This window comes from Synechococcus sp. MVIR-18-1 (assembly GCF_014279835.1).
Lineage (GTDB): Bacteria > Cyanobacteriota > Cyanobacteriia > PCC-6307 > Cyanobiaceae > Synechococcus_C.
Map to the genome: position 1 here is coordinate 277,934 of NZ_CP047942.1, position 109,100 is coordinate 387,033.

At 57.4% G+C, this 109,100-nt stretch carries 113 protein-coding genes and 4 tRNA genes (2 of these 117 running past the window's edge); 58 read left to right on the forward strand and 59 right to left on the reverse strand.

Going from position 1 to position 109,100, the window contains the following annotated elements:
* Together SynMVIR181_RS01400 and SynMVIR181_RS01405 are read right to left on the reverse strand one after the other, a co-directional pair.
* On the reverse strand, positions 1-879 hold the 5' portion of the coding sequence (locus SynMVIR181_RS01400) for a DegT/DnrJ/EryC1/StrS aminotransferase family protein (protein WP_186589735.1). Its footprint begins 336 nt before the window's first position; the window shows 879 of its 1,215 coding nt (coding positions 1-879); its start codon is at positions 877-879; its stop codon lies beyond the left edge, outside the window.
* A gap of 10 nt (positions 880-889) precedes the next feature.
* Complete coding sequence (locus tag SynMVIR181_RS01405; RefSeq protein WP_186589736.1) at positions 890-1,507, reverse strand: thioredoxin family protein; 618 nt, start codon at positions 1,505-1,507, stop codon at positions 890-892.
* 43 nt (positions 1,508-1,550) lie between these two features.
* Between SynMVIR181_RS01405 and SynMVIR181_RS01410 the strand changes: the two genes are divergently transcribed.
* Complete coding sequence (locus SynMVIR181_RS01410) at positions 1,551-2,081, forward strand: hypothetical protein (RefSeq protein ID WP_370593885.1); 531 nt, start codon at positions 1,551-1,553, stop codon at positions 2,079-2,081.
* Here SynMVIR181_RS01410 and SynMVIR181_RS01415 read toward each other — a convergent pair.
* Together SynMVIR181_RS01415 and SynMVIR181_RS01420 are read right to left on the reverse strand one after the other, a co-directional pair.
* Positions 2,078-2,506 carry a hypothetical protein gene (locus tag SynMVIR181_RS01415; RefSeq protein WP_186589737.1) on the reverse strand — a complete coding sequence of 143 codons (429 nt, stop codon included), beginning with the start codon at positions 2,504-2,506 and terminating at the stop codon, positions 2,078-2,080. The genes SynMVIR181_RS01410 and SynMVIR181_RS01415 overlap by 4 nt on opposite strands.
* A complete protein-coding gene (locus SynMVIR181_RS01420) occupies positions 2,506-3,441 on the reverse strand; it encodes an FAD-binding domain-containing protein (protein ID WP_186589738.1) in 936 nt (311 codons plus the stop codon). The genes SynMVIR181_RS01415 and SynMVIR181_RS01420 overlap by 1 nt, the downstream gene beginning before the upstream one ends.
* A gap of 110 nt (positions 3,442-3,551) precedes the next feature.
* On the opposite strand from SynMVIR181_RS01420, the gene fabI reads away from it, so the two are divergent.
* From fabI to SynMVIR181_RS01445, 5 genes are all read left to right on the forward strand, one after another.
* Positions 3,552-4,334 carry an enoyl-ACP reductase FabI gene (gene fabI, locus SynMVIR181_RS01425; RefSeq protein ID WP_186524450.1) on the forward strand — a complete coding sequence of 261 codons (783 nt, stop codon included), beginning with the start codon at positions 3,552-3,554 and terminating at the stop codon, positions 4,332-4,334.
* The gene (locus SynMVIR181_RS01430; protein WP_255444362.1) at positions 4,331-5,239 is read left to right on the forward strand and encodes a bestrophin family ion channel; all 909 of its coding nucleotides are present in this window, start codon (positions 4,331-4,333) and stop codon (positions 5,237-5,239) included. The genes fabI and SynMVIR181_RS01430 overlap by 4 nt, the downstream gene beginning before the upstream one ends.
* Before the next feature lie 54 nt (positions 5,240-5,293).
* A complete protein-coding gene (gene hisB / locus SynMVIR181_RS01435) occupies positions 5,294-5,899 on the forward strand; it encodes an imidazoleglycerol-phosphate dehydratase HisB (protein WP_186590437.1) in 606 nt (201 codons plus the stop codon).
* 61 nt (positions 5,900-5,960) lie between these two features.
* Positions 5,961-7,460, forward strand: coding sequence for a carotenoid oxygenase family protein (locus tag SynMVIR181_RS01440; protein ID WP_255444363.1), 1,500 nt, complete (start codon positions 5,961-5,963; stop codon positions 7,458-7,460).
* A 103-nt stretch (positions 7,461-7,563) separates the two neighbouring features.
* Positions 7,564-8,298, forward strand: a complete 735-nt coding sequence (locus tag SynMVIR181_RS01445) for an SIMPL domain-containing protein (protein WP_186589739.1) — start codon at positions 7,564-7,566, stop codon at positions 8,296-8,298.
* A gap of 163 nt (positions 8,299-8,461) precedes the next feature.
* On the opposite strand, the gene SynMVIR181_RS01450 is transcribed toward SynMVIR181_RS01445, so the two are convergent.
* Genes SynMVIR181_RS01450 through SynMVIR181_RS01475 form a run of 6 tightly spaced genes read right to left on the reverse strand, consistent with a single transcriptional unit; the run spans position 8,462 to position 15,446 of the window.
* Entirely contained in the window at positions 8,462-10,018 is a 1,557-nt protein-coding gene (locus tag SynMVIR181_RS01450) for a BCCT family transporter (RefSeq protein ID WP_186589740.1), read from the reverse strand.
* Between the two features lie 19 nt (positions 10,019-10,037).
* Entirely contained in the window at positions 10,038-11,225 is a 1,188-nt protein-coding gene (locus SynMVIR181_RS01455; protein WP_186589741.1) for an FAD-dependent oxidoreductase, read from the reverse strand.
* On the reverse strand, positions 11,222-12,286 hold the full coding sequence (locus tag SynMVIR181_RS01460; protein WP_186589742.1) for a Glu/Leu/Phe/Val dehydrogenase dimerization domain-containing protein: 1,065 nt from the start codon (positions 12,284-12,286) through the stop codon (positions 11,222-11,224). The genes SynMVIR181_RS01455 and SynMVIR181_RS01460 overlap by 4 nt, the downstream gene beginning before the upstream one ends.
* A complete protein-coding gene (locus SynMVIR181_RS01465; RefSeq protein WP_186589743.1) occupies positions 12,286-13,323 on the reverse strand; it encodes an SAM-dependent methyltransferase in 1,038 nt (345 codons plus the stop codon). The genes SynMVIR181_RS01460 and SynMVIR181_RS01465 overlap by 1 nt, the downstream gene beginning before the upstream one ends.
* Positions 13,324-13,365: 42 nt before the next feature.
* Complete coding sequence (gene rdgB, locus SynMVIR181_RS01470; RefSeq protein ID WP_186589744.1) at positions 13,366-13,986, reverse strand: RdgB/HAM1 family non-canonical purine NTP pyrophosphatase; 621 nt, start codon at positions 13,984-13,986, stop codon at positions 13,366-13,368.
* Positions 13,983-15,446 carry a phosphoglucomutase/phosphomannomutase family protein gene (locus SynMVIR181_RS01475; RefSeq protein ID WP_186589745.1) on the reverse strand — a complete coding sequence of 488 codons (1,464 nt, stop codon included), beginning with the start codon at positions 15,444-15,446 and terminating at the stop codon, positions 13,983-13,985. The genes rdgB and SynMVIR181_RS01475 overlap by 4 nt, the downstream gene beginning before the upstream one ends.
* 52 nt (positions 15,447-15,498) lie before the next feature.
* Here SynMVIR181_RS01475 and SynMVIR181_RS01480 point away from each other — a divergent pair, with 52 nt between their 5' ends.
* The gene (locus SynMVIR181_RS01480; RefSeq protein WP_186589746.1) at positions 15,499-17,001 is read left to right on the forward strand and encodes a TM0106 family RecB-like putative nuclease; all 1,503 of its coding nucleotides are present in this window, start codon (positions 15,499-15,501) and stop codon (positions 16,999-17,001) included.
* On the opposite strand, the gene SynMVIR181_RS01485 is transcribed toward SynMVIR181_RS01480, so the two are convergent.
* Both SynMVIR181_RS01485 and pyrE read right to left on the reverse strand, forming a co-directional pair.
* Entirely contained in the window at positions 16,998-17,852 is an 855-nt protein-coding gene (locus SynMVIR181_RS01485) for a folate-binding protein YgfZ (protein WP_186589747.1), read from the reverse strand. The genes SynMVIR181_RS01480 and SynMVIR181_RS01485 overlap by 4 nt on opposite strands.
* Positions 17,849-18,418, reverse strand: coding sequence for an orotate phosphoribosyltransferase (gene pyrE / locus SynMVIR181_RS01490; RefSeq protein WP_186589748.1), 570 nt, complete (start codon positions 18,416-18,418; stop codon positions 17,849-17,851). Before pyrE ends, SynMVIR181_RS01485 begins: the two co-directional genes overlap by 4 nt.
* A gap of 90 nt (positions 18,419-18,508) precedes the next feature.
* Here pyrE and SynMVIR181_RS01495 point away from each other — a divergent pair, with 90 nt between their 5' ends.
* The 4 genes from SynMVIR181_RS01495 to SynMVIR181_RS01510 all read left to right on the forward strand — a co-directional run bounded on the left by SynMVIR181_RS01495 (position 18,509) and on the right by SynMVIR181_RS01510 (position 21,434).
* Complete coding sequence (locus SynMVIR181_RS01495) at positions 18,509-18,997, forward strand: occludin/ELL family protein (protein ID WP_186590439.1); 489 nt, start codon at positions 18,509-18,511, stop codon at positions 18,995-18,997.
* Between the two features lie 14 nt (positions 18,998-19,011).
* A tRNA-Ile gene (locus tag SynMVIR181_RS01500) sits at positions 19,012-19,084 on the forward strand.
* A 14-nt stretch (positions 19,085-19,098) separates the two neighbouring features.
* Positions 19,099-20,376, forward strand: a complete 1,278-nt coding sequence (locus SynMVIR181_RS01505) for a hemolysin family protein (RefSeq protein WP_186589749.1) — start codon at positions 19,099-19,101, stop codon at positions 20,374-20,376.
* Positions 20,377-20,429: 53 nt separating this feature from the next.
* Positions 20,430-21,434, forward strand: a complete 1,005-nt coding sequence (locus tag SynMVIR181_RS01510; RefSeq protein WP_186589750.1) for a Gfo/Idh/MocA family protein — start codon at positions 20,430-20,432, stop codon at positions 21,432-21,434.
* Position 21,435: 1 nt separating this feature from the next.
* Here SynMVIR181_RS01510 and SynMVIR181_RS01515 read toward each other — a convergent pair whose 3' ends face one another.
* Entirely contained in the window at positions 21,436-24,684 is a 3,249-nt protein-coding gene (locus SynMVIR181_RS01515; RefSeq protein ID WP_255444364.1) for a glycoside hydrolase family 15 protein, read from the reverse strand.
* Here SynMVIR181_RS01515 and SynMVIR181_RS01520 point away from each other — a divergent pair.
* The gene (locus SynMVIR181_RS01520; RefSeq protein ID WP_186589751.1) at positions 24,677-25,462 is read left to right on the forward strand and encodes a WecB/TagA/CpsF family glycosyltransferase; all 786 of its coding nucleotides are present in this window, start codon (positions 24,677-24,679) and stop codon (positions 25,460-25,462) included. The genes SynMVIR181_RS01515 and SynMVIR181_RS01520 overlap by 8 nt on opposite strands.
* Here the strand turns inward: SynMVIR181_RS01520 and SynMVIR181_RS01525 are convergent.
* Positions 25,401-25,544 carry a photosystem II reaction center protein K gene (locus SynMVIR181_RS01525; RefSeq protein WP_006853705.1) on the reverse strand — a complete coding sequence of 48 codons (144 nt, stop codon included), beginning with the start codon at positions 25,542-25,544 and terminating at the stop codon, positions 25,401-25,403. The genes SynMVIR181_RS01520 and SynMVIR181_RS01525 overlap by 62 nt on opposite strands.
* A 30-nt stretch (positions 25,545-25,574) precedes the next feature.
* On the reverse strand, positions 25,575-26,693 hold the full coding sequence (tgt, locus tag SynMVIR181_RS01530; RefSeq protein ID WP_186589752.1) for a tRNA guanosine(34) transglycosylase Tgt: 1,119 nt from the start codon (positions 26,691-26,693) through the stop codon (positions 25,575-25,577).
* Between the two features lie 59 nt (positions 26,694-26,752).
* Here tgt and SynMVIR181_RS01535 point away from each other — a divergent pair, with 59 nt between their 5' ends.
* Positions 26,753-27,526, forward strand: a complete 774-nt coding sequence (locus tag SynMVIR181_RS01535) for an adenosylcobinamide-GDP ribazoletransferase (protein ID WP_186589753.1) — start codon at positions 26,753-26,755, stop codon at positions 27,524-27,526.
* Here SynMVIR181_RS01535 and SynMVIR181_RS01540 read toward each other — a convergent pair.
* A complete protein-coding gene (locus SynMVIR181_RS01540) occupies positions 27,459-28,619 on the reverse strand; it encodes an ATP-binding protein (protein WP_186589754.1) in 1,161 nt (386 codons plus the stop codon). The two genes, SynMVIR181_RS01535 and SynMVIR181_RS01540, sit on opposite strands and share 68 nt — an antisense overlap.
* Here SynMVIR181_RS01540 and SynMVIR181_RS01545 point away from each other — a divergent pair.
* The gene (locus SynMVIR181_RS01545) at positions 28,618-28,902 is read left to right on the forward strand and encodes a hypothetical protein (RefSeq protein ID WP_186589755.1); all 285 of its coding nucleotides are present in this window, start codon (positions 28,618-28,620) and stop codon (positions 28,900-28,902) included. The two genes, SynMVIR181_RS01540 and SynMVIR181_RS01545, sit on opposite strands and share 2 nt — an antisense overlap.
* A gap of 108 nt (positions 28,903-29,010) precedes the next feature.
* Positions 29,011-29,379, forward strand: coding sequence for a DUF3155 domain-containing protein (locus SynMVIR181_RS01550; protein WP_186517788.1), 369 nt, complete (start codon positions 29,011-29,013; stop codon positions 29,377-29,379).
* Between the two features lie 52 nt (positions 29,380-29,431).
* Here the strand turns inward: SynMVIR181_RS01550 and SynMVIR181_RS01555 are convergent, their stop codons facing one another.
* Positions 29,432-30,037: an alpha/beta hydrolase gene (locus tag SynMVIR181_RS01555; protein WP_186589756.1), complete on the reverse strand. Its 606-nt coding sequence runs from the start codon at positions 30,035-30,037 to the stop codon at positions 29,432-29,434.
* Positions 30,038-30,097: 60 nt separating this feature from the next.
* Here SynMVIR181_RS01555 and purH point away from each other — a divergent pair, with 60 nt between their 5' ends.
* Both purH and SynMVIR181_RS01565 read left to right on the forward strand, forming a co-directional pair.
* On the forward strand, positions 30,098-31,687 hold the full coding sequence (gene purH, locus SynMVIR181_RS01560; protein WP_186589757.1) for a bifunctional phosphoribosylaminoimidazolecarboxamide formyltransferase/IMP cyclohydrolase: 1,590 nt from the start codon (positions 30,098-30,100) through the stop codon (positions 31,685-31,687).
* Positions 31,688-31,737: 50 nt separating this feature from the next.
* Positions 31,738-32,199 (forward strand): DUF4079 domain-containing protein, encoded by a 462-nt coding sequence (locus SynMVIR181_RS01565; protein WP_186524473.1) that lies wholly within the window; start codon positions 31,738-31,740, stop codon positions 32,197-32,199.
* Positions 32,200-32,205: 6 nt separating this feature from the next.
* Here the strand turns inward: SynMVIR181_RS01565 and SynMVIR181_RS01570 are convergent, their stop codons facing one another.
* The 4 genes from SynMVIR181_RS01570 to sfsA form a co-directional block, all read right to left on the reverse strand.
* Positions 32,206-32,832 (reverse strand): DUF1997 domain-containing protein, encoded by a 627-nt coding sequence (locus SynMVIR181_RS01570; protein ID WP_186524474.1) that lies wholly within the window; start codon positions 32,830-32,832, stop codon positions 32,206-32,208.
* A 60-nt stretch (positions 32,833-32,892) separates the two neighbouring features.
* Positions 32,893-34,089, reverse strand: coding sequence for a 4-hydroxy-3-methylbut-2-enyl diphosphate reductase (locus tag SynMVIR181_RS01575; RefSeq protein ID WP_186589758.1), 1,197 nt, complete (start codon positions 34,087-34,089; stop codon positions 32,893-32,895).
* Between the two features lie 128 nt (positions 34,090-34,217).
* Entirely contained in the window at positions 34,218-35,690 is a 1,473-nt protein-coding gene (locus SynMVIR181_RS01580) for an ammonium transporter (protein WP_186589759.1), read from the reverse strand.
* 131 nt (positions 35,691-35,821) lie between these two features.
* Positions 35,822-36,574, reverse strand: a complete 753-nt coding sequence (gene sfsA / locus SynMVIR181_RS01585; protein ID WP_186589760.1) for a DNA/RNA nuclease SfsA — start codon at positions 36,572-36,574, stop codon at positions 35,822-35,824.
* An 80-nt stretch (positions 36,575-36,654) separates the two neighbouring features.
* Here sfsA and murJ point away from each other — a divergent pair, with 80 nt between their 5' ends.
* Entirely contained in the window at positions 36,655-38,262 is a 1,608-nt protein-coding gene (gene murJ, locus SynMVIR181_RS01590) for a murein biosynthesis integral membrane protein MurJ (RefSeq protein ID WP_186589761.1), read from the forward strand.
* On the opposite strand, the gene SynMVIR181_RS01595 is transcribed toward murJ, so the two are convergent.
* The 3 genes from SynMVIR181_RS01595 to SynMVIR181_RS01605 are packed head-to-tail and all read right to left on the reverse strand — an operon-like array spanning position 38,249 to position 39,118.
* The gene (locus SynMVIR181_RS01595) at positions 38,249-38,512 is read right to left on the reverse strand and encodes a hypothetical protein (RefSeq protein WP_041426851.1); all 264 of its coding nucleotides are present in this window, start codon (positions 38,510-38,512) and stop codon (positions 38,249-38,251) included. The genes murJ and SynMVIR181_RS01595 overlap by 14 nt on opposite strands.
* A gap of 25 nt (positions 38,513-38,537) precedes the next feature.
* The gene (locus tag SynMVIR181_RS01600) at positions 38,538-38,828 is read right to left on the reverse strand and encodes a DUF3181 family protein (protein ID WP_006853691.1); all 291 of its coding nucleotides are present in this window, start codon (positions 38,826-38,828) and stop codon (positions 38,538-38,540) included.
* A 35-nt stretch (positions 38,829-38,863) separates the two neighbouring features.
* A complete protein-coding gene (locus tag SynMVIR181_RS01605; protein ID WP_186589762.1) occupies positions 38,864-39,118 on the reverse strand; it encodes a hypothetical protein in 255 nt (84 codons plus the stop codon).
* 91 nt (positions 39,119-39,209) lie between these two features.
* On the opposite strand from SynMVIR181_RS01605, the gene SynMVIR181_RS01610 reads away from it, so the two are divergent.
* The 7 genes from SynMVIR181_RS01610 to SynMVIR181_RS01640 all read left to right on the forward strand — a co-directional run bounded on the left by SynMVIR181_RS01610 (position 39,210) and on the right by SynMVIR181_RS01640 (position 45,885).
* Positions 39,210-39,283, forward strand: a tRNA-Arg gene (locus tag SynMVIR181_RS01610).
* 94 nt (positions 39,284-39,377) lie between these two features.
* Positions 39,378-40,667: a serine hydroxymethyltransferase gene (glyA, locus tag SynMVIR181_RS01615; RefSeq protein WP_186524481.1), complete on the forward strand. Its 1,290-nt coding sequence runs from the start codon at positions 39,378-39,380 to the stop codon at positions 40,665-40,667.
* A gap of 89 nt (positions 40,668-40,756) precedes the next feature.
* Positions 40,757-41,881 carry a glycosyltransferase family 4 protein gene (locus tag SynMVIR181_RS01620; RefSeq protein ID WP_186589763.1) on the forward strand — a complete coding sequence of 375 codons (1,125 nt, stop codon included), beginning with the start codon at positions 40,757-40,759 and terminating at the stop codon, positions 41,879-41,881.
* On the forward strand, positions 41,874-43,145 hold the full coding sequence (locus SynMVIR181_RS01625) for a competence/damage-inducible protein A (protein WP_186589764.1): 1,272 nt from the start codon (positions 41,874-41,876) through the stop codon (positions 43,143-43,145). The genes SynMVIR181_RS01620 and SynMVIR181_RS01625 overlap by 8 nt, the downstream gene beginning before the upstream one ends.
* Before the next feature lie 97 nt (positions 43,146-43,242).
* The gene (leuC, locus tag SynMVIR181_RS01630; protein WP_186589765.1) at positions 43,243-44,649 is read left to right on the forward strand and encodes a 3-isopropylmalate dehydratase large subunit; all 1,407 of its coding nucleotides are present in this window, start codon (positions 43,243-43,245) and stop codon (positions 44,647-44,649) included.
* Positions 44,650-44,721: 72 nt separating this feature from the next.
* Positions 44,722-45,357 (forward strand): 3-isopropylmalate dehydratase small subunit, encoded by a 636-nt coding sequence (gene leuD, locus SynMVIR181_RS01635; protein WP_186589766.1) that lies wholly within the window; start codon positions 44,722-44,724, stop codon positions 45,355-45,357.
* A gap of 36 nt (positions 45,358-45,393) precedes the next feature.
* Positions 45,394-45,885: a pentapeptide repeat-containing protein gene (locus SynMVIR181_RS01640; RefSeq protein ID WP_186589767.1), complete on the forward strand. Its 492-nt coding sequence runs from the start codon at positions 45,394-45,396 to the stop codon at positions 45,883-45,885.
* Between the two features lie 9 nt (positions 45,886-45,894).
* Here the strand turns inward: SynMVIR181_RS01640 and SynMVIR181_RS01645 are convergent, their stop codons facing one another.
* Positions 45,895-49,095 (reverse strand): DUF3769 domain-containing protein, encoded by a 3,201-nt coding sequence (locus SynMVIR181_RS01645; protein WP_186589768.1) that lies wholly within the window; start codon positions 49,093-49,095, stop codon positions 45,895-45,897.
* 93 nt (positions 49,096-49,188) lie between these two features.
* A complete protein-coding gene (locus SynMVIR181_RS01650) occupies positions 49,189-49,308 on the reverse strand; it encodes a photosystem II reaction center protein I (RefSeq protein WP_006042333.1) in 120 nt (39 codons plus the stop codon).
* 61 nt (positions 49,309-49,369) lie between these two features.
* Here SynMVIR181_RS01650 and SynMVIR181_RS01655 point away from each other — a divergent pair, with 61 nt between their 5' ends.
* Positions 49,370-52,375 (forward strand): alpha-mannosidase, encoded by a 3,006-nt coding sequence (locus SynMVIR181_RS01655; RefSeq protein ID WP_186589769.1) that lies wholly within the window; start codon positions 49,370-49,372, stop codon positions 52,373-52,375.
* Here SynMVIR181_RS01655 and psbN read toward each other — a convergent pair.
* The gene (psbN, locus tag SynMVIR181_RS01660; protein WP_006853681.1) at positions 52,363-52,503 is read right to left on the reverse strand and encodes a photosystem II reaction center protein PsbN; all 141 of its coding nucleotides are present in this window, start codon (positions 52,501-52,503) and stop codon (positions 52,363-52,365) included. The two genes, SynMVIR181_RS01655 and psbN, sit on opposite strands and share 13 nt — an antisense overlap.
* A gap of 86 nt (positions 52,504-52,589) precedes the next feature.
* Between psbN and psbH the strand changes: the two genes are divergently transcribed.
* The 4 genes from psbH to SynMVIR181_RS01680 are packed head-to-tail and all read left to right on the forward strand — an operon-like array spanning position 52,590 to position 53,969.
* Positions 52,590-52,796: a photosystem II reaction center phosphoprotein PsbH gene (psbH, locus tag SynMVIR181_RS01665; RefSeq protein WP_006853680.1), complete on the forward strand. Its 207-nt coding sequence runs from the start codon at positions 52,590-52,592 to the stop codon at positions 52,794-52,796.
* 9 nt (positions 52,797-52,805) lie between these two features.
* The gene (locus tag SynMVIR181_RS01670) at positions 52,806-53,084 is read left to right on the forward strand and encodes a TatA/E family twin arginine-targeting protein translocase (protein WP_186589770.1); all 279 of its coding nucleotides are present in this window, start codon (positions 52,806-52,808) and stop codon (positions 53,082-53,084) included.
* A 4-nt stretch (positions 53,085-53,088) separates the two neighbouring features.
* Positions 53,089-53,712: an aminoacyl-tRNA hydrolase gene (gene pth, locus SynMVIR181_RS01675; protein WP_186524489.1), complete on the forward strand. Its 624-nt coding sequence runs from the start codon at positions 53,089-53,091 to the stop codon at positions 53,710-53,712.
* Positions 53,712-53,969 (forward strand): DUF3146 family protein, encoded by a 258-nt coding sequence (locus SynMVIR181_RS01680; RefSeq protein ID WP_006853677.1) that lies wholly within the window; start codon positions 53,712-53,714, stop codon positions 53,967-53,969. The genes pth and SynMVIR181_RS01680 overlap by 1 nt, the downstream gene beginning before the upstream one ends.
* Here the strand turns inward: SynMVIR181_RS01680 and SynMVIR181_RS01685 are convergent.
* The 4 genes from SynMVIR181_RS01685 to rph all read right to left on the reverse strand — a co-directional run bounded on the left by SynMVIR181_RS01685 (position 53,947) and on the right by rph (position 57,115).
* Positions 53,947-54,399, reverse strand: coding sequence for a resolvase (locus SynMVIR181_RS01685; protein WP_186589771.1), 453 nt, complete (start codon positions 54,397-54,399; stop codon positions 53,947-53,949). The two genes, SynMVIR181_RS01680 and SynMVIR181_RS01685, sit on opposite strands and share 23 nt — an antisense overlap.
* Complete coding sequence (locus tag SynMVIR181_RS01690) at positions 54,396-55,526, reverse strand: DUF3084 domain-containing protein (RefSeq protein ID WP_186589772.1); 1,131 nt, start codon at positions 55,524-55,526, stop codon at positions 54,396-54,398. Before SynMVIR181_RS01690 ends, SynMVIR181_RS01685 begins: the two co-directional genes overlap by 4 nt.
* Positions 55,527-55,577: 51 nt before the next feature.
* Entirely contained in the window at positions 55,578-56,312 is a 735-nt protein-coding gene (gene ntcA, locus SynMVIR181_RS01695; protein ID WP_186524492.1) for a global nitrogen regulator NtcA, read from the reverse strand.
* Positions 56,313-56,389: 77 nt separating this feature from the next.
* Positions 56,390-57,115 (reverse strand): ribonuclease PH, encoded by a 726-nt coding sequence (gene rph, locus SynMVIR181_RS01700; protein WP_186589773.1) that lies wholly within the window; start codon positions 57,113-57,115, stop codon positions 56,390-56,392.
* A 134-nt stretch (positions 57,116-57,249) separates the two neighbouring features.
* Here rph and SynMVIR181_RS01705 point away from each other — a divergent pair, with 134 nt between their 5' ends.
* Both SynMVIR181_RS01705 and dcd read left to right on the forward strand, forming a co-directional pair.
* Positions 57,250-57,858, forward strand: coding sequence for a cob(I)yrinic acid a,c-diamide adenosyltransferase (locus tag SynMVIR181_RS01705; RefSeq protein ID WP_186524494.1), 609 nt, complete (start codon positions 57,250-57,252; stop codon positions 57,856-57,858).
* Complete coding sequence (gene dcd / locus SynMVIR181_RS01710) at positions 57,858-58,451, forward strand: dCTP deaminase (protein WP_186589774.1); 594 nt, start codon at positions 57,858-57,860, stop codon at positions 58,449-58,451. Before SynMVIR181_RS01705 ends, dcd begins: the two co-directional genes overlap by 1 nt.
* Before the next feature lie 46 nt (positions 58,452-58,497).
* Here the strand turns inward: dcd and thyX are convergent, their stop codons facing one another.
* A complete protein-coding gene (gene thyX / locus SynMVIR181_RS01715) occupies positions 58,498-59,223 on the reverse strand; it encodes an FAD-dependent thymidylate synthase (RefSeq protein ID WP_186589775.1) in 726 nt (241 codons plus the stop codon).
* 34 nt (positions 59,224-59,257) lie between these two features.
* On the reverse strand, positions 59,258-59,803 hold the full coding sequence (locus SynMVIR181_RS01720) for a thioredoxin domain-containing protein (protein WP_186589776.1): 546 nt from the start codon (positions 59,801-59,803) through the stop codon (positions 59,258-59,260).
* Between the two features lie 142 nt (positions 59,804-59,945).
* Here SynMVIR181_RS01720 and SynMVIR181_RS01725 point away from each other — a divergent pair, with 142 nt between their 5' ends.
* A complete protein-coding gene (locus tag SynMVIR181_RS01725; RefSeq protein WP_186589777.1) occupies positions 59,946-60,443 on the forward strand; it encodes a hypothetical protein in 498 nt (165 codons plus the stop codon).
* Here SynMVIR181_RS01725 and SynMVIR181_RS01730 read toward each other — a convergent pair.
* The gene (locus SynMVIR181_RS01730; protein WP_186589778.1) at positions 60,399-62,492 is read right to left on the reverse strand and encodes a lytic transglycosylase domain-containing protein; all 2,094 of its coding nucleotides are present in this window, start codon (positions 62,490-62,492) and stop codon (positions 60,399-60,401) included. The genes SynMVIR181_RS01725 and SynMVIR181_RS01730 overlap by 45 nt on opposite strands.
* A 25-nt stretch (positions 62,493-62,517) precedes the next feature.
* Between SynMVIR181_RS01730 and SynMVIR181_RS01735 the strand changes: the two genes are divergently transcribed.
* Together SynMVIR181_RS01735 and glmM are read left to right on the forward strand one after the other, a co-directional pair.
* On the forward strand, positions 62,518-62,721 hold the full coding sequence (locus SynMVIR181_RS01735) for a hypothetical protein (protein ID WP_186589779.1): 204 nt from the start codon (positions 62,518-62,520) through the stop codon (positions 62,719-62,721).
* Positions 62,722-62,764: 43 nt separating this feature from the next.
* Positions 62,765-64,156, forward strand: a complete 1,392-nt coding sequence (gene glmM / locus SynMVIR181_RS01740; protein ID WP_186589780.1) for a phosphoglucosamine mutase — start codon at positions 62,765-62,767, stop codon at positions 64,154-64,156.
* A gap of 14 nt (positions 64,157-64,170) precedes the next feature.
* On the opposite strand, the gene SynMVIR181_RS01745 is transcribed toward glmM, so the two are convergent.
* The 4 genes from SynMVIR181_RS01745 to SynMVIR181_RS01760 are packed head-to-tail and all read right to left on the reverse strand — an operon-like array spanning position 64,171 to position 68,389.
* Positions 64,171-65,103 (reverse strand): BadF/BadG/BcrA/BcrD ATPase family protein, encoded by a 933-nt coding sequence (locus tag SynMVIR181_RS01745; protein ID WP_186589781.1) that lies wholly within the window; start codon positions 65,101-65,103, stop codon positions 64,171-64,173.
* Positions 65,104-65,113: 10 nt separating this feature from the next.
* A complete protein-coding gene (locus SynMVIR181_RS01750; RefSeq protein ID WP_186589782.1) occupies positions 65,114-66,424 on the reverse strand; it encodes an IctB family putative bicarbonate transporter in 1,311 nt (436 codons plus the stop codon).
* Positions 66,417-67,130 (reverse strand): tRNA (guanosine(46)-N7)-methyltransferase TrmB, encoded by a 714-nt coding sequence (gene trmB, locus SynMVIR181_RS01755; protein WP_186589783.1) that lies wholly within the window; start codon positions 67,128-67,130, stop codon positions 66,417-66,419. Before trmB ends, SynMVIR181_RS01750 begins: the two co-directional genes overlap by 8 nt.
* Positions 67,130-68,389 (reverse strand): FIST N-terminal domain-containing protein, encoded by a 1,260-nt coding sequence (locus SynMVIR181_RS01760; RefSeq protein ID WP_186524505.1) that lies wholly within the window; start codon positions 68,387-68,389, stop codon positions 67,130-67,132. Before SynMVIR181_RS01760 ends, trmB begins: the two co-directional genes overlap by 1 nt.
* Before the next feature lie 70 nt (positions 68,390-68,459).
* On the opposite strand from SynMVIR181_RS01760, the gene SynMVIR181_RS01765 reads away from it, so the two are divergent.
* On the forward strand, positions 68,460-69,071 hold the full coding sequence (locus tag SynMVIR181_RS01765) for a DUF3177 family protein (protein ID WP_186525379.1): 612 nt from the start codon (positions 68,460-68,462) through the stop codon (positions 69,069-69,071).
* Positions 69,061-69,378 (forward strand): hypothetical protein, encoded by a 318-nt coding sequence (locus SynMVIR181_RS01770; RefSeq protein WP_186524506.1) that lies wholly within the window; start codon positions 69,061-69,063, stop codon positions 69,376-69,378. Before SynMVIR181_RS01765 ends, SynMVIR181_RS01770 begins: the two co-directional genes overlap by 11 nt.
* A 3-nt stretch (positions 69,379-69,381) precedes the next feature.
* Here SynMVIR181_RS01770 and ileS read toward each other — a convergent pair whose 3' ends face one another.
* Together ileS and SynMVIR181_RS01780 are read right to left on the reverse strand one after the other, a co-directional pair.
* Positions 69,382-72,288, reverse strand: a complete 2,907-nt coding sequence (gene ileS, locus SynMVIR181_RS01775) for an isoleucine--tRNA ligase (protein WP_186589784.1) — start codon at positions 72,286-72,288, stop codon at positions 69,382-69,384.
* Between the two features lie 25 nt (positions 72,289-72,313).
* Positions 72,314-73,108, reverse strand: coding sequence for a Ycf66 family protein (locus SynMVIR181_RS01780; RefSeq protein ID WP_255444367.1), 795 nt, complete (start codon positions 73,106-73,108; stop codon positions 72,314-72,316).
* A gap of 28 nt (positions 73,109-73,136) precedes the next feature.
* Here SynMVIR181_RS01780 and SynMVIR181_RS01785 point away from each other — a divergent pair.
* Together SynMVIR181_RS01785 and crtR are read left to right on the forward strand one after the other, a co-directional pair.
* A tRNA-Leu gene (locus SynMVIR181_RS01785) sits at positions 73,137-73,218 on the forward strand.
* Positions 73,219-73,273: 55 nt separating this feature from the next.
* Positions 73,274-74,293, forward strand: coding sequence for a beta-carotene hydroxylase (gene crtR / locus SynMVIR181_RS01790; protein WP_186524508.1), 1,020 nt, complete (start codon positions 73,274-73,276; stop codon positions 74,291-74,293).
* A 39-nt stretch (positions 74,294-74,332) separates the two neighbouring features.
* Here the strand turns inward: crtR and gatC are convergent, their stop codons facing one another.
* From gatC to SynMVIR181_RS01810, 4 genes are all read right to left on the reverse strand, one after another.
* Positions 74,333-74,626 carry an Asp-tRNA(Asn)/Glu-tRNA(Gln) amidotransferase subunit GatC gene (gene gatC, locus SynMVIR181_RS01795; protein ID WP_186524509.1) on the reverse strand — a complete coding sequence of 98 codons (294 nt, stop codon included), beginning with the start codon at positions 74,624-74,626 and terminating at the stop codon, positions 74,333-74,335.
* Positions 74,623-75,411 (reverse strand): creatininase family protein, encoded by a 789-nt coding sequence (locus SynMVIR181_RS01800; protein ID WP_186589785.1) that lies wholly within the window; start codon positions 75,409-75,411, stop codon positions 74,623-74,625. Before SynMVIR181_RS01800 ends, gatC begins: the two co-directional genes overlap by 4 nt.
* A 41-nt stretch (positions 75,412-75,452) precedes the next feature.
* The gene (locus SynMVIR181_RS01805) at positions 75,453-75,596 is read right to left on the reverse strand and encodes a hypothetical protein (RefSeq protein ID WP_006853653.1); all 144 of its coding nucleotides are present in this window, start codon (positions 75,594-75,596) and stop codon (positions 75,453-75,455) included.
* A gap of 87 nt (positions 75,597-75,683) precedes the next feature.
* Entirely contained in the window at positions 75,684-76,430 is a 747-nt protein-coding gene (locus SynMVIR181_RS01810) for a queuosine precursor transporter (protein ID WP_186589786.1), read from the reverse strand.
* Between the two features lie 207 nt (positions 76,431-76,637).
* On the opposite strand from SynMVIR181_RS01810, the gene SynMVIR181_RS01815 reads away from it, so the two are divergent.
* Both SynMVIR181_RS01815 and SynMVIR181_RS01820 read left to right on the forward strand, forming a co-directional pair.
* Positions 76,638-77,204 carry a DNA-3-methyladenine glycosylase gene (locus tag SynMVIR181_RS01815; protein WP_255444368.1) on the forward strand — a complete coding sequence of 189 codons (567 nt, stop codon included), beginning with the start codon at positions 76,638-76,640 and terminating at the stop codon, positions 77,202-77,204.
* Positions 77,201-78,250, forward strand: a complete 1,050-nt coding sequence (locus SynMVIR181_RS01820; RefSeq protein ID WP_186589787.1) for an aspartate carbamoyltransferase catalytic subunit — start codon at positions 77,201-77,203, stop codon at positions 78,248-78,250. The genes SynMVIR181_RS01815 and SynMVIR181_RS01820 overlap by 4 nt, the downstream gene beginning before the upstream one ends.
* On the opposite strand, the gene SynMVIR181_RS01825 is transcribed toward SynMVIR181_RS01820, so the two are convergent.
* The 6 genes from SynMVIR181_RS01825 to SynMVIR181_RS01850 form a co-directional block, all read right to left on the reverse strand.
* A complete protein-coding gene (locus SynMVIR181_RS01825) occupies positions 78,190-79,704 on the reverse strand; it encodes an NAD(P)/FAD-dependent oxidoreductase (protein ID WP_186589788.1) in 1,515 nt (504 codons plus the stop codon). The genes SynMVIR181_RS01820 and SynMVIR181_RS01825 overlap by 61 nt on opposite strands.
* Positions 79,705-79,774: 70 nt before the next feature.
* On the reverse strand, positions 79,775-80,116 hold the full coding sequence (locus SynMVIR181_RS01830) for a DUF565 domain-containing protein (RefSeq protein WP_186589789.1): 342 nt from the start codon (positions 80,114-80,116) through the stop codon (positions 79,775-79,777).
* 184 nt (positions 80,117-80,300) lie between these two features.
* Positions 80,301-80,501 (reverse strand): hypothetical protein, encoded by a 201-nt coding sequence (locus tag SynMVIR181_RS01835; RefSeq protein WP_006853639.1) that lies wholly within the window; start codon positions 80,499-80,501, stop codon positions 80,301-80,303.
* 53 nt (positions 80,502-80,554) lie between these two features.
* Positions 80,555-80,707 (reverse strand): hypothetical protein, encoded by a 153-nt coding sequence (locus SynMVIR181_RS01840; RefSeq protein WP_186590706.1) that lies wholly within the window; start codon positions 80,705-80,707, stop codon positions 80,555-80,557.
* Positions 80,708-80,845: 138 nt separating this feature from the next.
* On the reverse strand, positions 80,846-81,541 hold the full coding sequence (locus SynMVIR181_RS01845; protein ID WP_186589790.1) for a putative 2OG-Fe(II) oxygenase: 696 nt from the start codon (positions 81,539-81,541) through the stop codon (positions 80,846-80,848).
* Between the two features lie 375 nt (positions 81,542-81,916).
* Positions 81,917-81,989: transfer RNA gene (locus SynMVIR181_RS01850), tRNA-Ala, on the reverse strand.
* A gap of 44 nt (positions 81,990-82,033) precedes the next feature.
* On the opposite strand from SynMVIR181_RS01850, the gene SynMVIR181_RS01855 reads away from it, so the two are divergent.
* The 7 genes from SynMVIR181_RS01855 to SynMVIR181_RS01885 all read left to right on the forward strand — a co-directional run bounded on the left by SynMVIR181_RS01855 (position 82,034) and on the right by SynMVIR181_RS01885 (position 89,020).
* Positions 82,034-82,264, forward strand: coding sequence for a DUF2555 domain-containing protein (locus SynMVIR181_RS01855; RefSeq protein WP_186589791.1), 231 nt, complete (start codon positions 82,034-82,036; stop codon positions 82,262-82,264).
* Positions 82,254-83,564, forward strand: coding sequence for a bifunctional phosphopantothenoylcysteine decarboxylase/phosphopantothenate--cysteine ligase CoaBC (coaBC, locus tag SynMVIR181_RS01860; protein ID WP_186589792.1), 1,311 nt, complete (start codon positions 82,254-82,256; stop codon positions 83,562-83,564). The genes SynMVIR181_RS01855 and coaBC overlap by 11 nt, the downstream gene beginning before the upstream one ends.
* A gap of 186 nt (positions 83,565-83,750) precedes the next feature.
* The gene (psbO, locus tag SynMVIR181_RS01865; protein WP_186589793.1) at positions 83,751-84,572 is read left to right on the forward strand and encodes a photosystem II manganese-stabilizing polypeptide; all 822 of its coding nucleotides are present in this window, start codon (positions 83,751-83,753) and stop codon (positions 84,570-84,572) included.
* 103 nt (positions 84,573-84,675) lie between these two features.
* Positions 84,676-85,845: a sulfate adenylyltransferase gene (gene sat, locus SynMVIR181_RS01870; RefSeq protein WP_186589794.1), complete on the forward strand. Its 1,170-nt coding sequence runs from the start codon at positions 84,676-84,678 to the stop codon at positions 85,843-85,845.
* A gap of 45 nt (positions 85,846-85,890) precedes the next feature.
* A complete protein-coding gene (gene ftsH3 / locus SynMVIR181_RS01875; protein WP_186589795.1) occupies positions 85,891-87,744 on the forward strand; it encodes an ATP-dependent zinc metalloprotease FtsH3 in 1,854 nt (617 codons plus the stop codon).
* Positions 87,719-88,369, forward strand: a complete 651-nt coding sequence (locus SynMVIR181_RS01880; RefSeq protein ID WP_186589796.1) for a bifunctional 4-hydroxy-2-oxoglutarate aldolase/2-dehydro-3-deoxy-phosphogluconate aldolase — start codon at positions 87,719-87,721, stop codon at positions 88,367-88,369. Before ftsH3 ends, SynMVIR181_RS01880 begins: the two co-directional genes overlap by 26 nt.
* Before the next feature lie 39 nt (positions 88,370-88,408).
* Positions 88,409-89,020, forward strand: a complete 612-nt coding sequence (locus SynMVIR181_RS01885) for a hypothetical protein (RefSeq protein ID WP_186589797.1) — start codon at positions 88,409-88,411, stop codon at positions 89,018-89,020.
* Positions 89,021-89,032: 12 nt separating this feature from the next.
* Here SynMVIR181_RS01885 and aroC read toward each other — a convergent pair whose 3' ends face one another.
* From aroC to SynMVIR181_RS01905, 4 genes are all read right to left on the reverse strand, one after another.
* Positions 89,033-90,121 carry a chorismate synthase gene (gene aroC / locus SynMVIR181_RS01890; RefSeq protein WP_186589798.1) on the reverse strand — a complete coding sequence of 363 codons (1,089 nt, stop codon included), beginning with the start codon at positions 90,119-90,121 and terminating at the stop codon, positions 89,033-89,035.
* A gap of 71 nt (positions 90,122-90,192) precedes the next feature.
* A complete protein-coding gene (locus tag SynMVIR181_RS01895; protein WP_186589799.1) occupies positions 90,193-90,669 on the reverse strand; it encodes a cupin domain-containing protein in 477 nt (158 codons plus the stop codon).
* Positions 90,670-90,674: 5 nt separating this feature from the next.
* Positions 90,675-91,535, reverse strand: a complete 861-nt coding sequence (locus tag SynMVIR181_RS01900) for a methyltransferase domain-containing protein (protein WP_186589800.1) — start codon at positions 91,533-91,535, stop codon at positions 90,675-90,677.
* 3 nt (positions 91,536-91,538) lie between these two features.
* Entirely contained in the window at positions 91,539-92,381 is an 843-nt protein-coding gene (locus SynMVIR181_RS01905) for a class I SAM-dependent methyltransferase (protein WP_186589801.1), read from the reverse strand.
* Between the two features lie 275 nt (positions 92,382-92,656).
* Here SynMVIR181_RS01905 and SynMVIR181_RS01910 point away from each other — a divergent pair, with 275 nt between their 5' ends.
* The 3 genes from SynMVIR181_RS01910 to SynMVIR181_RS01920 are packed head-to-tail and all read left to right on the forward strand — an operon-like array spanning position 92,657 to position 95,693.
* On the forward strand, positions 92,657-93,796 hold the full coding sequence (locus SynMVIR181_RS01910; protein ID WP_186589802.1) for a glycine betaine/L-proline ABC transporter ATP-binding protein: 1,140 nt from the start codon (positions 92,657-92,659) through the stop codon (positions 93,794-93,796).
* Between the two features lie 44 nt (positions 93,797-93,840).
* A complete protein-coding gene (locus SynMVIR181_RS01915) occupies positions 93,841-94,719 on the forward strand; it encodes a proline/glycine betaine ABC transporter permease (protein ID WP_186590443.1) in 879 nt (292 codons plus the stop codon).
* Positions 94,704-95,693 carry a glycine betaine ABC transporter substrate-binding protein gene (locus SynMVIR181_RS01920; protein ID WP_370593886.1) on the forward strand — a complete coding sequence of 330 codons (990 nt, stop codon included), beginning with the start codon at positions 94,704-94,706 and terminating at the stop codon, positions 95,691-95,693. Before SynMVIR181_RS01915 ends, SynMVIR181_RS01920 begins: the two co-directional genes overlap by 16 nt.
* A gap of 16 nt (positions 95,694-95,709) precedes the next feature.
* On the opposite strand, the gene SynMVIR181_RS01925 is transcribed toward SynMVIR181_RS01920, so the two are convergent.
* Positions 95,710-96,990: a glycosyl transferase gene (locus tag SynMVIR181_RS01925; protein WP_186589803.1), complete on the reverse strand. Its 1,281-nt coding sequence runs from the start codon at positions 96,988-96,990 to the stop codon at positions 95,710-95,712.
* Between the two features lie 10 nt (positions 96,991-97,000).
* Here SynMVIR181_RS01925 and SynMVIR181_RS01930 point away from each other — a divergent pair, with 10 nt between their 5' ends.
* The 4 genes from SynMVIR181_RS01930 (at position 97,001) to SynMVIR181_RS01945 (ending at position 100,661) form a co-directional block, all read left to right on the forward strand.
* Positions 97,001-98,821 carry an alpha-amylase family glycosyl hydrolase gene (locus SynMVIR181_RS01930; protein ID WP_186589804.1) on the forward strand — a complete coding sequence of 607 codons (1,821 nt, stop codon included), beginning with the start codon at positions 97,001-97,003 and terminating at the stop codon, positions 98,819-98,821.
* The gene (locus SynMVIR181_RS01935; RefSeq protein WP_186589805.1) at positions 98,818-99,627 is read left to right on the forward strand and encodes an HAD-IIB family hydrolase; all 810 of its coding nucleotides are present in this window, start codon (positions 98,818-98,820) and stop codon (positions 99,625-99,627) included. The genes SynMVIR181_RS01930 and SynMVIR181_RS01935 overlap by 4 nt, the downstream gene beginning before the upstream one ends.
* 89 nt (positions 99,628-99,716) lie before the next feature.
* The gene (locus SynMVIR181_RS01940) at positions 99,717-100,139 is read left to right on the forward strand and encodes an OsmC family protein (protein ID WP_186589806.1); all 423 of its coding nucleotides are present in this window, start codon (positions 99,717-99,719) and stop codon (positions 100,137-100,139) included.
* 36 nt (positions 100,140-100,175) lie between these two features.
* The gene (locus tag SynMVIR181_RS01945; protein WP_186589807.1) at positions 100,176-100,661 is read left to right on the forward strand and encodes a hemagglutinin; all 486 of its coding nucleotides are present in this window, start codon (positions 100,176-100,178) and stop codon (positions 100,659-100,661) included.
* Between the two features lie 134 nt (positions 100,662-100,795).
* Here SynMVIR181_RS01945 and psbA read toward each other — a convergent pair whose 3' ends face one another.
* Complete coding sequence (gene psbA / locus SynMVIR181_RS01950) at positions 100,796-101,875, reverse strand: photosystem II q(b) protein (RefSeq protein WP_006854385.1); 1,080 nt, start codon at positions 101,873-101,875, stop codon at positions 100,796-100,798.
* 163 nt (positions 101,876-102,038) lie between these two features.
* On the opposite strand from psbA, the gene SynMVIR181_RS01955 reads away from it, so the two are divergent.
* On the forward strand, positions 102,039-103,643 hold the full coding sequence (locus SynMVIR181_RS01955; protein ID WP_186589808.1) for a photosystem II high light acclimation radical SAM protein: 1,605 nt from the start codon (positions 102,039-102,041) through the stop codon (positions 103,641-103,643).
* A 1-nt stretch (position 103,644) separates the two neighbouring features.
* Here the strand turns inward: SynMVIR181_RS01955 and SynMVIR181_RS01960 are convergent, their stop codons facing one another.
* From SynMVIR181_RS01960 to SynMVIR181_RS01970, 3 genes are read right to left on the reverse strand one after another with little or no spacing between them, the layout of a single operon-like run.
* The gene (locus SynMVIR181_RS01960) at positions 103,645-104,460 is read right to left on the reverse strand and encodes a CPBP family intramembrane glutamic endopeptidase (protein WP_186589809.1); all 816 of its coding nucleotides are present in this window, start codon (positions 104,458-104,460) and stop codon (positions 103,645-103,647) included.
* Positions 104,460-104,771, reverse strand: a complete 312-nt coding sequence (gene clpS / locus SynMVIR181_RS01965; RefSeq protein ID WP_186524539.1) for an ATP-dependent Clp protease adapter ClpS — start codon at positions 104,769-104,771, stop codon at positions 104,460-104,462. The genes SynMVIR181_RS01960 and clpS overlap by 1 nt, the downstream gene beginning before the upstream one ends.
* A 41-nt stretch (positions 104,772-104,812) precedes the next feature.
* A complete protein-coding gene (locus tag SynMVIR181_RS01970; protein ID WP_186589810.1) occupies positions 104,813-106,039 on the reverse strand; it encodes an LL-diaminopimelate aminotransferase in 1,227 nt (408 codons plus the stop codon).
* 165 nt (positions 106,040-106,204) lie between these two features.
* Here SynMVIR181_RS01970 and SynMVIR181_RS01975 point away from each other — a divergent pair, with 165 nt between their 5' ends.
* Positions 106,205-108,799: a TIGR03960 family B12-binding radical SAM protein gene (locus tag SynMVIR181_RS01975; protein WP_255444488.1), complete on the forward strand. Its 2,595-nt coding sequence runs from the start codon at positions 106,205-106,207 to the stop codon at positions 108,797-108,799.
* 261 nt (positions 108,800-109,060) lie between these two features.
* Positions 109,061-109,100 carry the start of an Rne/Rng family ribonuclease gene (locus SynMVIR181_RS01980; protein WP_186589811.1) on the forward strand. Its footprint extends 1,985 nt past the window's final position, so only the first 40 of its 2,025 coding nucleotides appear in the window; it begins with the start codon at positions 109,061-109,063; its stop codon lies beyond the right edge, outside the window.

The window sequence follows — 109,100 nt, forward strand, 5'->3', positions numbered from 1 at the left end:
ACGCACGCGCACCACAAACTGGTTCCAACCATGGCCAACGCTTGCCTCAGCCGCGGAATCGGGCAGCTGAACGCCAGGGAGGTCTTGAAGAGCGTCGAGGTAGCGCTTGGCAATTGCTGCACGCTTCTCGACCCATTCGTTGAGGTGAGGCAGTTTGACGTTAAGAACAGCGGCCTGAATGGAATCCAGGCGGCTGTTGTATCCCAAGGCGGTGTGAAGGTAGCGGCGGGGCATGCCGTGTACCGCGAGTTCACGCATGCGTTGCGCCAAATCATCGTCTTGGCAGGTCATGGCGCCGCCATCACCAGCAGCTCCAAGATTTTTCGTAGGGAAGAAGCTGAAGCAGCCCACATCCCCCCAACTGCCAACGGGTTTGGAGTCCCAGCTGGCCCCGGTGGCCTGCGCGCAGTCCTCCACCACCTTGAGCCCATGCCGCTGGGCGATGTCCGTGATGCGGGCCATGTTCACCGGACGGCCAAACAGGTGGACGGGTAGGAGCACCTTGGTGGCGGGTGTGATCGCGGCTTCAATGAGATTGAGGTCGATCAGATAGGTCACAGGGTCCACGTCCACGAACACTGGCGTCGCTCCCACGGCACTGATCGCTTCAGCGGTTGCGAAGAAGCTGAAAGATGCGGTGATCACCTCATCGCCAGAGCCGATGCCAAGGCCTCGTAACGCCAGGACCAAGGCATCTGTCCCGCTGTTGCAACCCACGGCATGGCGACAGTTCACGCTTGCGGCAAACGCGTCCTCAAATGTTTTGATCTCGGCGCCACCGATGTATTGCCCACTTCGCAACACCCGCAAGACGGCATCATCGAGCTCCGATCCGAGGTCGGCAAGCTGATCTGTGAGGCTGAACGGAGGCACCTGCATGGCGGGCACCTTAAGTCGACTGACCGAACCATGGCGGTTCTTGGCCCGTGTTCCACTTGATGTTGCAGCCCACCGAAGGCAGCTGCGTCTCGCTCACAGGGATTCCAGCCAAGATGTTTTTGAGGGCAGCCCGTAGATCAGCTCCGTCGAGAGGTTGATGATTCCCTGGTCGACTCGCATCCAGTTGGCCTCGATAGCGAAGGGTTTGCGTGCCACAGGCATCGGGTGCGAAGGCATAGAACTCAGGGGTGCAGGCGCCCCGCAGGTCTTTGGCCAGCGTTTGCTGCTCATCCAGGAGATAGGGGAAGCGCCAACCCTGCTGATCAGCTTGTTGACGCAGCCCATCACGACCGTCTTGCGGATGGGTGATGAGGCTATTGCTGGAGATGGCGAGCAGGGTCATCTGGCCAGCAAAATCCGCCTCCAAACGGGTGATCTCTGGCTCCACATGTTTCACGAATGGGCAATGAGCACAGAGCAGCATCACCAACAGAGGGCGCCCTGGCAAATCACCACTACTCACGACATCATCCAGCGAGGACCAGGGCGCATCACCCGACACCAAGGGCAGTGAAAATTGAGGCAGTGGATGCTGAAGGGGAAGCATCGTGGATGGTGTCAGGACCATGGCCTCAAGCGATGGTGGATCTCGCCATCCTGGGCCGGTCAGAATGACCTGTCAAAGAGGGATCGAGTTGATGGTGCGGGTGCTGACAATGGTGGTCATGGCAGGACTGTTGAGCGCCTGCGCGCAGAAGAAAGCAACCACCTGGAAAATCTTTCCGCTGCAGCGCAACACGCCCCATGACGGACTCGCTGTCGTCAGTCAACCCGATGGCTATGGGGTTCACCTCTATTTAGAAACCGATACCAGCGATCCAGCCGTCTGTGCACCGCGCTGGCTTCCAGACCCGGCGCGACTATTCAATGGCAACGGCAGTGCTCCATTTAGTTCGGGCTTGGCGCCCCGCTCAGAGTTTTTTGCCGCAGTGGATCGGAGGGAGGTTCGCAATACCTTGAAGCAGGAGCTAGAGGCGTTGTGCAAGCTCCGAGCTCCTCAGGCGCGTTGGCAATGGCTGGAACCACCGTTGAAGCCATCAGAGCTGACGCCTGTGAGCCTTCCGGCCTTGGAATACCCAGACCTTCTTACCGATCCTGTTGAGGAAAAAGAGCGCGAGGACAAGCTGTTGAAGGAGAACTAAAACCCCTCCCAGACCACAGCTTCGGCCTCTCGCCAATACCGGCTAAAGCGACCTAGTCGCGGAGGTTTGGGTAAGTCCACAAAAGGATCGGGATCGAGCATCCAGAGGGGAAGTTCCCGGTCAATGGCCGCAGCGATGCGTTGGAGACGAGGATCCACCGCGGTGCTGGAGATCACAGCATCGGCTCCGTGGCGTTGCGCAAAACGCAGAACTTCAGCCGCTACATCGCCTCGCCGGAGGGTGAGCGGAAGGCTTAAGGCGGATTCGTACAAAAAGCCAATGCGTTTGCGGCTGATCGCCTGGTCTTGAATCCAGGCATCGTCAAACACGAACAGACCTGGTGCGTTGGGATAGTCCTGAAGCGCGGGGTTGGCTGGTCCCAGGGCTTCTTCATGCACCCAGAGGATTGGTTTGCGTAGGTCCATCAAAAGCGCTGGGTACTGGGCTTTGCGTTGGGGCGTTGACTTGAGCGTGAGCTGGACCGGGATGAGCGCCTTGTGGTGCCCTCACGGATGGCGGGCTGAACCTTGAACAGCTGTTGTTCCAACTGTTCGTAACTCAGGTCAAAGGGGCAGGATTCGTTGCTTGGACACTCCTGGCAATACCGCCCGTTGCTGTAGCGCTCAAGGTTTTGGCGATTGAAGAAATAGGGCTTGTGACTGAAGCTGCTGGCCACCCACTGCCAGCTGAGGTGGTTGCTGGCGGGGTCGCCATCGAGAAGGTGCTCGAGGAACCAGTCAGCCCCCGCACGCCAGTGCACCCGTCTCCAGTGCACGAGGTAGGCCGCCATCCACATCCGCGCGTGGTTATGCAGCCATCCCTGGGTAACCAGCTCGTTCCTGAAGCCATCCATGCAGGCCAGTTGTGTGCGTCCCTCCCGGATGTCATCGGGGAGATCCTGTTGATAATCACTGGCGGCATGGCCAGTTTTGTGATCTTCCTGATCGTCATGAATGCGATCGCCGAGATCGAGCCACATCCGCTGCCAGAAATCGCGCCATCCCAGCTCGTTGATCAGTTTTCCGCCCTCATCTCTTCCTTGGTTGTTGTGTTTCAGCTGTGAGAAGACGGCATCTCGCACTTCCGCAAGCGTGAGAATTCCGTGGCGGATGTAGGGCGAGAGGCGTGTGACCGAGCCATTCAGATGGTTGCGACTGCGGCCGTAGCGCTTGGCATCCATCGCATTGAGCTGCTGTTCAGCCGCCGCTCGACCGCCTGGGATCGGACTGAGCTCCCCGGATGCGTTTGGAAACTGTTGCGCTAACAGGGCATTCAGCGCCTTGCGCTCAGGAAAATCTCTGGGCAGATCTGTGGATTCGCTCGGCCAACTGAGCGGCGTAGCGTGCGGCAGCCTGGACACCGGTGCATGTCAAAAAAATGCAACACCATGCTGACGATGTGTCGTTGTGAGCGTGAGTGCCCCGGCATGGGAGAGAATCGCTCGAATCCACCACTCCGGGATGCGGCCTGATGCTTCTTGATCTCACTGGTAAGAAGATCCTTGTAACTGGCATCGCCAACAATCGCTCCATTGCCTGGGGCATCGCGCAACAGCTCGCGGCAGCTGGGGCCGAGCTCGGGATCACCTATCTGCCTGATGAGAAGGGCCGATTTGAAACCAAGGTTCGTGAGCTCACGGCTCCATTAGAGCCCTCGTTGTTTTTGCCTCTGAATGTTCAGGATGCCGCTCAGATGGAGTCGGTATTCGCTGAAATCAAAGACAAGTGGGGGCAGCTGGATGGTCTCGTGCACTGTTTGGCGTTTGCGGGAAAGGAAGAACTGGTGGGCGACTTCAGTGCCACCACGGCTGAGGGCTTTGCCCGTGCCTTAGAGATCAGTGCCTATTCCCTTGCTCCTCTCTGCCGTCACGCCAAGCCGTTGTTCAGTGAGAAAGCGGGTGTGGTGACCTTGACCTACCTCGGCGCTGAGCGGGCGATCCCCAATTACAACGTGATGGGTGTGGCCAAGGCGGCTCTGGAAGCCTCCGTTCGCTATCTCTCCGCTGAACTTGGACCCGAAAAGCAGGTGCGCGTGAATGCGATCAGTGCTGGCCCGATCCGCACGCTGGCGAGTTCTGCGATCGGAGGGATCCTCGACATGATCCACAACGTGGAGGAGAAGGCACCACTGCGCCGCACGGTCACTCAAAACGAAGTCGGAAACACTGCTGCGTTCTTGCTCAGTGATTTGTCGAGTGGCATCTCTGGCCAAACCATTTATGTGGATGCTGGTTACTGCATCAATGGCATGTGATTCGGCCGCGCGGATGTCTTGATTATCTGCAGCTCTCCTGGTGGTTGATGAGACGCCAGGGGAGGAGCTTGCTGCTCGCAACGTTGTTGTGCGTGCTCAGCCTCCCTGTGAACGTAACGGTTGCGAGAACGTTGCTTCCGGAAACGTTGGTGCAGGTTCTTGGCTTGCTTCTCAGCCTTTTTCTTGGTTTCCGTTACAGCCAGGCCTACAACCGCTGGTGGGAAGCGCGTGTGCTCTGGGGGGCGTTGGTGAATGAGAGTCGCAACTGGCGTGATTTGCTCACGCGTGTCTTACCCAGCCAGTTGCCGCTGTCGTTGAGGCGTCGTCTTCTGCAGCAACTGGTGCTGCTGATGTGGTGTCTGAATGCTGAGTTGCGCGGCTTTGATCGTGAAGCGACAGTGCTGGCTCCACAAGCCCAGGCGCTTGCCCTCAAGCTTGGATTCAAAAATCCATGCGTTCAACGTTTGCTTCAGCAAATGGCAAAGGAGCAGTACAAGCTGCATCAGGACGGTTGGCTCGACAGCGTTGAAAGCCGTGAGTTTGGACGCGTGCAGCAGGCGATCACGAATGCCCTTGGTGGTTTGGAACGGATCCGTCACCAGCCCCTTCCAGCGTCCTCAACTTCTTTCATCCGTGCGTTGACATGGGTCTATGGCTATTTGGTGTTTCTCAAGTTGGATGCCATTGGCCCCACCACTTCAGCGCTCGTTGGGTGGCTGGTGTTTCTCGTTTTTCTAATGGCGGAGCGGATCGGCACCGTCCTTGAGCATCCGTTTGATGATGCCCGCTTCGCCTTGCCCATGGATCGGTTTTGTGCCCTGATCAGCTTCGATCTTCTGGGAGCCTCCGATCAACTAGCCCCCCTGGCTCAACCTTCCCCCACCAAGGGCCCCTGGCTGCGCTGAACGTGATTCGCGATGATTAAGTCAGTCACGGGGCGTCGAGCGGCGCCAGAACGCATGCGCACTGGGGAGATTCACCGCGTTACAGGCGAGACCGATGTCAGCGTTCGGCTCGGGCTTGACGGCAGCGGCCGCTGTCAGGCCAGTACAGGTGTGCCTTTTCTCGATCACATGCTGCATCAGATCAGCAGCCATGGCCTGATCGACTTGGAGATCAAGGCAAGTGGCGACACGCATATTGATGACCATCACACCAATGAAGACGTTGGGATTGCCGTTGGCCAGGCGCTCTCGAAGGCCCTGGGTGATCGTCGTGGGATCTGCCGCTTTGGCCACTTTGTGGCACCGCTGGATGAGGCGTTGGTGCAGGTGGTTCTGGATTGCTCGGGACGTCCCCATCTCAGTTGGGGGCTCACGATCCCAACGCAGAAGATCGGGACCTACGACACCGAACTGGTCAAAGAGTTCTTTGTGGCTGTCGTTAACAACTCAGGCCTTACCCTGCACATTCGCCAGTTGGATGGGGTGAACTCCCATCACATCGTTGAGGCCTGTTTCAAGGCCTTTGCAAGGGCGCTGCGCATGGCGACTGAGATTGACCCTCGCCGGTCTGGATCGGTGCCCAGCAGCAAGGGGGTGTTGGAGCAAGCAGGTGGCAGCTAGTCAACGGATCTTCTCCTAAGGCCACGCTTCATGGTCTGTTACGAGAAGATGGCAGTTGCTTATGGGTAGCCCAGTGACCGTTGCACCCGCTTCTGCTCGTTTCAATCGCTCGGAATGGTCCAGTGCCTTCCGCAACGTGGACGAAGAACTCACGGATGTGCCCTTGAAGCCAGTGCGTGGCGAGGTGCCGGACGCGTTGCGCGGCTCGCTGTATCGCAATGGACCTGGCCGTTTGGAACGGGATGGTCAGCGCGTGCATCATCCGTTTGATGGGGACGGAATGATCACCGCCCTGCACTTTGATGCGGACGGCGTGCGTTGCAGCAACCGCTTTGTGCGCACCAGTGGCTGGAAAGCTGAGGAGGCTGCAGGCAAGGTGCTGTTTCGTGGTGTTTTTGGGAGCCAAAAGCCAGGGGGACCGCTGGCGAACGCTTTTGATTTACGGCTCAAAAATATTGCCAACACCAGCGTGGTTCGGCTTGGAGATGATCTCCTGGCGTTATGGGAAGCCGCTGAGCCCCATGCCTTAGATCCGCAAACCCTGGAGACCAGAGGTATTTCCCTTCTCGGTGGTGTGCTTAAGAAGGGGGAGGCCTTCAGTGCTCACCCCCGTTTCGACCCTGGCCATCACGGTGACCCGCGGATGGTGACCTTCGGAGTGAAAACCGGGCCTCGCAGCACCGTTCGCTTGATGGAATTTGCGACCACCGACAATGCCGCGGCTGGAATTCGAGCTGGTGATTTGCTCAGTGATCGCCGCGATACGTTTGCCGGATTTGCCTTCCTGCATGACTTCGCCATCACGCCTAATTGGGCGGTGTTTCTGCAAAATTCAATCAATTTCAATCCGCTCCCCTTCGTCCTTGGACAAAAGGGAGCGGCTCAATGCCTCACGTCCAATCCCAATGGCAAAGCCAAATTTTGGTTGATCCCCAGAGACAGCGGTGCCTTTTCTGGTCAGGAACCACGGGTCATTGATGCTCCTGATGGCTTTGTGTTTCATCACCTCAATGCCTGGGAAGAGGACGGAGAGGTGGTCGTGGAGAGCATTTATTACAGCGATTTTCCATCGATCGGTCCGGATCAGGATTTCGCTGATGTGAACTTCGACCTCATCCCCGAGGGCTTGCTCGACCAATGCCGCATCAATCTCGATTCTGAGTCGATCAAAATCACCCGTCTCAGTGAGCGCTGTTGTGAGTTCGCCATGGTGAACCCCAAACAGCAGGGTCTTCCCTGCCGCTTTGCCTGGATGGCGGCCGCGGCGCGAGAACAGGGGAATGATCCCTTGCAGGTGATTAAAAAACTCGATCTTCAAACTGGCAAACGGCACTTTTGGAGTGCAGCTCCCTCTGGATTCGTCAGCGAACCGTTGATGGTGCCTCGCCCCGGAGCCAGTGCAGAGGACGACGGCTGGGTGTTGGACCTGGTTTGGAATGGAGCGCGCAATGCGTCTGATCTGGTGATCCTGGCTGCCTCTGATCTCAAAGAAGTTGCCGTGCTGGAGCTCCCCCTAGCGATTCCCCACGGACTGCATGGCAGTTGGGTGGCGGAGTCCTGAGTGGGATTAGGCGCAGGTCATTGTTAGACACATCTCAATGGACTGTTGGCCTCTCTTTTGAGGCCTTTCAGGTCAGGGTGGAGTTCTGCTTAGAGCGTTCTCCATGACTGTTGCCTTGAACCGTCTGATCGTTCGGTCTCGTCCGCTCTCACGATCGTCGATCTTGATTCCGGTTGTGGTTGGGGTTGCCCTCGGTTCAGCTTCGCCGGCATTGGCTTCAGCTCAAGTCTGCAAAGGCACCTTGTTGCAACTTCAGGTGCGAGAAAGCGGTAGCAGCGCTACGGATCGCTTTCGCTTTTCACTTGGATTGCAAGCGGAAGCTGCTTCGAAAGAGGCCGCGATGGCGCTTCTCAATCAGCGCCTTGATCGCGCCCGCCAAAGCCTGAAGCCCTTGACTCTTGGCGCCTTGAACATTCCTGCTCCTCGCAGTTACTCCTATGGGGGTGGCAATTCCTCCAATACCAAGTTGGAGCGCGCCACGACGGGGATTGGTGGTGAGGTGAGCCGTGATAACTACGATGCGCTGATTCAATTGGCAGGTCGCTTGCCTGGTGTGCGCCTTCAAGGGATGACATCACTGGCCTCCAGCAGGGGCGGTGAGTCATTGGAAGATCAGTTGCTGAAACAGGCTTTAAAAGAAGGGCGTCGCCGCGCGAAGGTCGCCGCGAGTGCTTTGGGATTGGGCCGTGTTGATCTTTTCCGAATCAATCAACGTGGGCGAGATGTTAGGCCCGTTGCCTATGAGGCAGCACGGATGTCGCAGCCAACATTTCGCCCTGACGAGGCCCCAAAACCCACGCGGTCGCTCAGTGTTGGCTTGGATTATTGCCTGCGCTAATGGTGTTGGCCGTCAAACGGTCCTCGCTGTTGCCATGATGAACAACACTGGAAGGCCAAAAGAACCGGGTGATTTCACCGGTTCTTTTGATCGATGGTCTTGATGGATTGGTTGGCTTGGGGCGAGGGGTTGAGGCTTGGATTTAAGTCAGCAGCACGCCCGCTCAATCAGCAGCTTGACCGCTGCGTTGCCATTCCTTGAAAGCGAGCCTTGGAGCGCTCCATAGCGTGAACAACACCAGCGGTGTGACCGGCACTGCTGTGATCACGATGAACGCTTGCAGGGCATCAATCGAGGTGCTGTCACCTAAGCCCGTACCGATTCTCAACAACACCAAGGTGAGGCTGCCGATCATCAAGGCCCAGAACAGCCGCAATCGCTGCGATGGCTCATTGCGTCCGCTCACCACCATGGCGGCGGCGTAACTCATCGAGTCGGCACTCGTGCACATGAACAGAACCACCAACAGGAGCCCGATCGGGATCAGCAGACCTGAAAGGGGAAGCGCACTCAGGATGGCTAGCAAGGATGCAGCCGCTCCGCTCTGCGCCAGGGCCTCACTGATGCCTGCGCCTCCGAGTTCCAGCTTCATTCCTGTTCCACCAAGCAAGGTGAACCAGATATTGGTCACGATCGGGCAAAGGAGCGCAACGGCTAAGACCAGTTCACGGATGCTGCGGCCGCGGCTCACTCCCGCGGTGAATAGACCCATGAGTGGTGCATAGCCCAAAAACCAACCCCAATAAAAAACCGTCCAGCTGTTCAACCACGGTTCAGAGACGTCTGTTCGAGGCATCAAAGCCATCTGAGGCAGATGCACCAGGTAGGTCCAAAATCCACTGAAAAAATGTTGGATCAGCCAGATGCCAGGCCCGAGGATCAGCAACCCAGCCCCTAATAGAAGGGTGAGCCAAACGTTGAGTTCCGATAGCCACTTAATGCCTTTTTGGATGCCGCTGACGGTGGATGTGGCAAACACTGCTGTGAGCAGGACCACGACAAGCGACTGAAGTCCTGCACTGTCACTCAGCCATGGGAGTTGTCCCGCTGCATTGCTGAGTTGAAGCGACAGGAAACCCAAAGGGCCAACGGTTCCAGCGATGGCCGCAACAACCGAAAGGCCATCGGCAAGATCTCCAATGGGGCCGTTCACCCAACCCTTGGGAAGGATGTTGACCAGGAGAGTGCGAGGCCGTAGCGGTTCTCCCCGCTGTTCCAAAATTGAAAATGTGATCGTGGTGGTGGTGGCCACGAGCGCCCATGCGAGGAAGCCCCAGTGCAGAAAGCTCACGGCTAGAGCTGGATCAACAGCTGCCGCTGTGCTTCCCACCACTCCTTCAAAGACAGGGGAGGGTGTTTGGAAGTGGTAGAGCGGCTCAGCTGCAGACCAGAAAACGCCGCCGCCCGCGAGCAGGGTGCAAATTAAGACAGCGCACCAATCGAAAAATTTCAGACTGGGCTTTGCTGTTGCGCCCCCAAGCCGAAGTTTCCCCACCGGACTGATGGCAATGGCCAGGGCAATAAGGAACAGCAGCATCACCATCCATTGCCACAGCCCTCCGAGCGAATGGCTCACGATGGTTTTGCCGGTTTCCGTGAAGTGCTTCGCTAACGCCAGATCAATGGCGGAGACCAGCAAGAAAATCAGCAGGGGGATGGCACCAACCCATAGGGGTGGCTGGCTCAAGGACGAGCGGACTGGGGTGGGGGATTCAGACAATGGTTGTATTGGTAGGGATTCAGGCGCGGACGGCGTCGCGTTGATGGCTCCAGCAGGAGATATCGGCTGCTGGTTGTTCTCCGCTGGCAAGACGGGCGAGCGAATCACCAATGAGCGGAGCAAATTTGAACGATTGGCCGGATCCACCGGCAAACAGGCTCAGCTTGGGTGTGAGGCGATCCAAGACGAAATTCACATCGCTCGTCATGGAATACGGGCTCATCACCGTTTCCACCCGCTCTTGCACGCCGTCCAGCTCGTTAAACAGGAAGGTGTCCAGGAGCTCCAGGAGGCGGGCCGGAGCTTCGGTGCACATGGCGTTCGGTTCAGCGACTCGGAGCTCCTCGGGAGACCAGTCGATCCCGGCTTTAATTCGAGGACGTCCGTCAGCGGTGGTGCTGAGGGAGGGGAAGCCGTAATAAAGGCCTCCGTCATCACCGCGCTCTTTCTGGAAGCAAAACCATTGCGGGTAGCGGCTAGCGAGAGCTGGATCCACGGTGTAGTGGGCCCAAAGCATTGGCCAGATTTCCAGTTTTGGAGCCAGCCCTAGCGGGGTCAGCAGGAGTTGACTCCAAATGCCGCAGGCCACAACAACGTGCCCAGCACTGATGTGATGACCGCTTTCGAGGCTGACGCCGCCGCCGTCAGCATCAATGCTGCTAACAGGGCTGTGTTCGACGAGCTGATGGCCTGCTTTACGAGCGGTGCGAACCCAATGGGCAATGACTTTGTCGCTGCGGACGGCACCAGCGGTGGGTTCGAACAGTCCTGTGAAATCGGCTTTTGGTTTCAGCGGGAAGCGCTCTGCGATCTGCGCAGCATTGAGGGCTTCATAGGGAATGCCCTGATCGTCCATCACGTTGCGAGCGCCGGGGATCGATCCTTCGATCGTCTCTTCATCCCAGCTTTCTCCATAGAAGAGAAGGCCATGGGTGTCACGCAAAATTTCACCGGCATGGGTCTCCTCGTCCCGCCAAAGCCGATTGGCTTCCTGCGCGAGACGGCAGAGCACCGGGTCGGAATACATTTCCCGGAACATTCGCGTTTCGCCGAAGCTGCTGGCTCGCGCATGGGCCAGCGTTTTGCCTTCAAGAAGAATGACATCGCTGATTCCTCGGCGCGCGAGTGATGCGGCACAGCTGAGGCCGGCCATGCCGCCCCCGATGATCACCACTGCTGCGCTAGCGGGGAGAGAGGTGGAAGTCATGCGGCTATTCCGAAGCTGTGTCCTATGGGATCTTTACCGCTGTGGGCGGCAACTTCAACCAGTGCGTCACTGACAGTGAGACCATCTCCCCGTTGTTTTAAGAAATCCGTGGCGCGCTGACGCACTTCGTGGCGTACAAAGTCGTACACCTGCTGTGGTGTGGCCTTGTCCCAGGCCTCAGGCGAGAAGCGCTCGATCGAGTCGGCAATGACCGCGCCAGCATTCACAAGTGGATCGGGCAGGACGCGGATGCTGCGACGACGCAGATCTTCGGCAGTTTCGGGTTTCTGGAACGGAGCATTGGCGGCTGGAACAATCGCTTTGACCTGCAAAGAGCTGGCCATCTCAGGGTCGATCAGACCGGAGATCGAGCAGGGCAAGAGGAGGTCGAGTTCCTGGTCCCACCACGGGCTGCTGGGGGGAAGGGGTGTCGCGCCGGGAAGCCCCGCCCGCTCTGGATCCATGTCAACGGTAAAGACGTCCCAGCCATGCTGGATCAGGGTTTTCGCCACCGTTCCACCCACGGCTCCACATCCGTGTACCAGGGCCCTGCCTGGCGTTGCTTCTGTAAGAGATTGAGCGAGCACCGCCTCAACGGCTCCCACGGTTCCGAAAGCGGTCGCGGCGCTTGCATCCACAGGGCTTCCAACGGCCGCCAAAACATGAGGCGTTAGCGACATCAATCGCTCCATGTCTTCCAGGCTTGTGTTGAGATCACAGCCTGTGATCATGGCGCCGTTCAAGGATTGAAGCAGCTCAGCGGTGACGCTGATCAACTCATCTTTGACAGAAGCGGGCTCCGCAGCCCTGGCAACAATTTTGCCGCCAGCAAAGCCCGTTCCGTAAAGATCGTGCTTATGGGTCATCAGACTGGCCAACCGATGCCCGTCGGCGATGCAGGCTTCATCACTGGAGTAATTGAGCAGCCGCAGGCCGCCGTTAGCGGGTTTGCCGGTATCGCTGCTTTCGGCTACCACGAACACCGAGAGATGGTCGGAGACATGTTGAGCCAGCACCGACACCTCAGGGGTGCCGGCGGATTGCAGAGAGGCCATGGTCATCAGGCCACACGCTCCATGATCTGGTGGTGTTCCACGTAATCGAGGCTCCACTCCTCTGGGGAGGCTGCAATGCGCTGCTTTAAGCGCTCATACACGAGATCCGCTGTCTCATCACCAGCGACGGAGGCAAAACTGTGGCGGCTCCAGCTGCGGATCGTCGCCATCAGTCCTTCGGCGAAAGATGCGGTGTCGGCGTCTTCGTTCCAACGCTTGCGATAGGGGCAGGGCACGTGGACCGTGCGCTCATCAACGAGCCTGAGGCCATTGAGGTAGGCCGCTGAAGTCTTGTCCTTGAGGGGAGCCATGAACTCCTCCGGAGACTTGTAGAAGTTCAGGATCGTTCCCTTGCGATAGATCTCTTCGCTGATCACGCCTTCATCAGCCAGGCTGCGCCAGATCTGATGCAGCTGGTCATGAACGTTGCGAGTGACTCCACCGTTATGACCGAGGTATCGGCCTTCTTCATCACGGGACAAATTCACGGTGAGCAGGCGGCCGCCTACGGCGAGCTCCACGCTGCGCAGTTCGAGGACGCTGGCCCAATCCTTCATCGCTTGCGCCGTGAAGCGCTCAAGGGCCTCCTTGTCGTCTGAGGCGAGCACGTGGGTGTGCGTGTTGAGGGGGCCAGGGGATTCACTCAACCAATGCATGGCTGTGGCTGAGAAGCCAAAACTCACGGTCTCAGGGGCCACTAGGGGCTCATAGAAGCTGCGAGCACTCACCAGCACGGTGGGATTGGGAGGGCGACCCAGCTGCTTGGCAATGTTTTCGGCTAGGGCAACGTTGTCGTTGCTTGGAAGATCGTTGCCGATCAAGGTGAGATGGGCTTTGGGCTGGCGTTTGTGCAGCCGATCCAAAACCTGAGACCACAGCCCAACAGCGGTGCCGCCGTCGGCAGCGCCGTAATCCATCAGCACATAGCTGGAATCGTTCGTTAATTGATCAACACAAGTCAGGGCCCAGTCCGAGGCTGCATCAATGCAGAGGCGTGCGCCTTCGGTTTGAGCGCTGTAACCCGTGGTCATGGCAATGGCCATAGACCTCGTCAGCAGCAAGGGGCACCGTACAGGGTTGTTCCGTTAGGGGTTTGGCCTTGTGCTCGCGTCTTGGCTTGGCGCGTTGGCGAGAAGCTTCTCCAGCTCTGGCTTTAGCAGGGCAAAGGCGCGCCCTCGATGTCCGTGTTTTTTTTTGTAATCCAGACTCATTTCTGCAAAGGTGAGTCCACTGTTTTTGACTTCGAATACGGGGTCGTACCCGAACCCTTGCGTCCCGCGAGCCCTGAAGGTGATCGATCCTTCGCAGTGCCCCTCCACTGCTGCCAGCACGCTGCCGTCAGGTGCTGCGATACACAGAGCCGCACTAAAGCGTGCCTGGCGGTCGTTGCGATCCCCCAACTCTCTGAGCAGGCGTTGAATGCGTGCTGGGTCGGAGTCTGCGTACCGCGCGGAGTAAACCCCCGGAGCACCGCCAAGTGCATCGACACTCAGGCCTGAATCATCAGCGAGTGCCCAATGGCCAGTGGCTTCGGCAACGGCCCTTGCCTTAAGGAGGGCGTTATCGCGGAAGGTGATTCCGGTTTCTTCCACCTCGATCCCTTCGGGTTGTGGATCCACCTGCAGGGGCATCTGTTGCAGCAGGTTCGAAAACTCTCGAATCTTGCCGGCATTACCGCTGGCAATCACCAAAACGCGGTTGCTCATATGGCGGCTGCAAAGGTGCGGGCCCAGCCCAGAACCTCATCGACCCGCGACGGGCTTGGAGCTTCGCAATACAGGCGAAGCAAGGGCTCTGTTCCAGAGAAGCGCAGCATCAGCCAATGGCTTGGGCCGAGCCTGAGTTTGACGCCGTCTGTGGTGACCACCTCGAGAACAGGGCATCCAGCGACCTCTTGGGGAGGCGTGTCAGCCAAAAGGGCTTCCAGCCGGCGGCGGGAGTCCATGTTGGCGAGGCGGAGATCGAGGCGGTCATAGTGAGCCTCGCCACCGCACCGCTCTTGGATGGTTTTCATGCGCTCGCCAAGGGGCTGCTTTCCTTCCACCAACGCTTCGAGCACGAGCACGGCGGCAAACAGGGCGTCCCGTTCTGGCAGGTGCATGCCAAATCCCACGCCGCCGGACTCCTCTCCGCCGATCAGCACCTCTCCGGCCAACATTTCAGCCGCGATGTACTTGAAGCCCACAGGCAGTTCAAGGACCTCCCGGCCCAGATCTTCCGCAACAAGGCGCATGAGGTCGGAACCGCTCACCGTTTTCACCACCGACCCAGGCAGATTTTTGGCACGAGCCAAGTGATCGATCAGCAGTGGCATCAACTGCTGGGTGCTGCAGAACCGTCCGTTTTCATCTACTGCGGCAATGCGGTCGCCATCGCCATCAAAGACCAGGCCAACGGCATGGCGGCCCTCTGCTTTTGAGGCTTTTACTGCAGCCATCAGTTCCCCGAGGTGAGGGGCCAGGGGTTCCGGCGCACATCCACCGAATAGGGGGTCACGGTTGGTTCGGATCTCGGTGATCAGATCCTTGGCGTCGTCGCCCAATAGGTCTGACACGCAGCCGGCTGCCGAGCCATGCATGGGATCGACGAACACGTGGAGACCCATGGTCCGCAGGCCAACGGTCAGAGCCTGGAGGTCAAATTTGGTTCGTAATCCTGCGAGATGTTCTCCGCGGCCATCAAAGCGTTCGCTACTGCCAGCCACCGGCACTGTGATGCCTCCAGCGGCCAGCCGTCGCTCCACCGCAGCAGTGAAGGTGCCCTCCACCGATCCACCAAAGGGACCTTTGATTTTGAGCCCAAGCCATTCCGGAGGGTTATGACTGGCCGTGATCACAAGTGCTCCGAGTGATTGGCGTTCCACGACTGCCCAGCTGCAGGCCGGTGTGGGAACGGCCGTATCGGTGAGAAGCGGTTCCAGGCCGCAGCCGCGGACGGCTGCAGCTACAACTTCGGCGAGTTCAGGGGCGAGGAAGCGGCGGTCGTAGCCGATCACCACGGTGCGGCTGTTTAAACTTTGAGGTGCCTGGTGGGCGAGCTCCTGGGCTGCGGCGACGGCAACAGGAAGCAATCGCTCCACAGTGATATCCACTCCCAAAATCCCTCGCCAACCATCGGTACCAAACCGGATCGGAGAGGCGTCCAGTGGAAGAGGGGAAGACACCATGGGTTGCAATCGATGCACAGGATCTAGCAGCTGGCCGCCTTACCGTCGGTTGATGGGTGCCACCCCTCACGCTGACAAGCCACTCACCGACAGGTTGCTGCGCAGCTGGGTGCGCTGCCGAAGGAGGGTATGGCTTGACCGCCATGCCAATCCAGATGATCGCCTTTACACCGCGCATCGCACCTTGCAGTTGGATGACCAACAGCGCAGTTTTGTGGCCTTGCTGCCGGGTAAGCCAGGCCATGGCCTGGCGGCTTGCGAGCGCGGAGATGCCGGAGTTGTCGGGGTGAGGTTGCGCGGTGTCATGCCGGACGACTCATCCTTAAAGGGTGCGGCCTTAGAAGCCCATCCGCCTCTGCTGGAGAGGGTGAAAGGGTTGAGTCGTTGGGGGGACTTTGCCTATCGGCCCGTGATCGCTCGGCAGGGCCGCCGCTTAACCCGAGAACACCGATTCCAGCTTGCTTTGGCTGGACGCTTGTTGGCTGAATTTCAGGGTGGGCCTGTGCCTGATGGCCTTGCACTGGCAGGGTCGGGGCGACGTTTAGAGCGTGAGCGCTTACCGCTTGGCAACAGCTTGAATCGCCAGCTCGACGACTCTCTGCTGCGACTGTCAGCCGATCTGAACAGAACCGATCCGCCAGCTTTGACGGCAGATCGTCGCAAGTGCACCCTCTGCAGCTGGCGGGGGCTCTGCAATGACGTTGCGTCTCAAGAAGGGCATCTCAGTGAAGTGAGTGGAATTGGCGCCAAAAGACGGGAGATGCTTCAAGACATTGGGGTCAATAGCCTTCAGGCTTTGGCCGCAGCCAACCCCAAGGATCTCGCTGGGCAGCTCAAGCGCTTCGGCGAACAGCACGCGGCGATGGCGGCCCCTTTGGTGGCCCAAGCCCGTGTTCAACGCGATGGCGTTGTGGAGCGTCTTGATGCGCTTCCCGCCTTGCCTGAATTGCGGAATGCTCCAGGGGTGTTGCTCTACGACATCGAATCAGATCCGGATGCGCGCGATGACTTTTTGCACGGTTTTGTCCGCTTGCCCAAGAACGGGTTGGCGAATGACGGAGTCTCTAGTTGGGATCTGACGCGTGCCACTTACCACCCGCTGCTGGTGCTTCAAGAGCATGGTGAGAAGCGCTGCTGGCAAAGGATCCAGCGTTTTCTTGCCACCTATCCCGATTGGTTGATTCTTCATTACGGCGAAACCGAGTCGTTGGCCCTGTTGCGTATGGCCAAACGCCAAGGCGTTTCAGAGACAGAACAGCAAGCCCTGCGGGAGAGGTTGATTGATGTTCATGCCCGCTTGCGTGCCCATTGGCAACTTCCCCTTAGCAGCTATGGCCTCAAGGCCGTAGCGGGCTGGAGAGGATTCAAATGGGGCCAGGCAGGAGTGGATGGAGCAAGGGCTCTGTTGTGGTGGCGTCAGTGGCGTGGTGAGGGGGTTAAGGCGCGGGGCTCCAGTCATGCCTTGCGTTGGATCCTTACTTACAACCGCGACGATGGCTTTGCCACATGGGCGGTGGCGCAATGGTTGTTGAGTGGTGATCAACGCCCGAGCTAAGCGCGGGTGGGTGGCTCGGAAAAGGCCTGCGGTTTGAACAGCTGAATCGTTCCTTGATCGCCGTCGAGAGTGAGTTGGGGATCTGCCAATGCTTGTCGGCGCACCAGGGCGAGGCCAATCCATTCCTGGGGCGACCCATCAGCAGACGCAATCTCAACAGCGGAGGTGATGACACCAGCGCGGTCCCCCTGGCGTCGCAGCACGGTGCCGCGCTCAGGGTGAGTCCCCTGAAGATCGCTGGAGAGGGCGCGCCAACTCCGCAGTTGTTGTTTGACTTCCCCTTTTGAAGCGAGCTTTGCCACCGTTTCCTGCCCCAGATAACACCCTTTGTTGAGGTGGACCCAGGGGGAGAGGCCCAGTTCAAAGGGATTGGTGGTTCCATCCAATTCACCAGCACCGAGAGGCCACCCCTGTTCCAGGCGCCAACGATCGAGCTGGTTGGTGTTGGCGGCCTCACTGGCGGGGAAGCGATCGCTTTGGTTCGGCTCATCCTCTGTCCAACACACATTGAACGGCTCCATTGGCTGGCCTTGAACCAGGAGCTCTTGTCTGCGTTGTTGGCGGGTCCCTTTGAGGCGGACGCGGTCGGCGGGAAAGATCACGCGATCGAACCCTTGGCTTACGGCATCCACCGCTCCAGCGAGAACGAGCACATCAGCGCCTGTGGCGTCCATGCGGATTTCAAGCAGGGCCTGCACCCGTCCGGTGGCATCAAGCCAGCAGGCAGGAAGGAGATCACCTTCCTCAGCCTGCTGAACGTCGGCACTCGTCTGACCTTGAAGAAACGTGCGACTGCCACTCCCTTCGAGTCGCAGCACCGGGAAGCGTTCATCCCAAAGGAGCCTGCTCATGCTTGGAGCTCACAGGACTTGGCGGCCACCTCTTCCAGGCGATACAGGCTGTGTAATTCAAGGTCAGCAGCTTGCATCGCAGCAGCCCCTCCCTCTTCACGGTCAACGATCGTCACCACCCGATTCACGCTGTAGCCAGCAGCTCGGAGTTGTTCAACAGCCTTGATGGATGACCCACCGGTGGTGACCACATCCTCAAGAACGGTGATAAGCGCGCCCTGCTCTGGCAGGGGACCCTCCAGCCAGGCACCAGTGCCGTGGCCTTTGGCCTGCTTACGCACGATCAGAGCATCAAGGGTGCGTCCTCCCTGGGCAGCAGCAAGGGCGACGCCACTCACCAGCGGATCGGCTCCAAGGGTGAGGCCGCCAACGGCTGCCGCATCAGCTTCCACCAGAGCCAACATCGCCGGGCAGAGCAGGGCTAGACCTGAGCCGCTCAAGCTGACCGGCTTGCAATTCACGTAGTGATTACTGCTGCGACCGGACGCAAGGGTGAAGTTGCCGTGGCGATAAGCCTCTTTCGCTAAGCGTTCCAGCAGGGGGTCGTGTTCAAAAGGTTGAGACATCGGGGCTGGTGCGCAGCGAATCCTCTGCCTAGTTTGCGCGCAGTGGTGACGGTTTTTGTGCGCAGGCTCCCGTTTGGTGTTCTGGTGATCATGGGCCCACTCGCTTTGTGGCAGGCGGACCCTGGTCACGCCAATCCTGTGGTTTGCGTGACGAGCCTTGAAGCTCCTGCGCCTTCAAGCAGTGCTGGCGAGGTTCTTGCTCCTGTTGAGGTGAGTCGATGTGGCCCTGTTAAAACCACCGACGCATTGGTAACAGAGCGTTTTTATACCTGGACGGCACCCTTCGCTCGTGGGGTGGATGTGATGCACCAGATCACCGACCTTCTTGGCATTGCCGTGGCGGGACCTGAGGGCAACAGGGTGATGGGATTTGGCTTCCCCGACCAAACGATTGTTTGGGATGGATCTGCCTTGCAATCCACTTATCAGGTGTTGCTGGAGGAGCAAAGTCCGGCGATTCCGTGGCGCACGGTGGATATTTCCAACGGATTCACGAGCAGCTTGGCGGAGGAGGGTCAGGTCAGAATGCCAATCGAGCGGGATGATCCACCCTCAGCACCCATTCGTGCCTTGTGGTAGATCCGTGATATCGAGGGGGTCTAGCAATCTGGTGAATGCAGCGAACTCATAATTCGCCTTAGCCGAGTTCGATCCTCGGGACCCCCATTCATTCTTGACTTATGCGCAACCTGCTGCTGATCGCGCTTTTGGTCTTACCGGCGTTTTTTGCAGCGGCTGAAGTCTCACTGCTGCGTTTGCGTCCGAGTCGCGTCCATGAACTCCGCGAGGAGGGCCAGCCCGGTGCACCAGCGGTCGAGCGCCTCCAGCGCCGGTTGAGAACGGCTCTGCTGATGACTCAGTTCGGGACCACCTTGTCGTTGGTGGCGCTTGGTTGGATTGCGAAAGGTTTTGGTCAGCGTTGGTGGCCGATGGACACACCAGCCGGTCGTTGGTGGGATCTGGCCTGGTTTCTTGTGTTGGTGGTTCTGGCCACGCTGCTGTCTGGGCTGCTCCCACGCGCGCTGGTCCTCAGCCGCCCTGAGCCAGCGGCCTTGCAATTGTCTCCGGTGTTGGAAACCACCATGCAGGTGTTGCGTCCCCTGCTGTCTTCCCTGGAAGTCATCGCCTCACTCCTGCTACGTCTTGTGGGCTTGAAGCCTCGCTGGGATGCCCTCGTGCCGGCACTCACAGCCGGTGAGTTGGAGACGCTCGTGGAGAGTGGGGGAGTCACGGGCCTACGGCCAGATGAACGCAACATTCTTGAAGGGGTGTTCGCGTTACGGGATATGCAGGTGAGGGAGGTGATGGTCCCTCGCTCTGGGATGGTCACCCTGCCGGTGGAGGTGCGTTTCGCCGAGTTGATGGAGGCCGTTCACCGCACCCGGCATGCGCGTTTCCCTGTGATTGGGCAGTCGCTGGATGATGTTCGTGGTGTGCTGGATTTACGCCGGTTGGCTGAGCCCATCGCCCGTGGCGAACTGCAAAAAGACTCCGCTTTAGAGCCATATTTGAGTCCTGCAGAGCGGGTGCCGGAGACCAGCAATCTTGCTGAATTGCTGGCGATTATTCGATCTGGCCATCCGTTGTTATTGGTGGTGGATGAACACGGGGGCACCGAGGGATTGGTTACGGCCGCCGATCTCACCGGTGAAATTGTTGGGGATGAGCCAGACCATGAAAGTGCCGAGCCAGACCTGCAGGCGATTGAGGGCCAGGAGGGTGCCTGGCTGGTTGCTGGTGATTTGGAGATCTTTGAGCTCAATCGCCAACTCGACCTTGACCTGCCTGAGGCCTCGGAGCATCACACGCTTGCTGGCTTTCTGTTGGAACGCTTGCAGCACATTCCTGCCGCTGGAGAAGCGCTGCGGCACAACGGAGTTCAATTTGAAATCATCACGATGAGAGGCCCGCGCATCGTTCAGGTGCGTCTGGTGATCCCTGGTGTGACGAATCGCTGAAGCGGTCCTAGCTGTTGATCACCGATAATTAAATCTGACCTGCATTCCCTCCGATGACCGACCCTATGGTTCCGGTAAAGGTCGGAGTAATCGGAATCGGCAACATGGGTTGGCATCACGCCCGTGTGCTCAGTCTCTTGAAAGACGCGGATCTGGTGGGCGTTTCTGATCCGGATGCGGCGCGCGGCGCGCTGGCCAAAGACCAATTTGCTTGCCGTTGGTTTGCGGATTATCGCGACATGTTGTCTGAGGTCGAAGCGGTTTGTATCGCTGTGCCGACCCTGCTTCACCATGCCGTTGGTTTGGCCTGTTTAGAGGCTGGGCTCCACGTTTTAATCGAAAAGCCAATTGCGGCCAGTCAGGATGAAGCGGCTTCGCTCAGCGAGTCGGCGAGCCGGGTGGATCGGCTGCTGCAGGTGGGGCATATCGAGCGCTTCAATCCTGCGTTTCGTGAATTAACCAAGGTGGTGGCGAATGAGGAAGTTGTCGTACTGGAAGCCAGACGTCACAGCCCTCATTCCGATCGAGCCAATGATGTTTCGGTGGTTCTTGATTTGATGATCCACGATTTGGATCTTGTCTTGGAACTTGCTGGGGCCTCTGTGGTGCATCTATCGGCGGCTGGTGGACGTAGTGCAGAAGGGCCGATCGATTACGTGAACGCAACACTTGGATTCGACAACGGTGTGGTCGCAAGCCTGACGGCGAGCAAAATGAGCCATCGCAAGATCAGGAGCTTGAGCGCTCACTGTCGTGGAAGCCTTGTGGAAACGGATTTTTTAAATCACACCTTGCATATTCATCGGCGTGCCCATGAGTGGTATTCCGCTGATCACGGCGAGCTGCTGTACCGCAATGACGGTTTCATTGAAGAGGTGAGCACGACTTCGATCGAGCCGCTTTATGCCGAGCTGGAGCATTTTCTTCAGTGTGTTCGTGGACGTGAAACCCCCGCTGTGGACGGTCAGCAGGCATCAAGGGCCCTTCGTCTTGCCGATTTGATTGAGCAGGCTGTGGAGCGGCCAGGCGTTGGCATTGTTCTGGACGCTCCGATCTGATTTAGAGAAAACCTTCTTGTTCAGCCAGCTCCCGTAGCGCTTCGATTTGCCACTGGCGGCATTGCGCTGGAGAGGCTTTGTAAAACTGTTCCCAAGCTGCAGATTTGTGTTGGCTGTAGGTTCCAATGTCTTGTTGGGGATGGGTGCTTTGCCAGCCCACCCGAACGGCATGACCAATCACCACATCAAGTGCGATGTCGTCTTCAAAGTGCATGTCGGGGTTGGTCGTCGTGAAGGCCATCAGCGAGAGCAGGCTTTCAGAGCACAGTTGGCGGTATTCAGCGGCTTCAATGCGACTGAGCAGGTGCTCAACCTGAATGGCGAAGTTGCGCTCTCCTGGCGTTTTTTCGAGCACCAAGGCGCTAGTGAGCCGGTTTCGTCGCTCTAACTTGTCTCCAATCACAAGGCCGCGGCAGTGATGCAGTAAGGACCAGATGCCGGCATAGAACTCTTTCGGGACCTGCTGCAGGGAGCCCAGTCGCATCCGGTGTTGGAGCCAGTCCGATCCGCTGGGGCATTCTTCAAGGGGCTCAGGCACGGTCCACTGCACATGGCCGCGCAGGTGAAGCAGCTCGCGTCGCTGTAGGGCTGCTCGGGCGTGGTCGACGTCATTCAGGAGTGCTTGAAGACGCAAACAGATCGCATGGGGGGCTTCGCTGCACAGGGCTTCAAAGGCTTCGTCCTGACTCAGTTGGCGTTCGGATGCGAGCTCTGAGGTGAGCAGAAGCAGGAGTTGACCGAGCTGCAGGGTGAGCGTCCCCTTGAGTTTTTCCGGTTCTCGACGGGCAAGACCATCAAGAGCGACCAGCAATTCCTGTTGCAACATGCGCTCACGGCCGTCATTGCCACAGGTGCGTTCAATCAAGGCAGCGATCGCCGGGCTTGAGGCCGGGGCGCTGAGGCGAGAGTCGCTGGTGTAGTTCCTTCCCACGACCACTTGCTTCTGGCGGCTGAGCAGGTCGATGACAGCATCCTCAAGTTGGGGATGGACGAGCCCCATCGCGCCTGCGCAACGGCGAGCTACGTTCCAGTCCTCCTGGCTGAGCCCGCGGTGGTAAATCTCCTCCAGCAGGGTGATCAGCTCAATCGGTGTTCCTTTCGGGCCGCTGAGGATCGCTCGATGACCGAGTTGGCGCTTCAGCAGTTCAAGCACTTCGGCTTGTTCCCGAAGTGAATGGCTATTCCATAGACGGTCACGGAGTTGAGCGATGGGGATGTCATCCAGCTCCTGCTCTTGGGCTGCGGTGAGGTCACTGAAGTCGGTGGAGTCCTGCAAGTAACGCGCTGCGTCGCTGCGTTGATGGGCATGGCTCCTAGGTGTTGCGGCTGGCAGCGTCACCCACTGAGCGCTGTGGGCGAGTGTTTCTAGGTCGCCGAAGCAAACGGGAACATCTTCAAGCTGCCCTGAGTGCAGACGCGTGGTGAGATCATGCAGCAGTTCTGGATTGTTCTCCAGCAGGGCGGCTTCAATCGGGATCAATAAGAGCGGAGAACCCTCTCCGCGCCAGTGCCGCTGCAGCAGGTGCAGTTCATTGAGAACCGTTTCCATCAGCTGGCGTGGGTCATGACTCACGAAAAAGGTGTCCTCTTCCAAGACAGCCGGTAGGACGGCAAGCTGCTCGTCGCCCTGCCTATAGAGGCGGGCTGTATCCGAGGTGTCGGCTCGGAGCATCGGTAGACCGCTCAAGCGGAGAGCCTCATCGCCTCCAACGGCGCTGAGGCGATCGTTGAGGTTGCTGGATGGCACGACCTGGATGGGGCAGGTCTCTGGATCGCTCACTGGCAACCCTTGTGCCTTGAGTTCGGTTGCGAGTGCGCTGCTGGTTGGTGCAAGGGCAACCAGGACCTGTTCGGCGCCGATCTCGGCCTGAAATCTGCGCCCGCAGGGATCAAGGTCCGCTGGCTCGATCAGTCCTTCCATCAGCATCTCCCCGAGCCAGGCAAGGCTCTGGGTCCAGAGCAGAGGCACGTTGTCGTTGGCTAGTCGTTGTTGGCTTCCCGGTGCCCGTCGTTCAAGTTCGATCGCATTGTCTGGAACCAAATAGAGCTCTGGGTAGAGCTGTTGGCCCTGACGTTCGACCTGCAGGATTTTGAGCCGTTCTTGCCAGTAATGCGCGTCGGTCCAACGCTCTTCACAGCAGGCTGTTAGCTGCTCATAGGCCAGAAAGAGAGGCCACTCCGATTCCACGCCTTCGAAGTTGACCAGTTCGGCCCGTTCGTAATGCAGTCGACTGACGTCCTCGACAACGGTTTGATGTCCGTCCCGGCGGAAGCGTTTGTATCCGTAGGGGCCTCCTAGCTCCCGCCGGATTCGCTGGACGGTTCGCTCCACCAGGTCTCGCTCCTCCACCGCCCAGGCTGGGTAGCCGATCACAGACAGACAAGCGCTGTCGACTTCTTTGCTAGCCGATTCCCTTGGCAGCAGTCCTTGGAGTGCCCGGCGCAAGCGGACGACAGCGCCTTGAGGCACCAGCACTTGCACCGATCCATCGCCGTGGGAACTAAACAGATCCACTCCATCGAGGGCTTCTAGTGCCGCTTTGGCCATGCCAATGGAGCTGGCGTTGCGTTCGGGTAATCCTTCATTCCCCTTGTCCCCACGCTCCCAGATTCCGTAGTCGGGCACGCGGTAGGCCCGGGCTACGTAGTAGACGAGGTTTTGGATGAAAGCCACTTCGTGGCGGTTGCGAATCACGGCGATCCCGCCGCGACTGAGTTGCGCTAATTGCAACAAAAACAGAGAGGTCGCATCGAGCTGCAGATGCCCCCAGCCGTCATCGGCAACCACCTGATCGCCGTTGGCGCTGTTGTATTTGGCATGCAAGGCGTCGAGTGGATCGAGGCTGTACTTAAAGCGCTCCACTTTTGAGGCTTGGCGCATCATGCTGTTGAGCAAGCCGCGCATCAGCCCCAGAACTCGTTGTTCGAGTTCCCAACTGCGTTGGGTGGTGCCCCCGTGCTGGCGACGATGGGCGATGGCCAGGCCCCAAACGCACTGAATCGAGTACACGCAGTCGCGAACCCAGGCGTCTCCGTAATTTCCGTGCACGGTGTTGGCCGTGCTGGCTGGAAGCAATCCGCTCACTGGATGCTGACGTTGCAAAACCACCGTTTCGATGGCTACATCCAGGCTCTTGAGTTTTTCAAGGCGTAGCGCGTGTTGCTCCTGAGGGTTCGGATGCGACAAAACCGTGGCCTTCCAGGGGACCGGATCTAGATTCTCCCTCGCAGTCGAGTTAGGGATGGACATCACCAGCACCGGTCCGCGTGATCAACGTCGCTTCCAAGTGCTTGGGGTGCCAGTGGATGCGTGTCGCGATGTCACTGCAGCAGCCATTGGTGTGCATGCCGATGGGGGAGGTCAGATCGTGACCCTGAATGCCGAGATGACGATGGCAGCACGAGCCAACCCTCGTTTGGGTGCCGTGATTGCTGACGCCGATCTGGTGGTCCCCGATGGTGCAGGCGTTGTGTGGGCTCTTCGTTTACAAGGCGTGCGCGTTCGCCGAAGCCCTGGTATTGAGTTGGCGTGGGAACTATTGGGTTACGCCGAGGCCCATGGTTGGTCTGTGGCGCTCGTGGGTGCTGCGCCGCAGGTGATGGAACGCTTGTGTGATCGCTTGGTGGTGGAGCGCCCTGAACTGCAATTGGTGCTGGCGCAACATGGCTATCTCAGCGAGGAGGATTGGCCCGAGCTCGAAGCAAGCTTGTGCGAGCTCAACCCTGACTTGGTGCTTGTGGCGCTCGGCGTTCCCCGTCAAGAACTTTGGACACAGCGTTTAAAAGCCACGCAAACCGGTGTCTGGATGGGAGTTGGCGGCAGCTTTGATGTTTGGGCTGGCCTCAAGGAACGAGCGCCACAATGGGCAAGCCGTTTCCAAGTGGAATGGCTTTATAGGCTTTTGCAGGAACCAAGCCGCTGGAGGCGTTATCTCGCGTTGCCCCAGTTTGTTTGGGCTGTTTTGGTCAGCGGAAGCCGACGGAAGCCTGCCAAACAAAAGCAAGCAACAGGAAAAACAACGGAATGATCGGCAGGATGTCGATCAGCGGACCGAAGGCTTGATAGGCCTCAGGTAACTGGGCCAGCAAATCGAGGGTGTAAGCAGCCATCCCGGCGAATTCATGGTCGGAGCTCGGACGCTACCACGTGTGATGGGCTCTGGAGCTCGGCTCCCACGGAGCGAAATCCTCTGAAAAGCAACCATCACGAATGGCTTGCCCCATCGCGGTGGTGAATCGGATCAAATGGGTGAGGTTATGGATGCTCAAGAGCGTGAGGCCGAGCAGTTCCTCACTACGAATTAGATGATTCAGATAGGCACGGGTGTGCTGGCGGCAGGCGATGCAGGGGCAGCTTGCGTCTAACGGCGTGTGGTCCTGCCGGAACCGAGCGTTGCGCAGGTTCCAGCGCTCGCCCCCAACCAGTGCCGTTCCATGCCGTCCCAGACGGGTGGGCAGAACGCAATCAAACATGTCGATTCCATTGGCGACAGCGACTGCCATTTCACGCAGGGTGCCAATGCCCATGAGGTAGCGGGGGCGATCAGCGGGTAACAGGGGTGTGACCTGGCGCACGATCTGATGCATCTCCTCCACCGGTTCGCCAACGCTGACGCCGCCGATGGCGATGCCGGGGAGGTTGAAGTCCGCCACCGTTCGCGCGCTCAGCTCCCGAAGGTGGGGGAAACAACCACCTTGCACAATCCCAAACAGGGCTTGATCGTCGCGTTGATGGGCGTCTGCACAGCGGCCTAGCCAGGCGTGCGTGCGCCGGCAGGCCTCCGCGACATCGTTTTCTGTGGCTGGATAGGGCGGACATTGATCGAAGGCCATGGCCACATCAGCGCCAAGGCGCATTTGGATCTGCATCGACCGCTCTGGGGTCAGCAAGATGCGGCTGCCATTGCGAGGGTTGCGGAAGTCGACCCCTTCGTCGTCAATGCGGTTGAGGTCGCCGAGGCTGAACACCTGGAAGCCACCGGAATCGGTGAGCATCGGACCGTCCCAGCCCATGAACCGATGCAGCCCCCCGGCGTCAGCAACGATCTCCTCTCCAGGTTGGAGATGCAGGTGATAAGTGTTGGACAGCACCATTTGGGCGCCGGTCTCTGCCAATTGGGAGGTGGTCACCCCTTTCACGGTGCCCAGCGTGCCCACGGGCATGAACCGTGGCGTCATCACGGGACCGTGAGGTGTGTGGAAGCATCCACAACGAGCGCCCGTGTTGCGGCAAGTGGCCTGAATCTCGAACTGGAACACAGGCCCTCCGTGCAACGCATCAATTTACGGTGAGCCGTGTCGGTCGATCGGTTGAGGTCATGCCTTCAGCGCCCTCGTGGCTGCGCGATTTAGTGGGTGCCTGGATTTTTTATTCCGTGCTGCCTGCCTGGCCCTGGCCTCAGCCTCGCTTTGAACGCATCGCCCGCTTTGCTCCTTGGATCGGCTTGGTGATTGGTGGTTTGCAGGCGGGATTGTGGTGGCTTTTGTCCGGTTTGGAATGGCCTCAAGTCGCGCTCGTTCCAGCTGTTTTGGCCTTGGGGTTGTGGCTCACTGGTGGGCTCCATTTCGATGGGTTGATGGATACGGCTGATGGTCTCGCTGCAGGGCCTGAGCGTTGCCTGGAGGCGATGGAGGACAGCCGTGTGGGTGCCAGTGGTGTGCAGTTGTCCGTGGTGGTGCTGTTGTTGCAGTTCGCTGCTTTGGTGCGCTTGGGGCCGCTGGCACCGATCGCTTTGCTGGTCACGAGCGCTTTGGCAAGGGTGTCGCCCCTTTGGGCCATGGCGCGGTTCGCTTATTTGCGGGTGAATGGAACGGCTGGTTTTCACCGCCGTCACCAAAAGGGTCTTGGAGACGTTGTTCCCACCCTGGTTTTGTTGGTGGTGTTGAGCCCACTGAACCCACTGTTTCAGCAGCTGTCGTTTTGGATGGCTCCTCTTTGTTTGCTGAGCGCTTTGGTTGTGGCTGAGTGGCTTGGCCGGCGCCTCGGAGGGATGACGGGAGATGGTTATGGAGCTGTTGTGATGCTCAGCGAGACCTCTGGTTTGTTGTTGATGGCCCTGTTGGCGCCTTCTCTGGGCTCGGGGGCAGGCTGAGGAGGAAGCCATTGCCACGGCTGGGCAAGCTGGGGTCGAGCTGGTTCGGATTGGTGCTTAAAACCAGTGCCCCACCTCGTTCTTCGGCGAGAAGGCGAGCGAGGGCGAGCCCTAGCCCGGATCCGGATTGATCCTTGCTGCTACTTCCCCGTTCGCCTTTGCGGAAGATCAGTTCTTGTTCTTGATCTGGGATGGGAGGTCCCCCGTCCCAGATCAAGATGCTGTGCTCCAGCAGGCTGAGGCCCAGTGGACAGCCTGTGGGGCTGTAGCGGAAGGCATTTTCCAGCAGATTGGCCACGATCTCTGAGACAACGGCATCGTCATCTGGCCGAATCTCTTGGGTCCAAGCAGGCCAGTGGTCTGGTGCTTGCCATGCGCGGTTCTGAAGTGCGGCAGTTGCGGCAGCCCGTTCAATCAGAGGTTGGAGCAGGTGTTCGATCGTGAGCCCTGGCCCCTTTGATGCCACCTGGGGAAGAAGAAGTGGGGCGGGCGCCTCGGGGCCATGCGGCAGGTTCTCTTGACCGATGAGATCCAGGGATGTGATGTAGCGGTCGAGCTGGGCCTGCTCTTGAAGAAGCCCTGTGACGAGTGGGCGATGGAGATGCTCTGGCCCCAAGCGACGGAGCAGAAGCTGGGCATAGGTGCGCAAGGCTGCCAGTGGGTTGCGCAACTGATGCACCACAAGATTCATCTGTTGGCGTTGCTGATGGAGCTCGTCTAGTAAGCGGCTGCGTTCGAGCTCAAGGCCAAGGCTGTAAGCCAAGGCAGAGGCGCTGGCTTGCAGGCGGTGATCGAGTTGCTCGGACCATTCCGATTCGCGCTGCTGCTCTGCTCTCAGAACTCCTAATAAGAGGTCGTCATGGCGAAGGGGAAACCAGTGCCGCTCTGGCGCCGGAATGCGCAGAAGGGGGTCGTCGGCAATCTCCGGGAGTCGGCCACCATCTGGAGGCCACTGATCCAACATCGTGAAGCTGGGCGCGTCTCCCTCACTGCTTTGCGCGATGTAAACAACAAGTCTCTCCAGAGATTCGTCGCCAGAGAAGCTCTGCAGCTGTTGCTTGACCAGGGTTAGGAACCGGTTGGACAGCTGCATGCGTGAAATTGTGTGCCTGGATATAGCCGGGACAGCGACCCAAGAGTGGACCGCCTTGCCAATTCAGGAAAAAGTCTTAAGATCAGATGATCGACCGACGGTGCTCTTCGTTGAGGTGCCGGTTTCCTGTCGATTCTGCTCGGGTTGCACTTTCGTTGCTACCAAGGTTACAGCAGAGGTTGATGTGTCTCCTGTTGTCATCGGTTCTATGCCGTTGAAAGCGATGGTGTTTGTCGATTGTTCGTGCCGCTTTGGCTGCGCGATCGATCCCCCGATTCGCTGACGTCACGATGCTCTTTATGAGCGTCTCACTTGATCGTTTGCCGCTTCAAAACGGTGCCGGTCTTTCTTGACAGCCCCCTCTCACTCCCTCAACAGGGATTTTTGCCCAATGTCCAAAAAACGTAAGAGGATTAGTCGTCGTCGCCTCGCTGGCCAGCGTGTGCTGGCGCATGTGCCGACTCACCATCTCGAAACTGGTGAACACAAGCCTGTGACAGCGGCTCGCCGCTATATCGCTGAGGGCGTTCTCATGCCCCCGGCCCTGGTCAACGTGCGCCGTAACGAACACACCACAGACAAATTCTTCTGGGGTGAAAAAGGACTGTTCAGCGCTCAGTACGCCGAGGAAAATCATTTTCTGTTCCCTTCCCTTCGTTCCATCGTTGATCACGTTGGTGAAGAGGTCATCTTTGAAGGCCTAGACCTGGCGTCTGATGATTGGGAGGAAATGGAAGAGTACGAATACGCTTTCGTCTGATTCCCTTTCATTCCAACCCTTGATTGCAAAGCCCTTAAGCGCTCTGAGCTGGTTAATCCAGCCAACGCTTGAGGGCTTTTTTCATTTCAGCCTGAGCCTCAACGGGGATGGCATGACCATGGTCAAAACTGAAGAGATCGCAGGCTTGATTGCTGTGCGCTAGGTCATTTTTTAGCGCTAAGGCGGCTGAATGCGGTACGACGTCGTCATGCCGTCCATGCAGAAGAAGCACGGGTGGGCGAGTTAGAGGGGCTTGCCAGTTGGGGTGGGGATAGGCACTGCATGCAATTAATCCGGCGAGAGGCAAGTCACAGCCGGCAGCCATGGTCATGGCACCTCCTTGAGAAAAGCCCAACAGCACCGTTGCTTCCAGTGGAATCTCTTCTGAACTCAAGCTGTTGATGCGGTTTTTTAAGTCTTCAACAGCTGCTGGAACGGCGGCCCAATCGGCGGGGAAGAGGCCATACCACTGTCGTCCTGATCCTTGGCTTTGGCGTTGGGGAGCTTGCAGGGCAACCAGCTCGAGTGGTGTCGCGATCGCCTCGGCGAGCGCTTCTCCCAGCGGCATCAGGTCGCCGGCATCGGCTCCCCAGCCATGGAGAAGAACGAGGCGTGCCTGAGCCCGTGCTGTGGGTTGGCGGAGCAGATCGGCGGCCATGGCATTAGGTGCGCGGTTGCTGCTTAGGTTGGCCTAAGCCCTGTCTTTCGTCCTGCTGCCATGGCTCCAACTGCCTTGCTGAGCGTGTCTGATAAAAGGGGTGTGGTGCCCCTCGCTGAGGCTCTCAATCGGCTCCATGGTTATCAGCTGCTATCCAGTGGTGGAACAGCCAAAGTGCTTGAAGAGGCTGGATTGCCCGTCACACGCGTGGCAGACCACACCGGAGCCCCTGAGATCCTTGGTGGTCGCGTTAAAACCCTCCACCCTCGAATCCATGGCGGAATCTTGGCGCGAAGGGGAGATCCGGCCCATGAGGCGGATCTCCTCGAACAGAAGATCGATCCCATCGATGTGGTGGTGGTGAACCTTTACCCGTTTAGGGAAACCATCGCAGCCCCCGATGTGAGTTGGGACACCGCCATTGAGAACATCGATATTGGCGGACCCACGATGGTTCGCTCTGCTGCCAAAAATCATGCCCATGTGGCGGTGCTCACCAGTCCTGAGCAGTACGACAGTTTTTTGCAAGCGCTGTCTGGATCGGCTGGAGGCGTGGACGCCAATGTGCGCCGGCAGTTGGCCTTAGAGGCATTTGCTCATACGGCTGCCTATGACGTTGCGATTAGTCGTTGGATGCAATCTCGCCCTGAGTTGCAACCTTCTGCCGAAGCCAAAGCGCCAGCCGAAGCTCTGCCATGGCTGGAGGCTCTGCCGCTCCGGCAGACCTTGCGCTACGGGGAGAACCCCCACCAGAAGGCGGCTTGGTTCAGCAGCCCCGTGGGCTGGGGTGGGGCCAAGCAGCTGCAAGGCAAGGAGCTCAGCACCAATAATCTGCTCGATCTGGAAGCGGCCTTGGCCACCGTTCGTGAGTTTGGTTATGGCTCAGAGGGCCTGCATCGCGCAGAGCAAGCGGCGGCTGTGGTGGTGAAGCACACCAATCCCTGTGGCGTTGCGGTGGGTGATGGCGTGGCCACCGCCCTCACTCGGGCTCTTGATGGTGATCGAATCAGCGCCTTCGGTGGCATTGTTGCCCTGAATGTTGTGGTGGATGGCCAGGCGGCCAAGGAGCTCACCAGCTTGTTCTTGGAGTGTGTTGTCGCTCCTGGGTACAGCCCAGAAGCCCGCGAAATCTTGGCAGCCAAAGGTAATCTCCGCCTCCTCGAATTGGCGCCTGAGGCGATTGATGCGGCACCTAAAGACCACGTCCGCAGCATTCTTGGTGGGGTTTTGGTGCAGGATCTCGACGATCAACCGATCGATCCTTCCTCCTGGACGGTGGCGAGCCAGCGACAACCCACCGCGGCTGAAGATGCCGATCTCCGTTTTGCTTGGCAGCTCGTGCGTCACGTGCGCTCGAATGCGATTTTGGTCGCACGTGATGGTCAGAGCCTGGGCGTTGGGGCTGGTCAGATGAATCGCGTTGGGTCTGCCCGACTTGCCTTAGACGCTGCTGGTGAGCAAGCCGTAGGGGCTGTGCTCGCGAGTGATGGCTTCTTCCCTTTCGATGACACCGTGCGTCTTGCCGCAAGCCATGGGATTAAGGCCGTCATCCATCCAGGCGGAAGCCTTCGGGATGCTGACTCGATCAAGGCCTGCGATGAACTTGGCTTGGCCATGGTGCTTACCGGACGCCGTCACTTTCTTCACTGAGAAGGCGGGCACCTAATCTCGTTTTACCCGTCCACTCAACGAACTGACCTATGACCCTGCCCGCTTTGCCTTTTGCCGCCAGCTTCATGCACCCTCTGATGATGTGGGGGCTCCTGGCTGCAGGTGGCTATTCCATGTTTCTTGGGATCAAAGCCAAGAAGGTACGCACAGGTACCCCAGAGCAACGCAAGGCCCTGCTCCCAGGCAAGTTTGCTCAGCGTCATTACCGCTGGGGAAGCCTGATCCTCGGGGTGATGGTGACCGGAATGATCGGTGGTATGGCCGTGACTTACATCAACAACGGCAAGTTGTTCGTGGGCCCGCATCTGCTCGTGGGCTTAGCGATGACTGGAATGATTGCCTTGGCTGCATCATTGGCTCCGTTCATGCAGCAGGGCAATGTGATTGCTCGTAAAGCGCACGTTGGTCTCAACATGGGCACGCTCACCTTGTTCCTTTGGCAAGCGGTGAGCGGCATGGAGATTGTGAACAAGATCTGGGTGAACCGCTGATCTTGATCAAAAGGCTGCCCGCCTTCTGGGTGGGCATGCCAAACCGTGGCTTGCATGGAAATCTTCTTGCACTTTCCAGGTGAGACGCCTTGAAATTTGGCGGACAATCTGGCGAAGTAAATGATCACCGCTGGACTGGACCAGTCCGTCAGGAAGCAGGGTGATCATCTTGGGAAGGTGAATCCAAACCGAAAGATCAAGATCCCAGCTCACAGCTGTGAGCTCTTCAATCGAGTCGCTTGCACTGTTGTCTTCAAGGCGGAGGTTGGCCTGGAAATCAACGTCATAGAGATCAGCTAAGGCTGAATCTTGATTGCTGAGAGGCACCGTGCAGATCGCATAATTGCCAGCGTTCTGAGGGAGTAGGCGCAATCCGATCGTGGGTTCTACTTCAAAACCGAAGTTGCCAAACCGTCCAAGAGTGAGGGCGTAGGCCTGTTCGTCGATGGGCTTGACCTCCATGGGAGCTGCGCAACGTCGAAACCAGCCTTCATGCCGATCGAGGTAGGCCCCAACGGTTTGGAAGTCGGCACGCATCTCCATGCGATCGCGAAATTGACTGCGATAACAGCGAACTTGACGGCTTTCGCTACCGCGCAATGTGTCGGTTGAGGGTCTCGTCAAGAGCAGCACGTCTGCAGGTCCCCGTTTGGAGAAGTCTCCATGATGAACCAATGTAAAGGGGTCTGGGGATCAGTTTTCGCTCAGGGCGATCAGTCTCTGGATCACATGCTCCACAACCCGATCTGGGGTGGAAGCCCCGGAGGTGATCCCCACGGTTACGGGCCCACTGGGCAGGAATAACGCTTCAACTGTGAGCTCTTCTCCCAGGGGCTTGTGCTCGATCGAATTGTCGGTGTGGATTCGCTCTGGAGTGTCGATGTGGAAGGAACGGATCCCACGGCTGACCGCAATTTCTTGCAGATGGGTCGTGTTGGAGGAGTTGTAGCCCCCAATCACCACCATCAGATCCACGGTTTCGTCAACGAGCGAGAACATGGCGTCCTGCCGCTCCTGGGTGGCATCGCAGATGGTGTTGAAAGCTAAAAAATGCTCATTGAGTTCCGTTGGCCCGTATTTGCTGAGCATGGTGCGCTCAAACAAGCGTCCAATTTCTTCGGTTTCACTTTTGAGCATGGTGGTTTGATTGGCCACACCCAAATGTTCGAGATCACGATCAGGGTCAAACCCTGGTGAACAGGCATTGGAGAACCGTTCCATAAACGATTCGCGATTGCCGTTGCCGAGAATATATTCAGCGACGAGCCGGGCCTCTTCAAGATCGAGAACGACGAGATACGTTCCTGCAAATGAACTTGTTGCAAGCGTCTCTTCGTGTTTCACCTTGCCGTGAATGATCGAGGTGAAGGCTTGCTTCTTGTGCTTTTCAACGGTCGTCCACACCTTTGAAACCCATGGGCAGGTGGTGTCAACAATGTGACAGCCACGCTCATTGAGAAGTTGCATCTCTTGAACGGTGGCACCAAAGGCGGGAAGGATCACCACATCGCCCGATGCCACACCAGAAAAGTCCTTGACTCCACCCTCCACGGAGATGAACAACACATCCATTTCTCGAAGGTGGTCATTCACTGAGGGGTTATGGATAATTTCGTTGGTGATCCAGATGCGTTCTTGCGGGTAGTGACGGCGCGTTTCATAAGCCATGGCGACAGCCCTCTCCACTCCCCAGCAGAATCCAAACGCTTCGGCGAGGCGCACCTGGAGTCGGCCATGGGTTAGGTGATACCCGTTGTCTCGGATGGAACCAATCAGGCTGCTTTGGTAAGCCTGTTCCAAACTCCCAGCCACCTCTTCGGCTCGACCGAAGCCTCGCCGGTTGTAGCGATCGGAATGATGCAGCGAGCGTTTGAAGGCGTGAGTATCCATATCTGTAACAGCAATGAATCAACTCTATGGGCTGTCTGGCACTAGCGACTGACGCAGAGGCCAATAAAAAACCCTGTCCCAGGATGGGACAGGGTGAAGCGCAGATCAAATGCTGCGAATGGAACGGATTATCGGCCTGATGACACGAAATCTGGATAGGCCTCCATGCCGTGCTCACCAATATCCAGCCCTTCAGTTTCTTCCTTCTCGGTGACTCGGATGCCACCGAACAAACCACCGATGACAGACCAAGCAATCCAGCAGGTCACGATCGTCCAAATGGCATAGGCAGCACAACCCAGTGCTTGGATTCCAAGCTGGCTGATGCCACCTCCCACGAGTAAGCCCAGTGGTGAGCCATCGCCCTGGATGTCAAAACCCCAAAGACCAACCACCAAGGTTCCCCAGACGCCACAGACGCCATGGACGGAGAAGGCTCCGACTGGATCGTCGATGCCTGATGCATCAAGAGCTGATACGGCGAAGACAACAATGATTCCGCCGATCAGACCAGCAACCCAGGATCCAACAAAGGTGAGGTTGCCGCATCCTGCAGTGATGCTCACCAAGCCGGCAAGGATGCCGTTGATGATCATGGTCAAATCAGGCTTCCCTGAGGTCAGGGTTGAGATCACGGTGGCTCCGATCGCGCCACCAGCTGCAGCCAATGTTGTGGTTACTGCCACGTAAGGGACCCACTGATCCATGGCGAGCTGGGATCCAGGGTTGAATCCGTACCAACCAATCCAAAGAATCAGTGCGCCAAGAGTGGCAATGGCCATGTTGTGACCAGGGATGGCCTGAGGCTTGCCATCAATAAATTTGCCAATACGTGGGCCGAGAAGCATCGCTCCAATCAGTCCTGCCCAGGCTCCAACGGAGTGAACAATCGATGATCCAGCAAAGTCGATGAACTCTTTGTCGCCAACAGAATTCAGCCATCCGCCATTCCATTCCCAACTGCCTGCAATGGGATAGATGAAAGCGGTGAGAATGAGCGAGAACACCACAAACTCGCCGAATTTCACGCGCTCTGCGACGAGGCCTGAAACGATTGTTGCCGCGGTTCCAGCAAAAGCAGCCTGAAACAAGAAGTCAACACTTGGAACGAGGCCAGCTTCTGAGATCAGCTCGGGCGTGACAGCCGGATCAAAAAACAACCCGTTGAAGTAGAGAAAGCCTGCGGCTATGGCATCGCCGTACATCAACGAATAGCCAACAAACCAATAAGCGGTTACAGCAAGGGCGAAGACGAAGAGATTTTTAGCAAGAATATTGACTGCATTCTTCTGGCGACACATTCCGGCTTCCACCATGGCGAAACCGGCGTTCATGAAAATCACCAGAATCGTTGCGACGAGCAGCCAAAGGTTGTTGGCTAGAAACGCTGCACTGAGTTCTGGCATCTCTGCGGCATGGGCCGAGAGGTTGAACAGGCCAAGACCGAAAAGGGCCAATGGCACGCAGCCAAGCCACAAAAGCGAGCGATTGGTTTTAAACCCGCGGATGCTTTGGAGAAGCAGCATCGGGCCCTCTAAGAGGCTTGCCTCCTGAAGGCGAGATTTGCGTCGCCTAGTGGGCGACTCGTAAGCAGTTGTCATAGAGAAATCCCGACTGCAATTTGAGCTGGACAACAAGATGTCCGTTTGAACGAACTAAAACTGCTCGCTAAGGCACACGTCTCAAGTCGCTGTTGCTACCAAATCTGGATTTTGCAAAGTTTTAGGTCTTTTTACTGACGGGGATGAACCGGCTGGAGCCCTTCCCAAGTGATCTGATCAAGCTCAAAGTTGAAGCGGCAAGGAAGCACTTCCACTCCTGCTGCAATCGCCAACCTGAACAGATTTCCGTAACGAGGATCGGCGCTGTCGCCGGGGGCAAAAGCATTGACATCCGGCCGGCTCAAGCAGGGAACTAACACACCTCGTGCTTCGGGAAAGAGCGCCGTAAGTTCCTCCAGGTGCTTTTGGCCTCGCTCCGTCACCGTGTCTGGGAAGAGTGCAACGTCTCCGTGACACCAGGTGGTGTTTTTGACTTCTACATAGATGGGGCGTTGATCGTCTGCGCTGTCGTCTGGGGTGAGCAATAAGTCAATGCGACTCCTGCGATTGAGGCCATAGGGGACCTCGGCGCGGATGGTCTTGATCGGGCCGAGCTGGTCTTTGAGTCCACCGGCTTCAATCAGGGCCCGAATCAGCTTGTTGGGCAAAGCGGTATTAATACCAGCCCAGCACAGCGTTCCGTCGCTGCTTGGGACCTCAGCTTGCTCCCAGGTCCAAGCCAACTTGCGCTTCGGGGAAGGGGCATGGCGAACCCGGACTCTCCCGCCCGGATGGAGTACGCCTTTCATGGGTCCAGTGTTGGCGCAGTGGACGGTGACGACCTCTCCATCGTTGAGCTCCACATCAGCCAGAAAGCGTTTGTAGCGCTTCAGGAGCACTCCTTCACTGAGGGCAGGAAACTGAAGGATCGAGGTGCCGGTCATGGCTGCTGGCTGAATCCGTCCATGGTGGCCTGGCACAGGGTTGAGAATGCTCTCTCAGAAGGGCTGTGATCAGACGACGAATGGCGAGATCTCTGAAGCGCATTGCCCTGGTCGTCACCTACGGCACGTTGTTGAGCAAAGTTGGCGGCCTGGTTCGTCAGTTGGTGATTGCGGCAGCCTTCGGGGTGGGTGCTGCTTATGACGCGTACAACTATGCCTATGTGCTTCCTGGATTTTTATTGATTCTTCTGGGAGGGATCAATGGTCCATTCCATAGCGCCATGGTGAGCGTGCTCAGCCGCCGTCCTCGTGAGGAGGGTGCTCATATTTTGGCCACGTTGAACACGATGGTCAGCGCTCTGCTGCTGGTGGTAACGATCGTTCTCGTGTTGGCAGCTGATCCTCTGATCACGCTTGTTGGCCCTGGTCTCAGTCCGGAGTTGCACCGCATCGCCGCGGTGCAACTGCAAGTGATGGCTCCAATGGCTTTGTTGGCTGGTCTGATCGGCCTTGGCTTTGGATCGCTCAATGCTGCTGATGAGTTCTGGATTCCGGCGATTTCGCCGTTGATGTCCAGCCTCGCGCTCATCGTGGGCATCGGTTTGCTCTGGTGGCAGGCGGGCTCTGCGATCTCAACGCCCGCTCTCGCGCTTTGGGGAGGGGTGGTGTTGGCGTTATCCACCCTGGTGGGAGCGTTTCTGCAATGGCTTCTGCAGCTGCCTGCTCTGATGAAGCAGGGGCTGGTTCAGTTGCGTCTTGCCTGGGATTGGCGGCATCCCGGTGTTCAGGAGGTTTGGCAGGTGATGGGCCCGGCCACTCTGTCGTCGGGAATGCTGCAGATCAACGTGTTCACCGATTTGTTTTTCGCCTCGGGGTTGCTTGGAGCGGCGGCTGGACTTGGTTACGCCAATTTGCTGGTTCAGACGCCGCTGGGGTTGATTTCCAACGCGTTGTTGGTGCCGCTGTTGCCAACCTTTTCCCGTCTCACGGCTCCGCAAGATCGCCCAGAGCTGATCGCTCGCATTCGTCAGGGCTTGATGTTGTCGACGGCTTCGATGCTTCCCCTTGGCGCCTTATTCCTGGCCCTCGCCACTCCCATCGTCGCGTTGGTGTACGAGCGGGGTGCCTTCAATCAAGGAGCGGTGGAGCTCGTGACGGGCTTGTTGATGGCCTATGGACTTGGCATGCCCGCCTATCTCGGCAGAGATGTGTTGGTGCGCGTGTTTTACGCCCTTGGCGACGGCACAACACCGTTTCGCCTTTCGGTGATCGGTATTGGACTCAATGTCGTCTTCGACTGGGCCCTGGTGGGTGGTCCAACGCCTTGGGGGCCTCAACTTCCCTTCAATTTCGGTGCAGCGGGTTTGGTGCTGGCCACCGTCTTGATCAATGTGCTCACCTGCGTCGCCCTGTTGTTGGCCCTGCAGCATCGGCTGAAAGTGTTGCCTTTAAAACAGTGGGGCCTGGATGGTTTGCGCCTCATGGTTGCAGCCGTAGGCGCTGGAATCGTGGCCTGGTTCTTGAGCCAAGGGGTGCGTTGGCCTGTTGATCTTGTGGGACGCCTCCTGCAGGTCGGCCTTTCGGGATCACTGGGGGGGCTGGTGTTTATGGCGTTGGGTCAAGCGTTCGATGTTCAAGAGGTTCGCGAGATCAGCCAAGGCCTAACGCGTCGCTTCATTCGTCGCTGAGACGCACCTCTCGGTCTTCTCGCACCTGGATCGGTAACTCGAGGTGTTGGCGGCCAACGAGCTGGGGCCCTTGCACGGAAAGAATGCGCGCTTCAATTCCAAAGTCGCGAAAGGCGGTTTCCATTTCCTGGATAAGAGCTTTCTCAACCTGGGCTTCGGGATCGACAACCTTCCCGATCAAGCGTTCGCCGAGGCGGCCGATCCGTTGCCGGACCACATCGCGGGCGTTAGTGACCTCGATGATCAGCACGGCAGAGTCCAACAACGTTTCAACCTTATCGGCAGTGTCCTTCGAGAATCTCCTCGAGGTCCGAAAGTTGAGAGGACGGCAACAGACGCGCCATCGGTAAGCGTGCACTTCCTCCACCAATGGGCACTTGAACAGCCTCAAGGGCTTGGCGTGCAGCTACAACTGCGCCTTGGTCGAGTAGCGCGCTGCATTCAATTGCAAGAGCTTCGGCTAAGCCGGCATCTCCCAAGTACAAATGCCATCCAGCCACCTGGATGTAAAGACGGTCGGCCAGCGTCGAGGTGAGGGCGCGTAGATCAGCTGAGTCCAGAGTCATCGTTGTGGAGTCGGAGCGGCTGATTGCATGCTGACTCAGCTTTCGTCTGTGACTGCGTCTTTGCCAGGGCGCAGACGGATCACGACCAGCAGGTGAACAATCAAAACCCCCAGCCAAGCTTCACTCCAAAGGTCGAGATGGCTCCAGGGGTGCCGCATCTCTTGCACAAACCAAAGGCCGCTATTAACAGCGGCAAAGGCCCCGGCGTGGAGGCAGAAATTCACCACCCTGTTGAAATGCCGGTAGGTGGCATTGTTCGGATCGGCGGGTCCGTACCAGCGGAGCGGCATGTGATGACCCTCATTACTGCGTTGATTTTGACGTGTTGATGTCCGTTGGTTGACGAAGGGTGCCTTGGTACGGTCAGATGGTGGCTTCCAAGCGCTTGTAGCTCAGCGGATTAGAGCATCTGACTACGGATCAGAGGGTCGGGAGTTCGAATCTCTCCAGGCGCGCTTCTGAAAACTGCCGATAAGGCAGTTTTTTTTTGAAGATTCGTGTGTGCGAGGGGCCTATTCCCTACGATTCGTGCATTGGTGTTTGAAACGCATGACAGACCGCTCCGCAGCCCCGATTAATGCATCTCTAAAGGCTGCAGACCCTGCCATTGCTGGTTTGATCGATCAAGAGCAGATGCGTCAGGAGACGCATCTTGAGTTGATTGCATCGGAGAACTTCACCTCCAAGGCGGTGATGGAAGCTCAGGGTTCGGTGTTGACGAATAAATACGCCGAGGGGTTGCCCCACAAGCGTTACTACGGCGGCTGTGAGCACGTGGATGCCATTGAAGAATTGGCAATCTCAAGAGCGAAGCAACTTTTTGATGCGGCTTGGGCGAATGTTCAGCCCCATAGCGGAGCGCAGGCAAACTTTGCTGTATTTCTTGCCCTGCTTCAGCCCGGTGACACGATCCTTGGGATGGATCTCAGCCATGGGGGGCACCTCACCCATGGTTCACCGGTGAATGTGAGCGGCAAGTGGTTCAACGTGGTCCAGTACGGCGTTGATCAACAGACGCAGCGCCTTGATATGGAGGCCATTCGCCAGCTGGCTCTGGAGCACAAGCCCAAGCTGATCATTTGTGGATATTCGGCCTATCCACGCGCGATTGACTTTGCTGCGTTCCGCTCGATCGCGGACGAAGTAGGTGCGTACCTGCTGGCAGACATGGCCCATATCGCCGGCCTCGTTGCTGCAGGGGTGCATTCCAGCCCAGTACCTCACTGTGATGTTGTCACCACCACCACGCACAAAACCCTACGCGGCCCCCGTGGTGGCTTGATCCTTTGTCGCGATGCAGAGTTCGCACGCCGATTTGACAAAGCGGTGTTCCCAGGCTCGCAAGGTGGACCGCTTGAGCACGTGATTGCAGCCAAGGCCGTGGCTTTTGGCGAGGCGTTGCAGCCCGACTTCAAGACTTACAGCCGTCAAGTTGTTGCCAATGCTCAGGCACTCGCGGCACGACTTCAGGAGCGAAAGATTGATGTGGTGAGTGGTGGTACGGATAACCACGTGGTGCTTCTCGATTTGCGCAGCATCGGGATGACCGGCAAGGTGGCTGATCTTTTGGTGAGTGATGTGCACATCACGGCCAACAAGAACACGGTTCCCTTTGATCCTGAGTCGCCCTTCGTGACCAGTGGTTTGCGTTTGGGAACGGCTGCTCTCACCACCCGTGGCTTCGATGAGAAGGCCTTCCAAGAGGTTGCTGATGTGATCGCTGATCGCCTTCTGAACCCTGAGGATGACGCCATTCAGGCGCGTTGCTTGGAGCGAGTTGGTGATCTCTGCAAGCGGTTTCCGCTCTATGCCCCTGCTCTGGAACCGGCTCTCGCTTGAGGGCCTTAACAGCCGTGTCTCTCAGCCTTTTTTTGCCTAAGATTCGCTTCTAAAAGATCCTATTTGGTGACCTTCCGCCGGAGTTTTTTGTGACGTTCGCGAGTACTCCTCTCGCAGTCGCTTCGGCGAGTCTTGTGGTCGCTGCTGTGATTACGACTCTGCTCGTCCCCTTAGTGCGGGGGTTGGGTTTGAGATTGGGCCTCACGGATCAGCCTGATTCGCGCAAGCAGCACACCACCCCCATGGTGCGGTTGGGGGGTATCGCTTTAGTTCTGGGCTTTTGTTTGTCCCTTGGGGTGACGTGGTGGATGGGCGGGTTTGGCCTGTTGGCTCCGGCCCGTGACCAGCTCATTTGGACCACGCTTGCTGGCTCTCTCTGTTTTTTCGTGATCGGTCTTTCCGACGATCTGTTTGCTCTGTCTCCTTGGCCGCGCTTGGCAGGTCAGGTTGCCGTTTCGGTGGTTGTTTGGTCCCAGGGCGTCCGGATTGGAGCGATTGATCTGCCTTGGTTAGCCAGCAGCTCTGAAGCTTTGCTGCTTCCTGACCTGCTCAGCTTGGTCGCCACGGTGATTTGGCTGGTGGGGATCACCAATGCAATCAACTGGCTCGATGGCCTTGATGGTTTAGCCGCAGGTGTTGCTGGAATCGCAGCGGTTGGCTTGGTGTCAGTGAGTTTTTCACTCCATCAGTCAGCGGCTGCTTTTCTTGCTGCCGCGTTAGCTGGAAGTTGCCTTGGTTTCCTCCGCCACAACTTCAATCCAGCTCGCATTTTTATGGGTGATGGCGGATCGTATTTTTTGGGATTCACCCTTGCCGCCGTGAGCATTGTTGGCCCGGCGAAAGGGCTCACAACGGTGAGCTTGTTGCTGCCGTTGTTGATTCTTTCGTTGCCCTTGGCCGATATGTCGGCCGTGATTATGGGGCGTCTCAGCGATGGTCGCTCCCCCTTCTATCCAGATCGACGCCATCTGCATCACCGCCTTCTTCGTGCTGGCTTTAGCCATCGCCGCACAGTTGTTTTGATCTACGTGTTTACGCAATGGCTGGCGTCATTGGCCATGGTGGTGGCCAATGTGGAAATGCGTTTTCTCTGGCTTGGGCTGGCTACGGCCATCCTTGTGGCCACGGTTGTGACCATCAATCGTCAGCGTCATCTCGAAGCGGCAGTTGAGTCTTCAGGCTTGGACCCTTCAGACCCTGATCGCCATGGCTGATCGCTCGGACCGCTCTGGTGTTGAGATCCTCTGTGTTGGGACGGAGCTTCTGCTTGGCAACATCCTCAACGGCAATGCCCGTTGGCTGTCAGAGGAGCTTGCCTCCCTTGGCCTTCCTCATTTTCGCCAAACCGTTGTGGGCGACAACCGCGATCGCCTGATTGCCCTGGTTCAGGAGATCGCGCAACGCTCCAGCGTGTTGATCGTGACCGGTGGGCTTGGACCAACCCCGGATGATCTCACCACGGAGGCGATTGCAGCTGCGTTTTCTGTTCCTTTGGAAGAGCGAGCCGAGGTTTGGTCTGACATCGAAGAGAAAGCCCGTAGCCGCGGTCGTACCCCTGGACCTGAAACCCGTCGTCAGGCGCTCTTGCCTGTTGGAGCTGAGGTTTTACGCAATCCAACGGGAACCGCTCCCGGCATGATCTGGACCCCGGTGCCTGGATTCACCGTTCTCACGTTTCCGGGAGTGCCCAGTGAGATGAAAGCGATGTGGAAGGCCACGGCCGCGCCCTGGTTCCGGTCGTCTGGGCTCTCCAAAGGTGTGTTTGTGAGCCGCCTGCTTCATTTCTGGGGAATCGGGGAATCCACGTTGGCCGAACAGGTGGCCGATCTGTTGGATGGGGTTAACCCCACCGTTGCGCCCTATGCCGGCCGCGGAGAGGTGAAGCTCAGGATTACGGCTTGCGCTGATGAGCCCTCGAAGGCTTGGCTGCTGGTGGATCAAACCGAGCATGAGTTGCGCCAGCGCACGGGCAACCTTTGCTTTGGCGTGGATCAAGATTCGCTGGCCTCTGTTGTTTTGAAGCGGCTGGCGCAAGCCGGCCAAACCCTTTCTGTGGCTGAATCCTGCACGGGGGGAGGGTTAGGCGCTCAGCTCACAGCGGTGCCTGGCGCGTCTGCCGTGATGCTGGGCGGGGTGATCTCCTATGCCAATGCCATCAAGCGAGATCTGTTATCCGTGCCTGAACAGCTGCTCGAGCAGCACGGTGCCGTGAGTGCGCCAGTGGCCGAGGCGATGGCGCTGGGTGTTCGTCGTCTCACCGGATCGGATTGGGCGCTTTCGATTACGGGAATCGCCGGCCCTGATGGCGGAACGCTGGAAAAGCCCGTGGGATTGGTGTTTGTTGGTGTTGCTGGGCCGGATGGATGCAGCAGTGAGATGTTGCTCTTGGGCCCCACCCGTGGTCGGGAGTGGATCCGGACCGTTAGCGCTGGTGAGGTTTTGAATTGTCTTCGCTTGCGCTTGCTGGCTCACTCTTAGGAGGAGGGCGAGGAGAAAGAGGGCTGGATGGCGAGATCCAGTGGATTGGATTGAACGCTGCTTGCCTCTAGGGTTTTGAGTGAATTGTCGAGTGGGAATGAGCAGCGGAACCCTGTACGACAAAGTTTGGGATCTTCATCGCGTTTCGGAACTTTCTGGTGGATCCACCCAGCTGTTGATTGGGTTGCATCTGATCCACGAAGTCACGAGCCCTCAGGCTTTTGTGGCCCTGGAAGACAAGGGATTGAAGGTGCGTTGTCCGGAGCGAACGGTGGCAACGGTGGACCACATTGTTCCCACCACCAATCAGGCCAGGCCCTTTGCTGATCCATTGGCGGAGGAGATGCTCAGCACCCTGGAACGCAATTGCAGCAAGCATGGAATCGAGCTCAATGGGATTGGCAGTGGTCGTCAAGGAATCGTGCATGTGATCGCGCCGGAGCTGGGACTAACGCAGCCCGGCATGACGGTGGCCTGCGGCGATTCGCACACGTCAACGCACGGTGCCTTTGGAGCGATCGCCTTTGGTATTGGTACATCTCAGGTTCGTGATGTGCTGGCAAGCCAAAGCTTGGCGATGAACAAACTCAAGGTCCGCCGCCTTTGGGTTGACAATCAGCTGAGCCCAGGGGTGTTTGCTAAAGACTTGATCCTGCATGTGATTCGTTCGCTTGGGGTTAAGGCTGGGGTTGGCCATGCCTATGAGTTCGCCGGACCGGCAATCGACGCTCTTTCGATGGAGGAGCGGATGACCCTCTGCAACATGGCGATTGAGGGGGGCGCTCGCTGCGGCTATGTCAATCCCGACCAGACAACCTTTGACTACTTGGAGGGCCGCCCTTCAGCACCGAGTAGTGAAGCCTGGCAGCGGGCGACGCGTTGGTGGCGTTCCCTGGCATCGAATGCTGATGCCGTCTTTGACGATGAGCTGCGATTTGATGCAGCAACGATTGCCCCAACGGTGACCTGGGGGATTACCCCCGGTCAGGGGATCGGCGTGGATGAGCAGGTCCCCAAGCCTGAGCAACTGGATCCTGCCGATCGACCGATCGCGGAAGAGGCTTACCGCTATATGGATTTAAAGCCTGGCCAGGCCATTGCCGGCGTGCCGGTGGATGTCTGCTTTATCGGCAGTTGCACGAATGGTCGCTTGAGTGATCTCAAGGCGGCGGCGGCTGTGGCACGGGGGAGGCAAGTGGCTGCTGGGATCAAGGCCTTTGTGGTTCCGGGCTCCGAGCAGGTGGCTCGTGCTGCTGAGGCGGAAGGCCTTGACCAAGTGTTTCGCGATGCGGGATTTGAGTGGCGTGAGCCTGGTTGCTCGATGTGCCTCGCGATGAATCCTGACCGTCTTGAGGGGCGTCAGATCAGTGCGAGTTCCAGTAATCGCAACTTCAAAGGCCGCCAGGGATCAGCCAGCGGGCGCACCTTGCTGATGAGCCCTGCCATGGTCGCCGCCGCTGCGGTAACTGGTCATGTCAGCGATGTTCGCTTGCTCGGGGTCTGATCTTCGGCTGTGGCGGGAGAGTCCCGCACTCTTTCAGTGTTTTGGTTGCTGTTTTATTTCTCAAGATCCTTCATGACGCAGACCCACGATTTTCCCCAAGGCCTAATTACCAAGATTGAGGGCCGCGCCCTTGTCTTGCGGGGTGATGACATCGATACCGATCGGATTATTCCGGCTCGATTTCTGAAATGCGTGAGTTTTGAGGCGCTCGGCGCTCAGGTCTTTGCTGACGACCGAAAGGAGCTCGACGGAGGCCATCCTTTTGACCTTCCTGCGCATCAGGGAGCCTCGATTTTGGTGGTGAATGACAACTTCGGTTGTGGCTCGAGTCGTGAGCATGCCCCGCAAGCCTTAATGCGTTGGGGGATCCGTGCCCTGATTGGGGTGAGTTTTGCGGAAATTTTTTATGGCAATTGCTTGGCCTTAGGAATCCCTTGTGCTAAAGCCAGTCAGGACCAGGTGCGTGCTTTGCAAGATGCAATGGCCCAAGACCCTGCAGCAACCTGGACCTTCGACCTGGAGACCTCCAGTTGCAGCAGTGATCTTGGTCATTGGTCGATCGAAGTGGATCCAGGACCGCGCGATATGTTGCTTTCAGGCCGTTGGGATGCAACGGGGCAGCTTTTGTCTCGGGATGCGGAGCTGCAGAGCACGCTCGATCGGCTTCCTTACTTAAACGGGTTCCGAACGGATACGGCAGACACTTGATTTAGTGTCTATGAAGGAAGAAGCGGCATCGACGTCATGACATTCCTTATGAAGCGCATCTGGTGTGCTTTTAGCTCGATGGCCCTGTTGCTCGGACCCTCGGCTGTTGAGGCGGGCTCGGTGACAGCGATTGCGGTTGAGCCTTTTGGTACCCCGCTTGAACGTTTGCTTAAGAGTGGCGCTTGTCACGGATGTGATTTACGCGATGCCGATCTACGCGGCCATCATCTGATCGGGGCTGATTTGCGTGATGCTGATCTACGCGGGGCAAAGCTCAATGGGGCGAATCTTGAAGGGGCCGATTTGAGTGGTGCCAGGCTTGATGGCGCTCGTTTGCAGGGTGCGATGTTGAGCAATGCCGATCTCTCAGGCACTGATCTCCGCGATGCCGACTTACGCGATTCGGTTGTGATCAATGCCTATGCACCTGGAGTGCAAACCGAGGGAATGCAGTTTGCAGGGTCTGATCTCACCGGAAGTCATTTGATCTATGGCGGTGGTCCTGATGACGAAGCCACAGATTTTTAGAAAAAGAGATTAAAAGGGGCGGCTGTCGAGCTCGTTTGATGGGTTGTAAGGGACGAAAGGCACTCCAGTTCCCGTGAAGTTGAAATCATTCAGGCGGAATCTGAATCCGCCTACCCCTTGATAGGGATTGAAGTAGAAGCCAAAGTCATAAGAGCGGCGCTGCCAGCGCAGTTCAATGTTGGAATTGATCACATCGCCATAAAATTCTGAAGCGGGATCAATATTTAAGCCTATGCCTGCATTAATAATCAAAGGCCCTGCAATCTGTTGTGTTATGCCAAGTCCCAAAGTTCCCAGGTCAATGGCTTGGTCAAAGCTGAATGGACTGGAGCCTTGTTTAAGAGTTCCCCCTCCAGTGATAGACAGCCGGGTGTAATCAAGGAAAGGTTTGCTAAATGTACCCAAGGTGAGAGTGGGTCCACCACTGAGGCTAATGGTGGTTTGACGTTCGCCATCGCCGTAGGCAGCTAAGAGTGTGTTGATGTTGGTGTTGAAGGCCAAGCCTGGAACGATGGCAACCGGGGAGTAGCGATAGGCCGCTTGAGGCGTTAAAGCTACATGTTGACCACGCCAGATTGGATAACTACTGTTTAGAGAACCGTAAAAGTTCGCTCGCCATAAATCGGTGAGATTTTCACTTTCAAATTGTTCGGCTTGATAATTTCCAGCTCCGATGCGCCAGATATAGTTGTTGGTTAGCTTTGCGACGTTGAAAGCTCCTCTTTGTTCGAGGAAGCTGCCGAAGGCGGAGTAAACATCAGTCTCTCCTAATGATCCGTTATAAGCGCGATATCGATAGGCAGAAAATGCTCTTACTTTGGCTTCGCCGATCCAGGGGAGATTAACGCTTTTCCTTAATTCGCCCCAAAAGCGACTCCCATTCATGAAATTGGCAGGATTGAAAGTACTTATATCAGCATTAGCTTCAGCTTCCCACCCCCAGATCTTGCTGGTTAACTCTGCCTCTAATCCGAAAACATCACTAGCATTTAGCGGTTGACTTACAGTGCCACTAGCAATCGAGCTGCCAGGCTCTACGTAGCTATTTGTTTTTCCATTGATGGCTCGTTGTAAAAGGATTTGTGGTTGAAGGCTCAGCAGAGTGTTTTTGCTTAGTTCGAACGGCTTGATATCCCGTCCAACGAAAAAGCCATCTCGATCTTCGTTGTCGATCCCGAATACCCAACGATTTTCAACTTCTTCCTCTTTTGTGATGCGTTGCGTCCGGCTTACTGGGATAGGGAGGCGTTCCTCCACGATCAATCGATTGCGTTGGCTCTCAATCAGGATGTCCCCATTGGGTTGCTCTTTAGCGATGACATCTTCGGCATCAATTCTTGTTTGAGCAGGTGTAAATGGATCATTCGTAAAACCCATCCGTTTGGCTTTCCAGCCGTCAGGTGAGATTGAAACCTGTGATGCTTGAATTCGCCATCGGCTGATTGAGCCAGAGATCAGCGGAGTACTGCCGAGGTTATTGAGCTGAGACGGTCCAGCTCCACCAAATTGATTGCTTTCTCTAACTGCATTGTTGTTAATTCCTCCAGGCACTCCAAATCGTCGTTCAATCGTGAGAGTTTGTTGGAACTGAATGCTGTCGACTCTTTGATCGATCATGGCGATCGCTTGTACGCGCAACTCCTCCTGTTCACGTGGAGACATCTCTGAGTAACGCGACTGAGCAAGCGGTTGAACGGGCTGCACTACTTGCTTCCCGCCAGTGCCGAGGGTGATTTCTTCGAGCTTCTCGTTCAGCGTGAGCAGGGGCGGTCGGGTGGCGCGATCAGGATCTGGGCAGCCCAAAGGAGGCGGCACATCGGCGATTTGGGTTGAAATGGGATCTTCGCCCCAGCGGTAGCGCAAACCGAGGAGGTAAGCATTGCTTCCTTCTTTCACTCCGCTGTAGGTGCCAAACGCTCCGGAGCGATGGTGAATCCTTCCGACTAATGAAAGCTGATCAGAGACTGAGGCTTCGAGCTCGAAGGCCAAGTAGTTCAGCAGCTGGGTGTAGTTCTCCCGATATGTGCGTTCGTAGTTACTCACCGAGGAGTTGAAACTGATTCCTTCCACAAACCCAAAGCTCAGCCAAGGCTGCAGCCAGAGTCGTGCCCCAAGGCCAACGATCGCTTCTCCAAACAGTTGATCAGGCGTGTCGGCATTGGGCACAGCCTGGTTGAAGGGTCCACCAGGTTGTTTGAACGCCTGATGGCCGAATAAATCGGCCTCCAATTCAAGAGCAAAAGGTCCAGCGCGCCAAATCCGCTTTTGCATGCTCACCCCCAGGAGATATTCCTCGCGCATTCGCCCGTTGAACAGAAAGGTGTCTCCAAAATTGGAGTCAATCATCTGCCCGCCCCATGCGGTCACGGCCCATGGGTGGGGGTGCCAGTCGGGGATCGGTGGAAGCGGCACCGGGCAGGCCATGTCGGAATCTGTTGACGTTGATGCGCTGATTTCCGTCGCAGGTTCCGGGACTTCCCAGGTGGGAGTTGGCGCAAGCTCTGTATCCCAGATGCTGTCTCCGCTCGGCTGATCGCTGATCTGTCCCGCGGTTCTGCCACCCAACTCCATAGCAAGAGCGGTTGGGAAGCCAAGGCCTGAGCTCTCGAGGACAGGAAGGGTCTGCTTGGTCGGTGGTTCGACAGCCTGGGGTGAGGATTGGAAGCCTGCGGACAGCTCATCGAGTTCAAGAACGCCGTAAACGTCTTCTAATTCTCCGCTGTTTTGGATCAGGCTGTAGCGGAAGGTGCTTGCCTGGAAGTACTGCGACCCACGACGTAGTCGCACGCTTCCACGAGCAAACAAGGTGTTGAAGTTGCTGTCAAATTCGACTCGATCGGCCTGAAGCATGCCTCCACGGAGTTGAGCTTGAACATTGCCTTCAGCAACAAAAAGCCCTCGGCGCGCATCAAACGATTGCCGGTCAGCCTTGAGATCAATTTCTTCTGGAGGCTTGGCGTTGGAGGGTTGGCTTGTTTCTGCAGAGTCCTGAGGATTTGCCGTGGGACTGGGAAGAACGACTGGCTCTACGTCGATCGGTACCGGACCAGCTTCAGAGAAAGAATGATCAGTACTTTCTAACTCCGCCTCAACTGTCTCGATCTTTTCGAGAGAGGAGCCCACACTCTGAGAGTGGACAGGAGCCCCTGTCAGCGCAGCGGCAACAGCCAGTGATCCTGCGATCCTGGTGATGGGGCTAAACGCCGACAAAAGAAATCAGCAATGGCAAGCGATCCTGCCATGTGCAAAGGCTTTTAAACGTGAGGTCGAACCAGTGCTCGGCGTGACCCTGTTACGTAGGACTCAATCTTCGAGATCTTTCCGGCTGGGTGTGCGGCTTGGGTCGCTGGCTAGGAAGCCAAAGACAAAGATGCCGAGAAAGAAAAAGACGACGGAATAAACCGAAATCTTGAGGGCAAGCATGGCAACCGACCGGCGTCTGAAATTTGATCGCCATCCTATGGCGGAATGATGGAATAACACGATGGAGAAGCCTCTGCAAGCCCCGGGATCGGAGTGGATTGAAACGTTTCGATGTCGGAGTCGCGTTGATCTGCACCCTGGCTGGTGGCGACGTGGTGATCAGGAACGGCGGCCGGTACTGGCTGAACCCTGGGGACGACACCACCGTCCCGATTGGGCTGAACGCGGACTTTTAATTTGGCCGCGAGGTGGCAACTGGTTGCACCTCGAGCAGACCCTCGTCTGTCCAAAATCCTGGACGCAGGCCAGCGCGTCCTGTGAACGACTGGTGTTGAGCTGGTGGGCCGATGCCGTGCGCCTCCGCGTTGATGGGGTCCTGGTGCATGAGGGCGACCTCTTCGATACCCGCTGCCGTTGGCTCCTCCCTGAGGATTGGAGGAGAGGTGAGGGCCTGCGGATCCAGCTGGAGTTGCGCAGTCCTTGTCATGACGATGGAGCTCTCATTCAGAGCGCTCTCGTCCAGGAACCTCTGATCGCTCACTGCGACCCGGATCGGGCGTTGCTCCCTGAAGCCTTGGAGCTGTCCTTGGCAAGAGGAGAGTCGCTTCCGGATGCTGTGTTGTCTTGCGACCCGATGGCATCAGAGGCCATTGCCTTGGTTGATCGTCACTTGGTGGCCTGCCCTAAGCCAGTGGGTGCGGTGCATTGGCTGGGCCATGCCCACCTTGACCTCGCCTGGCTTTGGCCTGTGGCTGATACCTGGCAAGCGGCGGAACGCACCTTTTGCTCTGCTCTCGATCTGATGGAGCGTTATCCGGAGCTGCACTTTGCGCACTCCACCCCTGCTCTTTATGCCTGGGTGGAACGCCATCGCCCGGCCTTGCATGCACGGATTCAGCAGGCCAGCCGTGAGGGTCGCTGGGAGCCGATCAATGGCCCTTGGGTCGAAACCGATTGCGTTCTGGTGAGTACCGCCTCCCTGTCGCGTCAGTTCAGTCTTGGACAGGAGGACAGCCAGAGGCGTTTCCCCGAATGGCGGCATGACTTGGCTTGGCTGCCTGACAGTTTTGGGTTCGCCGCCGGACTTCCCGCTGTGGCGGCTGCCAACGGAGTGCGCTGGTTCTGCACGCACAAACTGGCCTGGAATGCCACCAACCGCTTCCCCCATCGGTTGTTTCGCTGGCGAAGCCGCGGAGGAGCGGAGGTCTTAGCGCTGATGCTGCCTGGAATCGGCACCGATGGCGATCCTGTCGCGATCGCAACAGAGCAGCGCGATTTCCAATCTGCCACTGGGGTGGAGCAGGCGATCTGGCTCCCAGGGGTTGGCGATCATGGTGGCGGTCCCACTGCCGAGATGCTGGAACAGCTAAGGCTTTGGGACGGACAGCCGCAGGCTGTGACCCAGCAGCCCGGAACGCTGCGCGCTTATCTCGATCACCTAGAGCCTTGGTGCTCCACCTTGCCGGTCTGGCGCGATGAGCTGTATCTCGAGCTACATCGGGGTTGCGCGACCAGTCGGCCTGATCAGAAGCGTCACAATCGCAGTTTGGAGCGGCTTCTTCGAGAAGCTGAGCTTGCGGCTGCCTTGCTTGGGCCTCGGGCGAAGGCTCTGATGCCCAGCCACGAGCAGGCCAGCGATTGGCGACCTCTGCTGTTCCAACAATTTCATGACATCCTCCCGGGCACATCGATCCCGGAGGTGTTTGAACAGGCTGAACCGATCTGGCGTGATGCTCGCCGCCGTGCGGCCCGTGGCCGAGATCAGCTGTTAGGCCATCTGTTCTCATCGCATCAAGACGGTTTGGTGTCCGATCCCCATCGCTCCCACTGGACCTGGTGCGGCTTGCAGCCCCTTGCGCACTGGTCACCGTTGTTGCGCTTGCCTCAAGGGCATTGGTCCAGCGCTGGGCAACTCCTCCCTGAGCAGGCTGCTCCTTCCGGTGGTGTTTGGGTGCAACTGCCTTGTTGCGAAGGCGTTTGCGCGCTTCCGCTGCAGCGCAGCCATGCGCCTCTGGGGTCGGCCTTGCCCGTGCGCCACCCCGTGAGTGTGGAGGTGTTGTCGTCGGGGGTATGGAGGCTGAGCAATGGTGTGGTGTCTGCGGATGTGAGCGCCCATGGGCTGATTCAGCTGCACGACGCAAATGGTGTGCCACAGCTCAGCGAACCCATGCGATTGCTGCGCTTTTCCGATCGAGGGGAGTTTTGGGACGCTTGGGATTTGGCCGCTGATTACCGCCAACATCCGCTGCCGATGGCCGAAAACTGGTCGGCGGAATTCGTGGAGTCGGGCCCTCTGACAGCGCGGATCGTGCTGCGCACGGTTGCTGGATTGAGCAAGGTCCGCTTGGACCTCTTGCTGCAGGCCGATTCGCCTTGGATCGAGGCCCAGCTCAGTGTCTACTGGCAGCAGACCCATGAATTGTTGCGGCTGGAATTGCCGTTAAAGAGCCCTGCTGTGCGTTGGGCTGCTGATACGAGTGGTGGAGTGATCGAGCGACCAGCACAAGCCTTCACTCCTTTTGAACAAGAGCGTTGGGAAGTGCCTGTGATCTCCTGGCTGGCTGCAGAAGCAGAAGCTCCCGGGGGTGGGTTGGCTGTCTTGCTGGATGGTCCTCAAGGTGTCGATGCCAGCGCGAACCATCTGGGAGTGTCCCTGCTTCGAGGTCCAACCTGGCCTGACCCTTCAGCCGATCATGGATGGCACCGACACCGGTTGGCCTTTATGCCAGCGATGTTGGGTTGGAACCGCAGTGGTGTGGCCCAGGCCGCGATTCGATTCAGGGAGCCCGGATGGATGGGACCTGTTGCGCTGGATCAGCGTTGGCAAGGGCTTCCCGCTTTGCCCATCGGCCTGGTGCCGATTTCAATCCGATCAGCGCAGGGTGATGGGCAAAGCGATAAGGCGGTTCAAATTGAGTTGCTCAATCCAGGACCAGCGCGTCAGCGTTGGTGCCCGGGGAGCGATTGGAGGCTGAGCTGCGCCAAGTCCAGCGACCGGAAGACCGTCTGGGAGGTGCACCCTGGCGAGCTCACCACCTTGCTACTGGAGAACGTTCAATCCTCGTGATCATCAAATGGGTCGTCGAGATTTTTAGATGGAGGACCAAAGGCTGTGTAGACCCCCAATCCTGTTAACCCGAGCAGGGCTGCCAGCACGGCAATCGCCACTGACATAGCCGGGGACGAACTTTCCATCACAACTCTCCACAGGATCGACGCCTTTACGGGTCGGAGCCCCTACAGTATCGAGACTTAATTCCACCCGAGACTTCAGCGCTGCCATGGCTCAACGCACCCGTCTGGGCGATTTGCTCCGCCCCCTGAATTCGGAATACGGCAAGGTTGTTCCTGGCTGGGGAACAACACCAGTGATGGGCATTTTCATGGCCCTGTTCCTTGTGTTTCTGTTGATCATTCTTCAGCTGTACAACAAGTCACTGATCCTTGAAGGCATCAATGTCAACTGGAATGGCTTGGGTCTGGGCTGACATCAGGTCATGAATGTTTTCGGCATTGGTCTGCCAGAGATGGCCGTCATCGCGGCGGTCGCTCTCTTGGTGTTTGGGCCTAAAAGGCTTCCTGAGTTCGGCCGTACCCTCGGGAAAACACTCAAAGGGTTTCAGTCGGCCTCAAAGGAGTTCGAACGTGAAATCAATAAGGCCATGGCTGACCCCGAACCCGAAGGGGATCAGGCCAAGGCTCTAGAAGCACCAGCTGAGACTGTTGTAACTCCAGTGGTTTCTCCAAAATCAGAGCCAACATCCCCCTCCGATTGAGTCGATGAATCGCGGTGATCTCCGCTTAGTGGTGGGGTTGGGGAACCCGGGCAATCGCTATGCCAACACACGACATAACGTTGGCTTTATGGCCTTAGAACGCCTGGCTTCTCGGGAGGGCGGAGGCTTTCGTTCTATGCCCAAGCTCCAAGGTCAGCTTGCTGATCTGGGTGTGGGGGACAAGAGATTGCGGTTGTTGATGCCCCAAACGTTCATGAACGACAGCGGGCGCTCGATTCGGGCAGCATTGGATTGGTTTGGGTTTGAGCTGCATCAGCTCTTGGTCCTCGTTGATGACATGGATCTGCCGCTTGGCCGTTTGCGTTTGCGGGCCCGTGGCTCTGCTGGTGGCCATAACGGTCTTAAAAGCACCATTCAGCATCTCGGTACGCAGGATTTCGCGCGCCTGCGGATTGGAATCGGTGCACCCGGACAAAATCCCAGTGAGCGCAAGGCACGAACGGTGTCGCACGTGCTCGGAAGTTTCAGTCGTGACGAAGAGCCCCTGCTCGACAAGGTTCTGTTGGAGGTCGTGGATGGTTTGGAAAGGATTCAGCGGCAGGGTCTCGATCTTGCAGGGAATCACATCAATGGGCTTCAGCTGGCTCCCACCAACACCGAGGCGTGATGGCAGCGCTACCCGTTACCACCGCCCATCTGCGGGTTCAACGCCAGAGTTTTGCGGATCAATGTTTGGAAGGAGACGTCCAGGCTGGAGGCTTCAATTGGCAGTTCAGCTGGTTTTTTGACCGTGGCGAACTGAGTGTGGAGCCCTCCCTGGGGCGAGCCTTGATTCAAGACGCGCTTCTTCGTTTTCTTGTGAAATCTGACTATGACCTTGAGCCGGGAGGGGATTACACCTTCACCGTGAGGGCGCGTTTTTGAGGGGATCGGGACCTGGCCATTGCAAAGACCGACCTAAATAATGTTCGAGGATGACGAGCGCGGCGATGGCGTCGAGATCGCCAGATGGGATGCGCAGGCCTAAAGGAAGCAAGCGTTTCCAGCCCCGTGCAGGCCACAACTGCCAGTAACGCGCCCTGGCTCGCAAGGTAGTCCCGGTTTCGTCCACGACGCGGACCTTCAGGCTTGCGGGAAGTTGGTGTTGCCAGATCGTGCTGCTGGTGCCGTCACCGATGACCAGCTCAGCAATCTGATCGTCCTCCCCCTGAGCATCCACCATCCAGGATCGAAGCTGATCAAGCACCTCAGCGCTGGGTATCACCATGCCTTGAAGCACGGTGTTCGTGGCGATGTCTGCTAACAGCAGCCCACATTTACTTCGGCCGGGATCTAGCGCTATGACGCGTGTCATTGGCTAAGGCGCAACTGGATGGCGATCGGATCTGCCGTTTCGCTGCGTCGTAAAGCGACTGCTTCGAGCGCTGCGAGTCCTCCGTTGCGATCGATCAGTTCTTGGCCAAGCGCATTGATTTCATTGCCATCAAACTGCAACCCCTTGCTGAGCGAACCGCGTCGTTGCACCTCGGCCAATGTGGAGGCAAGGAGAAGATTTAGTCGGTTGCGAACGGCTTCAGGGTTGCGTTCATTGCTCGCCAGGGTGGTGCGGGCCAAGACCTCTCCCTCCCTTGTCACGGTGACATTGGGAAGCACTTCAGGGAAGGCGTACACAACGGTTTCTCCGAGCAGCACATTGGCGGCTGAACGGATATTCACAACCCAGGTGCCAGGTTTGCGAATCGTTTGCTCCAAGCGCTGGATGTCAGGCCGCGGAACCAGCAAAATTTGCCTTTCCGCTGGTTGGCCAGGGAGCACTTGTTGATAGGCCTGAAGATTGGCGTCACGCAATAACTGATCGATGACCGTTTTTGCTTGATCGGGACGTTCGAGCTTCAGGGTCACGGTGGCAAGTGGCTGACCGCTGCTAATGGCGACGTTTCCGCGCCGCAGCGCCAAGAGCGTGTCCTCTAGTTGATTGAGTTCTTTCTCTCCACTGCGAATTTGCGTGCGCACGGCCGAGAGTTCCTGCTCGGTGCGTTGGATCTCCACATCTTTCGCATTCACGTCTTGGCTCAATCGTTGCCGCTCGGCTTCCAAGGATCGGGTTTGTTCCTGGAGGGGCTTCAGGGTGCGACGCAGTTCTGCCGCTCGTTGTTGTGCCGTTGTGAGCTCCTTGCCGGCTTGCCTCTGAGCGCTTTTGCTTGTCTTGAGGTCGGCGCGACTGCTCCGCAATTTGGCTTCGAGAGCATTGAGTTCAAACAGGCCCACCCTGAGCTGCCGACTCACTAACAGCAAGAGTCCAAGTGAAAGCGCACTAATCAGGCTGCCCGTTAAAACCGTGATCACCACGGCCGTGCGCTTGGGACGCAGTCCAAGCAAGCTCAGCCGAGCTTTCCCCACACGAGAACCAAGGCGGTCTCCCAGGGTTGAGAGCACGCCTCCAAGGACTAGCAGAGCAAGAAGTAGGAACCAGCCGGTCACGGTGAACGAAGGATCAGAGTTCGGACGGGAGTTCCATCTTCACCTGCATGGTCAGCTGAACCGTTTAGCGAGAGCGATTGGATCGAGAACAGTGATCTTTTTGCGATCGATATCCACCAGGCTCGATGACTTGAGATCACCCAGGAGACGCGTGATGGTAACGCGCGTGGAACCGATGGCTTCGGCGATGGCTTGGTGTGAGAGGCGTAGGTCAATGGTGATGCCCCGTTGACCAGGAACTCCAAAATCTCGACAGAGCACCAACAGAAAACTCACCAGCCGAGATGACATGTCTCGATGGGTGAGGGTTTCGATCATCGTTTCGGTCTGGAGAATCCTGCTGGATAGACCCTGCAGTAACAGCAAGCCCACACTGGTGTCAGCTTCGATGGCCTGCCTCACAGATGTGGCTGGAGCCGTGACCATTTCCACTCTTGTGAAAGCGATCGAGTGATAAAAACGATCGGAGCGGTGACCTGTCAGTAACGACAGAACGCCAAACAAACTGTTTTCTCGTAAGAGGGCAACCGTGATTTCTTCGCCAGATTCATAAACCCTGGAGAGGCGGACGGCTCCGCGACGAATCAGGTACACCTTTTCTGCAGGGTCACCGGGGAAAAAGATGGTTTTCCCACGTTCCACCATTTCCGAGTTGGCACCATCGAGTCCCCGAATGACATCTTGAAGCGTGCGGCTGGAAGGAACCGCGGGACTTCCGAAGCTCGAGCCCGCCGGGCGCATTGTTGGTGGTGCGTAGCGGCTGAAGCCGCGGCTGACCTCAGCCATGGTCCCTACTCGTATGTCGGGATGCTATGGATCAGCCCCTCCTGTTCATGTAGCAAGGAACACGAAACTCGGCATTTTCACCTACTGGAGAGAGCTAAATTCTGATCGTGCATGATCTGCTTGAGGCCAGGCTCGGCGAGGTCTAGTAGGTCATTGAGCTGCTGACGGCTAAAAGGAGCTCCTTCGGCAGTGCCCTGCAGTTCCAGCAAATGCCCTGCTCCGTTCATCACAACGTTGAGATCCACATCGGCTTGGCTGTCTTCGCTGTAGTCGAGATCGAGAAGGGGGCGTTTGTGAATCACCCCAACGGAGACGGCGGCCACTTGGGATTGGACGGGGTTGGTGTTGAGAATTCCTTGTTGAACCAGTCGCTCACAGGCGCGTTGAAGCGCGACCCAAGATCCGCTGATCGCAGCGGTGCGGGTGCCTGCATCCGCCTGAATCACATCGCAATCGATTCTCAACGTGTTCTCGCCGAGAGCTTCCATGTTGATCGCTGCGCGCAGGCTGCGGCCAATCAGGCGCTGAATCTCCTGGGTGCGTCCGCTCAATTTGAGCAGTTCTCTGTTTTGTCGCTCTGGAGTGGATCCAGGCAGAAGTCGGTATTCGGCGCTGAGCCACCCCTGGCCTTGATCTTTGCGCCAGCGAGGCACACCTTCTTGATGGCAAACGCTGCAAAGAACAGCGGTGCGTCCGCTGTGGATGATCACTGAACTCAGGGCAAATCCCATGGGATCCCAGCTGATCGAAAAGGGGCGAAGCTCGCCCGGCTGACGTCCGTCATTGCGAGAGGTGTCGGTCATGAGCCCAGGGTGTGGAGGTTCTTTGAGCCTGCCAGTTGGCTCGGCACACCATGGATGGTGTCAAAGCACTTGTGTCTTGCACTTTCACCGCTAGATTCATCCACATCCGGATTTGCCGGACATCGGCGAATGTGATGACCGTCAGCCTCAGCCCTACCCATCATTCTCGTGAGTCGCGGACTGTTGACCACAGGACTCTTGAGCAAGCAGGGCTTCGAAGACTTCCCTCTGTAGAGGTTCGTCCACCCCTGCATTTGGTGGCTCCAGAAGGTCAGCTTCAGGTGCATACCGCCTCATTTCGGGGGAGTTTTTCTGGTGTGCTGAGCCAGGCGCTGCGGACGGCAGGCCTGGGTAGCAATGTTTTGATCGCTCAGTTCCTCAAGGGTGGAGTGGGCCAAGGTCCCCAGAGCAGCCTCACCCTGTGCGATCGGCTCCGATGGTTGCGGCCTTCCGTGACGGAATGCCTTTCAGATCCTGCTGCTAGCCGCGATGACGAGGTCAAAGAGGCTGTTCAGTCGGTCTGGGAGATCTGCAAAACCCATCTTCTAGAGGGCACGTTGGACCAACTCGTGCTGGATGAGATTGGCTTGGCGATCGAGCTTGGCTATTTGAGCCATGAGGATGTTTTGTCGGTGTTAGAGCAAAGGCCATCAGCCATGGATGTGATCGTGACCGGGCCTGCGATCCCTGCAGAGATGATGGAGATGGCTGATCAAGTCACGGAATTGCGTCGAGGTTTCTAATGCTTAAAAACGATCGCTGGATTACGGATCAGGCTGGGGCAGGCATGCTCGAGCCTTTTCAAAATGGCTTAGTGCGCCACTTGGATCCGGATCAACGCAAGAGTCCGGTTCTTAGTTTTGGCTGCTCGTCGTATGGCTACGACTTGAGGCTCTCGCCTAAGGAGTTTTTGATCTTTCGCCATGTCCCTGGCACGATCATGAATCCCAAGCGATTCAACCCTGACAACCTTGAATCCACGCCCATTCATCATGATGAGGATGGGGACTATTTCATCCTTCCAGCACATTCGTATGGCCTCGGTGTTGCCCTTGAAAAGATGCGGGTGCCGCCCAACATCACGGTTATTTGTCTTGGCAAGAGCACCTATGCCCGTTTAGGCATCATTGTGAATACCACTCCAGCAGAGGCTGGCTGGGAGGGACATCTCACCCTGGAATTTAGTAACAGTTCTGGAGCTGATTGTCGTATTTATGCCGATGAGGGGATCTGCCAGTTGTTGTTTTTTGAAGGTGATCCTTGTGAGACCACCTACAGCGACCGACAAGGTAAATATCAGCATCAGCCAGAGCGAGTGACGCTAGCCAAGGTCTGAACGTCAGCGCATGATTGCTTCCTGAAAAGTGCTTCCTAAGTATTCATTAGGGAGCGAGCCGGGCCTTATGCAGTCTTGTTTTTTCGTACCAGCCTGCAAATTCTGGAGTCCAAGCCTTGAGATGGGGCCACATCAGATCGCAGAGCTCGCGGATTTCTTGCTGAGCATCGAGCTTGGCGCGTAGATCCATGAAATGCAGGAAGGCTCTGAGCGTGAAGCTCACCACAAAATGTTGCCTGTAATCGAAGGGGAGAATGCCGCGGGCATGTTCTTCTGCAAAGCCGGCCTGAAGCAATTCCTGATACCGATCGGCGCTGATTTTGCAGTGGTTTAGATCTTTTTGGCGTTCAGCCTCGCTGTAGAGGTATTTCTTGCCCTTGCGGTCGCTGTACTCACCAACGGGACGCAGATAAAACACCTCTTCGAGATCGAGTTTTCCCTGTGCCGCCCGACAGATGCGCTCGCCTGTGTAGCGCATGGATTGCACATCAAAACTGACGCCCACCCGGTGCGTCCGTGCCTGTTGCATCACGGAATGCGGAAACCAGCCCACGTTCAACACAATCTGGGCATGCTCCATGGGTCCGTAATGTCCCCGTTCTCCGGCTAGGAGGCGTTTGACGCAGATTTCGCCTGCTTTGGTTTCATCTGGCCATTGCTCGCGGTCGGCCGCGACGAAGCCCTCGCTGTAGTCCTGGTGCATTCCCACATACACGCACTGTTGCGGATTCGGGGTTGCGGCGATCAGGTCAACTCGAAAACGAGAGTCCATTGGTGTCGTCTGCGCTGAACTGTTCATGCTTTGTCTAGCTGTGGCTGCGGGGCCCTGGGCTTGAAACTGTCTCGGCAGGGGGCACGCTGCTGGTGGAACCAACGCCCGCAAGCTGAGGTAAAGGCGCATTGTCAATCAATGCAACCGCTAGTGATTCCAACTCGTCAGCTGTTCTCGCTCCAAGCGAACGGCCGCGCATCACGCCGTCGGCTGAAAATAAATTGAGCTGTGGAATCCCTGTGACGTCGTATTGATCGGTCAAATCCAGCCAGCGTGGGTTGTCGATATTCACCAAAACAACGTCGAGTTGATCGGCGTGATTCTGTTCCGTTTGAAGCATCGCGGGTGCCATGGCTTGGCAGGCCTCACACCAATCGGCGTAAAACTCCAGCACGGTGGGCCGGGAGTTGGTGAGGGCCACCTCAGGATCCAGGGATTGTCTGGCCAGCTGATCGAGAGGCGCTTCCTGATTGAGACCATTGCGCAGCAAAAATAATCCAGCAGCAAGGACCAGTGCAGTGATCAGAAGCAACCCCTTTTGCAAGGGGGTCAGGGTGGCGGGGGCGGAACTGCCGGTCATCCCGGGAAGACTTGATTGGTTTCACTTTGGCAGGCTGATGCGTGTGTTGTTGCTAGCGTTTAAAAGCCAATTCTGTTGTTGGGATCTGCTGTCTCGCTGATGTCATCAGTGATTTCATCGGTCGACCGTTGGCTGCTTGCTGATGTCTTTTTTTCGTTTTTTGGTCCTACCGCTGCGGGCCCCCCTGCTGCTTTTGCTCTTTGCTGTTGCTGTTTTCCTTGGCCACCATTGGTCGATTGAGAGCGAGTACTTAATTGCTCTGCAGAACGTGTCGCCCCGCTTGTTCTGGACGGTAGAGATCGTTCAATCGCTGGTGATCGTGCTCTTCTGCACGATGCCTGATCTTTTGCTTCGCCAACTGTCGTTATTGATGGCCTCCAGTCGGGTGCTCAGCCTGATTTCGACCCTGCTGCTGGTGATCGTGGTGGGGCTTTATGTGCTCAGTTTGAGCTTGCTGTCAGATGTGCTGATCTTGGCTTCTGCCACCTTGCTGGCCCGTTTGGACCTCACCCGGATCAAGGTGATGCCTCCGCCTCAGGTCATGGCCTTGGGCTTGGGGGCGCTGGTGCTTGTGGGCATCTGGTTGGGGCAGGATCTACCGAACCCCTTGGCTTCCGCTGTCGCAGCGGTCGCGTCCTGATCCGAGATAGGCCCAAAGATTGCCCAGTACTTTTTTTGTGTAAAGGCGCGTTTCTGGATAGGGGATGCGCTCCACCCATAATTCTGGATCTTTCTCCAGAAGGGGAGTGACCCATTGGCTGGTGGCTCCAGGCCCGGCGTTGTAGCTCGCAATCGCCAGCACAATGTTGCCCTGCCATTGCTCCAGCAATTGCGCGAGGTAGCGCGCTCCGAGCTTGGCATTGCGGGTTGGCTCGCGTAGCTCATCGCTACTCAGGGTGCCGCCGGCCAGTTCTTCCGCCGTCGCTGGCATCAGTTGCAGCAACCCGATCGCCCCGACGGGTGAGCTCACGCCTGGGGAGAAGCGAGATTCCTGTTTGGCGATGGCCATGAGGAGTTCCCTTCGTACCGCCTCTGATTGGGATGCGGTCTCAAACACCTCCGGGAGCAGATGCGGATGCTGGCTGCGGTGCAGGAGCTGTTGCTCTTCGCAGGTTTGATTCACCAATCTCAAGCTGGCGCGCCAAAGACGACTCAGACCCGTCCATGCGTCGCCGACGGCAATGCGAAGGCGACCTTCGACGAGCTTTTGCTCTGGATTGGATGGCTGATCGGATCGGGGCTGTTGGTTTCTCCAGGTTTCCCATGCTTCCTGGGTTTGGCCGAGTCGCCAGAGACGATCCACGAATGGATCGCCACTTTTTAATGGCTCCCAGTGCGATGGAAACGCCTCGCCAAGGGCTGCAGAGCGAGAGGCTGATGCTTGATTGAGATCTGGAAGATCTCCCCGTCCCAATCGCACCTCGGCGCGCCAGGTGTAATAACTCCTCGGATGGGTTTTGACCAACGTTTCCCAGACGTTTAGGGCTTGCGCTGTTTGGTCTTGCTTCGCCAGTGCGAGCCCCAGCCAGAACTGCTGCCTCGCGGCTAGAGGTTCAGGAAGATCTGAGTGTGGAATGGCGTTCAGCAGTGCTTCTGCCGTTGTCCATTGATCGTTTAGAAGGGCTTTGCGGGCCAAGTCCCACTGCAGTTGCCAGGCCGCTGGGTTGGTAGGCCAGCGCTTCAGAATGGCCATGGCATTCGATGCGTCACCGTTCGCCCCGTCACCAAGCCGCACCCGGGCTGCTGCAACATCAGCGGAGCGTTGTTGCAAAGATTGCGGCAGCGGGTCCAACAGAGCGGGATCTGGTTTTAGCGGCTCGCTTAGTAGCGCTGCTGCCTTGAGCGCCGCCGGATCGTCTGGGTTGCTGATGGCGAGATTGAGCAAGTGCTGCTTTCCACGCTCTTGCTGTTCAGCGCTGCCTCGGAGCAGGACCCGACCAATCGCCAAGCCGCTGGCTGGAGTGGTAGGCGTGCCTTGGAGGCAGGCTTCCGCTGCACGGCCATCCCCAAGGGTCGCGAGTGCTTGCGCAAGCGTGAGTCGATCGTCTTGATTCAAGCCATCGCCGCTGATCCTGTTGCAGGCTTCCCTGAGCTGCGTAGCAGCCCCTGGCCAACGGGCCCCCCAGCGGGCCAGATGCAAGGCGGCGATGGCTTGCTTAGGAGAATCCGTTTTGGTTTCTGCTGCTGCCGCTAAGGCGGCTGGGTGGCCAGGTTGTTGCCGGAAAAGATCTGCGTGAAGCCTTGGGTTGGCTTGCCCGAGCTGATAACGCGCATCGGCACTGGCCGCACTGTCAGGGAAGCGTTGAAGCAAGTCCTGCCAACGTTTCTTTTCCTCTGACGGACGCCCGAGCTTGGCTGCGTTTAACGCCTGCTGTTTCAGCGTGACAGCAGCGAGGGGATCGTTGCCCCAGCCCTGATTGGCCAGCAACCGCTGGGATCTCTCCGCTGAATCGGTGCTGCGCGCTGCGAGCAAGAGAGCGGCTTCTCTCCGTTCCTTGGGATTGATCGACCAGCGGTAACGCGTCCAGAGATCAGCGCTTGAAAGGGATGGTGTGATTGGAGTGTGCAGGCGGCGCATGACCGTCTGTCCGCCGAGGACGAGTGCAACGGTGAGGAGCGGAGTTCCAGCGAGAAGCAGAAGGCCACGGGAGTGTTGAGCGGTCAAGCCTCGGCCGGAAACTGATGGCATTCTGTTCCCAGCGCACGGCATTGGGATGGCACAGGGGCAAGGGCCGCGGCGCCCAGGGAGTGAGCAACGCCGTCGCTGTGCGATTGCTGTTGGCCTCGCTTTGCTCGTCTGGGGATTGCGTTGGCTTTGGCCTCTCCAGTTTCTGCCTGGCTGGTTGGTGGCAGGGCTGTTGGCTTGGGCGTTGCTGGAAGTAGCGGCGCTATTGCTGGCTCCGCGTCGTTGGCGCTAGAACCAGAGGCCCGGCTTAAGATTGAGTCCAGAATTGAGTTTCCATGGCTGAAGCTGCCATCCATCCTTTGGGGCACCTCCCGAAGCCATCGCAGATCAGTTTTGGGACGGATGGCTTGCGTGGTCGGGTGGACACCATGCTCACGCCGGCTTTGGCCCTTCAGGTGGGGTACTGGTGTGGACGCGTGCTTCAGGCCGAGGGGCCTGTGCTGATTGGCATGGATTCGCGCAGCAGCGGCAGCATGTTGGTCGCGGCACTCACCGCTGGTCTGACGGCGTCTGGCCGCGAGGTGTGGAGCTTGGGACTGTGTCCTACTCCGGCTGTGCCCGGTTTGATTCGCCGCTATTCAGCGGCCGGTGGCTTGATGGTCTCGGCGAGCCACAACCCTCCGGAAGACAATGGAATCAAGGTGTTTGGCGCCACTGGCAGCAAGGTGTCCCCTGAACGTCAGCAGGCGATTGAAGCTGGCCTCCGTAGTGGAGACGGTGCTGGGATTGCGTTAGCGGCATCTGGAGTGGCACGCCATCGCCCTGAACTTCTTGACGACTACCGCGCCAGCTTGTTGTCCAGCGTTGGGCAGCACCGACTTGATGGTGTCCCCATCGTGCTGGATCTCTGCTGGGGGTCGGCAACAGCCTGCGGGGCAGAGGTGTTTGCTGCTCTTGGCGCCGATCTCACGGTGTTGCACGGTGATCCCGATGGAACGAGGATCAACGTGAATTGCGGATCCACACATCTTGAGCCGCTGCGCCGAGCGGTGATCGAGAAGGGCGCCGCCATGGGCTTTGGCTTTGATGGGGATGCCGATCGCATGTTGGCTGTTGATGGCCAAGGACGTGTGGTGGATGGTGACCATGTCCTTTTTCTCTGGGGGTCTGTCTTGCAGGAGCAGGGACAGCTGCCGGATCAGCGTTTGGTGGCCACGGTGATGTCGAATTTGGGTTTTGAGCGGGCTTGGCAGGCGCGGGGTGGTCTTTTGGACCGAACTCCAGTGGGAGACCAGCATGTGCATGCCGAGATGGTCCGCACGGGGGCAGCCCTTGGTGGCGAGCAATCAGGTCACATTCTTTCGTCCTCCCATGGTTTGGCAGGTGATGGTGTCTTAACCGCTCTTCAGCTCGCGAGCCTCTGCCATGCGCAGCAGCTCTCCTTGGCCGAGTGGGTGGATCAGAGCTTTCAGGCCTATCCCCAAAAACTGGTGAATGTGCGCGTCGAGAATCGCGAGCGCAGAAAGGGTTGGGCGGACTGTGCACCTCTCCATTCCCTGGTTCAAGAGGCAGAGGCCTCGATGGCTGAAGACGGACGTGTGCTGGTGCGAGCGAGTGGGACAGAACCCCTGCTGCGCGTCATGGTTGAGGCTGCCGATCAAGCGGTGGTCGATCACTGGACCTCGCGCTTGGCCGCAGCAGCTGATCAGCATCTCAATGCGTCTTGATTAGCGCCTCTTGATCAGCAGCGTTCAAGAGCCAGCGTGAGCGCCCCATCGCAGGCGTCACCATTTCGATCCTCCCAGCGCGCATCAACCTGGCGACGGCGTAGGGATGCGTCCACAGCCTGTTGAAGGGGCGCCAGATTTAGGAGTGCGCCACCTCGAGCACAGAGCACTGGCTGGGTGAGCCCCAGGGATAACGCCACGGCTTGAACGGCTTCAGCAAGGGCATTGCCGGAGCGGTTGAGAATGGCCTCGGCTTCAAGATTGCCTGCCTCAGCGGCGGCGGAGACGAGGGGTGCCAATTGGGCGAGCTGAGCTGGTTGGAAATCGGGTTGCACAACAAAGGCCTTGATCTCTTCTGCTGTGCGGCAACCAAGGACTTCCCACAACTGGTTGCGTAGGGGGCTGTCTGGGAGTCGGCCATCGGCCATGCGCAGACTGAGCTGCAGCCCCTGATGGCCGAGATCAAAGGCAGCCCCTGCTCCATCCAGTTGCCATCCCCATCCGCCACAACGCTGTTCAAGCCCGCTGGTGTTGCGTCCAATCACGACCATCCCCGTGCCACTGATCAGCACAATGCCGGCATCGTTGGGGAACGCTCCGCGCAGGGCGGTGCGCTCATCGCCAGTGGCGATGCAGTGCGCTTTTGGCAGCTCGAGACTGGCTGCAAGCAGCTCGCTGGCGCGGTCCTGAAGCGCCGTGCCCTGCTCCACTCCGCTGGCTCCAACCGCTGCAGCGTTGATCTCCATTCCGCTGGGATTCGCGGCATGCAGGCTGCTGCGAATCGCCTCCATGAACCGTGTTTCGCCCCCGGCGGCTTGGAGGTGGCTGACGCCACTGCCCTGGCCTTCGCCTAGCGCTTGCCAGTTTCCGTTGTGCCAACGGCTCAGCTTGCAGCGGCAATGGGTTTGGCCAGCATCGAAACCAGCCAAAATCAGGGCGTCGCTCATGGGTTGACGCTCATGGGTCGGTCTGGGTGGTCTTGTGGGCCTGACTCAGCGTTGCCAGGCAAAACCAACCGATGATTTGCACTTCTGGCCTGAAGAAAATGGTGTCTGTGGCACCTTGAATGACCAGCCCGGCGATGGCGGCCAGGCACCCCAGCCAGGGCAATGCCAGAGCAGCCGATGAGCGCAGCGCTTTAAGGCCGTTGCGAAAACTGGCTCCAGCCAATCCAAGCGCGGCGATCAGGCCTGGAATGCCCGTTTCCACAAGGAGCTCCAGGGGCACGGAATAGGCGCTCAGAGCATTGAACTTGGGCTGTTGATACAGGGGGTAAATGGCATTAAAGGCAGCGTTGCCGGGCCCGATGCCCAGCCAGGGGCGGTCTTGAATCATCTCCACGGCGGCCAACCACACGTTGATGCGGAAGTTGTTGGAGCTATCACCTCGACCAGATAGCAGGCTGGCAACCCGCGTGCGGATGGGATCCACCTGCGTGACTGCGATCGCCAGGGCCACACCAGCCACCACCAGCAGGACGATCGGGACGAGACGTCGCCACAGTTTTGGCCAGCTGCGGATGGCACGCAGCACGAGCAGCAGGACCAACACCCCAAGGGCCGCGAGCATGCCCAGCCAGCCCCCGCGGCTGTAGCTGAACAGGGTGGCTGTGGCTCCCAAGCCCAGTGCAACAGCTGCATAGCAGCGTGCCCCCCAGCCCTGCCAGCGGATCAAGGCAACGAGTGCCAACGGCAGGATCGGTACCAGATATCCCGCCAGCAGATTGGGGTTGCCAAGGGGGCCGTAGATCCTGATCGTGCCTGCCGTGATGGAGTTGGGATCAGCCCAGCGCGCCAGCTCCTCGGTGGGTCCGTAAAGCTGGCGCAAGGCCATCACACTGGTGAGGACTTCGCCGGCCAGTAGCGCGGCCACGAGGCGGTCCCACCACTCGGGGCGCTCGGCCAGCAGCTGTCGCATCAGCGCATAGACGCCGAGGTAGCTGAGCAGCTTGATCAGGCCTTTCGCTGCTGCGGCTGGAACGGGGGAAAACCCCGTGGCCAGCACGGCGATGCCAAGAAACACGAGCACCCAAGCGCTGATGGCACCGATGCGTTGCGGCTGGCTCACGCTGGACCAGAGGATCCACAGCGCTCCGCAGGCCAGAACCACAATCCCGAGCCCTGTTCGGGTGAGGAAGGGAAGTCCTGCGAGGAGAACCATGAGCAGGATGCTTGCCCACCAGCTCAGGCGCCTGCGCTGCTGATCAGTCGCGGGAAGCAAGCCTTGCCAGCGCAGCAACAGGGGTGGTGGGGCCGGAGCCTCAGCCATGGGGAGTGGGTGCGGTGTCTTTGGAATTATCAACCTGTTGCCAAGCCAGCTCCAGATCCCTTAATGCTGGAAGCGCGGCATCCGTGCGCTCAAACAGCACGCGATAGCTGGGCAGTCCTTGTTCCTGGACGTAGCGCTCCCGTTCCGTCGCCATGGGCAATGGGTTGCTGGTTCGCCATGGCCGTTGATCGTCTTTCGGGCGTTCAAAGCAGTTTGAGAGCTCCACCAGGCTCACCATCGGTTCGATGACGGCCAACACATCACTTTGCAAAAAAAGCTGTCGGCCGGGATGGAGGGCTGAGGCGATGGCGAGCAACAGGGCAGGTTGCAGCACGCGGCGCTTGCGATGGCGTTGTTTGAACCAGGGATCGGGAAACTGAATGCTGACCAGGTGCAACTGGTCTGGTGGCAACGCTGCCATCCAAGCCTCGAGGCTGATATTGGCATTGCAAAATAAAAAATGAAGGTTGTGCTGCTGCTGCCGGTCGCGATCGTGTTGGGCGGCTTGCACCAGGGGCCGGCGGATCTCAACGCCGAGATGGTTGCGCTCGGGTTGCAACGCCGCCAGCTCCAACAGAAAAAAGCCTCGAGCGCAACCAATATCGAGATGGATGGGCAGGTTGGGATGCTCGAACAGTTCCTGCGGCGCCGGGAGTTCCAGCGGCAACTGAAAAAAGCGGCTGAGGGGATTGACGTGCTGGCGCATCAGTCCTCAGCTGACGCCACAAGAGGTGCGTGGCGGAGCAAGCCCCAGCAAGCGGTGTAGCCATGCAGGTAAGTGGTGTTGCTTAAGGGGCCGATTTCGCCATTGCAGAATGCGCCGGCGATTGGCAGATCGGGCAGAACGTCGCGAGCGATGGAGACATCACCGTTGGCTTCTCCGAATAGCCCACTGCCTCGGCCGAGGCAGGCAAACAGCAGGCCACAGAGTGGCGGCGGCGAGGGGCAGCGTTCTTGGCTGGCCTCTAGTAGCTGGCGTGCCTCCAGTCTTGATGACTGGGCTTCTCTGAGCTGAAACTGCACGTGTTGGCCTGGACGGACCCGCTCAGCCACGGCGACGGCGCCATTGCGTGGGTCGACGCCAATGAGATTGCGAACCAAGAAATCGCTGGGGCACTCCTGCATTAAATTGCGCCGTTCCACACCAAGGAAAAGGGAGTGCTGCACCAGCTCTCTGTCTTCCGCATTGAGATCGGCCAGGACCCGTTGCAAGCAGGCCACTGGCGTGTCGCGACGATCGCCATCGCTGAGTTCCAATAGGACGTTGCGTTGGGCTTGCTCAATCGCAAACACGGGACCAATGGGCCGGCAGCCCTGGGCAACGACCGGATCGAGAACCCAGTCGCCGCCGATGCTCACTCCAGCGGCACCGTTGATGATCTGACCATCGAAGAGCAGGGATCCATGACTGGCGTTGTGGGGGGCGGCAATCCCCCCGATGATTGCTGCGTTGGGATAGGCGTAATCCAGGCCACTGATCAGGTCATTGATCGCTCCACAGCTGGGATCGATGAACAGCAGCAGAGATCGGCTGTCTGCCGGGTCAACGCTGACCCAGTCCTGCCAGTTTTGAACCGGCCCATCAAGATCTGGGAGAGAGCCGGTGTCGAGTTGAAACGGCTTCAGCTGAGCTCCGGGGAGATTTAAGAGGGTGATGCTGAGGGCCGTGGTCTGTTCCAGCTCTTGCGATCGCCCGGCACTATCCGTTCCAACAACGCCACCTCCAACGAAGCCAATCCAGTGTTCTGCCTGCAGTCGCTGGCTGAGCAGCGGAAGCAACCGCGGCAGATCGCTAGCGAATTGGCTGGACACAAACACCAGGGCTAAATCGCCTTTCTCCGAGCCGAGTTGATTGGTGACATCTTTCGTTGCCTCTTCCAATGAGGCACAGCCACTGAGTGCCGTGCGGCACTTGGCCTGGGCTCCGGAGCCTCGGAACCAATCGAGGGGGTTGAACGGAACCATGTGTTGGACCCTACCAATCTTGAGGGCTAGGTCGATGGCGTCGATAATGGCTCCAACTCGAACCTGCCTGGTGCCTGATCTCCCTTACCGCAGTTTGGTTTGGCTTACCTATCGCTTAGGCGCAACCTTTGCCCTCGGTGTTCCGCTTGTTCTGTTGATCTGGGCAGGGGTTCGGCGTGAGCCAGCCATGGTGCGATTGCTGGGTCTCTACTGGAAAGTGGCAAGCCTGTTGCCCATCAGTGTGTTGCTGCTCACCGATCGGCGTCCGATCGGATATGTGATGGCCTTCATTGCACCGGTGCTGATGGCGGTTTCGGTGTGGTTCTGGGTGGATCTCAATGAAGAATTGGCCGACAGTGCACCAGGGAGTGCCCTTCCTCTGACCGTTCGTATCTGGCGCTGGGCACTCACTGGATTCGCCGTGCTTGCGGCGGGAATGTCAGCAACAGCATTGCGCTGTGTGGATCAACTGACAGGTGCTGAGTGCTTGGCCTGGCTGGAAGGTCCCCAGGGACTGCATCGTGTCGCGGAGCGTGTGTTCGATTTCGTCTTCGGTGGTCAGTGGAGTGAGGCTGTTGCCGCATTCATTGGCTATGTGGCGTTAGTGGCCTACGTGGTGGGGCTCCTCCAGTGGCTGCTCGTGCGCCTGCCGCGCCAGGGACGGGTGGCTGGTGAGTTCTGATTCGTTGTCGTTGCTGCCAGCCCTTGAAGCGATCAGTCGCGATCGCCCCGATCGGGTGTTGCGACTGCGAGGAACGGTGCAGTGTGCTGAAGGTGCGGAAGAAGCGCTGGAAGTGTTGATTTTTCGAGGTTTCAGCAGCTGCACCACCCATCCCACAGATTTCGATCCGGATCGAACCGTGCTTCCTGAGGGGGCGGTGATCCAAACCGCTGAATTGCTGCGCGGTCCACTGAACCCTCAGCAGGAGGAGCTGCTAATTGGGCCCCTACCTCCTGCGCAATTAAGCGAACCAGACCGCTGGATCTGATCCCTAGCGCCGTTCCAGCACGGACACGCAGCGACCGCACAAGCTGGGGTGATCGCTGTGCTGACCAATGTCACTTTCGTAGTGCCAGCAGCGCTCACACTTCTCCCCGCGAGACAGGGCTACTTCGATCACGGCGAGCTCGTTGTCATCACTGGCCAGCAATTCGGCCCAGGGCTCGCCTCCAATCTGCAACTGGGAGACGATGAGCCAATCGCGCAGGCCATCCACCTCCTGATCCCCCTTGCTTTGGAGCCAGTGGAGGGCGTCTTTGAGGGCAGGGGTGCGCGCTTCGATGCGGACGGCCGCCTCAAGCGATGCTCCGAGCTTGCGCTTGCTTCGGCATTCTTCCAGCACTTTGTTCACCGCTGCGCGCAGCTCGCGGAGCTCCCGCATCGGCGCTTGAAGGCTGTCATCGCGCCACTCCTCTGGAACGGAGGGCCAGCCACTTAGAAACACCGACTCAGTCCCGGTGGGATAAGGGATGTTCTGCCAGATGTCTTCCGCCATGTGGCAGAGCACGGGAGCGATGGCCGCGGCCAGACGTTCGATGATCAGAGCCATCACGGTTTGGCAGCTGCGGCGACGCTTGTCGTTGGGGGCGCTCACGTACAGCCGGTCTTTAGCAATGTCGAGATAGAAGTTCGAAAGATCGGCGACGCAGAAGTTCTGCAGAAGCTGGAAGAAGCGGAAAAATTCATAGGCTTCAAACGCTTCGCTGATCTGGTCGAGCACGGTTGCGGTGCGCTGCAACATCCAGCGATCGAGCAACGGCAAATCGCTGATGGCGATCGCATCGCGGCTTGGGACGAAGTCGTGCAGATTGCCGAGCAGGTAGCGCGAGGTGTTGCGCACTTTGCGGTAGACGTCTGACAGCTGCCGCAAGATGCCAGCACCGATCGGCACGTCTGCCGAATAATCCACAGAACTCACCCATAGGCGGAGCACATCGGCGCCGTAGGCGGGTTCTTGCTTTTGATTTTTGCCACCCTCGATGATCACCATCGGGTCCACAACATTGCCGAGGGATTTGCTCATCTTTCGGCCTTTCTCATCCAAGGCAAAGCCATGGGTGAGCACGGTCCGGTAGGGGGCTGTGCCGTTGACGGCCACCGACGTCAACAACGAGGACTGGAACCAGCCGCGATGCTGATCTGATCCCTCTAAGTACAGATCTGCGGGGTAGCTGAGACCGTCGCGTTGGCTCGATACGGAGGCCCAGCTGGAGCCGGAATCGAACCACACATCCATGGTGTCTGTGCCCTTACGCCAAAGATGCGCTTCTGCGCTGTGGCTGGAAGGGAGCAGATCAACCTCGTCTTTTTCCCACCAAATGTCGGCTCCATGGTCTGCGATCAGCGCTTTGACATGGGCGATGGAGTCGGCATTGAGCAGAACATCGCCAGTTTCACGCTGGTAAAACACCGGAATGGGAACACCCCAGGTCCGTTGACGGGAAATGCACCAATCGCCCCGTTCGGACACCATCGATTCAATCCTGTTCCGGCCAGATGCCGGCAGCCATTGCACGCCATCGATGGCGGTTAGCGCCTCAGTGCGGAAGCCTTCCACAGAGGCAAACCACTGTTCCGTTGCTCTGAAGATCGTGGGTTTTTTCGTGCGCCAGTCGTAGGGATAGCGATGGCTGTAGTTCTCTTGAAGAAGCAGGGAACCGGAGTCCTCGAGCGCTGTGATGATCACGGCATTGGCATCCTTGAGCACGTTCAATCCTTCGAAGGGGCCGGCCTCAGCGGTGAGGGTTCCGGCCTCATCCACTGGGCAGAGCACGGGCAGACCATGCTTGCGCCCTGTGTTGAAGTCATCCACGCCATGGCCAGGCGCCGTGTGCACCAACCCTGTCCCTGATTCCGTGGTGATGTACTCCCCACCCACCACGATCGCGCTGCGGCGCTCGAGCAGGGGGTGGCTGTAGGTGATGCCAGCGAGATCGGCCCCCTTCACGGTGGCTTTGGCTTGAAGCGGGCGTTCAAGCTTGGTGGCGAGGGAATCGCAGAGTTCCGCGGCCACGATGAGAAGCCGTCCGTTGCCGTCATCCGCCAGGCAGTAGTCGAGGCGATCGTTGACCGACACCGCAAGGTTGGCGGGCAGGGTCCAGGGGGTGGTGGTCCAGATCGCCACCTGCAGGCACTGACTCAGGGCGTTGCTCTCTGCGGGGACGTCCAAGCCCTGCTCGTTGAGCTTGCTGCGCAGGCCTGTGGGTAGATCAACCACAGGAAATCCCACGTAGACACTGGGGCTGGTGTGTCCGTCGGGATATTCCAGTTCGGCTTCGGCCAGGGCCGTGCGTGAACTGGGGCTCCAGTGCACTGGTTTGAGCCCTCGGTAGATGTGCCCCTTCAGCGCCATCGTTCCAAAGACGTCGATCTGAGCGGCTTCGTAGTCCTTTTGCAGCGTGAGATAGGGGTGCTCCCAGTCAGCCCAGATGCCCCAGCGCTTAAAGCCAGCCATTTGGCCTGCAACTTGCTTGTGGGCGTAGACCGCAGCCTTTTTGCGCAACTTGATCGGGGTGAGCGCTTGACGCTGCTCTTGGCTCATGGCCTGGAGCACTTTGAGCTCGATCGGGAGGCCATGGCAGTCCCAGCCAGGCACGAAACGCACCTTCCGGCCTTGCATCAGGCGATGCTTATTAATGATGTCCTTGAGCACCTTGTTCAAGGCGTGGCCCATGTGCAGGGCGCCGTTGGCATACGGGGGGCCGTCATGCAGGGTGAACACCGGGCCGGGATTGTTGCGTCCCAGTTCCAGGTCAATGCCTTTCTCTTTCCAGAAGGCCTGGAGTTCCGGTTCGCGGTGGATGGCATTGGCACGCATGCCAAACCCCGTCTCCAGCAGGTTGAGGGTGTCTTTGTAGGACGGTCGCTTATCAGCGTCCTGGCCTGTCTGCTGGGTCACGTTGGCGCTGCAGCAAAGGGGATTATCAGTCTTCGTCGGTGCGTGCTGTGTTTTCGGTTGTGCTTGCGGCTGTATTTGAGGTTGTTTCGATGGCGTTGTCAGCACGTCCGTCTTCAATGCTGTCCGTGCTCGTTTCAGTGCTCGTTTCAGCCTTGGTTTCGCTCTGGGCTTCAGAGCCGCTGGATGTTGAACTCACCACCTGTGTTTCTGGCGATGGTTCTGGGCTATCTGGACGGACCCAGAGCTTCTTGCGTTGTGGATTGGTGTCTGGTGTTTCAGCTGTGGCGTCCTTGTCGTTGCTGGCCTCACTGCTTTCAATGCTCTCACCGCTCTCACCGCTGGGAGGAGTGTCTATTGCTTCGCCTGTGGATGGCTGCTCAGGTCGCACCCAACGTTTGTTGGTTCCGGTTTTAGCGGCAGGTTTCAAGCTTTTGAGCGTGTCAGTTGTTGCGCTCACAACGCTGGCCAAAACGGTGGTGAGTTGTTGAAGGCTCGTGGTCCAGCGTTCCCGGGAGCCGAGTCTTTGTCGCTCCTCATCGCTGAGTTGTTGCCAGCGGGCTTGCCCTACTTCTGCCCCTAGGCGGCTGATCAGCAAGCCAGCGCAGGCGACTCCAAGCATGGGAGCGCCTCGCAAGCGATCACTGCTGGTCACGAGGACCAGTCCAAGCAACAGGACGACGGCTCCCCAGGCGCCATCGCGGGGACGACTCAGTTCTGTAGCGAGCAGTGGCAGCAGCAGCACGGCAAGGCCTGCCAGCAAACAGAGGTCTCCAGTGAGAGTGGCCAGCATCGGGGAATCGAGCGTCGACGTTGTCGCCATTCTGGGTCGATGTTTAGGATTCGCTTCTGCCCATCTGGCGGAATTGGTAGACGCGCTGGTTTTAGGTACCAGTGACTTCGGTTGTGCGAGTTCAAGTCTCGCGGTGGGCATTCCTTTTCCTAGATTGGTGTTGCTTGTAGCAGCAGGCAACACAGGAATCTTTCGATGACTCAGGCACTCGTACAACCGGAGAGCTCGGGATCGACGCCCCGGCTTCGGTCAGTGCCAAAGGAGTTTGTGGATCCACCTTCTGTATGGAATCCCACTGTTGGCTTGTTTTTAGGCGGGTACGGATTAGCAGCCTTGTCGATTTGGGGCTGGTTTGTCGGTGGCTGGCCATTGCCACTGCTCTTGATTTGCGGTTTCTTAGCGCTTCATTTGGAGGGCACGGTTGTTCACGATGCCTGTCACAACGCTGCTCATCCGGTTCCCTGGATCAACCAAGCGATGGGGCATGGCTCAGCCTTGTTGTTGGGATTTAGTTTCCCTGTTTTTACGCGGGTGCATTTGCAACATCATTCCCACGTGAATGATCCAAAAAATGATCCTGATCACATCGTGAGTACCTTTGGTCCTCTTTGGCTTATTGCCCCAAGGTTTTTTTATCACGAGTTTTTCTTCTTTCAGCGCAAGCTTTGGAAGCGTTGGGAGTTGATGCAGTGGGGATTCGAGCGAGCCATCTTTTTCACGATCATTGCTGCAGCAATTCGATTCGACTTTCTACCTTTTATTTTTAATTGTTGGTTTGCGCCCGCTCTCATGGTGGGGGTGACTCTGGGGTTGTTTTTTGACTATCTGCCCCATAGACCATTCTTGTCGAGAAATCGCTGGCAGAACGCTCGTGTGTATCCGGGTCGGACGATGAATTGGTTAATTATGGGGCAAAATTATCATTTAGTGCACCATCTTTGGCCCTCTATTCCATGGTTTGAATACAAGCCTGCCTATGAAGCGACCAAGCCCCTTCTTGACGCAAAAGAATCACCGCAGAGGCTCGGAATCTTTGAAACTCGCTCTGACGTTGTCAATTTCTTCTACGACATTCTGATTGGCGTTCGCAGTCATAAACCAAGGGGCAGCAAGATGCGTCCCGTTGCCAAGCTTCTGCCTAGCAGGAGGTTGAGACGAGCCTGGCTCACGTTATTGCGGCGTACAGCCGTCACTCCGGCACGTCAGCGTTTCTAGGGCGTAACGCCTGCGTGCCGTTATCGGAATGTTGTGGGCCTAATCCGCGAGGATTTTGGGAACGCGGAAGAAGTCTCCTTCGCGTTGGGGGGCCTGATCTAGGAGGTCTTGGCGCACATCTGTATCTACAACAGTGTCTTCACGCGTTGCATTGACCACTTCCACAGCACGTGTCGTGGGTAAAACCCCCTCCGTGTCCACCGCTTGCAGCTGATCCACGTAATCGAGAATGCGCTCAAGCTGCCCCGTATAGGTGGCGATGGTGTCATCAGGCAGGTCAAGACGGGCAAGTTGGGCCACCTTGCGAACGTCGTCGGCGGTGATCTTGCTCATGTAGCGGAGAGAAAGGTTTCAAGATCCTCGCGCAGTGCCGTGACCGCCGTATCCAGCAACCCTGCTCCGTGTTCTGCTGTCGCGAGATAGGGGTGAGAGCCCATGCGGCCATCGGGATAGCGCCGGCGAAAATCGGCTGGGCCATGAATGGCTCCGCATGGGGCGGGGTCAGGGAGGGGCCGTTGTTTTGCGATCAGGCTGTCGTGAAGATGGAGGGTGACAGCGATTTCGCTGGGGGTGGCATGTTGGCCTTCGCGATCGCCATAGAGCTCTCGGGCTTGGCGCATCACAGGCCCAGCCATGAACCAGTTGGAGAGTCTGCAGCGCAATTTTGATGCCACCGGAAGCCCTCGGCTGGCGGCCGTTCCATAGGCCTGGGCAAAGGCTGCTTTGGTGGTGGCCATGTTTCCTCCGTGGCCATTCACCACAAAGATTCGCTCGAACCCATGGGTGGCCAACGACAACACAAGGTCATGCATCACCGCCATCAGGGTGGCCGGCTGGAGACTCATCGTGCCCGCGAAGCCGAGATGGTGTTCGGCCATGCCATAGGCCTGAGCAGGAGTGACCAGCACTCCGCTGCGACGACCAAGTTCAAGCGCTACAGCTTCTGCGGTGAGGGCATCAGTCCCAATCGCACCTGTGGGTCCATGTTGTTCTGTGGAACCAAGCGGAATGATGATTCCTTTACAGCCTTTCAGGTAGGCCTCAACATCGGGCCAACTCTGGAGAGCCAAACGGATGGCTTCGGTGTTGGCTGCGGGGCCAGGCAGGGTGGCGTTCATGCCATCTCAATCAGTGGCTTGATGATCGCTCAACTCGCGCCTTAGTGCGCTGTGCCGTTGCCGTCGTACTTGTCGGTGTTGTAGTAGCCGCCTCTAGTACCGAAGTAAAAGGTGGCGATCACGAACAACCCGCTGCCAAAGACCAACACGGTCCCGAGATTGAAGCCGGAAAGGGCGGCGTCCATGGTTGGTAGGTCACTGCATTAATCATGCCAAGGTCTTGCCCGCTGAGTCGCCTTGGTGAGCTGATCGTCACCCGAGTAACGCTGATCTCAGGGCATGATCTCCTTACCGTCTCCCTGAATATCCAACCAATCGCGCAACCAGGCGGTGAGCCAGATGAAGGGAAGGGTGTCAGCCAAGGCGGCCAGGGCTTTGAACAAATAGCCGCTGGCGATAAAAACTCCTAGCTGAGGAAGCACCGCTTCCCCGGCGCGGATGGGCAACACATGGGCGGCGTAGTGGCTGATCAACACCACGGCACTCGTATCCACCAACTGGCTCACCAAGGTGGAGCCGTTGTTGCGGAGCCAAAGGGCCTTGCCATTCGTGCGCTCCTTCCAAAAGTGGAACAAGCGCACGTCTACGAATTGGGCCGTGAGGTAAGCCACCATCGATGCCCCGACAGATCCGAAAGCCAGGCGTTGAATTTCAAAAAATGTGGATTCAGGAGCGCCATTCAGGCCTGGCATCAGGCCTCCAATCCACAGGATCAAAACCACCCATCCATTGAGCAAGAGGCCCACCCACACCACCTGAGTGGCCCTTTCCTCTCCCCACAATTCACTAATGAGATCGGTGCACAGAAAGGTCACGGGATAGGGGAGGGCGCCAACGGCCACCACGATCGGGAAGGACCCGATCTGCCCCAGAGCCAGAAACCTCGTTAGGCCAAGGATGTTGAGCATCCCCAGGGTGCCGAGAAACAGCCCGGCCAGCACCAGAAACACCAGGTCTCGCCTGGCTTGGATTTGGCTTGTGGTGGTCGTGGCTGATGCCGACATGGGCGCGTCGTTCATCGGTTGCTTTGAGACAGTCTGGTCATTCGAGTTGTGATGACATGTCATCTGGAGTGGCGTGGTGGTGTTGCCTGCGCTTGATGACAATGGGTTCTGCGGGTGCTTATCCATGGACCAATGTCCTTCTCTAGCCCTCTAGCCACCTAGCCCATCGCCAAGGATTTCCCAGTACTCACCCAACTCTTCTTCTGCCGTCCAGCAGAAGTTGTGGGACCTGAATTAATTGGCTGCTTATTAGTGAAACGCCAAGACGACGGCAGCCTTCTCTGGGGGGTGATTGTGGAAACCGAGGCGTATTCACAGGATGAGCCTGCCTGCCACGGCTACCGGCGTCGGTCTCCGCAAAACGAAACCCTGTTTGGAGAGCCTGGGCGGTTTTATGTGTATGTGAGCTATGGCATCCACCACTGCGTGAATGTGGTGACGGATCGCAGCGATTGGGCCAATGGGGTGTTGCTTCGCGCTGTTGCCATGCCTGGTGAGCCTGAGCGGATAGCGGCAGGGCCTGGGTTGCTGTCCCGTCGTTTTGAAATCAGCCGCGTTCATGACAACAGCTCCGCTTGTGGTGAGAATGAACTGTGGTTGGCCCCAAGGCCCTCCGTTCTCAATAGCCCAGAGCTTGTGACCACCACGCGGATCGGAATCTCTCAGGCCCAGGATCTCCCCTGGCGTTGGTACCTGAAGGACTCCCGCAGCGTGAGCCGGCGTGCCCGAGGTGATCGGATGCCTCCTATGGGTCAGGCCTTCATTCCAACTCTGGAGTGGAAGCGATGAGTGGTTGGTCGCACCGGCATGTGCTCGATTTGGCTGCGTTCTCGCGAGACGACTACGCCACCGTGCTTGAGCTTGCCCATCGTTTTCGTTCGATGCCGGTGACCGGCGCGCGCAAACTTCCGGCCTTGCAGGGCCGATTGGTGGCCACCTTGTTTTTTGAGCCCAGCACGCGTACGCGCAGCAGCTTTGAGCTTGCCGCGAAGCGCTTATCGGCAGATGTGCAGAGTTTTTCGCCGTCGAGCAGCTCTTTGAGCAAAGGCGAATCTCTGCTTGATACAGCGCGCACCTATGTCGCGATGGGTGCTGATGTGTTGGTGATTCGCCATCGCTGCACGGATGTGCCCGCCCAGCTGGCCTTTGAGTTGGACCAAGCTGGAGAGCGCACCGTTGTGCTCAATGGTGGGGATGGTCAGCACAGCCACCCGAGCCAGGGCTTGCTCGATCTCTATACGCTTGCTCACCATTTCGATCCCCATCGCCCTCAACCCGAGGCCTTGCAGGGCAAGCGCATCGGGATTGTTGGCGATGTGTTGCATTCGCGCGTCGCGCGCTCCAACCTCTGGGCTCTCAGTGCCTGCGGCGCGGACGTGGTGCTGTGCGGGCCACCCAGTCTTGTGCCCGATGCCTTCGCAGACTTCTTGGATGCTCCGCCGCCTGGGCAAACTGTTGATCCTGTCCATCAGCGTGGAACGCTGCAGATCAGCCGCAACCTGGATGAATGCTTGTCTGGCGCGGACGCTGTGATGACGTTGCGCTTACAACAAGAACGCATGACCGATCACCTGCTCACGAATCTGGATCGTTATCACCGTGACTATGGGCTCACCCATGAACGGTTGCGACGTTGTTCTTTTTCAGGTCCTGTGCTGCATCCAGGCCCTGTGAATCGTGGGGTTGAAATGAGCGGTGCCCTTTTGGACGACCGCTCGATCTGCTTGGTGGAGGATCAAGTTCGCAATGGAATCCCGATCCGGATGGCGTTGCTTTATTTAATGGCGGCGTCTGATCCTGTGGCGGATTCGCCAAGGTCCCCAGCGCCATCCTGAATAGGAACACCAGAAAGGGAACTGGAGTAATAGTCCATCGCTGCTTTGAGTGCCGCATCTGGAGAGGCAATCGAGGGTCCGCTGCCGCTCCTCATGGGGAATGGGGCGTCTGCGGAGTCGAGACCGATGTGCTGGCTTGGCATGCCTGTGAGCAGCATCGATGAGCGTTGTTGCGACAGCACAGCAAACATCCACTTGATCAGCAAGGACAAGCGATTTTCCCGATCGGGCATGAAGGCGAGGTGTGCGGCGGCCCAAACAGCCCAGCCTGGGCTGCCACTGAATTTGAAGCCGCGCAGATCAGCAACAGCGGCAACACGATCCAGCACGGCCATGCTGCCGAAGTCAAACCATTTGAAGTTCGGACGGTTGCTACCACTCATGATCGCGGCAATGTCTTTGCCAACAAAGCCACCCGCTTGGGTTGCTGGGCCTGCCATCCCGGGCAGTGGGTTGCCCGTGGAGGTGTGTTTGTAACTGCAGAGATCGCCAACGACTCGTATCTCTGGATGGTCTTTCACGCTGAAGTCGGCTTCAACAACCACTCTTCCGCCGCGATCCAATTCGCAATCGATTGAGCCTGCAAGGGTCTTGCCGAGGTGAGACGGGCGCACTCCGGCCGTCCAAATCACGGTTGCGGCTTGAATGATTTGCTCGCCATCTGGAGTGCCAACGGTGACTTCTCCCGGCTGCATGCTCTGAACCCGCCCTTTGAAGAGAGTTTCTACCCCAAGAGATTCCAGGGTTTTTTGCGCAGAGGCCGATAACGACTCAGGCATCGCCCTCAGCAAGCGATCGCCCGGGTCGATCACGATGATTCTTGAATCATCAGGATCAAGCTGCTTGAACTCACGGCGCATCGCGTTGCGCATCAATTCGGAGGTGGCACCTGCCATTTCGCATCCTGTCGGCCCCCCTCCCACAATCACGACGGTCTGAAGAAATTTGCGTGCCGCGGGATCGGGTGTTTGCTCTGCTTGCTCCATGGCCATCAGCAAGCGACGACGAATTTCTTGGGCGTGCTCAAGAATTTTCATCGGTGGCGCAAAGGTGCGCCATTCTTCATGGCCGAAATAGGTGCTGCCTGAGCCCGTTGCCAGCACCAAGTGGTCGTAGGTGAGAGCTTTGTCTCCGAAATGGATCTGCTGCTTTTTGGCGTCTAAGCCCGTCACTTCTCCCAGCAGGACCTGAACGTTGCGCTGCTTGCCAACAAGCTGTCGCAGCGGTGTCGCCACATCGCCAGGGGCTACCAGGCCTGTCGCTACTTGATAAAGAAGCGGTTGGAACAGGTTGAAATTGCGCTTGTCAATCAACGTGACGCGCACGTCGGCTTGAGCAAGTGCTTTGCAGGCCCGCACTCCAGCAAAACCTCCTCCCACGATCACCACATGAGGGGCATCGCGAAGACGTTCTTCTGGTGGTTCGAGTTCGAGGAAGAAACGCTCAGCAGCCATGTTCCAACGAACAGCAGATCTAAATCCAGGCTATGGATCCACTTCAAGATTGTCTGGATTTGTGAGTTCTTTAAAGCAACTTGAAGCCTTCTAATAAGAGGCCATAGAGCAACCCAATGCGTGACATGTCCAAGAGATCACGTCCCAGATGCTTTTTCTTGTCTCGTGCCCAATGCCGCCGGGTTCGCACCATGAACTCCCAGATCCCCACCGTAATCAGCGCGGACACTGGATCCATCAACGTCAAAGCACCTGCAATGGCTCCAATGCTGTTTCCCAAAGCAAAGCTTGCTCCGAGGGCGATCAACATCAACGATGCCCTTCTCCAGGGATTGACAGCCCACCGGTCAAGCCTTGCGGTGGCTTCTCCGAAACTAATTTGAAGCCGAGTCTTTTGAAGTCGAGCGGTCATGAATGGAACCCCTCAAGCTTCCTTATAACAGGTGTGCCACCAATTGATCCCCATCACCCGGCCGGCAACCTGCCGAGCTATTAATACTCGATTTCTATTAATTTCTAGTAGCAATTGCTGGTTTTTGAGCATTTCCTGTTGAAACAAGATTTGCTTCGGGCTAACCATTAACGCCTAACCACATTCAGTCGGAATCGGCCTTCGCTTTGCGAGAGGATTTCCCTTCCAGTAGCTCAAGCAGTGCCTCCATCTGGGCCATGACGCCTCTCACTTCACCTGCTTCCGGGAGGAGTCCGTCTTCCATCACACCTTGATGCATTTCTCGCAACTCTTGGCGGATGTAGCGCAGGTGGCTGACCACCTGTTCTCGTTTGGATTGCGACATCGTCTATGGACTTAGCTGACATCCCTTTTACCGCATGGTCGTCCCGAGTGACGTCAGCGACGTCCGAGCCCACCAGCCAGCGCTATGAGGCCGTAGGTAATTAAGGCACTGGGTCTTGCCAGCGTTGAGACCAAAACAAGAACCAAAAGGCCGGCAAATAGGGGCAGGTGTCTTGTGAGGTGAGTGCTCGTAGGAAACATCAGCAAGACTCCAGTGCAAAAGACTGGAGCTCATGAGCGCTACGGGCAGCGCTCATGAGAAAAAGCTTCTCTTCAAGGCTCCAGGCCATGGCTGTCCTTGAAAGTGGAAATCAATCTTAAGGCAATTTTCTGAGGGATTGAATCTCAGAACCCTTTCGCTCTTGGCCGCTGACTCGAAAGCGAAATGTTTTGGTTCTGCTCAGGAGGCCGTGGATGTCCAGACGTGGGTTGTGCGACAACATTAAATGCGAGAGACCAGCGTTCTCCGCTCCCCCGGAAAGGCATGACGGAATGGGGTTGCCAGGCTGGAAAAATATAAAAATCGCCCGGGCTGGGAAGCACATACCTTGCCATTCCCGTACGAAATGACTGAAGGTGATACTCCTCAGGCCCGTGAAAACAAAGCTGACCATCAAAACTTGATCCGTTGATCTGTGATGGCACCTTTAAAAAGACAACCCCAGAAAAACTTCCTCCATGGGTATGCATCGGGTTGTAATCGCCCTCCATTTGGCAATTCAGCCAGATGTCAATCAGCCTTAGTTGGTAGCGACCTGGCACCCATGGGCCACGTCCCTGAGGTGGCTGCTGGTCAATCACGTGACGGATCCAGCGCTCGCAGCCTTCGAGCAGGACCGATTCACAAAGTTCCTGAACGGCGGGTTGTGTTGGATTCAGTTCTCGTTGTTGGTTGAGTTGGCCAGCGAGGCGTATCGAAGCGTCGGTACTCGCTTCTGGGTTTTGGAGGACGTCCTCACAATGGAGGAGCAGTTGATTGCGAAGGTTGGGCTCAACCTCTCCTTGCACGATCGATCGTGGAAAGAGATCAATGACATCCATGAAGTGATTTCTTAATTGATGCATTGAAAAGGCATGAGCTTGGATCGTTGTATTCATCCTGAGCCCAATATTGTGCTTTTCAATTCATAGGGGTTTTACACCTACGAGGAAAGTCTGCTCCTGGTTGTTTCTGTTGTTACAAACATGGGGTGGCTCCGTGTTGCTGTTTTCGCTCCTTGCCTGTGAAAAATCCTGCTGCAAATTGCCTTTATGACCAGTAATTTGAGGGCCTGATTTTTGGTCCATTCAGCAAAATTGTATGAGCTTTTTGCTTTTGCTTGGCTGCGATGAAGTGCGAATGACGGACCCACTCCAATGCCGTCACGAGATGCACCTTCTTCAATTCAATTTATGAATTGAACATCTTGAAAGGCATGGAGACTAGGGGATTCGAACCCCTGACCTCTGCGGTGCGATCGCAGCGCTCTACCAGCTGAGCTAAGACCCCGTCGCTCGAAACTTAGCGCCACTCTCATTCTTGCCCGAGGCAGAATGTGGTCTTCGCTTCAGGGAACCAGCATGCCGATCACGCCGGAATCTCTGGACGCGTTTGATGACGACAAAGTGGCTGTGCTCGCGAAGCGCCTTGAAGACGACGACTACCCCACCCCTTTTGATGGCTTAAATGATTGGCATCTGTTGCGTGCCTTGGCGATCCACCGGCCGGAGCTCACGGGTCCATACGTTCATTTAGTTGATCAGGAACCATTCGATGAAGATTGAGGCCCCAAGGCCTCTGGAGGGGCGTCGTCTCCTCGTAGCGGCATCGGGAAGCATCGCTGCGGTTAAGACCCCACTTCTTGTCAGTGCATTGGTGAAGGCAGGGGCCGAGGTGCGTTGTGTCGTCACCCCTAGCGCCTCTCGCCTTGTTAGCCCTGTGGCACTGGCAAGCCTGAGTCGTCGCCCGTGTTTGCAAGATCAGGATCAGTGGGATCCATCGCAGCCTCGGCCGCTGCATGTGGAGCTTGCTGAATGGGCAGATCTCGTGGTTGTGGCTCCCTTAAGCGCCACGAGCTTGGCCCGTTGGACCCAGGGGCTTGGAGATGGGTTGCTGGCCTCTTTGCTGTTGGCTTGCGAGCGGCCTGTGGTGGCAGCCTCAGCCATGAATACAGGCATGTGGGGCAATGCTGCAGTTCGACGCAACTGGGAGCTTTTGCAACAGGATGAACGGGTGCTCTGCCTAGGGCCAGAGCCTGGTTTGTTGGCTTGTGATCGAATTGGAGAGGGGCGAATGGCCGATCCCGCTTTGATTCAATTGGCGGTTCTGCATGCGCTTCAGCAAGGGAGCCAGGCACGCCAGTTGAGGCGTGATTGGAGCGGTCGTTCCTTGCTCGTCACCGCTGGCCCAACGGTGGAAGCGCTCGATCCTGCTCGAACGATGAGCAACCGCAGTAGCGGACGCATGGGCGTGATGCTCGCTCAAGCTGCCCGTTGGCGAGGTGCCCGGGTTGACTTAATCCATGGCCCCTTGCAGTTGCCTGACGCCTGGCTTGAAGGGTTGTGTTGCCACCCTGTGGAGTCGGCGCAAGCGATGGAATCGGCACTGATTGATCTGCAGCCGGGTGTTGATGCGGTGGCGATGGCCGCGGCGGTGGCCGATCTGCGCCGTCGTGGTGGAGCGCTTCCGGAGAAACCCGCGAAGGCCGCTTTGGCCAGCGTTCTTTCGGCCGAAATGGAGGCTGTGCCAGATCTTTTGGCCGGCTTGGCTGAACGCCGACCGCCGGGCCAAGTGCTCCTGGGATTTGCGGCTCTCAGTGGTCAAGCTGATTCGCTGCTGGAGCGGGCCCGTCACAAACTCTCCGCCAAGCAATGCGACCTGTTGTTTGCCAACCCCATTGATCAGCCCAATCAGGGGTTTGGCTCTGATCTCAATGGAGGCTGGTTGCTCAGGCGTGATGGCACACAGGAGCAGTGCGTACCCCAGTGCAAGCTCGAGCTCGCCAATCGCTTGTTGGATGAGATCGCCAGGCAACTGCCCGCAGCGCATCCCCTCAATTCGCCCGACGTTGACTCAGCTCTGTGATGTTCTGAGATCGGTCTCACTCACAGTGAAATTGCGGCTTTTATCGGTTTCAAACTGCTCCTTTTAGGACCCGCAACGCGAAGCCTTGTTGAGAGCTGCAAAAGGCTTGCCGGAACCCACGTTTTCCCCTTGTAGGATCGAAAAATCGGTGGATACCGTCTTCGTCCGGCTAATCAGTCTTCTTCTATGCGCATCCGTCCCCTGCTGGCCATGGTGCTAGCCCTCTGTCTCTTTGTTGTAACCGCCTGCAGTGGTGGTGCTGAGGCCATAGATCGATCCAACGTCACCTATGACGACATCCGCAATACGGGCAAGGCCAATGATTGCCCCACCCTGCCTGATTCGGCCCGTGGTTCCATCAGCCTGACGGCTGGCGCTGCTTATGAACTGCGCGGAATCTGCATGCATCCCTCCCAGGTCTTCGTCAAAGGCGAGCCTGCGAATAAGCGTCAAGAGGCGCAATTCGTTGAGGGCAAAATCCTCACCCGCTACACCTCGAGTTTGGATGAAGTCTTTGGCGATCTCATCGTTGGTGAGGATGGTTTGAGCTTTAAAGAAAAAGGCGGTATCGATTTCCAGCCGATCACCGTTTTGGTTCCTGGTGGAGAGGAATTCCCCTTCACCTTCTCCAGCAAAAACCTTCAAGCCACCGCTGATGGTGCAGCACTCACAACCAGTACCGACTTCAACGGCACTTACCGCACACCGAGCTACCGCACCAGCAACTTCATCGATCCCAAGGGTCGTGCGCTGACAACCGGTGTGGACTATCCACAGGGCCTGATGGCCTTGGGTGGTGACTACGACGAACTGGAAAGCGAAAACGTCAAGCGCTACATCGATGGCACTGGCCTGATGAGCTTTTCAATCACCAAAATCGACCCTGAGACTGGTGAGTTTGGCGGTGTGTTCACAGCGATTCAACCCTCCGACTCTGATATGGGCGGGCGGGAGATCGTTGACGTGAAGATCAGCGGAGAGGTCTTCGGCCGTCTTGAGGAGGCTTGACCGCCGCTGTTCAGACGCATTGATTCAAAAGGAGGGCTGAGGCCCTCCTTTTTTGTGTCTTCTGGGAGAATCTCGCCATCCCTGATCCAGACATGAATCGCCGATGACTGCCAGTTCCTCGTCCTCGCAGCGCACCGGGGTGATTGCTCCTTATGGAGGCACCTTGGTGGATTTGATGGTGTCAGCCACGGAGCATGCCGCGCTGAAGGCTTCTGCCACCACAAGCATTGAATGTTCCGATCGCAATGCCTGTGATGTTGAGCTGCTCGTGGTGGGTGGATTCTCTCCAGAGCGAGGATTCATGCATCAGGCCGACTACGACTCCGTTGTGGCCGGGCACCGCACCACGTCTGGATACCTGTTTGGGTTGCCGATCGTGATGGATACCGACCGTGAGGACGTGGCGGTTGGTGACAAGGTGTTGTTGACGTACAAAGGTCAGGACCTCGCTCTTCTCACCGTTGGAGACAAGTGGGAACCCGACAAAGTTGTCGAGGCCAAAGGTTGTTACGGCACCACCTCGCTAGAGCACCCGGCGGTGCGCATGATCGCTACAGAGCGCCGTCGTTACTATCTCGGCGGCTTGATTCAGGGCTTGCAGCTTCCGGAGCGCGTCTTCCCTTGCAAGACGCCTGCAGAGGTGCGCGCCGGTCTCCCTGACGGCGAAGACGTGGTGGCATTCCAGTGCCGAAATCCCATTCACCGCGCCCACTACGAGCTCTTTACCCGTGCACTGCACGCCCAAAACGTCAGTGAGAATGCTGTCGTGTTGGTCCACCCCACCTGTGGCCCCACCCAGCAGGACGACATCCCGGGCGCCGTTCGCTTCCAGACCTATGAACGCCTGGCCGCAGAAGTGGACAACTCGCGCATTCGTTGGGCCTATCTGCCGTATGCGATGCACATGGCAGGTCCGCGTGAAGCCCTGCAGCACATGATTATTCGCCGGAATTACGGCTGTACTCACTTCATCATTGGCCGGGATATGGCTGGGTGTAAGTCCTCTCTTTCTGGGGATGATTTTTACGGCCCTTATGACGCGCAGAATTTCGCCAAAGAGTGTGCTCCTGAGCTGACGATGGAGACGGTGCCCTCCTTGAATCTCGTCTTCACCGACGAAGAGGGGTATGTCACTGCGGAACATGCGGAGGCCCGCGGTCTGCATGTCAAAAAGCTCAGCGGCACCCAATTCCGCAAGATGCTTCGCAGTGGCGAGGAGATCCCAGAGTGGTTTGCGTTCCGCAGCGTGGTTGAGGTCCTTCGGGCCTCCTAATTTTTTCGATTTCTATTAACATTCCTTCATCAGAGGCGAAGAACCTTGAACAAGCGTTGGCGCAATGTGGGGCTATATGTCCTGCTCGTAGTGGTAGTAATCGTTGTGGGTACGGCGTTCCTTGATCGCCCGGACCCTGCAACGGAGGCACGCACGCTGCGGTACAGCGATTTTGTGGAATCTGTTCAGGAAGATCAGGTCAGCAGAGTGTTGCTCTCTCCCGATCGTGGAACGGCTCAGATTGTTGAGACCGATGGTCGTCGTGCCGAGGTCAACCTCGCTCCGGACAAGGATCTGCTCAAGATGCTGACGGATCACAACGTCGACATCGCTGTGCAGCCTTCACGTCAGCCGGGCGCTTGGCAGCAAGCCGCGACCAGCTTGATCTTCCCGTTGTTGCTGCTCGGAGGTCTTTTCTTCCTGTTCCGTCGCGCCCAGGGCGGCGGCGGCGGCGGTGGAAACCAAGCCATGAATTTCGGCAAGAGCAAGGCAAGGGTTCAAATGGAGCCCACCACCCAGATCACATTTGGTGATGTTGCTGGAATTGAGGGCGCCAAGCTTGAGCTCACTGAGGTGGTTGATTTCCTCAAGAATCCAGATCGTTTTACCGCTGTAGGAGCAAAAATTCCAAAGGGCTGCTTGCTTGTTGGCCCTCCGGGTACAGGTAAAACCCTTCTCGCCAAAGCAGTGGCAGGTGAAGCAGGTGTTCCTTTCTTCTCAATCTCAGGCTCTGAGTTTGTGGAGATGTTTGTTGGTGTTGGTGCCAGCCGTGTTCGCGACCTGTTTGAACAGGCCAAGAAAAATGCACCATGCATCGTGTTCATCGATGAGATTGATGCTGTCGGTCGTCAGCGTGGCGCTGGCCTCGGTGGCGGTAACGACGAGCGAGAGCAAACCTTGAACCAGCTCCTTACGGAGATGGATGGTTTTGAAGGCAATACCGGCATCATCATCATTGCGGCAACCAACCGCCCTGATGTGTTGGATTCAGCCTTGATGCGTCCAGGTCGTTTCGACCGCCAAGTCACGGTTGACCGTCCTGATTACGCTGGTCGCCTCCAAATCCTTGGCGTTCACGCCCGCAGCAAAACGCTGTCGAAGGATGTCGACCTCGACAAGGTGGCTCGCCGGACTCCTGGATATACCGGTGCTGATTTGGCCAACCTTCTCAATGAAGCGGCCATCCTTGCGGCTCGCCGTCAACTCACTGAGGTGAGCAACGACGAGATCAGTGATGCGATTGAGCGCATCATGGTGGGCCCTGAGAAGAAGGATCGGGTGATGAGCGAGCGTCGCAAGCGTCTGGTTGCCTATCACGAGGCAGGCCATGCGCTCGTGGGTGCACTGATGCCTGATTACGACGCCGTCCAGAAGATTTCAATCATTCCCCGCGGGAACGCTGGTGGTTTGACCTTCTTTACGCCGAGCGAAGAACGGATGGAATCCGGCCTTTACTCACGCACCTATCTCCAGAATCAAATGGCAGTGGCCTTGGGCGGTCGGGTTGCAGAAGAAATTGTCTACGGAGAAGACGAGGTCACAACCGGTGCCTCCAACGATCTGCAGCAGGTGGCTTCCGTAGCCCGTCAAATGGTGACTCGTTTTGGCATGAGCGACAAGCTTGGTCCGGTTGCTCTTGGCCGTGCGCAAGGAGGGATGTTCTTGGGTAGAGACATCGCTGCTGAACGTGACTTCTCAGAAGACACCGCCGCCACGATTGATTCCGAAGTCTCGGATCTTGTTGATGTGGCCTATCACCGTGCCACCAAGGTGCTGAACGACAACCGTTCAGTTCTTGACGAGCTCGCTGAAATGCTGGTTGAAAGCGAAACTGTTGATTCTCAGGAACTACAGGATCTGCTGATCCGACGCGATGTACGAATTGCTGAGTACGTCTGATCGTCAGCAGTGGTTGATGGCCTCGTTGCGCCGTCAGCCACTCATTATTGTTTTGCGGCCCAAGGAGAGTGATCTCACTGGGCCGTTTTTGTTGTCACTGTTGTGTCAACGCCTCGATCAGTTGGTTGATCTGGGCGTCCATCACATTGAGATTGCCTGGATGGATCACTCTCGCTGGAGTGCCCTGATAGCGGCCATCCGTCTGCGGCATCCAACCCTTCAGCTGGGAGTGGCCTCTGTCACGTCTCAACGCGGTCTCCAAGCGGTCATCGATCTTGATCTGCCCTATGCCATGTCGCCGCTGTTGGATCAGGATCTGGTCTCTATGGCCCAGCAACACAACTGTTGTCTCGTTCCTGGTGTGATGACGCCAACCGAAATTCGGCAGGCGATGGTTCTTGGTTGCCATGTTGTGAAACTGTTTCCAGCGGTTGTGCTGGGCCTCGATTACCACCATCAGATTTCAGCGCCGATGGGGGATCTGCCCTTCATGATTGCCGCCGGAGGCTTGAGTGTGGCCGACTTGGATTCGTGGCTGTCGGCTGGTTACGACGCGATTGCCCTCGGTCGTGGTGTTCTCAGTACCACGGACGCCGTCGACGACCTCCGTAAGTGGTTGACGTGAGTCTTGTCTGCTACAGATGGGATAGTGATTTGATTTCGGATGTCTCAGTTATCCATCAAGCTGAGCGACAAGGCGGATGCTCTGATCGCGCAATTGCAGAAAGAGATCTTTAATCGTCGCCGTAAAAAGGTCACGGCAGCTGGCGTTGTTGAGACCCTGGTTGAAAGTGGTGCGCGCTCTCAGTCCGACAAGCGCTTTGCGACCTCTTGGGTCAATCTGATTGAAGACATTGAGAAGGCGGCAAAGCTAGCCACTGCGCATGGAAGCAAGCCCGCATCCCTGACGGATGAGGAATGGGTGATGGTGTTGAGTCATCGCAATCGCCAAGTCTCCAAACCGCGTCAAGCCAACAAAGCCAACAAAGCTGTGAAGGCCGACCAGCCCGCTGCTACCCGTACTGCTGCTCCACGCACGACGACCACGAAAGCCAAACGCGCCTCCTCTTCCTCGCGGGTCGCCAAAGCTCGGGTGGCCAAGACAACGGAGACGTCTACTACCTCCTTGGCGTCAGTTGGGAAACCTCGTAAGGCGCGCCGTGCCCGTAAGTCGAGCCCTGAGTCCACGTCGGCTCGTTCTACGGCTGGCCGCATGGCGAAAGCGGCAGCACAGTTGGCTAGCAGCAACGGGATCCAGTCTCCAGCCAGAAGTTAGGAGTGGCTCAGATCACCAAAGGCTGCATTGCCCTTGCTGCCTGAGCAGGTGATCGGCCAGTACTAAGGACACCATCGCTTCCACCATCGGAACGGCTCTTGGTAAGACGCAAGGGTCGTGGCGTCCTTTGGCTGAGAGCGTGGTGGCCTCTCCTACCGCGTTGATGGTTTGTTGCTCCTTGCGGATGGTGGCCGTTGGCTTGAAGGCCACGCGGATCACAATCGCTTCCCCATTGCTGATCCCTCCCTGAATGCCTCCGGAATAGTTCGTGGCCGTATGCAGGCTTCCGTCCTTGGTGGGTAGAAAGGCATCGTTGTGGGCACTGCCCTTCAGCAGAGTGCCGGCAAAGCCCGATCCGATTTCAAAGCCCTTGGTGGCGGGCAGTGACATCACGGCTTTGGCTAAATCAGCTTCCAGCTTGTCGAACACGGGCATTCCCAGTCCTGTGCTTGCTTGCCTCACCACGCACTCAATCACCCCGCCGCAGGAATCTCCCTCTTGGCCGATCGCTTCAATCCGTTGAATCATCTTTTCGGCCATCCCTGCATCAGGGCAGCGCACGATGTTGCTTTCCACTTGTTCGGGTGTGACTGAACTGGGATCAACGCTCGCCTCGAGATCGTGGATTCGCTTCACCCAAGCGATCACTTCGGTTCCATTGGCTTTTCTGAGCAGCTGCCTTGCAATAGCTCCCGCTGCAACCCGTCCAATCGTTTCCCGTGCGGAGGCCCTGCCGCCGCCGCTGCGGGCCTGGATGCCGTACTTCGCCTGGTACGTGGCATCAGCATGGGAGGGGCGGAAGGCCACTTCCATGTCTTTGTAATCCTGAGGTCGTTGATCCTTGTTGCGCACCACCATTGCAATCGGAGTGCCAAGGGTGACCCCATCCAGTAATCCGCTCAGGATCTCGACCTGGTCTGCTTCTTTCCTCGGTGTGGTGATACGACTTTGACCAGGCCGTCTGCGGTCGAGGTCTGCCTGAATGGCCTCAAGGTCTAACTCCAGCCTTGGCGGGCAGCCATCCACGATGACGCCCACACCTCCACCATGCGATTCCCCAAAAGTGCTGATCCGAAACAGTTCTCCGAAGCTGCTGCCCATTGGGTCTCCCTGCTGGGATGAGCGTAATCAGTCGGGTTCACTGTTGAGCTGTGGTGAGCCCTGATCAGAGCTCAGATCAGATCAACAAGCGCTGCCGTTGGACGCTCGCTTTCTGGAAGATCTCTGAGCATGGTGAAATCTTCAAAGCTGAATCCAGGCCCAACACAGCAACTCACCAGGCTGTAAGGACCTTCAGCTTTAGCGGCCTGCCAGTGATCCGCTGGAATCACCTGAACAGGGTTGTGCATCGACAACACCTCTCGCGTGGCCTGATCAGCCTTTGGTTCGAGGCACCACAGACTGAGTGGTGCTCCTTGCAGATGGGTCCACACCTCATCGGCATGGCTCACCCTGTGCCAGCGACTGAGCGATCCTGCATCCAAGAGATACAAGATTGTGCTGATGGCGCAGCGCTGTTGCTGATCAGGTCGAACCACAAGAGCAGAGCTTCGATGCAGCTCGCGGTACCAGCCCCCCTCAGGATGCGGTTGCAGCTTCCATTCCTCGACCAGCTTCTCAACGACCTCAGATGCGTTGCGTTCGTTCATGGGATTCACTCTTTTGGTTTGTGGAAACGCATCAGGCCCCAGCAGAGCCTTCCAGCTTTGCCTCCTTCAACCCAATGCTCAAGACCTGCGCTCATGGTCTTGAGGTACTCAGGACTAATGCTCAGTTTCAGCTCGTCATGACGCCGTTGGAGCTCGTCTCGAACTCGGCTGTAGTGGAGGATCAACATTGGCGTGCGGTCATCCCAAACGTCGCGTTGAAGCCCAACGTTGGTCGCCCAGCTTTTGTATCGCTCTGGGGAGCCCAGATCGGAGAGGTGAATGCGGTCCAGAATCTTGGAGAGTGACCCTGAGGGCACGCCGTTGGCCGCCATGGGGTCTGTCATCACCATCACGCCACCGGGCTTGAGAAGTCTTGCGGCTTCTTTCATCACCTGTTGGCGATCTCCCGAGTGAAGGATGGCATCTTGGCTCCAGACCACATCGGCGCAGGCATCCTTAAGAGGCACGGCTTCAAAAGAGGCGTCATGCACCTGGATTTGACCTTCCAAGCCGGCCGCACGATTGAGTTCACGATGACGGGTGTTCTCGACGGCAGAGATATTGATGGCTTCTACTTTGACCTTGGGGTTTTGGCAAAGGTGGCGAGCCGCTCCGCCGTAGCCAGAGCCCAGATCCACGATGGAACAGCTCTCGTTAGAGGAGTCATTGCGCTGCTCCTTAATGAGCGCGGCTAGCGCTTCTACCGTGCGGCGACTCGCGGTTGCAATCGGCTCCGACTCCGCGTTGTAGAGCCCGATATGAATGTCTTCTCCGCCCCAAACCTCTGCATAAAAGCGGTCGGCATCGTTGCTGTCGTAGTAACCAGCGGCAGTTGAGGCAGCCTTTGAAAAAGAAGATTCAGCCATGATCTAAATCTCGGTCATGTCTGTGTCAAAGCGATATTCCTTTTCCGCAACATGCACATAGAAGTCAGGATCGTCATGGCCTTGTTGGTAGTCCCCGAAGGTATTGATCCGTTGAAATCCAACCTCACGCATTAGGCGTCTTACATAGCCGTGGCGCAACGGAAACATATTTAGGTGGTAAGTGCTTCCGTCGCTGAAGGCGTAGCGGAAGCGAGCCAGTCCGTCGTCGACATGCTCCGGACCAACTTCAACATCTTTCCCGCAGTACACGTTGCTTTTTCCGCTTTTGGAGTTGCCCTCCAACAAGCGGTCGTAATTTCTGTGATCCAGGATCAAAACGCCGTTGTGCTTCAGCACGGCGTAGTACTCCGCCAACGCTTTGCGTCGATCTTGCTCACGAAATAGATGCGTGAAGGAATTGCCTAGGCAGATCACCGCATCAAACTCGCCATGAACGTCACGATTGAGAAAGCGCCAATCGGCATGAACGGTGCGCATCAACAAGTCGCGTTCGCGTGCATTTTTAAAGGCGCGAGCCAACATGTTTGGGCTTCCATCCACACTGACAACATCAAATCCTTCTCGCAATAAACGAACGGAGTGGAACCCTGTGCCAGTGGCAACATCAAGAACGGATTTGGCTCCATGCTGATGCAATAGTTTGATGAAAAAATCTCCTTCTGCTTTTTCTCTTGCCTCCCAGTCAATCAATCGATCCCAGCGATCAACAAATTGTTCGATGTATTCCTGTTCGTAATGATCAGTTTCGCGAACCCGTTCAGGTGAGTCTCCGAACTTCTGAGCATCTCTCTGCTCGACGGGAGAGGGATTCGTGAACGATGACATAGATGACTTTTAATGTGGGAACAGAGATCTTGAAGATCTCGTATCGATGCATTGACAAATGCATGCTCACACCAAAAGCTTCCGAATTCTGGTGGCTGTTGTGAACGATATTTCTTCAAGCTAACGCTCGTTTTTAAAAGTGTCAGCAAATTCGATCGGCTTTGATTGCCAGCCTGGAGCAATAAGTCGAATTTATGCTGTTTTCGTGAAGGAAAGCATTGTGATGCTCTCGCGCTAGCTACGTTGTAATTGATGAATGCTGGGGCAAATCCGAGATGAATTCGGAGATCTGCCTTAATTCTCTCTGGAAGATATATGGAGGGTCGGCAGATTCAGCGATTAAGCAACTTCAGTCTGGTCTAGATCCACTTGATTTGTATCAGCGAACGGGCCTCCGCGCTGCTGTTCGCGATGTCTCTCTTGAGATCCAAACGGGCGAAATTTTTGTTGTGATGGGCCTCTCGGGGTCTGGGAAATCCACCCTGCTGCGTCTTCTAAATGGCTTGGTGAGGCCTTGCTTAGGTGAGGTGAGGATTCAGGGGCGGCAGCTGTCTTCTCTGAGTCCAATGGAGCTCAACAAGCTTCGTCGTGAGCAGATGGGCATGGTGTTTCAGTCCTTTGCGCTCTTCCCGCATCGAACCGTGATCGACAATGCGGCGTTTGGCCTTGAGGTGGCCGGTGTGCCTAGACCAGAGCGCAGAGACTTGGCTTTAAAGGCTCTTGAGCGTGTAGGCCTCGGGGATGAATGCCGAAAGCATCCTCATCAGCTTTCTGGGGGGATGCAGCAGCGGGTTGGTCTTGCGCGAGCGCTGGCGCTTGATCCACCAATCTTGCTGATGGACGAGGCCTTTTCCGCGTTGGATCCGTTGATTCGCAGCGACATGCAGGAGTTGCTGTTGGAATTACAGGCTGAGCGGCAACGCACCATCGTTTTTATCTCCCACGACCTTGATGAGGCGATTCGGCTTGGCGATCGGATTGCCCTCATGCAGGACGGCCAAGTGCTGCAATGCGGAACGGCTCAGTCCCTCCTCAGCGACCCGGCCAGTCTTGCCGTGCGTCACTTTTTCCGTGATATCGATTCCGCAGCCGTGTTGGATGTCGCTGCGATTGCTGCAATGCCGAGCTGTCTGTTGGTGAACGCTGCTGGTCCATCCGCTGCCTTGGATGCCTTCGTTGGTGACCCGGTGTACGTCCTCGATGAGAGCAAGCGGTTGCAAGGAGTACGCACGATCTCTAACGGCTGGATTGAGGCTGATCAGCTAGCAACGCTGCGTGCTGGTACGCGGGTTCGTGATGCGATGCCGCTTGTTGCCTCGCTTGCCTATCCACCGCCTGTTGTGGATCGTGAAGGTTGCTTCTTGGGTGTGATTACACCCCGTCTGCTGTTGCGTTCCCTGGAGGTCAACGTTTGACGCTTCAAGCTCTGCCTTTCGGATCTGCATATGGTTTCGCTGCAGTGCATCAAGCCGGAGCCTTAGGCCTCGCTGTTGATGCTGCAGTGGTGTGGTTGCTCACCTACGCACAAGGCCTCTTTGACGTTGTCAATGCAGGAGTCATGGCTCTTGTTGCCTTCGCAGAGACCTTGCTGGCAGCGCCCGCTCCTTGGAGTTTTGCGCTGATCGTGGCTGGTCTTGGCCTCTGGAGAGTGAGCGGTGGATTCGCCTTGTTTGCACTGCTTGGTTTGAACTTGGTGCTGGCGATGGGGCTTTGGGATCCGATGATTTCGACCCTCGCACTGGTGTTGACGGCATCATTCTTGGCCTTGCTGATTGGTCTCCCTCTGGGGGTGCTATCAGCGCGTCTTCAGTCGGTTTGGCGATTGTTACGACCTTGCCTTGACCTCATGCAGACCATGCCGGCTTTTGTGTATTTGATTCCCGCGGTGATGTTGTTCAGCACAGGTGCTGTTCCAGCAATCATCGCCACCTTGGTGTTTGCAATGCCGCCGGTGGTTCGTCTCACCCAGCTCGGGATTCGTCAGGTTCCACTTGATCTCATTGAGGCGGGTCGTGCTTTTGGGTGCAGTGAGTTGCAATTGCTATGGAAGGTGCAGATGCCGAGTGCTTTGCCCACGGTGATGAGTGGCGTCAATCAAACGATCATGCTGGCGTTATCGATGGTGGTGATCGCCTCGATGATTGGTGGAGGCGGCCTGGGTGATGTCGTGCTGCGCGGCATTCAACAGCTGGATGTGGGCCTTGGTTTTGAGGGCGGGATTGCCGTTGTGATTCTCGCTGTGATCCTCGATCGACTCAGTCAGAGCTTGATGCTTGAAGGCGAGAGGACGTTGGAAGCGCGCTCCCGTCGGTGGCGTTCGCTGTGGAGGACACCATGACAGCTCCTCTTTGGCGTCGACGTGCCGTTTTGCTGTCAGGGCTCGGTTTGGCTGCGGCTTCCCTATCCAGCCAAGTGCGCTTGAGCCGGCAGCGCCAGGCTGACGCCACCGCACCTACGTCTTCCACGCAAAAAGGCTTCGCCTCACAATTGGACCCTGAGGGGTCTCAATCGGGCGCAACAGGGCCATTGCGCTTGGGATGGTCTCCATGGGCTGATGCTGAAGTGATGAGCTTGATCGCCCAGCGGGTGATTCAGCAGGCTTACAACCTCCCAGTCGAGCGGGTGATGGCGGATATCGGCATTCAGTACGCCTCTGTAGCAAGAGGCGATCTCGATCTCATGCTGATGGCCTGGTTGCCTTTAACGCACAAGGATTATTGGACGCGCGTGCGTGACAGGGTGCTTGATTTCGGTTCGATGTATTCCGGTCGCCTTGGCTGGGTTGTACCCGATTACGTGGATGCCTCTGAGCTTCGCTCTATCGCTGATTTGCGCAAGCCTGAACTGGCGGCGCGGTTCGACAACACGGTTCAAGGCATTGACCCAGGGTCAGGGCTTAATCAGGCCTCTGAACAGGCGTTGGTGGACTACAACCTGGGTGACATGCGCCTGGTTGCCTCCAGTAGCGCAGCGATGACAGCTGTTCTTGATAAAGCAATTCGAGAGCAACGTTGGGTGGTGGTCACAAGTTGGACTCCGCACTGGATGTTTGCTCGCTACAAGCTCCGCTTCTTGGAAGATCCCCAGCTCGTTTTTGGTGGAGTGGAGTGGATTCATGCCTTAGGTCGAAAGGGTTTGGATCGCGACCATCCAGATCTGGCCGGATTCCTCTCGCGTTTTCAGATCCCTGATCGTGAACTCTCTGATTTGCTTCTCATGGCTAATGAGCGATCGGCCGATGTGGCAGTCGAGGACTACCTCGATCGTCATCCGGCCCGAATTCGCTACTGGACCACTGGAATGATCAGCTGAAAAGCACAAGCTGGTGTCATGCCGCTGCCGCAGGACGTCTTGGTGGACAAGCCATCAGGGGGCGATGGTGATGACGTCGTGGCGTTCTGTTGGGTGCTGTCGTGATGTTGCGTTGCTGGCCTGCTTCGGCAAGGTCTGCTTGTAAGCGTTCGGTGCAACACAGCAACCTCGACCAACTCGGCAGCTGATGGGCCACGGGAGCTGCCATCAATTCCTCCACTCTGGGACGCAACAAGGTGGCGAAGCTCTGGACAGCAAGCTCCTCGCTGTGTCGGTTGTAAGGCAGACGATTAATTGTTGAATCCAAGCCAAACTGCTGAACACGGTCTTCCCCTACCCGTCGGAACAGCACTTCCAGCGTTGGGATCTGGTCTGAAGACAACATCCGACCTTCATGCTCCATGAGTCCACGAAGCACCGTGGCAAAAATTTCACCGGCCATGCGTTGCAGGCCCTCGGAAGGAGCATTGCCAAGTGTTTTGTGCTTGTGATCAAACAGTCCGAGGTCCACTTGGGCGATGCGTCGAGGGGCCACATGGCGATACACCTCCGAAAGCAAGCCGATCTCCAGTCCCCAGTCGGAAGGAATGCGCAAATTCATGGCCAGATCTCTGGTGAACGCGAACTCGCCGGCTAACGGGTAGCGAAAGGATTGGAGATAGCGCAGATAAGGCATTGGGCCAAAGATCTGCTCCAGGCTGGTGAGCAGTGGACCTACGAAAAGGCGTGTTGCTCTTCCATGGAGCGTCTGGGTTTCGAGCGAAAGGCGGCTGTAGAACGCTTTCACATAGGCCACACCAAGCGAGGGATCGAGTAACGGTCGCAGCATTCTTTGGGGGTAGGCCGGTGAAAAGGTGCGAATGTCGGCATCGAAGAGTCCAACGATCTCAGCGTTTCTGCAAGCCACACCAAGCCCTTGCCAAACAGCCCAGCCTTTCCCAGGTGGTCCGGTCACATTGAGGCCAAGGGTCTGAAGTGACTGCAGTGATTCGGCAACGGCGGGGCCATTGGTCCAGTGCACTCTCACCGGAAATGGCATACCCGAAAAGAACGCTTCCGCTGCAGCGACGTCTTCGCTGGTTTCCGCTGACAGCGCGATCACGAGTTCTTCCAGGCCGCTTAGTTCTGCCAGAACCTCACGGATCAGTCCGAGTGCAGGACGGCTGAATTCCTCCATGAGGCATGGGATCAGCAAGGAGGTTGGCCGTTGCTTCAGCTGACGCCGAAAGTCTGGGAGGTCCAGCTTGCCGAGTCCGTAATCATGAATCGTGGCGATTAATCCCTGCTGAAAATCCATGCGGTGATCAATGCGACAACAATTTGCGGAGCTCTGTTCCATACCTGTTGCACTTGGCAAAGGCACGGTGTCGAAGCAGTTAATGGCGCATGAGGGGTTGCCATCGCTTCTAAAGGAGCTCTACGAGCATCATTCTTCGGAGGATCTCAATCTGCTGTCGTCGCAATTGCTGCATTCCGAGCAGTCCGCGTCAGAGATTGCCGTTTCAGAGTCGCTCGATGATGGGAGTACGGATGCAACGGCAACGGGTGCGCGTTGGGATTCCTCGAGTTGTGTGTTAATTGCCTACGCCGATACGGTGAGCGCCAAGGATCAGCCTGGGCTTCGTTGTTTGCAGGCCCTCCTCCAGAAGCATTTCAACGGGATCTCATCGGTCGTGCACGTTTTGCCCTTCTTGCGCGCAACCAGTGATGGAGGTTTTGCTGTTGCCAGTCATGAGGAGATTGAGCAACGCTTCGGCGATTGGAATGACTTGGCCGCGTTAGCGGAAGGTCGCCAGTTGATGGCTGATCTGGTTCTTAATCACATTTCAGCGTCTCACCCCTGGGTGCGGGCTTTTCTGAAAGGAGAACAGCCTGGCGCTCAATGTGTGTTGGCAGCTGCTCCCAACCCTTGTTGGGACAACGTGGTGCGTCCACGTAGCTCGGCTCTTTTCACCACTCTGGCGACAGATCGGGGCCCCGAAACGGTCTGGACCACGTTTGGACCCGATCAAGTGGATGTGAACTGGCGAGAGCCTGAAGTGTTGCTTGGATTCACACGCCTCCTCGATCTTTTTGTCAGTTATGGCGTCCAATGGTTGCGCCTTGATGCCGTGGGGTTTGTTTGGAAACAGCCTTCCAGTGACTGCATCCATCAGCCGCAGGCCCACCGGTTGGTTGAAGTGTTGCGTCTTCTCTTGGAGTCGCGATGTCCTCAAGGAGTGGTGGTAACGGAAACGAATGTTCCCGAGCAGGAAAATCTGTCTTATTTGGCCACTGGATCCGAAGCTCACCTCGCCTACAACTTCCCTTTACCCCCGCTGGTCCTCGAGGCCTGTCTCAGTCGTCGTGCTGATCTGTTGAACAACTGGCTGGCGCGTTGGCCCCAGCTCCCTCAGCAGACAGGGCTGCTCAATTTCACGGCCTGTCATGACGGGATTGGCTTGCGGCCACTCGAGGGTTTGATGGAATCGGAGCGTTTGCTCCAGTTGCTGCAGCAATGCGAGCAGCGGGGTGGTTTGGTGAGTCACCGGCGCTTGGCCGATGGTCTGGAGGTTCCCTATGAAATCAATATCAGCTGGTGGAGTGCCATGGCGGCTCCTGGGCGGGATCCATCACACCATCAACGAGCGCGTTTTTTGTTGACGCAGTTGCTGCTGCTTGCGTTGCCCGGTGTGCCTGCGTTCTATCTGCCGGCTTTACTGGCAACCCCGAATGACAATGCTCGCTTTCGTATCAGCGGTCATCGCCGCGATCTCAATCGTCCTCAGTTTCAACTCGACCGTTTAGAGCGATTATTGGCTGATTCCGAAAGCGATACCAGTCAGGTGGTGGTGTCACTGCAACAAGCGATGGCTGTTCGTCGTGGGCTGGCGGCCTTAGATCCCTTTGCCCCAATGACGGTCCTGAGCGAAGGCCGCTCTGATCTCGTGATTCTGCAAAGGGGAGAAGGGGCAAGCACTCTGTTTGCGGTTCACAATTTCAGTGATGTCCGCCTCAGTTTCCCGTTGAGCTCCCTTGCTGATTCCACAGAATCTGGTTGGCATGACGTGTTGAACGGGCATTCTCTTGTTGCGGGCCAAACGGCTCTCGAGCTTGAGCCGTTTGCTGTGCATTGGTTGATTCGATGAATAAAACAGATGCTCTCCCCTCAATTCCCTGGTGGGTTGTGACCGATCTCGATGGGACCCTCATGGACCATGCCTACAACTGGGAGCCTGCACGGGAGGCGATCCGTGGCTTGCAGCTGCAGGGCATTCCCGTGATTCCGTGTACGAGCAAAACGGCTGAGGAGGTGAAAAGTTTTAGGGCTGCAGCTGGGTTGAAGGATCCGTTCATCGTTGAAAACGGAGGTGCTGTGCATGGGGAAACCAGTGATGGCGAGTTATGGGAACTTGCGCTGGGATGCCCTGTTGCGGAGCTTCGCCCGGTTTTGCAAGAGCTTGCGCAGCTGCTCAGTGAGCCGTTGCAACCGATTGATGCGCTTTCGGATCAAGAGGCCTTGGACTTTCTTGGCCTGCAGGGCGAAGCGCTGCAGTTGGCGTGCAAGAGGCGTTGGAGTTTGCCCTTTGTGCCCCCTTCTGCGTCAGCGCGGCAACGGTTGCCAGACCTCGCCAACCGGCTTGGTTTCGCTGTTGTACAGGGCAACCGTATGGGTCACCTACTCGGCGCAGAGGTCAGCAAGGGTCGAGCCCTTGAGGTCTTGAAGCAGCGCAATGGTGGCTCCCCCGTGCGGGTGCTCGCATTGGGTGACTCTCCCAATGACCAGCCCCTCCTCGAGGCTGGTGATCTCTCAGTCGTTGTGCCTGGTGCGAATGGTCCCCATCCGATCTTTGCCGACGCCCTTGCTCAAGGCCGCTACCAGTTGGCGCCTGCTTGCCATGCGCAGGGCTGGGCAGAGGCGGTGTTTGAGCACGTCCTCAACGCACAATGCTGATGCTGAATCCTTCACTCTTTTCTTTAAAGACCCAGTGAAGATCTGCCTTGAACGGGAGCAGACTTGATCAGAGACATGATCGAGGACGGATGACAGCGATTCAATGCCAATACACCGGTGACTTGCATTGCACGGCTCAGCACGGACCCTCGGGCACCGTCCTCAAGACCGATGCGCCCACTGATCATGATGGCCTTGGCGAAAGTTTTTCGCCGACTGACCTGTTGGCGACAGCCCTTGGAACATGCATCTTGACGATCATGGGGATCGCCGCACGCCGCCGCGGCTGGGACCTCGTTGATGCCAACGTCAGCGTTGAAAAAACAATGACGACCGAGGGACCGCGCCGCATTGAAAGCCTTCAAGCTCAGATCAGCCTCCCTGTTTCTCTTAGTCAGGAACAAAAGGCCTTGTTGAAGCGGGTCGCGAATGATTGCCCTGTGAAACGAAACCTCGACGCTTCAATCACGATTGATTTGATCTGGAGCGACGCAAGTTCTACGGCTCTCTAGTTGTTTTATCAACGCCATTCAGGCGAGGAGATTTTGATGAGACTTCAATTCATACCTATTCATGTCTTTCGTGAAACACCGTCTGTCACCTTTTTTGATGCAGGAGTGCCTGGTACCAATGGAACAGATGTTGTGTTCCACAGGGGTGCAGCGACATCACCACCCGATGTGAATGGATTTGAGCAGTACTACGTCCATCAGCATCAAGTGGATCACAATTTGGTGCTCGAGGGGCAGCGCACCTTCGTCCTTTTAAATCCTGCATGGGATCAGTCCCATCACGTCATTCATTTGATCCGCGAGATGGGTGCGCTTCAGATACCGGTAGGGACCTATCACCGCTCAACGTCTGGTGAAACAGGAAGCATGGTGTTGAACCAATCGCTGCGTGATCCCCAGTTTGATTTCAAGACGGAGTTCATTCCCGTGAGTTTGGAGGGTCGAGAAGATCTTCGACAGGCACAAGCCTCTGTTCCATGGGTATGGAGTTGGAAAGACGGCCACATTTGCCGTTTTCATTGATCTAATTGCTCTGGCGTAAGTCTTGTGATCGTTTTTTCTGTGTTGTTGAGGAAGAAAGGAAGGCACAAAAAAGCCCCCTCTGTGAGGAGGGGGCTTTCTAGTTCAGTTGATCTGAACTTTGAAGGGGTTCCAGATCAACCGATTGCAGGTGCTTGAAGTGCCACAGGTGTGGACTCAGCAGCTGCCAGGTCGAGGGGGAAGTTATGAGCGTTGCGCTCGTGCATCACTTCCATACCAAGTCCAGCTCTGTTAAGAACGTCGGCCCAGGTGTTCAGGACGCGGCCCTGACCATCAAGGATTGACTGGTTGAAGTTGAAGCCGTTCAAGTTGAAGGCCATGGTTGACACGCCAAGGGCGGTGAACCAGATGCCGACCACAGGCCAGGCTGCAAGGAAGAAGTGAAGGCTACGGCTGTTGTTGAACGAGGCGTATTGGAAGATCAGGCGACCGAAGTAGCCGTGAGCAGCCACGATGTTGTACGTCTCTTCTTCTTGGCCGAACTTATAGCCGTAGTTCTGGGACTCGGTCTCGGTTGTTTCACGAACCAAGGATGAGGTCACCAATGAACCGTGCATGGCGGAGAACAGTGAACCACCGAAGACACCAGCCACTCCAAGCATGTGGAAGGGGTGCATCAGGATGTTGTGCTCAGCCTGGAAGACCAACATGTAGTTGAAGGTTCCAGAGATGCCCAAAGGCATGGCGTCAGAGAAAGAACCCTGACCGAAGGGGTAGACCAGGAACACTGCAGATGCAGCAGCAACAGGTGCGCTGTATGCAACACAGATCCAAGGGCGCATGCCCAAGCGGTAGGAAAGTTCCCACTCACGTCCCATATAGGCGTAGATGCCGATCAGGAAGTGGAAGACAACCAGTTGGAAAGGACCGCCGTTGTAGAGCCACTCGTCGAGTGAGGCAGCTTCCCAGATTGGGTAGAAGTGCAAGCCAATGGCGTTGCTGGAAGGAACAACAGCACCAGAGATGATGTTGTTGCCATACATCAGTGAACCTGCAACAGGCTCGCGGATGCCGTCGATATCAACCGGAGGAGCGGCGATAAAAGCAACGATGAAGCAAGTGGTAGCGGCAAGCAGTGTGGGGATCATCAACACACCGAACCAACCGACATAAAGACGGTTGTTGGTGGAGGTGACCCACTCACAGAACTGCTGCCAGCCGTTAGCGCCGGAGCGCTGCTGGATGGTGGTAGTCATGAGAACGGAAAAGAAGGTCTCGCAAGGAGACGGTTACGGAAGGGCAGGACGCCCTGCCGGATGCATTGTAAAGCAAGTTTGCGGTTTGTAACCACTTATTCATGCGGTAATCCTTAAGCCCGCTGCCGGGCGTTGCAGCAGATGCAGTTGTTAGCGTCCGCAAATGAGCAACGCAGTGCCAATAAAGACTTCAAGGGCAGCAGGCGAAAGAGTCCTGTTTGTGCGCTTGCCATGCAATCCGATCTTCCCGATTGGCCCGATTTATTTGGCTGATCACCTGCACAAGTCTTTTCCGGAATTGCCTCAGCGCATTCTTGATTTGGCAGCCCTGCCGGTTCTTGATGTTGAGGGTGTTCTGCTCAATGTGGTGGACCAGTTTCAGCCCACGCTGCTCGTGTTCTCCTGGAGAGACATCCAGATTTACGCACCTGTGGATGGCAGGGGTGGCAACCCGCTTCAAAACTCTTTTGAAGTTTTTTACGCACGCAATCCTTTAAAGCGGATCAAAGGGGCCTTGGGCGGATTGCGCTTGATGACCAGTCATTACGGCGAGCTTCATCGCAATCAAAAATTGGTGCGCCATGGTTTGAAAAGGGCGCGTCGCCATCGTCCCGAGGCTCGTGCTGTTCTTGGTGGAGGAGCAGTCAGCGTCTTTTATGAACAGCTGGGCCGGTCCTTGCCCAAAGGCACCATCATTTCAATTGGTGAGGGTGAACCGCTTTTAGAAAAGCTTCTGGCTCAACAGCCACTTGATGGAGAGCGTTGTTTTGTGGTGGGGGAGGCGCCTCGCCCGGGTTTGATTCACGAGCAACCCGAGAGCAGGCCCAAAACTGCGTGTGATTACAACTACATCTCTTCCATCTGGCCACAGCTGGATTGGTACTTGGAGGGTGGAGACTTTTACGTTGGCGTTCAAACCAAACGAGGTTGTCCCCACAACTGTTGTTATTGCGTTTACACCGTTGTCGAAGGCAAGCAAGTTCGGGTGAATCCTGTGCAGGAGGTTGTCGCTGAAATGCGTCAGCTTTACGACCGTGGAGTGCGTGGCTTCTGGTTTACCGATGCTCAGTTCATCCCAGCTCGCAAATACATCGAGGATGCCAAGGAGCTGTTGCGCGCGATCAAGGCTGAAGGTCTAACGGGGATTCGTTGGGCGGCCTATATCCGAGCCGACAACTTAGATCCTGAGTTGGCTCAGTTGATGGTTGAAACGGGCATGAGTTATTTCGAAATTGGCATTACCTCAGGGTCTCAGGAGCTCGTGCGCAAGATGCGCATGGGGTACAACCTGCGCACTGTTTTGGACAGTTGCCGGATGCTTGCCGAGGCGGGCTTCCGTGATCACGTGTCGGTGAATTACTCCTTCAACGTGATTGATGAGCGGCCGGAAACGATTCGGCAAACCGTGGCATATCACCGTGAACTTGAAGCAATTTTTGGTGAAGATCTGGTGGAGCCTGCCATTTTCTTCATCGGCCTACAGCCGCATACGCATCTTGAGCAATACGGCTTCGATCAAGGCCTGATCAAGCCTGGCTACAACCCGATGAGCATGATGCCTTGGACGGCTCGCAAGCTTCTCTGGAATCCTGAGCCGATGGGCAGCACGTTTGGCCGGATTTGCCTTGAAGCGTTTGATCGTGATCCCAGTCGTTTTGGCAAAACGGTGATGGGACTTCTGGAACGCGACTACGGCACAGCTCCACTTGAAGAAGCCTTGCGAGCACCGGTTGAAGGCCGCAAGGCTTTGGCGACGGCGACCCGCTAGTTCAGTTCCACCAGCGGCGACGCACCAGAATTAATCCCGCCAGCCCGACCCAGCCCAGGAGACCTCCGATCGGGTTGGGATTGGCCCCGCCGGGACCCAAGAGCCAAACCGGCCCTGTCGCCGGCACGCTGATCAGGCCGGATTGCAAGGCAAACCAGCCCCCGACCAGTCCGCCGTGAAGTCCAACCGATCCCCAGAGCGCACCTTGATCGGCACGCCGTTGCAGGGCTAATGCCAGCCCCAAGAGAGTCAGCCCTACCAGCAGACCAATCGCTTCGATCGCGGGCAACTGATACCAGGGATGCACCAGAGCAAAGAAGGCGGCCTGCAAGCCAATGGCCCGTTGACGGCCTCCCAGCAGCTCCAATTCACCCCAGAGCCAACCACGAAAAAGCAGCTCCTCAGCGAATCCCGCCCCCACCAGTAGGGCGACGGCATTAAGGAGTTGCCCGGCTGTGAGTTGCCCCTGCCATTGGCTTTGGCCGCTGAGCAGTAGGACCACAACCACGCCAAAAAGAAGAGCAGCTGCCTTAAGGAATCCACGAAGGAAGGCGCGTAGACCCGCGGCGGTAGGGACGACAATCCCCAGCTCTTGCCAGGGATGCTCGACGCCCCAGCTCCGTCGCAAGCGCCAAGGGAGGGTGAGCAACAGCAGCAGCAACGCCACCACCACTCCGGCCAGGTTCACCTGGTCCGGGCGCCATTGGGGGAAGATCAGCGCCAGAGGTCGTGCGCTCAGCCAACCCAGCCCGTAGAGCACCGGTACATAAAAAAGCGTTCCCCACCAGTGCAACGTTGTTCTGGTGGGGGTCTGCATCACTCTTCTGGTTCGATGGTGCTGGTCAGGCCCTTGTTCTTCAAGGTTTCGCAGTAAAACTCTGCAGGCTCAATGTCGCAAACGATCACCAGGCCTACCCCCGTGTTGTGCGTTTCCAGCATCACGGCCATCGCGTCTTGCTCACTGAGCTGGGGAACCACCTGCTGAAGCGTGACGACGACGTACTCCATGCTGTTGACAGGGTCGTTGTGAAGCAAAACCTTGTAGCGGGGCGATGTCTTACGCACCCGCTCGGTTTGCTTGTCAAGAACCGCTGCCCCACCGGGGCTACGGCTGGGTGTATCCACCATTGCCACTGATTCCCATTAGCTCCAATCTAGGAGTGATCAGGTCATAGGTTGCGAATGCGGGCCATGGCTTCGTCCACATTGCTACGGCTGTTGAAGGCAGAAAGGCGGAAATAGCCCTCTCCTGCAGCACCGAAGCCACTCCCTGGGGTCCCCACCACGTTGGCCTTCTGAAGGAGGTGATCGAAGAAGCTCCAGGAGTCCATTCCGGAAGGTGTTTTCAGCCACACATAAGGGGCGTGCTCACCGCCATGCACTTCGATTCCTGCAGCGCTGAGCTCGCGCCGGATAATGGCGGCGTTCTCCATGTAGAAGCTCACGAGTGCCTTCACTTCCTGTTGCCCAGCAGCGGAATACACCGCTTCTGCGCCGCGCTGAATGATGTAGCTCACGCCGTTGAACTTGGTGCTCTGCCGACGGTTCCAAAGGCCCCAAAGCTCCACTTCTGAACCATCGTCGGCTTTGCCCTTGAGCCCTTTGGGCACAACGGTTAAGGCGCAGCGGGTGCCTGTGAATCCGGCGTTTTTGGAGAAGGAGCGGAATTCGATCGCACAGTCGCGAGCACCCTCGATCTCATAGATGGAATGGGGCAGCTCGGGATCTTGAATGAACGCCTCGTACGCGGCATCAAACAGGATCAAGGCCTTGTTGGCACGGGCGTAGTCGACCCATTCCTTCAGTTGGGCCTTCGTTGCGACAGCGCCGGTGGGGTTATTGGGGTAACAGAGGTAGATCAGGTCAACAGGTTCACTGGGAATCTGTGCTGCAAACCCGTTGTCTGCGCTGATCGGCAGGTAGGTCAGGCCGCCATAACGGCCGTCATCGCCAGACTCGCCTGTGCGGCCAGCCATCACATTGCTGTCGACGTAAACCGGATACACCGGATCGGTCACTGCAATGCGATTGCCACTCCCCAGGATGTCGAGAATGTTGCTGCTGTCGCATTTGGAGCCATCCGATACAAAGATCTCCTCTGCGCTGATCTCACAGCCCCTGGCTTGGAAGTCATCGCGGGCAATCGCCTCGCGAAGCCAGCCATAGCCCTGTTCCGGCCCATAGCCGTGGAATCCTTCCGCTGTTCCCATCTCGTCGATGGCTGATTTCATGGCGTCACGGCAGGCCTGCGGTAGCGGCTCTGTGACGTCTCCGATGCCGAGACGAATCAGCTGGGCCTCGGGGTTGGCGCTACTAAAGGCCTTCACCCTGCGGCCAATCTCCGGGAACAGATAACCCGCTTTGAGTTTCAGGTAATTGCCGTTGACCTTGACCACGAATGACTGGGGTTGCTTCGGGCATCCTGCTACATACGATGAAAGAAGCAGGGCCTGGTGGTCGTGATTGTCGCCCCGTCCCCCACGAAACAGGATCCCGATCCCAACGCTGTTGTGGCGTTTGATCAGCTTGTGGATGCCTCCATCAATCGTCCCGCCCGGTACATGGGGCATGAGTTGGGGGTGGAGCCACGGGATTGGGAGGCGGCGCGTGTGCGCTGGGCTCTGACCTATCCCGAGATTTACGAGGTGGGCTCCAGCAACCTCGGCCACATCATTCTTTATTCCATCCTTAATGCTGTTCCTGGTCAGCTATGTGATCGGGCCTACCTCCCGGCAGCGGATCTTTCAGAGAGGCTGAAAGAGCGGAATCAAGCCTTGTTTGCTGTGGAGAGCAGGAGGCCGCTCCCCGCCTTTGACATCCTGGGCTTCAGCCTCAGCTATGAGCTGGGTGCGACCAATATTCTCGCCATGTTGGATTTGGCGAAAGTGCCGCTTTATGCGGCAGAGAGAGGAGATTTGCCCCTTTCTCACCCCGAGTCTCCGCCTCTGATTTTTGCTGGCGGTCCCACAGCCACCAGCAATCCTGAGCCTTACGCAGCTTTCTTTGACTTCATTGCTTTAGGCGATGGCGAAGAGCTTCTCCCTGAGATTGGATTGGTGGTGGCAGAAGCCAAAGCTGCGGGCCTGTCTCGAACGGACTTGCTCCGTGACCTGGCTGTTGTCCCAGGGGTTTATGTTCCGTCTCTCTATGGACCTGATCAGCAAGGGATCAGCGTGGAGCCGCTGGAGGATGGTCTTCCGGCCCGCTTGTTGAGGCGTGTTGCTACGCCCATGCCCCATTACGCGATGGGACTCGTTCCCCATGTGGAGACCGTGCATGACCGATTGACGGTGGAAATTCGTCGTGGTTGCACCCGAGGCTGCCGTTTTTGCCAGCCGGGAATGCTGACAAGGCCAGCGAGGGACGTGGAGCCTGAGGCCGTGATTGAGGCGATTGAAACGGGAATGCAGCGAACGGGTTACAGCGACTTCTCTTTGCTGTCGTTGAGCTGCAGCGATTACCTGGCATTGCCCGCTGTGGGGGTCGAGCTTCGCAATCGTCTCGCCGATCGCAATGTCACGCTTCAATTGCCCAGTCAGCGGGTGGATCGGTTTGATGACGACATCGCTCACATCCTTGGGGGCTCCCGCCAGTCGGGCCTGACGTTTGCACCGGAAGCCGGCACCCAACGGCTGAGAGACATCGTGAACAAAGGCCTCACGGATGCCGATCTTGTGGATGGAATCCGCACAGCAATGCAAAACGGCTTCCGCAAGGTGAAGCTCTATTTCATGATCGGGTTGCCGGGTGAGACCGATGCCGATGTGCTGGGCATCGCTGAGACCTGTCGGATGTTGCTCGACCGCTGCCGCGATTTAGGTCGCCTCAATCTCAACATCACCATCAGTAATTTCACCCCGAAGCCGCATACGCCGTTTCAGTGGCACAGCGTTTCGACGGCGGAGTTCTTAAGGCGTCAGCAGTTGCTGAGGGAAGCCGGAAAGCGTCTTCGCGGAGTGCGCTTCAACTTCACGGATGTGAGGCTTTCCGCTATGGAGGACTTCGTCGGTCGCGGAGACAGGAGCTTGGCGCCTGTCATCGAAGCGGCATGGCGAGCGGGTGCAGGGATGGATGCATGGTTTGAGGCCCTCGATCGCACCTATGAGGCTTGGACGGGCGCCATCGCAGCAGCAGGTCTTGAGGGCCGCTACCGGGCCCTTGAGCTCGGTGGCTGGGGACGTGCGAATGCGCTCAGCGAGGAAGGGTTGGATGCGTTCTGTTCTCAGCCGCTGCCTTGGGACCACATCGATACCGGGATTGATAAGGGCTGGTTGGCAGACGATCTCAAGCGAGCTCTTGAAGCGGCTGTTGTTCCGGATTGTTCGTTCGAGGGATGCAGCAGTTGTGGGGTCTGTGGCCCGGACCTAGGCCACAACGTTGTGATTGCTCCTCCTGAGATTCCTGTTCAGAAGCCAAGGCAGGCTCCACCGAGCGATCGGGTCTGCCGGATCAGGTTTCGTTTCAGCAAAACAGGCGCGATGGCCCTGCTCAGCCATCTCGATTTGGTGCGCTTGTTTGAGCGTGCGCTTCGACGTGCTGAATTACCGATCAGTTTTACCGGTGGCTTTCATCCGCTTCCCCGCCTTCAGCTCGCCTTGGCCTTGCCGCTTGGCGTGCAAGGAGAGGGGGAATGGATGGATTTGGAATTCATTGAACAGGTTGAGGCGCTTCAGGTTTTGAAGCGTTGGCAACAGACCCTTCCCCCAGGACTTTTGTTGATGGAGGCCTATGAAGTGCCAGTGTCTGGCCAGAGCCTCTCGCAACAATTGGAGGCAGCCCGATGGAGCTTTGAGCTGAAAACTCAAGCGGGAGATCCTTCGATTTCCTTGGATCAGTGGAGGCAGGTGGTGGATGATTTGTTGTCGCGAGACACGCTCGTTTGGGATGACACCGATAAAAAAGGACGTCCTCGTCAGCGCGATTGCAGACCTGCTTTAGAGACGCTTGAAATCGTGGCTCCGGTTGATGGAGCGGTTGATGGAGCCGTTGATGGAGCGGTGGAGAGCGGGGTAACGCTTGAGTGCCTCGCTCACATCGATGATCAAGGAAGGAGCCTTAAGCCCGCTCAGCTCCAGCACTGGTTGTCTGAAGGCTTAGAGCAGTCTTTGCATCTCCACAATGTGCGTCGCCTCGAACTACGGCTTGTGCGGTGCTAAATTCAAAACAAGACGTCAAGCCACGGGCCTGCGCCACGGTTTCGTCCCGACCTTCTTGTTCCCACATCCTGCGGAATAAGAGGCCAGAGTCTCCTGTTTCAATCAACGCCCAGGCGTTGCAGTCGAGCTCCAAATCAGAGGAGTTATTCACTCCGAATGCTTAGACCTAATCGGTCACTTGAATTCATTCCAACCCCGTGCGACATGCCGGCTGGCTGTTGATCGGGCTTCCGTCCTGACGGGCGTCGTCAGTCATTGTTTATGCCCCAACAAATTGTTATTGCTGAGCAACTGCGCATTG

Excerpts from the sequence above, each read along its gene's own strand:
- aroC (WP_186589798.1), bottom strand. The coding sequence starts at position 90,121 with ATGGGCAGCAGCTTCGGAGAACTGTTTCGGATCAGCACTTTTGGGGAA.
- psbO (WP_186589793.1), top strand. The coding sequence starts at position 83,751 with ATGCGCATCCGTCCCCTGCTGGCCATGGTGCTAGCCCTCTGTCTCTTT.
- SynMVIR181_RS01465 (WP_186589743.1), bottom strand. The coding sequence starts at position 13,323 with ATGGCCATTGCCATGACCACGGGTTACAGCGCTCAAACCGAAGGCGCA.
- clpS (WP_186524539.1), bottom strand. The coding sequence starts at position 104,771 with ATGGTGGATACACCCAGCCGTAGCCCCGGTGGGGCAGCGGTTCTTGAC.
- rph (WP_186589773.1), bottom strand. The coding sequence starts at position 57,115 with ATGACCGACACCTCTCGCAATGACGGACGTCAGCCGGGCGAGCTTCGC.
- SynMVIR181_RS01800 (WP_186589785.1), bottom strand. The coding sequence starts at position 75,411 with ATGAACGCCACCCTGCCTGGCCCCGCAGCCAACACCGAAGCCATCCGT.
- SynMVIR181_RS01945 (WP_186589807.1), top strand. The coding sequence starts at position 100,176 with ATGAGACTTCAATTCATACCTATTCATGTCTTTCGTGAAACACCGTCT.
- glyA (WP_186524481.1), top strand. The coding sequence starts at position 39,378 with ATGACAGACCGCTCCGCAGCCCCGATTAATGCATCTCTAAAGGCTGCA.
- gatC (WP_186524509.1), bottom strand. The coding sequence starts at position 74,626 with ATGAGCAAGATCACCGCCGACGACGTTCGCAAGGTGGCCCAACTTGCC.
- hisB (WP_186590437.1), top strand. The coding sequence starts at position 5,294 with ATGCGCACTGGGGAGATTCACCGCGTTACAGGCGAGACCGATGTCAGC.
- SynMVIR181_RS01555 (WP_186589756.1), bottom strand. The coding sequence starts at position 30,037 with ATGGCCGCCGATCTGCTCCGCCAACCCACAGCACGGGCTCAGGCACGC.
- SynMVIR181_RS01880 (WP_186589796.1), top strand. The coding sequence starts at position 87,719 with ATGTACGAATTGCTGAGTACGTCTGATCGTCAGCAGTGGTTGATGGCC.
- thyX (WP_186589775.1), bottom strand. The coding sequence starts at position 59,223 with ATGGACTCTCGTTTTCGAGTTGACCTGATCGCCGCAACCCCGAATCCG.
- pth (WP_186524489.1), top strand. The coding sequence starts at position 53,089 with ATGAATCGCGGTGATCTCCGCTTAGTGGTGGGGTTGGGGAACCCGGGC.
- SynMVIR181_RS01650 (WP_006042333.1), bottom strand. The coding sequence starts at position 49,308 with ATGCTTGCCCTCAAGATTTCGGTTTATTCCGTCGTCTTTTTCTTTCTC.
- SynMVIR181_RS01670 (WP_186589770.1), top strand. The coding sequence starts at position 52,806 with ATGAATGTTTTCGGCATTGGTCTGCCAGAGATGGCCGTCATCGCGGCG.
- SynMVIR181_RS01515 (WP_255444364.1), bottom strand. The coding sequence starts at position 24,684 with ATGTCCATCCCTAACTCGACTGCGAGGGAGAATCTAGATCCGGTCCCC.
- SynMVIR181_RS01780 (WP_255444367.1), bottom strand. The coding sequence starts at position 73,108 with ATGGCGACAACGTCGACGCTCGATTCCCCGATGCTGGCCACTCTCACT.
- SynMVIR181_RS01655 (WP_186589769.1), top strand. The coding sequence starts at position 49,370 with ATGGAGAAGCCTCTGCAAGCCCCGGGATCGGAGTGGATTGAAACGTTT.
- SynMVIR181_RS01525 (WP_006853705.1), bottom strand. The coding sequence starts at position 25,544 with ATGGCTGCTTACACCCTCGATTTGCTGGCCCAGTTACCTGAGGCCTAT.
- SynMVIR181_RS01760 (WP_186524505.1), bottom strand. The coding sequence starts at position 68,389 with ATGGTTCCGTTCAACCCCCTCGATTGGTTCCGAGGCTCCGGAGCCCAG.
- pyrE (WP_186589748.1), bottom strand. The coding sequence starts at position 18,418 with ATGTCTCAACCTTTTGAACACGACCCCCTGCTGGAACGCTTAGCGAAA.
- SynMVIR181_RS01835 (WP_006853639.1), bottom strand. The coding sequence starts at position 80,501 with ATGTCGCAATCCAAACGAGAACAGGTGGTCAGCCACCTGCGCTACATC.
- SynMVIR181_RS01750 (WP_186589782.1), bottom strand. The coding sequence starts at position 66,424 with ATGGCTGAGGCTCCGGCCCCACCACCCCTGTTGCTGCGCTGGCAAGGC.
- SynMVIR181_RS01480 (WP_186589746.1), top strand. The coding sequence starts at position 15,499 with ATGGGTGCCACCCCTCACGCTGACAAGCCACTCACCGACAGGTTGCTG.
- trmB (WP_186589783.1), bottom strand. The coding sequence starts at position 67,130 with ATGCGCCAGCACGTCAATCCCCTCAGCCGCTTTTTTCAGTTGCCGCTG.
- SynMVIR181_RS01510 (WP_186589750.1), top strand. The coding sequence starts at position 20,430 with ATGACCGACCCTATGGTTCCGGTAAAGGTCGGAGTAATCGGAATCGGC.
- SynMVIR181_RS01475 (WP_186589745.1), bottom strand. The coding sequence starts at position 15,446 with ATGGTGTCTTCCCCTCTTCCACTGGACGCCTCTCCGATCCGGTTTGGT.
- SynMVIR181_RS01545 (WP_186589755.1), top strand. The coding sequence starts at position 28,618 with ATGCGTGAAATTGTGTGCCTGGATATAGCCGGGACAGCGACCCAAGAG.
- SynMVIR181_RS01640 (WP_186589767.1), top strand. The coding sequence starts at position 45,394 with ATGACATTCCTTATGAAGCGCATCTGGTGTGCTTTTAGCTCGATGGCC.
- SynMVIR181_RS01405 (WP_186589736.1), bottom strand. The coding sequence starts at position 1,507 with ATGGTCCTGACACCATCCACGATGCTTCCCCTTCAGCATCCACTGCCT.
- psbN (WP_006853681.1), bottom strand. The coding sequence starts at position 52,503 with ATGGAAAGTTCGTCCCCGGCTATGTCAGTGGCGATTGCCGTGCTGGCA.
- fabI (WP_186524450.1), top strand. The coding sequence starts at position 3,552 with ATGCTTCTTGATCTCACTGGTAAGAAGATCCTTGTAACTGGCATCGCC.
- psbA (WP_006854385.1), bottom strand. The coding sequence starts at position 101,875 with ATGACTACCACCATCCAGCAGCGCTCCGGCGCTAACGGCTGGCAGCAG.
- SynMVIR181_RS01895 (WP_186589799.1), bottom strand. The coding sequence starts at position 90,669 with ATGAACGAACGCAACGCATCTGAGGTCGTTGAGAAGCTGGTCGAGGAA.
- SynMVIR181_RS01550 (WP_186517788.1), top strand. The coding sequence starts at position 29,011 with ATGTCCAAAAAACGTAAGAGGATTAGTCGTCGTCGCCTCGCTGGCCAG.
- SynMVIR181_RS01855 (WP_186589791.1), top strand. The coding sequence starts at position 82,034 with ATGTGGTCTTCGCTTCAGGGAACCAGCATGCCGATCACGCCGGAATCT.
- sat (WP_186589794.1), top strand. The coding sequence starts at position 84,676 with ATGACTGCCAGTTCCTCGTCCTCGCAGCGCACCGGGGTGATTGCTCCT.
- SynMVIR181_RS01955 (WP_186589808.1), top strand. The coding sequence starts at position 102,039 with ATGAGCAACGCAGTGCCAATAAAGACTTCAAGGGCAGCAGGCGAAAGA.
- murJ (WP_186589761.1), top strand. The coding sequence starts at position 36,655 with ATGGCGAGATCTCTGAAGCGCATTGCCCTGGTCGTCACCTACGGCACG.
- SynMVIR181_RS01735 (WP_186589779.1), top strand. The coding sequence starts at position 62,518 with ATGGCACAGGGGCAAGGGCCGCGGCGCCCAGGGAGTGAGCAACGCCGT.
- SynMVIR181_RS01905 (WP_186589801.1), bottom strand. The coding sequence starts at position 92,381 with ATGTCATCGTTCACGAATCCCTCTCCCGTCGAGCAGAGAGATGCTCAG.
- SynMVIR181_RS01625 (WP_186589764.1), top strand. The coding sequence starts at position 41,874 with ATGGCTGATCGCTCGGACCGCTCTGGTGTTGAGATCCTCTGTGTTGGG.
- leuC (WP_186589765.1), top strand. The coding sequence starts at position 43,243 with ATGAGCAGCGGAACCCTGTACGACAAAGTTTGGGATCTTCATCGCGTT.
- leuD (WP_186589766.1), top strand. The coding sequence starts at position 44,722 with ATGACGCAGACCCACGATTTTCCCCAAGGCCTAATTACCAAGATTGAG.
- SynMVIR181_RS01495 (WP_186590439.1), top strand. The coding sequence starts at position 18,509 with ATGGGCCCACTCGCTTTGTGGCAGGCGGACCCTGGTCACGCCAATCCT.
- SynMVIR181_RS01725 (WP_186589777.1), top strand. The coding sequence starts at position 59,946 with ATGTCTTTTTTTCGTTTTTTGGTCCTACCGCTGCGGGCCCCCCTGCTG.
- ntcA (WP_186524492.1), bottom strand. The coding sequence starts at position 56,312 with ATGGCTGAGGTCAGCCGCGGCTTCAGCCGCTACGCACCACCAACAATG.
- SynMVIR181_RS01535 (WP_186589753.1), top strand. The coding sequence starts at position 26,753 with ATGCCTTCAGCGCCCTCGTGGCTGCGCGATTTAGTGGGTGCCTGGATT.
- SynMVIR181_RS01685 (WP_186589771.1), bottom strand. The coding sequence starts at position 54,399 with ATGACACGCGTCATAGCGCTAGATCCCGGCCGAAGTAAATGTGGGCTG.
- SynMVIR181_RS01460 (WP_186589742.1), bottom strand. The coding sequence starts at position 12,286 with ATGACCATGGCCTCTCTGCAATCCGCCGGCACCCCTGAGGTGTCGGTG.
- SynMVIR181_RS01680 (WP_006853677.1), top strand. The coding sequence starts at position 53,712 with ATGGCAGCGCTACCCGTTACCACCGCCCATCTGCGGGTTCAACGCCAG.
- SynMVIR181_RS01445 (WP_186589739.1), top strand. The coding sequence starts at position 7,564 with ATGACTGTTGCCTTGAACCGTCTGATCGTTCGGTCTCGTCCGCTCTCA.
- purH (WP_186589757.1), top strand. The coding sequence starts at position 30,098 with ATGGCTCCAACTGCCTTGCTGAGCGTGTCTGATAAAAGGGGTGTGGTG.
- SynMVIR181_RS01845 (WP_186589790.1), bottom strand. The coding sequence starts at position 81,541 with ATGGATGTCATTGATCTCTTTCCACGATCGATCGTGCAAGGAGAGGTT.
- SynMVIR181_RS01825 (WP_186589788.1), bottom strand. The coding sequence starts at position 79,704 with ATGGCTGCTGAGCGTTTCTTCCTCGAACTCGAACCACCAGAAGAACGT.
- SynMVIR181_RS01975 (WP_255444488.1), top strand. The coding sequence starts at position 106,205 with ATGGGGCATGAGTTGGGGGTGGAGCCACGGGATTGGGAGGCGGCGCGT.
- SynMVIR181_RS01935 (WP_186589805.1), top strand. The coding sequence starts at position 98,818 with ATGAATAAAACAGATGCTCTCCCCTCAATTCCCTGGTGGGTTGTGACC.
- SynMVIR181_RS01440 (WP_255444363.1), top strand. The coding sequence starts at position 5,961 with ATGGGTAGCCCAGTGACCGTTGCACCCGCTTCTGCTCGTTTCAATCGC.
- SynMVIR181_RS01415 (WP_186589737.1), bottom strand. The coding sequence starts at position 2,506 with ATGGACCTACGCAAACCAATCCTCTGGGTGCATGAAGAAGCCCTGGGA.
- SynMVIR181_RS01505 (WP_186589749.1), top strand. The coding sequence starts at position 19,099 with ATGCGCAACCTGCTGCTGATCGCGCTTTTGGTCTTACCGGCGTTTTTT.
- crtR (WP_186524508.1), top strand. The coding sequence starts at position 73,274 with ATGACTCAGGCACTCGTACAACCGGAGAGCTCGGGATCGACGCCCCGG.
- rdgB (WP_186589744.1), bottom strand. The coding sequence starts at position 13,986 with ATGAGCAACCGCGTTTTGGTGATTGCCAGCGGTAATGCCGGCAAGATT.
- SynMVIR181_RS01540 (WP_186589754.1), bottom strand. The coding sequence starts at position 28,619 with ATGCAGCTGTCCAACCGGTTCCTAACCCTGGTCAAGCAACAGCTGCAG.
- SynMVIR181_RS01520 (WP_186589751.1), top strand. The coding sequence starts at position 24,677 with ATGGACATCACCAGCACCGGTCCGCGTGATCAACGTCGCTTCCAAGTG.
- SynMVIR181_RS01600 (WP_006853691.1), bottom strand. The coding sequence starts at position 38,828 with ATGACTCTGGACTCAGCTGATCTACGCGCCCTCACCTCGACGCTGGCC.
- SynMVIR181_RS01925 (WP_186589803.1), bottom strand. The coding sequence starts at position 96,990 with ATGGATTTTCAGCAGGGATTAATCGCCACGATTCATGATTACGGACTC.
- coaBC (WP_186589792.1), top strand. The coding sequence starts at position 82,254 with ATGAAGATTGAGGCCCCAAGGCCTCTGGAGGGGCGTCGTCTCCTCGTA.
- SynMVIR181_RS01580 (WP_186589759.1), bottom strand. The coding sequence starts at position 35,690 with ATGACAACTGCTTACGAGTCGCCCACTAGGCGACGCAAATCTCGCCTT.
- SynMVIR181_RS01730 (WP_186589778.1), bottom strand. The coding sequence starts at position 62,492 with ATGCCATCAGTTTCCGGCCGAGGCTTGACCGCTCAACACTCCCGTGGC.
- dcd (WP_186589774.1), top strand. The coding sequence starts at position 57,858 with ATGCTTAAAAACGATCGCTGGATTACGGATCAGGCTGGGGCAGGCATG.
- SynMVIR181_RS01930 (WP_186589804.1), top strand. The coding sequence starts at position 97,001 with ATGCGACAACAATTTGCGGAGCTCTGTTCCATACCTGTTGCACTTGGC.
- SynMVIR181_RS01830 (WP_186589789.1), bottom strand. The coding sequence starts at position 80,116 with ATGACCGCTCGACTTCAAAAGACTCGGCTTCAAATTAGTTTCGGAGAA.
- sfsA (WP_186589760.1), bottom strand. The coding sequence starts at position 36,574 with ATGACCGGCACCTCGATCCTTCAGTTTCCTGCCCTCAGTGAAGGAGTG.
- SynMVIR181_RS01455 (WP_186589741.1), bottom strand. The coding sequence starts at position 11,225 with ATGACTTCCACCTCTCTCCCCGCTAGCGCAGCAGTGGTGATCATCGGG.
- SynMVIR181_RS01960 (WP_186589809.1), bottom strand. The coding sequence starts at position 104,460 with ATGCAGACCCCCACCAGAACAACGTTGCACTGGTGGGGAACGCTTTTT.
- SynMVIR181_RS01745 (WP_186589781.1), bottom strand. The coding sequence starts at position 65,103 with ATGAGCGACGCCCTGATTTTGGCTGGTTTCGATGCTGGCCAAACCCAT.
- glmM (WP_186589780.1), top strand. The coding sequence starts at position 62,765 with ATGGCTGAAGCTGCCATCCATCCTTTGGGGCACCTCCCGAAGCCATCG.
- SynMVIR181_RS01605 (WP_186589762.1), bottom strand. The coding sequence starts at position 39,118 with ATGCCGCTCCGCTGGTACGGACCCGCCGATCCGAACAATGCCACCTAC.
- SynMVIR181_RS01575 (WP_186589758.1), bottom strand. The coding sequence starts at position 34,089 with ATGGATACTCACGCCTTCAAACGCTCGCTGCATCATTCCGATCGCTAC.
- SynMVIR181_RS01900 (WP_186589800.1), bottom strand. The coding sequence starts at position 91,535 with ATGGCTGAATCTTCTTTTTCAAAGGCTGCCTCAACTGCCGCTGGTTAC.
- SynMVIR181_RS01805 (WP_006853653.1), bottom strand. The coding sequence starts at position 75,596 with ATGGACGCCGCCCTTTCCGGCTTCAATCTCGGGACCGTGTTGGTCTTT.
- SynMVIR181_RS01940 (WP_186589806.1), top strand. The coding sequence starts at position 99,717 with ATGACAGCGATTCAATGCCAATACACCGGTGACTTGCATTGCACGGCT.
- SynMVIR181_RS01810 (WP_186589786.1), bottom strand. The coding sequence starts at position 76,430 with ATGAACGACGCGCCCATGTCGGCATCAGCCACGACCACCACAAGCCAA.
- SynMVIR181_RS01410 (WP_370593885.1), top strand. The coding sequence starts at position 1,551 with ATGACCTGTCAAAGAGGGATCGAGTTGATGGTGCGGGTGCTGACAATG.
- SynMVIR181_RS01885 (WP_186589797.1), top strand. The coding sequence starts at position 88,409 with ATGTCTCAGTTATCCATCAAGCTGAGCGACAAGGCGGATGCTCTGATC.
- SynMVIR181_RS01485 (WP_186589747.1), bottom strand. The coding sequence starts at position 17,852 with ATGAGCAGGCTCCTTTGGGATGAACGCTTCCCGGTGCTGCGACTCGAA.
- SynMVIR181_RS01565 (WP_186524473.1), top strand. The coding sequence starts at position 31,738 with ATGACCCTGCCCGCTTTGCCTTTTGCCGCCAGCTTCATGCACCCTCTG.
- SynMVIR181_RS01720 (WP_186589776.1), bottom strand. The coding sequence starts at position 59,803 with ATGACCGGCAGTTCCGCCCCCGCCACCCTGACCCCCTTGCAAAAGGGG.
- SynMVIR181_RS01910 (WP_186589802.1), top strand. The coding sequence starts at position 92,657 with ATGAATTCGGAGATCTGCCTTAATTCTCTCTGGAAGATATATGGAGGG.
- SynMVIR181_RS01820 (WP_186589787.1), top strand. The coding sequence starts at position 77,201 with ATGAGTGGTTGGTCGCACCGGCATGTGCTCGATTTGGCTGCGTTCTCG.
- SynMVIR181_RS01705 (WP_186524494.1), top strand. The coding sequence starts at position 57,250 with ATGACCGTCAGCCTCAGCCCTACCCATCATTCTCGTGAGTCGCGGACT.
- psbH (WP_006853680.1), top strand. The coding sequence starts at position 52,590 with ATGGCTCAACGCACCCGTCTGGGCGATTTGCTCCGCCCCCTGAATTCG.